A 112,281-nucleotide genomic window follows, 5' to 3' on the forward strand; every position below is an offset into this window, starting at 1 on the left:
AAATGGAACCAAATCCCCAAAAACAACCTTATCCACAGACTCAGCCGCACTCCCCCAACTCGAACCCGAGGGCAAAGGCAGACGTGACCTTAGGGAAGCCCGCCATCGCCCCGCCCCGCAGGGTTCGGATGCGGGAATCGCACCGCCGCACGGGCCCGCGCCGAGGCCGCCCCCGCTCGTCGCCAGTGCTGCCGTTTCCCCTGCGCGGGCGGCTCCCGGCCTAAAGACCGCCGCCCCCCGCACGTCCCAAGCCTGACAGCCTTTATTCTCTTACATGTCGGCCAGGCGGTAACCGACCCCCGGTTCGGTAAAGATGAATCGCGGGTCTGTCGCATCATCCCCAAGCTTCTGCCGAAGCTGCCGGATGTAGACGCGCAGATACTGGCTGTCATCGATATGGGCAGGCCCCCAAAGCGCGCTCAGAATCATGCCCTGCGTCACAAGGCGGCCGCGATGGCTGGCCAGCATCCACAACAGATCAAACTCGCGCCGCGTCAGGTGCAGCGGGCGCCCGGCAAGACTGGCACAATGGCGGGCGGCGTCGATCTGCAAAGGTCCGATGGTCACCACCGCCTCTGGCACGTCGGTCGCGCGGTCCCGCAGCAGGCCGCGCACACGGGCAAGGAATTCCTTGATGCCGAACGGTTTGACCACATAATCCTGCGCGCCCGCGTCCAGCGCCTCCACCTTGCCCGCCTCATCCGCCCGCACCGACAGGATCAGAACCGGAACCGCGCTCCATCCACGGATGTCTTTCAGAACCTGCACCCCATCAGCATCCGGCAGGCCCAGATCCAGAACCACCAAGGCCGGGTTTTCCCGTGCGGTGGCGCTGATGCCTTCGCGCGCCGTTGCGGCTTCGGACACGGCATAGCCTTCTGCCTCCAGCGCCACCCGCAAAAAGCGGCGGATCGGGGCTTCGTCATCGACAATCAGGATGCGGGCGGGCAGGATGCGGGCTGGGGCACTCATGGCTCGACAGGGGCAGAACAGGGCAATGACACGACAATACGGGTGCCGCTCCCATCCGGCCAGCCTGCTTCGGCGCGGATCGTGCCGCCCATCGCCTCGACAAGTCCTTTGCAGATCGCCAAGCCCAGCCCTGTGCCTGCGCGCTGCCTGTCCCCCCCGGCGACGCGAAAGAACATGTCAAACACGCGGGGCAGATCCTCACGCGGGATGCCCGGCCCTTGGTCAAGGATCGACAGGTCAATGACATCCTGCCGGGCAACCGCCGCCACCTTAATCTCGGTGTCGGCGGGCGCATATTTCCCCGCATTGTCCAGAATGTTGACCAGAACCTGTTCCAGCAACACGCCATCGGCCAAGATCGTTGGCAGATCATCCGGCACCTCCACCAAAAGACGATGCGTCCGCAGCACAGATCTCATCCGTTGCCGCGCCGAACCCACAACCTCGGCCAGATCCACCGCCTCTCTTCGGGGCCGTAGCGCGCCGTGACCGAGCCGGGTCATGTCGAGCAGGTTCTGCACATAGCGATCCAGCCGCTCGCCTTCTTCGCGGATGTTCTCGGCCAGATCGCGGCGCGCCACAGCCGGAAGGTCAGATTCGGCAAGACTCCCCGCCGCCCCAATGATCGTGACCAGCGGCGTTCTCAGGTCGTGGCTGACGGAATTCAGCAGGGCGGTGCGCAAGCGTTCGGTTTCTGTCGCAAGCTGTGTCGCGGCCAGATCTTCGGTCAGGCGCAGCCGCTCCAAGGCAAGGGCGATCTGGTCGATCAAGGCATCCAGCAGCCGCCGATCCGTGCGGGCAAGCTGACGGTCATCGGCATGGGCAATCCCCAGCACGCCCAGCTTTCGCTCCCCCGCGACCAAAGGCAGGAACAGCCAGCGCGCCATGGGAAGCGTGTGAGACCCCCGTCCGGCAGGTTCGGCTTTGTCCCAGGCAAATTGCGCGGCCGATTGGTCACGCACATCCAACTGGTCCTCGGGCGGAAACCCTCCCACCACGCTCAGCCCCCCCTCGCGCGGCATCAGCAGCACCGCTTCGCAGCGGAGTGTTGTCGCAACATGGCTGACCGAGGCCCAGATCACATCATCCGCTGTGGCCGCCGACGCCACCCGGCGGCTGAAATCATAAAGCTTGTTGGTGCGGTCGGCGATGGCGGCCTGCGCCTCCACCCGCGCGCGCAGGCGCGCCGCCAGATTGCCAGTGACCAGTGAGGCCGCCAGAAACAGGCCCAGTGTCAGGAGTTCGCCTTGCCGAGTGACATGGAAGGTGTAACGCGGATGGGTAAACAGGAAATTATAGGCCAGAAATCCCAGCACCGCCGTCGCCATGGCGGGGCCAAGGCCGCGTCGGCTGGCCACAATCACCACCGCCGTCATATAGATCACGGACAGGCTGGCGATGGGAAACAACTGCTCGGCGGCCCATGAAAAAGCCGAGGCGGCCAGAACCGCCAAAACCGCTTCGGCCCAAGCCTTCGGCTCGGCAGACCAAGGCTGCGCCTGCCAGCGGTGCGGGGACGGCTTTTCTTCAGAGGACGAGGCCACGGTAATCTCGAACGCGCCTGCCTTTTGCAAAAGGTTGGCCGCCACATCCTCGGTCGTTAGCCGTCGCCAAAGGGGCCTCGCGCGTGCCCGGCCAATCACAATGCGTCGCACGTTGCGGTCACGGGCATAGGTCAGGATCGCATCGGCCACATCATGCTCGGCTTCCAGCGTGGCGAGTTCCGCGCCCAGCCGTTCGGCCAGCCGCAAACTTCCGGCCAGACGGTCCTTGTCCGCCTCGGGCAAGGATTCCATTCGGGCAGAGGCCACGTTCACGGCAATCCACTCGGCACGGGCGCGGTCGGCGCTGCGCTTTGCCACGCGAATGGCTTCCCGCGCGGCCGGGCTTTCGTTGATGCAGACCAGAATGCGTTCCTGAGTGGGCCAAGGCCCGGCGATGGCATTGGCGGCCATGTGTTCGCGCAATTGCGCGTCAACGCGGTCTGCCGCCGCCCGCATCGCCAGTTCGCGCAAGGCGGTCAGATTGCCCTTGACGAAAAACGACGTGAGCGCGCGGGCCGCCTGATCCGCCGGGTAAATCTTGCCTTGCCTCAGCCGCGCCAGCAGCTCATCCGGGGGCAGATCGATCAACTCGATCTCATCCGCCAGTTCCAGCACGCCATCCGGAACGGTCTCGCGCACGCGGACGCCCGTGATCCGCGCGACCGTTTCGTTCAACGTTTCGATGTGCTGGATGTTCAGCGTGGTGGTGACGTCAATTCCCGCCGCCAGCACCTCTTCGACATCCTGCCAGCGTTTTTCGTGGCGGCTTCCGTCGGCATTGGTGTGGGCCAGCTCGTCGATCAGGGCAAGCTGTGGACGACGCGCCAGAAGCCCGTCCAGATCCATCTCGGTCAAGGCCCTGCCCCGGTGGATCATCGCCTTGCGGGCAAGCTGCGGCAAGCCTGCCAGCTTGGCCTGCGTCTCGGCCCGACCGTGGGTTTCGATCAAGGCGGCCACCACATCGACGCCTTCCATGCGCTTGCGATGCGCGTCATCCAGCATCGCCCATGTCTTGCCAACACCGGGGGCCGCCCCCAGAAAGATCTTGAGCCGACCCCGCCCCTCACGCGCGGCTTGGGTCAAAAGCGCATCGGGCGAAGGGCGGATGTCGGCGTCTGGGGTCATTCGGTCATCTCTCCGGTGGGCGCAGCGGGCGCCATCGGAAAGGCCGCGTCAAGGGCGATGTTGGTCAAAAGCACGTTCACCCGCGCTTCGCCATAAAGCCCGAACAAAGGCCGCTCGACAGCCGCTGCGATCACCGCCGTGATCTCCTGCGGCGCCACGGCGCGCGCCGCCGCAATGCGGGCAGTTTGGGCGCGGGCATTTTGCACGCTGATATGCGGGTCCAACCCCGAGCCAGAGGCGGTGACCGCGTCAATCGGCGCTGGACTGCCGTTTTCCGCCTCATAGGCCACGCGGCGTGCCGCCACATCGGCGATCAACGCCGCCGATGTGGGGCCAAGGTTGGAGGCGCCTGTTCCGGCAGCATTCCAGTCACTGGCCGACGGGCGAGGGTGAAGATAGGCGGCGGCCGTGAAGGGCTGCGCGATCATCGCCGCGCCAACCAGCCGACCATCGTTTTCGATCAGACTGCCATTTGCCTCCGTCGGAAACAGCGCCTGCGCCAGCCCGGTCATGGCAAAAGGATAGGCCAGCCCGGTCAGCAGCGTGAACAGCACCATCATCGACAGCGCGGGGCGAAGATAGGTCAACATCGGGTCTCTCCTTAAGCCAGATTCAGCGCGACCAGCGCCATATCGATTGCCTTGATGCCGACGAACGGCACGATCAGCCCGCCCAAGCCGTAAACCAGCAGATTGCGCCGCAGCAACGCCGCTGCCGAGGACGGGCGATAGGCCACCCCCCGCAGCGCCAACGGCACCAGCGCCACAAGGATCAGCGCGTTGAAGATCACTGCCGACAGGATGGCCGAGGTGGGCGAGGCCAACCCCATGATGTTCAGCACGCCAAGCCCCGGATAGGCCGCCACAAAGATGGCGGGCAGGATCGCGAAGTATTTCGCCACATCATTGGCGATGCTGAAGGTGGTCAGCGCGCCGCGCGAGATCAGCAGTTGTTTGCCCACCATCACCACCTCGATCAGCTTGGTCGGGTCGCTGTCCAGATCAATCAGGTTCGCCGCCTCTTTCGCCGCCGGGGTGCCCGCATTCATCGCAACACCCACATCAGCCTGCGCAAGGGCTGGCGCGTCGTTCGACCCATCCCCGCACATCGCCACCAGCCGCCCGCCCGCCTGTTCGCGGCGGATCAGGTCCAGTTTCATTTCCGGCGTGGCTTCGGCCAGAAAGTCATCCACCCCCGCCTCAGCCGCAATCGCGGCGGCGGTCAGCGGGTTATCGCCCGTGATCATCACGGTGCGGATTCCCATGGCCCGCAATTCGGCGAAACGCTCCCGCACGCCCGGTTTCACGATGTCCTTCAGATGCACCGCGCCCAAGATCTGGTCGCCTTCGGCCACCAAAAGCGGCGTGCCCCCCGACCGCGCGATGGCCTCCACCTGCGCCGCCAGCGCGCCGGGCGGGGTCTTTCCAGTCAGGCGGATCACCGCATCGGTCGCGCCTTTGCGCAACCGACGCCCCTCGGGCAGATCCAGCCCGGAAAGCCGGGTCTGCGCGGTAAAGGCCACCGCCTCCGCCCCCGCAGGCAGTGCTGGAACCGACCCCAAGGCCTCGCGCGCCTTGTCCACGATGGATTTGCCTTCCGGCGTTTCATCCGCCAGCGAGGCCAGCGCCGCCGCCTCGGCCAGACGCCGCAGATCCACCCCCGGCGCCGGGATCAGCGCATCCGCCATCCGGTTGCCAAAGGTTATGGTGCCGGTCTTGTCGAGCAAAAGTGTGTCCACATCCCCCGCAGCCTCCACCGCGCGCCCCGATTTCGCGATGACATTGGCCTTCACCAGCCTGTCCATCCCGGCAATGCCAATGGCCGACAGCAGGCCCCCGATGGTGGTCGGGATCAGCGTCACAAACAGCGCGCCCAGCACGATCACCGGGATCGTCGCCCCCGAATAGCTGGCAAAGGCGGGCAGCGTCACGACGACGAACAGGAAGATCAGCGTCAGACCGACCAGCAGGATGTTCAGCGCGATCTCGCTCGGGGTCTTCTGCCGCTCCGCCCCTTCGACCAGCGCGATCATGCGGTCCAGAAAGCTTTTTCCCGGCTCGGCAGTCACCTTGATCACCAGCCAATCCGACACCACCGTGGTGCCACCAGTGACCGAAGACCGGTCCCCCCCGGCTTCACGGATCACCGGCGCGGATTCGCCTGTGATCGCGCTTTCATTGACCGAAGCCACCCCGCGCACCGCCTCACCATCGGTGGGGATAATCTCCCCCGCCGCGACATAGACGATCTGGCCGGGTTTGAGCGCGGTCGAGACCGTCTCAACCCCCGTGCCCGGATCAGCCTCCACCCCCGGCAAAACCCGCACCCGGGTTTCGGATTTGGTGGCCCGCAGTGTGTCGGCACGCGCGCGGCCCCGGCCTTCGGCCAGCGCTTCGGCAAAATTGGCAAACAGCACGCAAAGCCAAAGCCATGCGGAAATGTGCAGCGCCGTGCCGGCGCCGCTCGCTCCGCCCAGCAGATCGCGCAGACCCAGCACCGTGGTCATCGCGGCGACAACGGCGGTGACGAACATCACCGGATTGCGCCACAGCGCCCTCGGGTCAAGCTTCACCACGCTTTGGCGGATCGCTGCCCTGTAAAGGCCACCCGGGGCCGTCAGCTTGTCAGGATGTGACATGGAAAATCCCCTCAAAAGGTCTGCCCGGCCGCCCGTGCGGTTTCTTCCGCAAGCGGCCCAAGGGCGAGGACGGGAAAAAAGGTCAGCGCGCCAAGGATCAGCACGGTGAGGATCAGCAGGGTCACGAACAGCGGCCCATGCGTCGGAAAGGTGCCGCTGGTGACGGGCGATGGCGTCTTCCGGATCATCGATCCGGCAATCGCCAGCATCGGCAGGATGATCGCATAGCGGCCCAAAAGCATGATCACGCCCAGCGCCGTGGTGTGCCACGTCAGCCCTGCCCCAAAGCCGCCAAAGGCCGAGCCATTGTTGCCGGTGGCACTCGCATAGGCATAGAGGATTTCGCTCATCCCATGCGGTCCGGCATCCTGCACGGCCTCCAGCGCAGAGGGCACCGTGGCGGCAAGCGCGCCCCCCACCAGAATACCCAAGGGCATCGACAGAAAAGCCAGCACCGCCAGCGTGACCTCGCGCCCTTCGATCTTGCGGCCAAGGTATTCGGGCGTGCGCCCCACCATCAGCCCGGCCAGAAACACCGCCAGCACCACATACAGCAGCATGCCATACAGGCCCGCGCCGACGCCGCCAAAGATCACCTCGCCGATGGCCATGTTGATCAGCATGACCAGCCCCGACAGCGGCAGGAAACTGTCATGCATCGCATTGACCGATCCGTTGGAGGCGGCGGTGGTCGACGCTGCCCACAGCGCCGACAGCATCGCGCCAAAGCGCTGCTCCTTGCCTTCCATGTTCGCGCCCTGCCCCAGCGCGGGATTGCCCGCCACTTCGGCCAAGTGAATCACCGACAGACCCGCCACGAACAAAACCGCCATCGCGGCAAAAATCGCCCAGCCTTGGCGGCGATCTCCCGCCATGCGGCCGAACAGAAAGCAAAATGCCACCGGGATCAGCAGGATCGACAGGCTTTGCGCCATATTCGACGCCAGTGTCGGGTTTTCAAACGGATGCGCCGAGTTCACCCCGAAAAAGCCGCCGCCATTGGTGCCCAACTGCTTGATGGCAATTTGCGCCGCCGCCGGGCCCCGCGCGATGATCTGCTCTTGCCCTTCCAGCCCGGTCACGGTGACGGCGCCCAGCAGCGTTTGCGGCACGCCTTGCGCCGCCAGAAACAGGCCCAGACCGACCGACAGCGGCAACAAGATCCACAGGACAGACCGCGTCAGATCCTGCCAGAAATTGCCCAGGGTGGTGCCTTTGGCCGACACAAAGCCCCGGATGACGGCAACGCCCACCGCCATCCCCGTGCCCGCGCTAACAAAGTTCTGCACCGTCAGCCCGGCCATCTGCGCAAGGTAGGACAGCTGCGCCTCACCCGAATAGGCCTGCCAATTGGTGTTGGTCACAAAACTGACGGCCGTGTTAAACGCCAGATCCGGCGCCATCGCCGCGATGCCATCCGGGTTCAGCGGCAGCGCACCTTGCAGCCTCAGGATGGCGTAAAGACTCAGAAAGCCCGCAAGGTTGAACGCCAGCACCGCCAGCCCGTAAGACAGCGCTGTCATCCCCCGGTCAGGCTGCGTGCCGGTCGCGCGGAAGACCAAACCTTCAAGGCGCTGCAAACCGGCGGGCAAAGCCCCGGCGTAAACGCGGGTCATCCAAAGCGCTAGCACCCAAGCCGCGCCCACAAGCGCGGCAAGATACAGACCATAAGCCAGAAATGTCATCTCCCGACCCTCTCAAAACCGGTCCGGGCGCAAAAGCACCATGGCCAGATAGACAAAAAGGCTGGCCGCAACACCCAGACCCAACATCAGATCGAACATCACACCCTCCCTAAAGTCGCGCCAAGGCAGGCAAGATGCCGGCAAAGGCACCAAACGCGCCGATGCCCAGCGACAGGTAAAGCAGGTCAGCCATTTCCAACTCCTTCTGAATGGAGGCCTGTTCTCCGTCATCCCGGCGTAAAGCCGCTATGGCGAAAACCGCCAAACGCGTAAGGGCCGCGTAAAGACGGCAGCCGCCCCTGCTTGGGCACAGGCCAGTGCGCTTGGGCTGTCATGAAACCTTCACTGGACAAAACCGATAAATTCCTAAAATCATGAACTATGGAACAAAGCCGCGCCATTCATGCCTTCGCCACACTCGGTCACCCCGGCCGGATGGCGGTTTTTCGTCTTCTGATGCGTTTTGCCCCGCAAGGCGTCCGCCCGACAGAGATCGCCCAAGCGCTTGGGCTCAAGCAAAACACCCTCTCGCACCATCTGGCCGATCTCACGGCCTCGGGCCTTGTTCAGGTCACGCGCCGTGGCCGTTCGCTCCTTTACGCCGTGGATCTCGACACCTCCGAGGCCTTGATCGGCTATCTCGCACTCGATGTCGGCCGCGCCCGCCCCGAGCTTCTTTCTCCCCTGCTTTCCTCGCCAAAGGATACGCTTTCCATGGACCCGACCGCACCCGATCCCGCCTTTCGCGCCTTGTTCATCTGCTCTGGCAATTCCGCCCGCTCCATCTTCGCCGAGGCGCTGCTGCGCGATCTCGGCAAAGGCAAATTCCGGGCCTTTTCCGCCGGCACCCGACCGGGCAGCGCTCTAAACCCCTTTGCCTTGGACATCCTGCACCGCAACGGCCATGACGTTGGGGGCCTGCGCGCCAAGCACATCTCCGAGTTTCAGCGCCCCGACAGCCCGGAGATGGATTTCGTCTTCACCGTGTGTGACACCGCCGCCGCCGAGGAGTGCCCACCATGGCCCGGCCAGCCGATCACCGGCCACTGGGGCTTGCCCGACCCGGTGAAAGCCAGCGGCACCGATGCCGAAAAGGCGCTCGTCTTCGCGCAGACCTACGCCGCCTTGCGCCGCCGCATCACGGCTTTTGTCGAACTGCCCTTCCCCTCACTCACCCGGATCTCCCTGCAATCCCGGGTGGACGCCATCGGCGCCGACGCACAGGAAAAGGCCTGATCCTATGACCAGCCGCATCGCCCTCAACGGCCTTGGCCGCATCGGAAAACTTGTTCTGCGCGATCTGATTGACAGCGGCGCAGAAGGCCAGATTGTCCTTCTGAACGACGCGGTCGGAGATGCCGAACAGCATGCGCTCTGGACCGAGTTTGACAGTGTCCATGGCCGCTGGCGCACCCCCGTCGCGGCGGGCGACGGCGCGCTCCTCATCAACGGCCAGACCATCCGGCTCACGCATGAAAAAAGCCTCGAGGCATTGCCCCTTGCAGAGCTTGGCGTCGATCTGGTGATCGACTGCACCGGAGTCTTCAAGACCGCCGCGAAAGTGGCCCCCTATTTCGCCGCCGGTGTGAAAAAGGTGCTGGTGTCGGCCCCGGTGAAAGACGGGGGCGCGCTGAACCTCGTCTATGGCGTGAACCATCATCTCTATGACGGCTCTCAACACCTCATCACGGCTGCCTCCTGCACCACCAACTGCCTTGCCCCGGTGGTCAAGGTGATCCACGAAAGCCTTGGCATCCGCCATGGGTCGATCACCACCCTGCACAACGTGACCAACACCCAGACCATCGCAGACCGTCCGGCCAAGGACATGCGGCGGGCGCGCTCGGCCCTGATGAACCTGATCCCCACCACCACCGGATCGGCCACCGCGATCACCTTGATCTACCCTGAACTCAAGGGCCGCCTGAACGGCCATGCGGTGCGCGTGCCGCTGCTCAACGCCTCGCTCACCGATTGCGTCTTCGAGGTCGACCGCCCCACGACCGCCGCAGAGGTGAATGCCTTGTTCAAGGCCGCCGCCGAAGGTCCGCTCAAATCCATCCTCGGCTTTGAAACCCGGCCCCTCGTTTCCTCTGACTTCACCAATGATCCCCGCTCTGCCATCATCGACGGCCCGTCCACCATGGTCATCGGCGGCACGCAGGTGAAGGTCTACGCCTGGTATGACAATGAATGGGGCTATGCCTGCCGATTGGCCGATCTCGCGCGGATGGTGGCGGCGCGCCTCTGACCATTTTCTGTCTTCAAACATCCTCGGGGGACCGGGGGGCAAAGCGCCCTCGGCCCCGCCACCAGCCGGAAAGCCCTGACCATGACCGCCGCAAAGCCGATCCAAGCCTATGCCGCCGTGACGGCCGCCTATTGGGCCTTCATGCTGTCGGACGGCGCATTGCGGATGCTGGTGCTGCTGCATTTCAACAGCCTCGGCTTCACCCCCATCCAGCTCGCATGGCTGTTCCTGCTCTATGAACTCGCGGGCATCGTCACCAACCTTGCCGCCGGATGGCTGGCCGCCCGTTTCGGGCTGGCGGCCACCCTTTACGGCGGTCTTGCCTTGCAGATCGGCGCCTTGCTGGCCTTGGCACAACTCGATCCGGCTTGGGGCGTGGGCGCCTCGGTTGCCTTTGTGATGGCGGTTCAGGGGGTGTCGGGCGTTGCCAAGGATCTTGCCAAGATGTCCTCGAAATCCGCCGTAAAGATGCTGGCGCCCAAAGAGGGCGGCGGGCTCTTCCGCTGGGTCGCCCTGCTCACCGGATCAAAGAACGCGGTCAAGGGCTTGGGCTTTTTCCTCGGTGCCGCGCTGCTGGCGGTGGCAGGCTTTCAGGCCGCCGTCTGGGGCATGGCGGCCGTCCTGGCAGTGATCCTGACGGCGGTTCTCCTCTTCCTTCCCGCCGGACTTCCCGGCCGTCTGAAATCCGAAGAGGCCTGGAGCGGCTGGCGCTCAAAAGACCCGCGCGTCAACCGCCTCTCCTTGGCCCGCCTGTTCCTGTTTGGCGCGCGCGACGTCTGGTTCGTCGTCGGCGTCCCGGTCTATTTCCAGATGGTCCTCTCCGATGGCACGGCCGAGGGTCGGCGCGAAGCTTTCTTCCTCATCGGCAGCTTCCTCGCGCTCTGGATCATGGGCTATGGCGCGGTGCAAGCCCTTGCGCCCCGCCTCTTGGGCGCAAAAGGCCAGCCCGAGCAGCATGTCATCCGCAAGGCCATTCTGTGGACAGGGCTTCTGGTGCCGATCCCCTTCCTGCTGGCCGCCGCCGCCTGGGCCGCAGGCGCGCCTGCCCCTTGGCTCACCGCCACGCTGATCGCGGGTCTGCTGCTCTTTGGCTTTGTCTTTGCTCTCAACTCTTCGGTGCATTCCTATCTGATCCTTGCCTTCGGATCAGAAGAGCGGATCACCCGCGATGTCGGATTTTACTACATGGCCAATGCGGCGGGCCGCCTGATCGGCACCTTGCTCTCGGGCATCAGCTTCCAACTCGGCGGCCTGCCGCTCTGCCTTGCCACAGCAGGGCTGATGGCCTTCGCCTCATGGCGCGCCGCAAGCCGCCTCAAAACCTGAAGGCGCCCGCGCGCCTATCCGCATTTGGAATGGCCGCAGCTCGCGCAGGTCATGCAGCCTTCGATCATCCGCAGGTCAAAGCTTCCGCAGCTGGGGCAGCTTTTGCCGCGTGGCGCGCCGATGGCCACAACCTCGGCCTGCGGGTCCGATTTCAGCCCCATGCCCTCGCCCGTGATAAACCCGATCGCGATCAGGTGGCGCTCGATCACACCGCCGATCGCCGCCAGAATCGAGGGAATGTATTTTCCCTCCAGCCAAGCCCCCCCGCGCGGGTCGAACACGGCCTTGAGTTCTTCGACCACGAAAGAAATGTCACCGCCCCGCCGAAACACCGCCGAGATCATCCGCGTCAAGGCCACGGTCCACGCAAAATGCTCCATGTTCTTGGAGTTGATGAAAACTTCAAACGGGCGGCGATGCCCCGAGACGATGATGTCATTCACGGTGATGTAAAGCGCATGTTCCGACCCCGGCCATTTCAGCTTGTAGGTCGCGCCTTCCAGTGCGGCGGGGCGGTCCAGCGGCTCGGAGAGATAGATCACGTCCCCATCCGCCTGTGCGGTCGCAGGGGACTCGGACGGTGTGGTCTCCGAGGCTTCTGACACGCTCAGCACCGATCCGGTCACCGCATTGGGGCGATAGGTCGTGCAGCCTTTGCAGCCTTGATCCCAAGCCGCCATATAGACCTCTTTGAAAGCGTCAAAGCTGATGTCTTCGGGGCAGTTGATGGTTTTGGAGATCGAGGAATCAACCCATTTCTGGGCCGCGGCCTGCATCCGCACATGGTCCAGCGGCGGCAGGGTCTGGGCATTGACGAAATGGTCGGGCAAAGGCGCGTCGCCCTTCTTCTCGCGCCACAGGCGCACCGCGTGGTCGACCACCTCTTCCTCGCTGCGCGACCCATCCTTTTGCAGAACCTTGCGCGTATAGGCATAGGCAAAGACTGGCTCGATCCCTGACGACACATTCCCCGCATAGAGGCTGATGGTTCCGGTGGGTGCGATCGATGTCAGCAGCGCATTGCGGATGCCATGGGCGCGGATCGCCGCCTTCACATCAGCGTCCATCGCGGCAAGCGATCCCGAGGCCAGAAATTTCTCGGCGTCGAACAGGGGAAAGGCGCCCTTTTCTTGGGCCAGCGCGACCGAGGCCAGATAGGCCGATCGCGCAATCGCATGCATCCAGCGTTCGGTAAGCGCGGCGGCTTCGGCGCTGCCATAGCGGGCGCCGATCATCAAAAGCGCGTCGGCCAGCCCCGTCACCCCCAAGCCGATCCGACGTTTGGCCTGTGCCTCTGCCGCCTGTTGCGGCAGGGGAAAGCGGCTGGCATCCACCACATTGTCCATCATGCGCACGGCGATGCGCACCAAGTCCTCCAGCGCCTCCGCATCAAGGGCGGCATCGGCATCAAAGGGATTGCGGATCAAGGCCGCAAGATTGATGCTGCCCAGCAGGCAGGCCCCATAGGGCGGCAAGGGCTGCTCGCCGCAGGGATTGGTCGCGGCAATCGTCTCGCAATAGGCCAGATTGTTCATCGCGTTGATGCGGTCGATGAAGATCACGCCCGGTTCGGCGAAATCATAGGTGTTGCGCATGATCCGGTTCCACAGATCACGCGCCTGCACCGTCTTGTAGACCTTGTTGTCAAAGACCAGTTCCCAAGGACCATCCGCCTTGACCGCCGCCATGAACGGATCGGTGATCAGAACCGACAGATTGAACATCCGCAGGCGCGCCGGGTCTTTCTTCGCCTCGATAAAGGCTTCGACATCCGGGTGATCGCAGCGCATGGTGGCCATCATCGCGCCCCGGCGACTGCCCGCCGACATGATCGTGCGGCACATCGCATCCCAGACATCCATAAAAGACAAAGGCCCGGACGCATCGGCCGCAACGCCCTTCACCTCGGCGCCGCGTGGCCGGATGGTGCTGAAATCATAGCCGATGCCGCCGCCTTGCTGCATCGTCAGCGCCGCTTCCTTCAAGGCGTCGAAAATGCCGCCCATGTCATCGGGCACGGTGCCCATGACAAAACAGTTGAACAGCGTCACAGACCGGCCGCTGCCCGCTCCGGCGGTGATGCGCCCCGCAGGCAGATATTTGAAATCCTCCAGTGCCGCGTAAAACTTCGGCTCCCACTGGGCCGGGTCGGCCTCCACTGCGGCCAAGGCGCGCGCGATCCGGCGCCACGTGTCTTCGACCGTGCCATCCACCGGAGTCCCGTCCTGCAATTTCAGCCGATACTTCATGTCCCAGATCTGTTCGGCAATCGGCGCGGCGAATCGGGACATGGGCACTCCTTGTGACTGTGCGTAGCAAGGCAGAGATCCCAAATTAGGCCGCCCGCCCCCAAGGGTCAACGCCTTGCCGTCGGCCTCCCGCGCCCTATGCTAGGCAGCCAAACCAAAGGAATCACCCGTGGCAGAGCATGTTCACATCCTCAAACTTTGTGTCGGCGCCGACAGCGTGGAAGACCTTCTGGACTGGCAAACCAGCCAGCGGGCGCGCTGGCCAAAAGACCGCGCGGTGCATGTCACCCGCATGTGGCCCAAACGCGCCGAAGAGGTTTTGGCCGGAGGCTCGCTCTACTGGGTGATCAAAGGCGTGATCCTCGCCCGGCAAAAGGTGATGGGGCTCGAGCAGGTCACCGGGGCCGATGGCATCTCACGCTGTGCGATCATTCTGGATGCAAAGGTCACCCGGACCCAAGCGGTGCCGCGCCGTCCCTTCCAAGGCTGGCGTTATCTCGATGCAAAGGACGCCCCGCCAGACCTGCTGCCCGGACGCGAGTCGGAAGAGGCGCTGCCACCGGGATTGGCCGAGGCCATGGCCGAGTTCGGGCTGCGATAGCAGCGGCGGCATCGCGCTGCCGCCGCTCCCTTGGTTCGGCGGACCGAACGTCTAAACTTCTTCCACCATCACCACGCCGTGCATCGCCTTGATCGCGCCCTTGATCTGCGGCGTGATCGGGAAAGGCTGCGGCAGGGTCAGGTCGATCTCCCGCCCTTGCTCGTCCGGCACGCACAGGGTGATCTGTGCGCGATGCCGTCCTTCCACCCGCGACAGCAAGGCCGCCAAGGACGGCACCGCCTCGACCCGGTTCAGGTGAATGCGCAAGTCTTGCGCGCCGGCCTGATCGGCCACCGCATCGATGGGCTGCACCGCATTGGCCAAAAGCTTCACGCCATCGCCATCGGGGTCCACCTTGACCGTCAGCACCACATTCTTGCCCGGTTCCAGAAAATCCCGCGCGGCTTCCAGAACGTCAGAAAACACCGTCACCTCATAAAGCCCGGTGGGGTCCGACAATTGCACAAAGGCAAAACGGTTTCCTTTGGCGCTCTTGCGCTCTTGCTTTGACGCCACCGAACCGGCCAGCTTGGCAATCAGCGGCCCCCGCTGCGCAAGCTGCGTGATTTCACTCAAGGTCTTCACATCCTTGCGCTTCAGGGGGCCCATGTAATCGTCCAGCGGATGGCCGGACAGGTAAAAGCCCACCGCCTGATGCTCATGCCCAAGGCGCTCCACCGGCTGCCAATCGTCCCGGAACGGCAAACGGGGCTCGGGAATATCAGCCCCGGCCTCTCCGAACAGCGACACCTGATTGCTGGATTTCGCTTCATGAATGGCCGCCGAATAGGCGACCAGCGCATCCAGCGCTTCAAAGACGCGGGCGCGGTTCGGGTCCAGCTGGTCAAAGGCCCCTGCCCGTGCCAGCATCTCCATCGGGCGCTTGCCGACGCGCTTAAGGTCAACGCGGCGGGCGAAATCAAAAAGCGTGGCAAAGGGCCGCTCTGCCGCCATCCCCGGCGCAAGCGCGCTGCCGGATGCGCCCCCGCGCGCCTCGACGATCAGCTTCATGGCCTCGACGCCCACATTCTTCAGCGCGCCCAGCGCATAGATCAACTGGCCATCCCGCACCGTAAAGGTCGCAAGGCTGCGGTTGACGCAGGGCGCCACCATCGTGATCCCCAGCTTGTCGATCTCGCGCTTGTAGACGGCCAGCTTGTCGGTCAGGTGAATATCGCAATTCATCACCCCGGCCATGAATTCCACCGGGTAGTTCGCCTTGAGATAGGCGGTCTGATAGCTGACCACGGCATAGGCCGCGGCATGCGATTTGTTGAACCCGTAATTGGCGAACTTCTCCAGCAGGTCGAACACCTCGCCCGCCTTCTTGGCGTCGATCCCGTGGGTCTTCTTGGCGCCTTCGATGAACTTTGGCCGCTCCTTCGCCATTTCCTCGGCGATCTTCTTCCCCATCGCGCGGCGCAACAAGTCGGCCCCGCCCAAGGAATAGCCGCCCATCACCTGCGCGATCTGCATCACCTGTTCCTGATAGACGATGATGCCTTGGGTTTCCTTCAGGATCGGGTCAATCGTCGGATGCAGCGATTCAATCTCGCGCAGCCCGTTCTTCACCTCGCAATAGACCGGAATGTTTTCCATTGGCCCCGGGCGATACAGCGCCACCAAGGCCACGATATCCTCGATACAGGTCGGCTTCATCCGGCGCAGCGCATCCATCATGCCGCTGGATTCCACCTGAAACACGGCCACGGTCTTGGCCGCCGCGTAAAGCTCATAGCTGGGCTTGTCGTCCAGCGGGATCAGGTTGATGTCAAACTTCACCCCGCGCAGCGCCAGCAAATCCATCGCGTTCTGGATCACCGTCAGCGTCTTCAACCCAAGGAAGTCGAACTTCACCAGCCCCGCGGCTTCCACCCATTTCATGTTGAACTGCGTGGCGGGCATGTCCGACCGCGGGTCCTGATACAGCGGCACCAGCTCATCCAGCGGGCGGTCCCCGATCACCACCCCTGCCGCATGGGTCGAGGCATTGCGATACAGCCCCTCGATTTGCTGCGCATAGTCCAAAAGCCGGCCCACAACCTCTTCCTTGGCGGCCTCGCGCAGGCGCGGCTCATCGGCCAGCGCCTTGGTGATGCTGACAGGCTTCACCCCCTCCACCGGGATCATTTTCGACAGACGATCCACCTGCCCATAAGACAGCTGCAACACCCGCCCCACGTCGCGGACAGCCGCCTTGGACAACAGCGCCCCGAAGGTGATGATCTGCCCCACCTTCTCGCGGCCATAACGCTCTTGCACATAGCGGATCACCTCTTCGCGGCGGTCCATGCAGAAGTCGATGTCGAAGTCGGGCATGCTGACCCGCTCGGGGTTCAGGAACCGCTCGAACAGCAGCGCATAACGCAACGGGTCCAGATCGGTGATGGTCAGCGCGTAGGCCACCAGACTGCCCGCCCCCGACCCCCGCCCCGGCCCGACCGGAATGTTGTGATCCTTGGCCCATTTGATGAAATCGGCCACGATCAGGAAATAGCCGGGAAACCCCATCTTCTCGATGATGCCCAGCTCAAAATCCAGCCGCGCCTGATATTCCTCGGGGGATACGGCATGCGGAATGATCGCCAAGCGCGCCTGCAAGCCTTCATTGGCCTGACGGCGCAACTCCTCCACCTCGTCATCCGCGAATTTCGGCAAAATCGGCTTGCGCTTATAGGCGGCAAAGGCGCAGCGGCGGGCAATCTCCACCGTGTTTTCCAAAGCCTCGGGCAGATCCGCGAACAGCGCGCACATCTCGGCTTCGGATTTGAAATAATGCTGCGGCGTCAGGCGGCGGCGCGGTTGGCTTTGGTCGACATAGGCGCCTTCGGCGATGCAGATCAGCGCATCATGCGCCTCATACATCTCTGCTTTCGGGAAATAGACATCATTGGTCGCCACAAGCGGCAGGTCCATCTCATAGGCCAGATCGATGTGCCCGCGTTCAGATCCCGCCTCGGCGGGGGGAAGCCGCCCGCCTTCCCCCGGATGGCGCTGCAACTCGACATACAGCCGCTGCGGGAACGCGGCCGCAAGGCGCTCCAGCAAGGCGCGGGCCTTGGGCATCTGCCCGGCCTGCAAGAACCGCCCCAATGGCCCGTCAGGCCCCCCGCTCAGGCAAATCAGCCCGGCGGCGTGTCGGTCCAGATCCTCCAGCGTCACATGCGGCAACTGCCCGTCTCCCCGCAGATACAGGCAGGAATTCAGCTTCATCAGGTTCATGTAACCCGCGTCAGACTGCGCCAGCAGCACAATCGGGGCAGGCGGGCGCGGACGCTCTCCGGCTTGGGCAGGGTCATGCGCCAGACTGACCTGACAACCCACGATCGGCTGCACCCCCGCCCCTTGCGCGGTCACCGAAAATTCCAATGCGGCGAACATGTTGTTGGTGTCCGTCACCGCGATGGCCGGCATTTCTGCGGCCACCGCCATCTTGACCAATGACTTGACCGGAACGGCCCCTTCCAGCAAGGAGTGCTCGGTGTGAACTCGAAGGTGAATGAATCGCGGTGCTTTTGACATATGCGCAGCCTAGCGAAGCATCCGGCCCGGGGAAAGGGTGCCTCATTCTTCGGCAATTCCCGATGGTGCTTCAAAAACGGGCAAGGATATTTGTCTTGCCTTGTGGCGCATCGCCTTGCTTGATGATCTGACAGGGACACACTGTGAAAAACTGGGGGTGCATGCCCGTTTTACGCCGCATCGGGCGGGTATGCAAAAGCCTCGAACGGGGAGAAGGCGGCGGACGATAAAATATGTCGCAGATTGCGTTTCACCTGAACGGAGCGCCTGTCCGCGTGTCTGACGAAGCGCCCACCCGGACGCTTCTGGACTGGTTGCGCGAAAGCCGTGGCCTCACCGGAACCAAGGAAGGATGCAACGAAGGCGATTGCGGCGCCTGCACCGTCATGGTCACCGACGAAAGCGGCAGCCGCGCCTTGAATGCCTGCATCCTGTTTCTGCCGCAACTCGACGGCAAGGCCGTGCGCACCGTCGAAGGCATCAGCGGCCCGCAAGGAGAGATGCATCCCGTTCAGCACGAGATGATCCGCCACCATGGGTCGCAATGCGGTTTCTGCACGCCGGGCTTTGTGGTCAGCATGGCCACAGCCCATCTGAACGGCGCCACCGACCATGATGACCAGCTTGCCGGAAACCTGTGCCGCTGCACCGGCTACGCGCCGATCATCCGCGCGGCGCAAGCGGCCCAAAACGCCCCGGTGCCCGGCTGGATGACAACCGATCGCGATTTGGTCAGCCCGGCGCAACCCGCCGCACAGCCGTCTGCCCCTTCCGCTGCGGGTTCCGGCTTCCGCCCGCGCAGCAGTGACGAACTGGCGGCATGGTATGAGGCCAACCCCGATGCCACGCTGATTGCCGGGGCCACCGATGTGGGCCTCTGGGTCACCAAGCAATTGCGCGACCTCACCCCTGTCGCCTTCCTCAACGGCGTCACCGATCTGCAACAGATCGAAGAGACAGGCGAGTCGCTGCGCATCGGCGCGGGCGTCACCATTGCGGCGCTGCGCGCGGCGCTTGCCCCCCGCTTCCCCTCCTTGGGAGAACTGCTGCGCCGCTATTCCAGCGAACAGGTCCGCAACGCGGCCACCATCGGCGGCAATATCGCCAACGGATCGCCCATCGGTGATGGCCCGCCCGCGCTGATCGCGCTCGGCGCCACCCTGCACCTGCGCAAGGGCAACACCCACCGCCAGATGCCGCTGGAGGACTTCTTCCTCGATTACCGCAAGCAAGACCGTCAGCCCGGCGAATTCGTGGCCTTTGTCACCATCCCGGCACAGGCGCCCGCGCTGCGCTGCTACAAACTCTCGAAACGCTTCGATCAAGACATCTCCGCCGTCTGCGGCTGCTTCAACCTGACGCTGCAAGACGGACGGATCGAGAGCGCCCGCATCGCCTTTGGCGGGATGGCGGGCACCCCGAAACGCGCGCGCGCGGTCGAGGCGGCCCTCTTGGGCAAACCGATGACGCCGGAAACGGCGGAGGAGGCCGCGGCGCAAATGGCGCGGGATTTCACCCCGCTGTCTGACATGCGCGCAAGCGCGGCCTATCGGCTGACCACCGCGCAAAACATGCTGCGCCGCTATGTGCATGATCTGAACGGCGATCCCGTCTCGGTGCTGGAGGTGCGCGCATGAGCATGGGCAAATCCCTCCCGCATGATGCCGCCCCCCTGCATGTGACAGGCCAAGCGCGCTATGTCGACGATATCCCGCTTCCCGGCAATGCGCTGCATCTGGCCTTTGGCCTGTCCACCATCGCCCATGGCCGGGTGACCGCGCTCGATCTCACCGCCGTCCGGGCCGCGCCCGGTGTGGTGGCCGTCTACGGCCCCGAGGATTTCGACGAAGTGCCCGATTGCAGCCCTTCGGCGCATGACGAGCCGATGATCTCGACCGGAGAGGTGTTCTATCTCGGCATGCCGCTGTTTCTGGTGGCCGCCGAAAGCCATCTGGCCGCGCGCAAGGCCGCGCGTCTTGCCAAGGTCACTTATGACGCCCGCCCGGCGCTGCTGACGGTCGACGACGCCCTCGCCGCCAACAGCCGGTTCGAAGACGGCCCGGTGATCTGGACCAAAGGCGATGCCGCGCGCAAGATCGACGCGGCCCCGCATCAGATCGAAGGGCGCTTCGAGGTGGGTGGGCAAGAACATTTCTACCTCGAAGGTCAGGTCGCCGCCTGCCTGCCGCTGGAAGGCGGCGATCTTTTGGTCCACGCCTCGACGCAACACCCCTCCGAGATCCAGCACAAGGTCGCCCATGCCCTGCATCTGCCGATGAGCGCGGTGCGGGTCGAGGTGCGGCGCATGGGCGGCGGCTTTGGCGGCAAGGAAAGCCAAGGCAACGCGCTGGCCATCGCCTGCGCCGTTGTCGCCAGCCGCACCGGGCGCCCGGCCAAAATGCGCTATGACCGCGACGATGATATGATGATCACCGGCAAGCGGCATGACCTGCGCATCCTCTATCGCGCGGGCTTTGATGATCAGGGCCGCGTCACGGGCGTGACCTTCACCCATCTGTTCCGCTGTGGCTGGGCGCAGGACCTGTCCTTGCCGGTGGCCGATCGCGCCATGCTGCACACGGACAACTGCTATCACCTGCCCGACATTCGCATCGAAAGCCACCGCCTCAAGACCCACACCCAAAGCGCCACCGCCTTCCGTGGCTTTGGCGGGCCGCAGGGCATGGTCGGGATCGAGCGGGTGATGGATCACGTCGCCCATGCACTGGGCCGCGATCCGCTGGAGGTGCGGCGGGCAAACTTCTACGCGGCGGCGGCACAGACGCCCGCCTCTGCGGCTCCGGCACCGCAACCCCCCGATCATCCCCCCGCCGATGACAGCGTGGATCTGACCTCGCGCGGGGCGCTTGCCACCAGCGCCGACAGCACCTCCGCCGCGCAGGCGCGGCCGAACCTGCCTGCACAGGGCGAAAGCCCGGGCACGCAGTCCACGCCCTTCTTCATGCCGGTCGAGGATTTCATCGGCCACGAACTGGTGGCCCGTCTGGTCGAAACCTCAGATTACGCCGCGCGGCGCAAGGCCATTGCCCAATGGAACGCGGACAGCCGCATTCTGAAACGTGGGATCGCGCTCACCCCGGTGAAGTTCGGCATCTCCTTCACGCTGACCCACCTCAATCAGGCCGGGGCCTTGGTCCATGTCTATCAGGACGGGTCCATCCACCTCAACCACGGTGGCACCGAAATGGGACAGGGCCTGTTTCAGAAAGTGGCGCAGGTGGCGGCAAGCGTCTTTGGCGTCGATCCAGACCGGGTCAAGATCACCGCCACCGACACGGCGAAAGTGCCCAACACCAGCGCCACGGCGGCAAGCTCCGGCTCTGACCTGAACGGCATGGCCACCCAAGCCGCCTGCCGCACCATCCGCGACCGCATGGCCGCCTTCCTTGCCGAAAAGCATCAGGCCAAGGCCGAGTCCGTCCGCTTCGCCGATGGCATGGTGCATGTCGCGGGCGAGTCCTATGATTTCGCGCGGGTCGTGATGTGGGCCTATCAGGCCCGCGTCAGCCTCTCCTCCACCGGTTTTTACGCCACGCCCAAGCTGCAATGGGACCGCAAGGCCGGCAAGGGCCGTCCCTTCCTCTATTTCGCCTATGGCGCTGCGGTGACAGAGGTGGTGATCGACACCCTGACGGGCGAAAACCGCATTCTGCGCGCCGACCTCTTGCACGACACCGGCAGCAGCCTGAACACCGCCTTGGACATCGGGCAGGTGGAAGGCGCCTATGTGCAAGGCGCGGGCTGGCTGACCACCGAAGAACTCGTCTGGGACGGCAAGGGCAGGCTGACCACCCATGCCCCAAGCACCTACAAGATCCCAGCCTGTTCCGACCGCCCGGATGTGATGAATGTCGCGCTCTGGGACAAACCCAACCGGGAAGACACCGTCGGTCGCTCCAAGGCCGTGGGCGAGCCGCCCTTCATGCTTGGCATCTCGGCGCTTTACGCGCTGTCCGATGCGGTGGCGGCCTGCGGCCCGGGGTATCCGGCCCTCGACGCGCCCGCCACGGCGGAACGCGTGCTGGCGGCGGTGCGGCGGGTGCGCGGCGATGTTTGATCTCGACACGCTGGCCGCAACCGTTGCCGCCCATGGCCCGGTCGCGCGGGTGGTGATCGCCGGACATGACGGCTCCTCCCCGCGCGAACCCGGCGCCTCCCTCTTGGTCTGGCACGACGGGCAATCCGGCACCATTGGCGGGGGCGCGCTGGAATGGGAAGCCACCTTGCGCGCGCGCGCCATGCTGGCATCCGGGGGCCGCGCCGTGCAGCGGGTGCCCTTGGGCCCGGCGCTGGGGCAATGCTGCGGCGGGGCCGTCACCCTTGTGACCGAAGTCTACGATGCCACCTGCCTGCCGGTGGCAGAGGCGGGGGTGGTGGCACGCAGTCTGGACGGGCGCGACCGACCGCTCGCGGTCCAGCGCCTGATCGACCGGGCGCGCGGACAAGGCATCCTCCCCGCGACGCAACTGGTGCAAGGCTGGTTTCTCGAACCCCTCACCCCTCCCTGCCGCGATCTCTGGATCTGGGGGGCCGGGCATGTCGGGCGCGCTCTGGTCGCCGTTCTGGCCCCGCTGCCCGGTCTGCGCCTGACATGGATCGACGTGGCGCCAGATCGCTTCCCTTCCCCCCTCCCCGCTGGCGTGACCGTCCTGCCCTGCGCCGATGCCGCACGTCTGGTGTCCCACGCGCCTCCGGGGGCAGAGCATCTGGTCCTGACCTACAGCCATGCGCTCGATCTGGATCTGTGCCACCGCCTCTTGCAGCACGGCTTCGCCCGTGCCGGGGTCATCGGCTCCGCCACCAAATGGGCGCGCTTCCGCGCGCGGTTGACCGCCCTCGGCCATGCCGCCCCCGCCATCGCCCGCATCGAGTGCCCGATCGGTGACCCGCGCTTGGGCAAACATCCGCAGGCCATTGCCATCGGCGTGGCGCAGGCCGTGCTGTCCCGCAAAGCCCTTCCCTCGTTCAAGGAGACCGCCCTATGACACGGCCCGAACTGCTGCGCGTCGAAGGCGTGACCAAGGCCTATCCCGGCGTGGTTGCCAATTCCGATGTATCCTTTGCGATTTCCGAAGGCGAGATCCACGCCCTTCTGGGCGAAAACGGGGCCGGAAAATCCACGCTGGTGAAAATGATCTACGGGCTGGTCAAGCCCGATCAAGGGCGCATGACCCTGCGCGGCGCCGCATTCTCCCCCAGCGAACCGCGCGCGGCCCGCGCCAGCGGTGTGGCCATGGTCTTCCAGCATTTCAGCCTGTTCGAGGCCCTGAATGTGGCCGAGAACGTGGCTCTGGGCATGGAAAATCCGCCCCCGATGAAAGAACTCGCCGCGCGGATTCGCTCTGTCAGCGAAGAATACGGCCTCCCGCTCGATCCGGCGCGCATGGTGGGGGACCTCTCGGCCGGAGAGCGTCAGCGGGTCGAAATCGTGCGCTGTCTGCTGCAAGACCCCAAACTCTTGATCATGGACGAACCCACCAGCGTGCTGACACCGCAAGAGGTGGAGATTCTGTTCAAGACCCTGCGCCAGCTGTCTGCCGAAGGCACCGCGATCCTCTATATCAGCCACAAGCTCGAAGAGATCCGCGCGCTGTGCGACGAGGCAACGATCCTGCGGCGCGGCAAAGTGGTCGCCACCTGCACACCGCGCGACAGGTCTGCGCGCGAAATGGCTGAATTGATGATCGGCGCCACCCTCACGCCTCCCGCGCGGGCGGGCACCACCAAGGGGGCGGTTGCGCTGGAAGTGGCCGATCTCTCGGTCGCCTCGCCCATTCCGTTCGGCACCGCGCTCAAGAATGTCTCCTTCACCGTGGCCAAGGGCGAAGTGCTGGGCATTGCCGGCGTTGCGGGCAACGGGCAAGACGAATTGCTGCTCGCCCTCTCGGGCGAGCTGCGCGCGAACCGCGATTCCGTGCGGATCAACGGTCAGGGCGCAGGCCACACCGGCCCCAATGAACGGCGCAGCGCGGGTCTGGTGGCCGCCCCCGAAGAACGGCTGGGCCATGCCGCCGCCCCGGACATGAGCCTCGTGGAAAACGCCCTGCTCTCCGGCGCCTTGCGCAAGGGGCTGGTGCAACGCGGCTTCATCGACTGGCAGGCGACAGAACGCTTTGCCGCGGGCATCGTGTCCGATTTCGACGTCCGCACCCCGGGCACCCATGTCGCCGCACGCGCGCTTTCGGGCGGCAACCTGCAGAAATTCGTCGTCGGGCGCGAATTGAGCCAGACCCCTGAAATCATCGTCATCAACCAGCCCACATGGGGCGTCGACGCCGCCGCTGCGGCCAGCATCCGCCAAGCCATTCTGGACCGGGCAGCACAAGGCGCAGCCGTTGTGGTCATCAGCCAAGACCTCGATGAACTTCTTGAAATCGCCGACAATTTCGCCGCCCTCAACGAAGGAAGGCTCACGCCGCCGCGCCCGGTGGCTGGCCTTACGATTGACGAAATCGGCCTGATGATGGGCGGCGCGCACGGGATGGAGGTGGCGCATCATGGCCATTGACGCACACCGCGGCCCCCATGCCCTGCGCGGCGCGGCCGCCTTGCCAAAGAACAGTCTGCAACAGTTGAACGGGGCCCTTGCATGATCCGGCTTGAAAAAAGACCTTCGCCAAGCCGCTTCTGGCAGGCGTCCACGCCCGTGCTGGCGGTGGTGCTCACCATGATCGCGGGCGGGCTCATGTTTGCGGCGCTCGGCAAGAACCCGTTCGAGGCGATCCGCACGATTTTCTGGGACCCGCTGTTCAACCCGCAATTCGCAAGCTATTCGCGGCCTCAACTGCTGGTCAAGGCGGGCCCGCTGATCCTGATTGCCATCGGGCTGTCCTTGGGCTTTCGGGCCGGGATCTGGAACATCGGCGCCGAAGGCCAGTATATCATGGGGGCACTGTTCGGTGCGGGTGTCGGCCTCGCCTTCTATCCTGCCGATCTGTGGTTCATCTTCCCGCTGATGGTGGTGGCAGGTGCCTTCGGAGGCTGGATCTGGGCCATGATCCCCGCCATTCTGCGCACCAAATTCAACACCAATGAAATCCTCGTCAGCCTGCTGATGGTCTATATCGCGCAGAACATCCTGTCGTCGATGTCGCTGGGCCTTCTGCGCAACCCCGAGGGCGGAGGCTTTCCGGGCAGCCGCAACCTCAGCCAATATCCGGCCGCCTCCAATCCCGAACTGATCGCGGGCACCGGCCTGCACTGGGGGGTGATTGCCGCCTTCATGGCGGTGATCGCGGCCTATATCCTGCTTCAGCGCCACATCCTTGGCTTTCACATCAAACTGGCCGGGCAGGCGCCGCGCGCCGCGCGCTATGCCGGGGTGAATCCGACCGGGCTGATCCTGTTGTGCATGGGCATCTCCGGGGCCTTGGCCGGACTCGCCGGCCTGTTCGAGGTCGCGGGTCCCGCCGGACAGATCAGCATCGATTTCAACGTGGGCTACGGCTTTACCGCGATCATCGTGGCCTTTCTGGGGCGGCTGAACCCCATCGGCATCCTGCTCGCCGGGCTGCTGATGGCGCTCACCTATATCGGCGGCGAGCTGGCGCAATTCATGCTGGGCCTGCCCGCGGCGGCGATTCAGGCCTTTCAGGGCATGCTGCTCTTCTTCCTGCTGGCCGTCGATCTGCTCAGCAACTACCGCATTCGCCTTGGCAGCACGAAGGAGGCCATCTGATGTTTGGAGGAATCGATCCGGCTCTGCTGATTTCGGCGCTGATGGTGGCGTCGGTGCCCATCATCCTTGCGGCCATCGGCGAATTGGTTGTCGAGCGCGCCGGGGTGCTCAACCTCGGGGTCGAGGGCATGATGATCATGGGCGCGGTCTGCGGCTTCATCCTCTCCGTGCAAACCGGCAGCGCCTTCATGGGCTTTGTCGGAGGCGCGGTGGGGGGCATGGCGATGGCGCTGATCTTTGGCCTGCTCACGCAATATCTGCTGGCCAATCAGGTGGCCTCAGGGCTCGCGCTCACCTTGTTCGGCTTGGGCTTGTCGTCCTTGATGGGCCAAGGCTTCGTGGGCATCCGCCCGCCTGCCACGGGCGCGGTGCCCTTTGGGCCGCTGGCCGACATCCCCTTCTTAGGGCGCGTCCTGTTCAGCCATGACTGGGTGGTCTACCTCTCCTTGGCCTCGGTCGCCGCGACGTGGTGGGTGCTGCGCTCCACCCGCACCGGCCTCATCCTGCGCGCGGTGGGCGAAAGCCATGATGCCGCGCATGCCCTGGGCTACAAGGTCCGCAAGATCCGCATGTTGGCGATCCTCTTCGGCGGCGCCATGGCAGGCGTCGGCGGCGCCTACATCAGCCTCGTGCGCGTCCCCCAATGGACCGATGGCATCACCGCCGGCGCAGGCTGGATCGCCTTGGCCATCGTGGTCTTCGCGGCATGGCGCCCGTGGCGCGCGCTGATCGGCGCCTATCTTTTCGGCGGAATCTCCGTGCTCCAGCTTAATTTGCAAGCAGCCGGAGCGCGAATCCCGGTCGAATACTTGTCGATGTCGCCGTATCTGATAACCATCCTTGTGCTGGTCATCATGTCCTCGGGGCGCGGAAAGGCCGCACTCAGCGCCCCGGCAAGTCTGGGCAAGAACTTCCACGCCTCACGCTGAGGCATCATCCAAACCGGGGCCGATCAACGGCCCCTTTCAGGGAGACGACAATGAATCGCAGAACACTTCTCGCCACCGCGGCGCTGGGTCTCGGGCTTGCCTTCGGCGGGTCCGCCAGCGCGCAGGGCCTCGACAAGGTCAAGGCCTGCTTCGTTTACGTGGGGCCGATCGGCGATCTGGGCTGGACCTATCAGCACCATCAAGGCGCGCTAGAGCTGGTGGAAACCTATGGCGACAAGGTCGAGATCGCCTTTCAGGAAAACGTGCCGGAAGGCGCCGATGCCGAGCGTGTTCTGACCCAGATGGCCCTGTCAGGCTGCAACATCATCTTCACCACCTCCTTCGGCTACATGGACCCGACGAACAACGTCGCGGCCAAATTCCCCGACATCAAGTTCGAGCACGCCACCGGCTACAAGCGCGAGCATCCGAACGTCTCCACCTACAACGCCCGCTTCTACGAAGGCCGTGCGATTCAGGGCCACATCGCTGGCAAGATGACCAAGACCAACAAGATCGGCTACATCGGCTCTTTCCCGATCCCCGAAGTGGTCATGGGCATCAACAGCTATTACCTGCACGCCAAGAAGGTGAACCCCGATGTCGAACTGTCGGTGGTCTGGGCCTTCACATGGTTTGATCCCGCAAAAGAAGCCGACTCGGCCAAGGCGCTGATCGACCAAGGCGTCGACGTGATCGCCAGCCACACCGATTCGACCGCGCCGCTCGCCGAAGCCGCCAAAACCAACGGCGCCGTCATCGGCTTTGGCCAAGCCTCCGACATGGCCGACTACAAGCCAAGCCCGCGCGTGTCCTCGATCATCGACAATTGGGCCCCCTATTACGTCAAGCGCGTGGGCGAGCTTCTGGACGGCACCTATGAGCAGGTCGACAGCTGGGCAGGCATTCCCGAAGGCGAAGTCGAAATCGGTGAAATCACCGACGCCGTCCCCGCCGAGATCAAGGCCGAGGCCGAGGCGATGCGCGATGCCATCGCAGCGGGCACCTACCACCCCTTCACCGGCCCGATCAACAAACAGGACGGCTCGGTCTGGCTCGCCGAAGGTGCGGTGGCCCCCGATGGCGACCTCTTGGGCATGAACTTCTACATCGAAGGCATTTCGGGCGAAATTCCGAAGTAATCTTCCCTCTGCTCCCGAAAAGGCCCGTGCCACGCACGGGCCTTTTTTGTTGCCCCCTGCCGCAGGGGGACTGCCTTTTCCGGTCTGAACAGGATAGGCACTCTGGCAAACCGGAAGGAGCGCAGATCATGGATGCGGATGTTGTCATCATTGGCGGCGGGATTGCAGGACTCTCGCTGGCGGCACGGCTCGCCCCGTCCCTGTCGGTTGTCTTGCTCGAGGCGGAAGCGGCCTTCGCCCATCACGCATCGGGCCGCTCCGCCGCGCTCTATGAACCCCGCTACGGCAGTCCGGCGGTGGTCGAGCTGTCCTTGGCCTCTGGCGATTTCTTTCGCGCCGCCAAAGGCGTGTTGTCCCCCCGTGGCCTGTTGATGGTCGGGCGCGCCGCCGACGCCGATGCCTTCCGCGCCGACTCGGCCTCCATGGGGCTGTCGCCGATCACAGTGGCCGAAGCCTGCGCCATGGTGCCCATCCTCAACCCCGACAGCGTCGCCTTGGCCGCCCATTCTCCCGACGCATGGGACATCGACACCGATCTCTTGCTGCAAGACTTCGTGCGAACCGCCCGCGCCGCGGGCGCCCGGCTGCACACCCATGCCGCCGTCACCGACATCCGCCGCGCAGGCGGCCTGTGGCATCTGACAACCGCAGCAGGCCCGGTGTCGGCGCGGCTTCTCGTCAACGCGGCCGGCGCATGGGTCGACCAGATCGCCCGGCTGGCAGGCACACAGCCCTTGGGCTTCACCCCCTACCGACGCTCGATGGCGCGCCTTCCGGCACCGGGCGCGCAAGACGTGTCCCGCTGGCCCATGCTCTTCGGGGCCGGGGAGTCATGGTATGCAAAGCCCGACGCAGGCGCCCTGATCGTCTCGCCCGCAGAAGAGCACGCGACCGAACCGCATGATGCCTGGGCCGACGACATGATCCTTGCCGAAGGCCTCGCGCGGTTCGAGCAGATGGTGACCGAACCCGTCACGCGGCTTTTGTCGAACTGGGCGGGCCTGCGCACCTTTGCCCCCGACCGCACGCTGGTGATCGGCCATGATCCGCAGGAGCCCGCGTTCTTCTGGCTGGCCGGCCAAGGCGGACAAGGCTTTCAGTCCTGCCCTGCCGCAAGCCAGCTGGCCGCCGATCTGATCCTCGGCCAAAGCCCGGCACTGTCCGCCGCTCTGGTCGCGGCGGTCTCGCCCGCGCGCTTCGGCGGCAGAGCGCCTGTCCTTAGGGCCGCCGCGCATTTCGACGGGTGACACCCGGCCAGCCTTGCGGCACAGTCGCCCGATGAAACGCGCCCCCTTGCTCCTTGCCGCCTTGTCCCTTGTCGCCCTCTCGCTTGCCGCCTGCGGCGGATCGCGCCCCGCCGCTGTCGCAGGCGCCGCCTCGCCCGTCAGCGGACCGGTCACCGCGCCCAATTTCGGGGATCGCAAACCCCATCCGTGGGACGGCCGTGCGCCCTCTGCCTATGCCGTGCATGGCACCGACACCTCCCGCTACCAGCCCCCGGTGGATTGGGTGACGGCACGCGCCAATGGCATCAACTTCACCTTCATCAAGGCAACCGAAGGCGCCGAGGATGCCGACCCGATGTTCCAGCAGCACTGGACCGCGGCCCGCGCCGCAGGCGTCGCCACCGGCGCCTATCACTTCTGGTATCACTGCGCGCCGGGCCGGGCGCAGGCCCAGAACTTCATCCGCCGGGTCCCCAAGGCCCGCGGCGCGCTGCCACCCGTGCTCGATCTGGAATGGACGCCGTTCTCTCCCACCTGCACCCGGCGGCCGCCACAGGCCGAACTGCTGGCCGAGGCGCAAATCTTCCTCGACACGGTGGCGCGCCATTATGGGCAAATGCCGCTGGTCTATGTCAGCCCCGACATTTTCGCCTCACATGAACTCTGGCGCCTGCGCGGGGTGGAATTCTGGGTCCGGTCTGTCGCCGGACACCCGTCGAAGGTCTATCCGGGCACCCGCTGGACCTTCTGGCAATATTCCGGCACAGGGCAGATCCCGGGCAAGGCCGGAGACGGCGACCTGAACGTCTTTGCAGGCTCCCGCGCCGCCTGGCAGGCCTGGCTGGCGCGGCGCGCGCATCCCTAGAACCGCGCGCCAGCGGTGCCCCCGGGGCTCTGCCCCGGACCCCGGAGTATTTCCGAAAGGTGCAAATCGAAGCCGGGGCTATGCTTGCACCTTTTCCAAATACTCCGGGGGTCCGGGGGCTGGCCCCCGGCCGCGGTGTCAGCCATCGACACGGATGCGGGCATTGGTCGGGTCGAAGGGGCTGTCTTCCACCACCACCGCATCCCATTCCTGCCGCAGGATCTTGACCTTCAGCCGCGTGCCCACCTCGGCCAGATCGGGGCGCACATAGCCCATGCCGATCTGCTTGCCAAAGGCGACCGAATAGCCGCCCGAGGTCAGACGCCCGACCTTTTCGCCGTTGAGGAGCAGCGCCTCCTTGCCCCAAGGATCGGTGTCCTCCGGCCCGTCAATCAGCAGAGTGCAGCATTTTGAGCGGATGCCGGTCGCCAGCATTGCCTCCTTGCCCTGAAACGCCTTGGACAGGTCCACGAAGCGGTCCAGCGCGGCTTCCAGAGGGGTCGCATCGCGCCCCAGCTCATTGCCAAAGGCGCGGTAGGATTTCTCCTGCCGCAGCCAGTTCTGCGCCCGCGCCCCCACCAGCTTCATGCCGTGTTTCTCGCCCGCCTTCAGCAGCAGGTCCCACAGATGGCGCTGCATCTCGATCGGGTGGTGCAGTTCCCAGCCCAGCTCGCCGGTATAGGCCACCCGGATCGCGCGCACCGGCACCATGCCCAGCTCGATGTTGCGCATCGACAGCCACGGAAAGCGCTTGTTCGACAACACCGTCTCCGGATTGGCGTCCTTGACGATTTCCGCCAAGATCTTGCGCGCATTCGGTCCGGCCAGCGCGAAGACGCCCCATTGCGTGGTGACATCATGGATGTCGATATGGCCGAACTCGGGGGCCTTGTCCTGCGCGCATTTGCGCAGGAAATCCGCATCGTAATCGGTCCAGGCCCCGGCCGAGACGAGGTAATATTCGTCCTGTGCCAGCCGCACGATGGTGTATTCGGTGCGGGTGGTGCCGGTGGGGGTCAGCGCATAGGTCAGGTTGATGCGGCCCACGGCGGGCAGCTTGTTGCAGGTGAACCAGTCAAGGAACTGCGTCGCCCCCGGACCGCGCACCAGATGCTTGGTAAAGGCGGTGGCATCGATCAACCCGGCGGTTTCGCGGATCGCCTTGGCCTCTTCCACGGCATATTGCCACCACGCGCCACGGCGGAAGCTGCGGGCATGGTGGTCGAAATCCTCGGGCGCATCCTTGGGGCCGTAATAGATCGGCCGTTCCCAGCCGTTCACCTGACCGAATTGCGCGCCCAGCGCCTTTTGCCGGTCATAGACCGGGGCGGTGCGCAGCGGGCGGCAGGCTTCGCGCTCTTCATCGGGGTGGTGCAGGATGAAGACATGCTCATAGCATTCTTCATTCTTGCGCGCGGCATATTCGGTGGTCATCCACTGGCCATAGCGGCGCGGATCAAGGCTGGCCATGTCGATCTCGGCCTCGCCTTGGGTCATCATCTGCGCCAGATAATAGCCGGTGCCGCCTGCTGCGGTGATGCCAAAGCTGAAGCCTTCGGCGATCCACATGTTGCGCAGCCCCGGCACCGGACCGACCAGCGGGTTGCCATCCGGCGTGTAGCAGATCGGGCCGTTGAAATCGTCCTTCAGCCCCACGGTTTCCGAAGACGGCAGGCGGTGGATCATCGACATGTATTCGCCCTCGATCCGCTCCAGATCCAGCGGGAACAGATCGGCGCGGAAGCTTTGCGGCACGTCATACAGGAACCTTGCGGGCGCATTGCGCTCATAGGGGCCCAGAATCCAGCCCCCGCGTTCCTCGCGCACATACCATTTGGCATCGGCATCGCGCAGCACCGGGTGCTCGGCATTGCCCGCCTTGCGCCAAGCCACCAGCGCCGGATCGGGCTCGGTCACGATATACTGGTGCTCCACCGGGATCGCTGGGATCTTCACGCCCAAAAGCCGCGCGGTGCGTTGGGCGTGGTTGCCCGTCGCGGTGACGACATGCTCGGCCCGGATCTCGAAGGTCTCGTCGCTCGCCACCAGATTGCCGCCCTGCTCCACCATGCGGGCGCAGGTCACGATCCACTCCGACCCGGTCCAGCGATAGCCGTTGACCTGAATCTTGCGCTCGATCGTGGCGCCCAGTTGCCGCGCGCCCTTGGCCATGGCTTGGGTCACATCGGCCGGGTTGATATAGCCGTCCTGCGGGTGGAACAGCGCGCCCACCAGATCTTCGGTGCGCAACAGCGGCCAGCGCTCTTTCATCTCCTTCGGCGTCAGGAATTCGTGATAGACCCCGGCGGTTTCCGCGACGGAAGAGTAAAGCATATACTCGTCCATCCGCTCTTGCCGCTGCGCCATGCGCAGGTTGCCGACCACCGCAAAGCCCGCGTTCAACCCGGTTTCCGCCTCGAGGGATTTGTAGAAATCCACCGAATATTTGTGAATATGCGTGGTGGCATAGCTCATGTTAAACAAGGGCAGCAGCCCGGCGGCGTGCCATGTCGATCCGGCGGTCAGCTCATCGCGCTCCACCAGCATCGTGTCCCAGCCTGCCTTGGCCAAGTGATAGGCGATGCCGTTTCCAACGGCGCCGCCGCCGACAACAAGGGCTTTCACATGCGTTTTCATGGGCAATCTCCGGACTTGGCCTTTGTGCCATCAATGCCTGATCGAGAAAATGGCGGACAAGATCCGCCGACCTTTGGCAGACGAAAACGACATCCTTGATCGAACCCCGGCCTGCCGTTTGCTCCGCCTCATCCGGCCAAAGCTTGGGCGCGGGGCGCTGCAAACCCGCAAAGCGGCATTTTGTTCCGTTGAAATCGCAAAACAAAATCGGGGTCTTTCCGGGAACGTATGCGATGCGGCGGTGTTTGTTGTTCATACCGACGGCACAGAGGGTCGTGCAAAACACCCTCCCCCCGCTGTCTTCGAAAGAACAGGAGACGACCATGAAAAAGCTTTTTGGAACTTCCGCCCTTGTGATGGCTCTCGCTCTGCCGGCCTTCGCGCAGACCGCTGCCACCCCCGCTCCCGATGCAACCGCCCCGATGGCCGCCGATGGCAATATGGCGATGACCTCGCCCTATCTGGAAGGCGTTGACCGTGGCGTGCGCGCCTCCGATTTCATCGGCAAGCGCGTTTACGTGACCGAGCAGGACACCTCGGCCATGTCGACCGACGCCATCGCCGCAGCCGACACCGAATGGGATGACGCTGGCGAGATCTCTGACCTCATCATCTCGCTGAACGGCGATGCCGAGGCCGTGCTGGTCGATTTCGGCGGCTTCCTCGGGATTGGCGAAAAGACCGTCGCCCTGTCGCTGTCCAACCTCGTGATGGTGCCGGACTCGAACAGCCCCGATGACTACTTCATCGTGTTCCACGGCACCAAGGAAGCGCTGGAAGCCGCGCCGGAATTCAACCCGGACATGGTGTTTGAAGCTTCGGCCGTTGACAACACCGCCGTGGCAACCGATGGCATGACGGCAACCGCACCAGCCGCTGATGGCATGGCCACCACCGCTCCGGCTGCGGATGGCATGACCGCAACCGCTCCGGCCGCAACGGCTCCGGCAGATGGCACGATGGCCGCTGATGGCACCATGGCTGCCGAAGGCACCTACACCGATGGCGGCATGGCCGACTTCAGCGTGATGGCCGAGAACGACCTGATCGGCAAGCGCGTGGTGGGTGCCAATGACGAAGACGTCGGCGAAATCAGCGCCGTGGCCGTGGGTGCCAATGGTGCGATCGAAGGCGCCATCGTTGACGTGGGCGGCTTCCTCGGGATTGGCGAGCGTCGCGTGTCGCTCGGCTCGGATGCTCTGACCACCGTGGTGGATGCTGACGGCACCGTGGACCACTTCCGTGTGACCATGACCCAAGAGCAGCTGGAAGCTCTGCCCGAATATCAGGGCTGATCTGCCTCTGTAACCTTACAGAAACGCACAGTGGGCGGGGTGGCTTTGGCCACCTCGCCTTCTTTTTATCCCCGCCGCGCCCTTTGGCCCAAGGCCGCGGTGCCAGCAAAGATCACCGCCGCCACCACAATGATCGACGGCCCCGCCGGCGTGTCCTGCCACAGCGACAGTTGCAGCCCGCCCAGCGCCGACAGCGCGCCGATCCCCACCGCCAAAGCCGCCATCGCTTCGGGCGTCCGCGACAGGGCACGGGCCGCAGCCGCCGGAACGATCAGCATGGCCGCAATCAGCAGCGCGCCAACCACCTTGATGGCCACCGCCACCACAATGGCAAGCGCTACCGTCAGCACAAGCCGCTCGCGGTCCGGGTTCAGGCCGCTGGCATGGGCCAGATCCTCGTTCAGCGTCGCGGTCAAAAGCGCCTGCCAGCGCCACGCCAGCAAGCCCAGCACCACCACGGCGCCGCCCCAGACAAAGGCAAGGTCGCCCCGGCTGACCGCCAGAATATCCCCGAACAGCCACGCCGAAAGATCCGTGCGCACGCCCGGCACGAAAGACACGGCGACAAGTCCAAAGGCCAGCGCCGAATGCGCCAGAACGCCCAAAGTGGTGTCCATGGTCCAGCCTTTCGCCGCCAGCGTTGCCACGGTCACGGCCATGGCCAAGGACACCACCATGATGCCAAACCCCACCGGCACATCGGTCGCAAGCGCCAAGGCCACGCCCAGAATGGCCGCATGCGCCGTCGCATCCCCGAAATAGGCCATGCGCCGCCAGACCACGAAAGATCCCAAAGGCCCGGTCGCCAAGGAAAGCCCCACCCCGGCAAGGGCGGCGCGGGTCAGAAAATCGTCAAGCATGGCTGTGATCACGGTCATGAGAATGGGGGTGGGCATGGTCGTGGTGATGCCCATGGTCATGGTCATGGTCATGTCCATGGTCATGCACGTGCTGATACAGCGCCAAGGCTCCCTTGGTGCCCAGCCCGAACAGGGCGCGATACTCGGGCGCCGACGAAACCACATGCGGCGTGCCTTCACAGCAGACATGGCCGTTCAGGCAGATCACCCGGTCGCTCGCGGCCATCACCACATGCAGATCATGGCTCACCATGAGCACCGCCGCCCCCGATGTGGCCCGCACATCCTCGATCAGCTGGTAAAATCCGGCCTCGCCCGGCTGATCCAGACCCTGCGTCGGCTCATCCAGCACCAGAAGCTGCGGATCAGACAACAGCGCCCGCGCCAACAAGACCCGCTGCAACTGCCCGCCCGACAAGTTGGCCATTTGCACCGCTTCCACCGCAGGCACGCCCACCCGGGCCAGCGCGCGGCTGGCCGCCGCGTCCTCCACCCGCACCGGCAAAGACAGGAACCGCCGCACCGTCATCGGCAAGCTGCGGTCCAGCGCCAGACGCTGCGGCACATAGCCGATCCGCAGCCCTGCGGCCCGCTGCACCTGCCCTTGCGCCACCGGGACGATCCCCAGCAAAGCCCGCAACAGCGTCGACTTGCCAGACCCGTTCGGGCCAACGATGGTCACGATCTCGCCCTGCTGCACCGCCATCGACACATTGTGCAGCACCTCGCTGCCGCCAAAACGAACGCAGATCTTCTCCGCCGCGATCAGGCTCATTTCGCCGTGTCCCGGCAGGCCGGGCACAGGCCCAAGGCTTCGATGTTCGACCGCTCCACCACGAACCCAATGGCAGCCGCCGCCGTGTCAAGCGCCGCCCGCACCGGGGCCGCCGGGGCCTCGGCCACAGTGTCGCAGGCCTTGCAGATCAGAAAGGCGGGCGCATGCGCCTCGCCCGGATGCATGCAGGCGGCAAAGGCATTCAGACGGCGGATGCGATGGGCAAACCCCTGCTCCACCAGAAACTCCAAGGCCCGATAGGCCACGGGCGGCTGATTGCCGAAGCCGTCGGCGGCCAGCCTTTGCAACACGTCATAGGCCCCCATCGCCTTATGATTCTCCAACAGAATCTCCAGCACGCGCTTCCGCACCGGGGTCATCCGTGCGCCCGAGGCCGCCGCCAGCGTCTCGGCCCGCGCCAAGACATCCGCCGCGCAATGGCTGTGGTCATGCCGCGCAAAGGCCAGATCGGGGCTCGCGCAGCCGGGGCAATCCTCGTCATGCACATGCGCGCCGGAAGCAGGATCATGGGGCATGGCGGGCTCCTCGTGGGTTGACCGGTTATGATATAACATACATAAGGCGCGAAACGATGTTCAGAAAGGCCTGCAAGATGCGTTATATCATATCCCTCCTCTTGGCCAGCACCGCCCTTCCTGCGCTCGCCGATGTGCCACGCGTCGTCACCGATATCCCGCCGGTGCATGCGATTGCGGCACAGGTGATGGGTGATCTTGGCCAGCCAGAGCTGTTGCTGGACCGGGGCGCCAATGCCCACAACTACCAGCTGCGCCCCAGTCAGGCCGCAAGCCTTGCCGATGCAGGGCTGGTGGTCTGGGTCGGCCCCGAGATGACACCGTGGATGGAGCGTGCGCTCGACGGCTTGTCCCCCGATGTGCCACGTCTGTCCTTGCTGAACGCCGAAGGCACGCTGCGCCGCGACTATGGCGATGACAGCGCCCATGACCACGCGGACCACGCCGGACATGACCACGGCGACGAAGCCAAGGCCGCAGGTCACGACCACGACCACGATCATGACCATGACCATGACCATGACCACGATCACGCGGAAGCAGCCAAGGCCGAAGACCACGCTCACGACGATCATGCGGGGCATGACCACGCCGCACATGACCACGACAGCCATGACCACGAAGGGCACACGCATTCCGGGGTTGACCCGCATGCTTGGCTGGACCCGGCCAATGCCAAGGTCTGGGCCGGGGCCATCGCGGCGGAATTGTCGCGCCTTGATCCGGAAAACGCCGCCACCTATGCCGCGAATGCGGCGGCGGCACAGGCGCGCATCGACGCGCTGGATGCCGAGCTTGCTGCGCAACTGGCCCCCGTCGCGGACAAGCCCTTTGTGGTTTACCACGACGCTTATGGCTATTTCACCAGCCACTACGGGCTGACCATGGCCGGCGCGGTGGCGCTGGGTGATGCCAGTTCACCGGGGGCCGCGCGCCTGCGCGAATTGTCGGCCACGGTCGCAGAGGGTGGCGCGCTCTGCCTCTTCCCCGAGGCACAGCACGATCCGGCACTGGTGACCCAAATGGCCGAAGGCACGGCGGCGCGGGTCGGCGCGGCGCTGGACCCAGAGGGCAGCACGATCGACGCCGGGCCGGATGCCTATGACGCGCTGCTGCGCGCCTTGGCTAGCAATCTGGTGGCCTGCCTGAACGGCTGAAGGCCACGGAGCACAACAAAAGGCCGGGGACAGCCCCGGCCTTTTTTCGTTGGGGGCCTAGCCTTCCACCCCGCCTGTCCCGGTCGCCCGGAACCAGCGGATGATGGCAAGCCGCTCTTCCGGCTCCATATAGCTCAGGTTTCCGGGCGGCATCGCATGGCTCACACCCGCCTGCAGATAGATCCGCCGCGCCTCATGCGCGATCTGCGCCTCGGTTTCCAGCACCAACCCTTTGGGCGGCCAGACCATGCCCTCCCAATTCGGCTCGGCCGCATGGCACATGCTGCACCGCCCCTGCACGATACCGACCACATCCTCGAACCCGGGGGCGGCCGCGTGTTGCAAGGCGGTGCCGGTCAGCGCCGCCTCGGCCTCTGGCACGCTGCGCAGCGGCGCGGTGGACAGCCAGGCGATCACCAGAAACAGGATCGCCGTCACACCCCACGTCCAATGCGGATTGCCCTTGCGCGCATGCTTGGTGTTGAACCAATGCCGGATCGTCACCCCCATCAGGAACACAAGGCTGGCGATGATCCAGTTGTATTGCGTCGCAAACACCAGCGGATAGTGGTTCGACAGCATCAGGAACAGCACCGGCAGCGTCAGATAGTTGTTATGTGTGCTGCGCTGCTTGGCGATCTTGCCATATTTCGCATCCGGCGTGCGCCCGGCCTTCAGATCCGCCACCACGATGCGCTGGTTCGGCATGATGATCATGAACACATTGGCAGACATGATGGTGGCGGTGAACGCGCCAAGGTGCAAAAGCGCCGCACGGCCAGAAAACACCTGCGTGTAAAACCACGACATCCCCACCAGCACGGCAAACAGCGCCACCATCAGCACCGTCTGATCGGCATTCACGAAAACCCGACACAGCGTGTTATAGGCCAGCCAACCAAAGGCAAGCGAGGCCAGCGAAATCGCCACCGCCTGCCACACCTGCAGATCCATCACCGTCGGATCGATCAGGAACATCTCGGCGCCCAGATAGTAGACCAGCACCAGCATCGCAAAGCCCGAAAGCCATGTGGCATAGCTCTCCCATTTGAACCAAGTCAGATGCTCGGGCATCATCGCAGGGGCCACCAGATATTTCTGGATGTGGTAGAACCCGCCGCCATGCACCTGCCATTCCTCCCCATGCGCGAGGGGCGGCAGGCTCGGCGTCTTGCGCAGGCCAAGATCCAGCGCGACGAAATAGAACGAAGACCCGATCCATGCGATGGCGGTGATCACGTGCAACCAGCGCACCCCGATCTCGACCCACTCCCACATCACCGCCAGATCATACATCAGCCGTCTCCCTGCTTCTCTTTGGCGCAAACGCTATACCGCCGAAACATCTTCTGTTAATCCAAAGAAATGCCGGATCACTTTCAATTCGTGCGATATAATTGGATGTGCCCAGATGTCCTACGTCAACACCATCCGCATGTTTGTCCGTGTCTATGAATTGGGCAGCATGAGCGGCGCCGCCCGCGACCAGCGCACCTCGCCCGCGGTGGCTTCGGCGCGAATCTCCGAACTGGAAAAGCATCTCGGCGTGCGCCTGTTCAACCGCACCACCCGCAGCCTGCAACCCACCGAAAACGGGCGGATCTTCTACGAAGGCGCGGTGCGCATTCTCGAAGCGATCGAAGATGCCGAAGCCGCGGTGATGGATGTCACCCAAAACCCGCGCGGCACCATCTTTGTCGCGGCCCCCCTTGGCATCGGCCGCCGCTTCATTGCCCCGCATGTGCCCGCCTTCAAGGATCTCTACCCCCTGATCGACGTGCGTCTGCGCCTGTCTGACAGAGGCGTGGATGTGGTCAGCGAAGGCATCGACGTGGCCTTCCATCAGGGCATTCTGGAAGACAGCACCTTGAAGGTGCGCCTGATCGCCGATTGTCACCGGGTGCTCTGCGCCGCACCCGCCTATATCGCCCGGCGCGGCATGCCCGAAGACGGCGCGGCACTGGTGCGGGACCGCCATGATTGCCTGAACCTGCGATACCCCGGCGCCAAGGAGTTTCAATGGACCCTGACAACCCCCGAAGGCCCACGCCGATTTGAAATCTCTGGCCCCTATGAATCCGATGATGGCGATGTGCTCACGCAATGGGCGCTCAGCGGCCGCGGGATCGTGATGAAGCCGCAATTCGAGGTGGCCGAGCATTTGCGCTCGGGCGCGCTGGTGCCGGTGGCCACAGCCACGCCGCCGATCTCGGTGCAATTGTCCAGCCTCAGCCAGCACCGCCGCCTGAAAGACCCCAAGGTGCGGCTTTTCACCGATTACATGGCCGCGCGGATCAAGGAAGAGTTGCGCCGCGCCATCGACGGCCCCTCCCCATAAAAACGCCCGCGCGGTGCGGCGCGGGCGTTCAAAACCTTCAAAGCGTTCAGGTCAACTTACTGAATCTGCTGACCGTTCACAAAGATCGACCCGCCTTCACGCGCCTCGATCTTCGATGTCAGCACATCATCCCCGGCGGATTGGCCGAACATCGCCATCATCATGCGGGCGCCCATGGCATCTTCCTCGGTCATGACGCCCAGTTTGATCAGCGCATCAATCACCTTGTTGCCGCCTTCCAGACGCACATCCGCCGTGCCCACCGGCAGCGGCGGGCCACCCATCGCCACCATCGAATTGTCAAAGGTAAAGGCGCCAGACCCGGTCGCCGTGGCGCCCAAAGCCTTGATCGCCAGCGTGCGGATGTCCAGGCTCTGCACCTCTGGCGTCGTCGTCGGGGCCGTGCCGGTTTCCGCGGAAGCCATCAGGTCCAGCACATCGATCTTGGCGGTGCCGCCCAGATCCAGCGCCACATCCAGCGGGCCGCGCTCCAGCACTGCGTCCGGGTCGATCATGCCCCAGGCCGCCTCGTCAAACACCAGATTTTCCAGCTTCAGCTCAAAGCCATAGTCTCCGGCCGTCTCGCCGGTGACCAAGGGCATCCCAAAGCCAAAGACAAAGGCATCCGTGGTGGCATTCACAGGGGCGGGCGTCATCGGTGGCCGCAAGGTCAGCGCCATGCCCTCCACGCTGGTGGCCACGTCAAACACGTCCTTGTTGGCGACCACCGTGGTTGTCCCCGGCTCCGACGAAAACGCAAGGCTCATCGGCATCATCGGATTGCTGTCCGCGATATCGCCTTTGGAAACGCCCTGCGTCGCCTCGAAATCCAGCCCAAGCCCTCCGCGCACTGCGGCAATAAAGCCCGCGCTGTCTTGCAGCGACAGCAGGTCAAGCCCTTCGGGCAGGGTGATCTCGCCGCTCAGCGCCAGATCCTCCGTGTCGCTGGTCTGCGCGCCATCGATGCCAAGCGCGGGGTCTTTCTGGTTGATGGCGTAAAGCAGCCGGTCCACCGACATCTCAACCCCCAGCGCCTCAAGCCCGCGGGTGTAGCGTCCTGCCAAGGCGACCATGTCAAAGGTGCCGTCAAAGCTGCTGTCGCCCTCCACCACATTCACCACGGCCTTCAGGCTGTCGGCGTCGATGCCATAGCCCAGACCGCCCGCATCCTCAAAGGCGCTGATCGAAAGCGCCTCATGGGTGATGACCACGGTGCCGGGCCCGCTGTTCTGCACCTTGATCTCGCCGGGGAAGAAGGCCACGCTGCCATCGTCTTGCTCAACAATGGACACGTCCGAGATGGTGGCAATCGCGGCCTCTCCGGCCGGCGCGATGCTGACGCCGTTCAACGTCAGCTCGCCATCGCCGGGAACCTCCGTCGCCGCCGTGATCGTCATGCCGCCGGCAACCGCCGCCGCCTGCAAATCCGCCCAGACCTGATCAACCGTCAGCGCCGCATGCGCCGTGCCGCTCATCAAGAACGCCATCACGGGCGCCGTCATCAATACCTTGGACCTGAACATCCCATTCTCCCGAAAAAGCACTTTCATTGTCGCAAGACAGAACCGCTTTTGGGCCTTAAGTGCAAGGTGAGGTTTCAGATACCTTGGGCGGAAGTCCTCTCAGCTGCCGCGATAGGTCGAATAGGCAAAGGGCGAGATCAGCAAAGGCACATGATAGTGCTGCTCGGCATCCGGCACCCCGAAACGGATCGGAATTTCGTTTAAAAACAATACGTCACCCGTCGCCTGCCCGGTTTCGCGCAGGTAATCCCCGGCAAAGAACACCAGTTCATAAGTGCCCGCCTTCAGCGCCTCGCCCGACAGAAGCGGCGCATCCGTGCGCCCGTCGCTGTTGGTCACAACCTCGGCAACTTTCTTGTGCGCATTGCCACTGACCCGGTAAAGCCAGATCTTCACGCCTGCCGCCGGTTTGCCGCGCGCCGTATCCAGCACATGCGTTGAAAGCCGTCCCATCGCCCGCTCCTTGCTCTTGGTCGCCTGCCATCTCAGCACGAATGGCCCGCCGATGCGACCACCGCAACGCAGAATATGTCTTTCTGTAATTTATTGATAAAACAGCCCGAAATTACAGGCTATCTTGCGGCACCGCTTGAAAGTGAGGGTTCGCAGGTGAACAGATACCCCCGAGATTTCCGTGGCCACGGCCCGGACGCCCCCGATGCACAATGGCCCGGCGGCGCAAAGATCGCCGTCTCGCTCGTGCTCAATTACGAAGAAGGGGGCGAGAACAACCTGCTGCACGGCGATGCGCAATCCGAAGCCTTCCTGTCCGACATCGCCGGGGCCGCGCCTTGGCCCAACATGCGCCACTGGAACATGGAGTCGATCTATGACTACGGCGCGCGCGCCGGGTTCTGGCGGCTGCACCGGCTCTTTACCGGGCGCAACCTGCCCGTCACCGTCTATGGCGTCACCTCGGCCCTTGCCCGCAACCCCGAACAGGTCGCGGCCATGCAGACCGCCGGTTGGGAAATCGCCAGCCACGGGCTGAAATGGGTCGATCACCGTGACATGCCCGAAGAGGAGGAACGCGCCCAGATCGCCGAATCCTTCCGCCTGCACCAAGAGGTGACAGGCGCGGCGCCTTTGGGCTGGTATACTGGCCGCTGTTCCATGAACACGGTGCGCCTGACCGCCGAAACCGGTCAACTCGCGTGGATTTCCGACACCTATGACGACGACCTTCCCTATTGGAAAGAGGTGGGGGACCATGACCAACTGGTCATCCCCTACACGCTCGAAGCCAATGACATGCGCTTTGCCACCGCGCCGGGCTACATCACCGGCGAGCAATTCTACCAATATCTGAAAGACAGCTTCGACGTGCTCTATGCCGAAGGCATGGCAGGCCGCGCCAAGATGTTTTCCATCGGGCTGCACAACCGCCTGATCGGGCGCCCGGGCAAGATGGCGGGCCTCCAGCGCTTTCTCGACTATGCGCAAGGCCATGAAGGCGTCTGGTTCCCGCGCCGCATCGACATCGCCCGTCATTGGGCGCAGACGCATCCGCACAAACGCATCGAGCGTCCCAGCCAGATGGACCGCGCCCGCTTTGTCGCGCGCTTCGGCAGCATCTTTGAACACTCGCCCTTCATCGCCGAACGCGCCCATGATCTTGAACTCGGCCCCGCCCATGACAGCGCCACCGGCCTGCACAATGCGCTGGCCCGCATGTTCCGCAGCGCCTCGCCCGACGAGCGGCTGGGGGTCCTGCGCGCGCACCCGGATCTGGCCGGCAAGCTCGCCGCCGCCAAGCGGCTGACGCCCGAGTCCACCGCCGAGCAGGCCAGCGCCGCGCTGGACGCCCTCACCGATGCCGAGCGCGACACCTTCCAGCGGCTCAACCGCGACTATGTGGCCAAGCACGGCTTTCCCTTCATCATCGCGGTGCGTGACAACACGAAAGACAGCATCCTTGCCGCCTTTACGGCCCGTATCGCCAATGACACCGCGACCGAATTCGCCACCGCCTGTGCGCAGGTGGAACGCATTGCCGCCCTCCGGCTGAAGGACATGCTGCCATGACCGCGTATTACACCCCCCAAGGCGGTCTGCCGCCGCAAACCCAGTTGATGACCCAGCGCGCCGTCTTTACCTCGGCCTATGCCGTCATTCCCAAGGGCTGCTTTTCCGACATCGTCACCAGCTTCCTGCCCGGCTGGCGGCAGACGCGGCTTTGGCTGATCGCCCGCCCGATGTCAGGCTTTTCCGAAACCTTCAGCCAATATGTGATGGAAGTCGCCCCCGGCGGCGGCTCCGACGCGCCAGATCCGGAAACCGGGGCCGAACACTGGCTGTTCTTCACCGACGGTCTGGCCACGCTGACGATCGATGGCGAAGGCCATGAGATGGAAAGCGGCAGCTACGCCTATATCCCGGCAGGCCAGCGCTGGACCCTTCTGGCCGAAGGCAAAGGCCCGGCCCGCTTTCACTGGCTGCGCAAGCTCTACGAACCCGCCCCCGGCGTGGATCGGCCAGACCCGATCATCATCAACGAACGCGACGTGCCGCTTTCCCTGATGCCCGACACCAACGGCGCATGGGGCACCACCCGCTTCGTCGACCCGAACGATCTGCGCCATGATGCGCATGTGAACATCGTGACCTTCCAGCCCGGCGGCTCCATCCCCTTCGAAGAAACCCATGTGATGGAGCACGGGCTCTATGTCTTGCAGGGCAAGGCGGTCTACAAGCTCAATCAGGATTGGGTCGAGGTCGAAGCCGGGGATTTCATGTGGCTGCGCGCCTACTGCCCGCAGGCCTGCTATGCCGCCGGTCCCGGACCTTTCCGCTACCTGCTGTATAAGGATGTGAATCGCCACGCAAAACTGCGCGGGCCCGGGGCATTTGGGGGGATGCGCTGACCCGCGCGCCCCACACCTTCCTCCCCTCTCGCCCGCAAGATGCAAGGCCCCACCACAACGGAGCGTTCAGCCCATGCCAGTGATCCACCCCCGGCCTCTGACCTCGGCAGATTTCGCCCCCTTCGGCGAGGTGCTCGAGGCCTCTGGCGCGTTCCGCCTCATCAATGCGGGCCTGTGCCAGCGCCACCATGATCTTGCCGCGCTCGATTTCGGGCCAGACGGGCAGGCGGGGATCTCTGTCTTCAGCGCCGTCCCGCGCGCCCTGCCCTACAGCTTCGATCTGATCGAACGCCATCCCGAAGGCTCGCAGGCCTTCCTGCCAATGACCCAGCATCCGTTTCTGGTGATCGTGGCGCAGTCCCCGCAAGATGCACCCATCGCCTTCCTGACGAATGGCACCCAAGGCATCAACCTGCGGCGCGGGGTCTGGCATGGCGTCCTCACACCGCTTCACGCGCCCGGCCTTTTCGCGGTCGTCGACCGGATCGGCAGCACGCCCAATCTCGAAGAGCATCGCTACACCGAAAGCTGGACGGTCCTGCCGCTCTGACCGCTGCGGCACCCCGGCTCAGCGGGATCGCAGCACCCGCCGCAGGATCTTGCCGCTGGCCGATTTCGGGATCGCATCGATGAACTCGATCCGGACGGGCTGCTTGTAACTGGCCAGATGGCCGCGCGCATGGGCAAGAATCTCTTCGGGCCGCGCTGCGCCTTGCGGGACCACGAAAGCCACCGGCACCTCTCCCGCATCCGCATCCGGCACGCCGATGACCGCTGCATCCAGCACGGCAGAACAGCTCAGCAGCACCGCCTCCACCTCGGCCGGGGCGACCTGAAAGCCCTTGACCTTGATCAACTCTTTCAGCCGGTCGCGGATATACAGCTGGCCTTCCGCGTCAAAGGCGGCAATGTCGCCCGTATGCAGCCAGCCTTCGGCATCAATGGTGCGCGCCGTCGCTTCAGGATTGTTCAGATAGCCCAGCATCACCTGTGGCCCCTTGATGCACAGCTCTCCTTCCTCTCCCACCGGCAGCGCCGCGCCGGTTTCGGGGTGAATCACCTTGCACAGGGTATTGGGCACCGTCACCCCCACCGCCCCCGGCTTGGCATGGGCTTCATTCGAGAAATGGGAAATCGGGCTCAATTCCGTCATGCCATAGCCTTGCATGGTCAGCGCCGTGAGCCGCGCCGAACAGGCCTCCGAAAGCTCGGCCCCCAGCGGCGCCGCCGCCGAAACCAGCACCTCTAGGCTTGAAAGGTCATAGTCCGCCACCAAGGGATGCTTGGCCATCGCCAGCACCACCGGCGGCACCGCCATCACCATGCGCACCTTGTGCTGCTGCACATGCCCCAGAAAGGCGGCCAGATCAAAGCGGGGCATCGTCACCAGCCCCGCCCCGGCCACCAGATGCATGTTCATCAGAACATTCATCCCGTAGATGTGGAAGAACGGCAAAAAGGCCACCGTGCGCTCGCCGGGCACCACACGGATCACCGCGCGCGCCTGATCGACATTCACCACCAGATTGCGATGGCTCAGCATCACCCCTTTCGGCAGCCCGGTGGTGCCGCTGGAATAGGGCAGCACCACGACATGACGCGCCAGATCCACCGGAACCTGCGCCGCCAAGGGCGCGCCCATCAGATCCGCCAGAACCGGGTGCCCCTCTGCCCCGTCGATCACCACGATCCGGCGCACCGCCGTGCCCTCCACCGCCGCCCGCGCCTCGGGCAGGAAGGCCGCCACCGTCACCAGCAGCGTCGCCCCGGCATCCGTCAGCTGATGCCGGATCTCCGGCGCGGTATAGGTGGGGTTCAGGGTGGTGATCGTGCCCCCCGCATAGGCGACCGCGTGAAACACCACCGCATATTCCGGCATGTTCGGCGCCATCAGCGCCACCACCTGCCCCGCGCCAAAGCCCTGCGCCACCAGCCCTCCGGCAAGGCGGCGGATCTGCGCCATCAAGTCTGCGCCGGTCAGGCTGCGGCCCGTCGGCCCATCGATCAGAACCACCCGATCCGGCTCGGCGGACAGGCCGTCGAACAGGCAGTCGGTGATGGAAACCTCCCGCAGCGGCACATCGGCCAAAGGACTGGTGATCACTGTCATGGCAAATTCCTCCTCTGCCAAAGCCTAGCCCAGCGCGCTTGGGGGGCAATGCGCCAAAGGTCGGGGATGCCAGCCCTTACAGCTTGAGATCATACGTCACCCATGGGGTGCGCAGGGCCATCTGGTCATACAAACCACGCGCCCGGTAATTCGTCTCGGCGGTGATCCAGCGGATCACGCTCCAGCCTCTCCGCCGTCCTTCCTCGGCCACGCCCGCAATCAGGGCCTCGGCAGCCCCACCGCCCCGCGCGCCCGGATGCACGAACAGATCGTCCAGAAAGCCCCCGGTGCTCGCCGCCAGTGGCCGCGCGAAGCCGCGGAAATGCGCCAGCCCCACCAGCCTGTCCCCATCCACCGCCACCAAAGCCTCCACCTCATGCGCCGGATCAGTGATCCAGCCCCAAACCCGGGCGCGCATCTCCTCGGTCTGCTCCACCTGATAAAAGGCCGCATATCCCGCATAAAGCTCTGCCCATGCCGCAAAATCCGAAGGCCGTGGTGTCCGTGTCTGCATCTGTGGTCTCCTTTTGCCTTCGCCCATCCTCGCACACCCATCGCGCCACGCGAAAGTCCGAGAAAGCACTGTCATTTTTTCCTGACACCCCTATCCTGACAGCATCGCAGGAGACGCCATGTTCGATCACACCCGCCCCGGCCCCCAAACCCCCGCGCTGCCCGGCGGCCCCCGCTCCGGGCTTTGCACCGATTGCGGCGTCTCGCGGCTTGGCGACGGTCGGGCCTGCGGACGGGCCTGCCAGTTCATCGCGCCGGATTACCCTGCGCTCGAACGCAACCTGCATGGCCGGACCGCACAGCCCGACACCGATGAAGCCTTCTTCGGCGTCATCCACAGCATGCAGCGCGCGCGGCTCATTGCCCCCGCGCCCGGGGCGCAATGGACCGGCATCACCACCACCCTCGCCGCAGCCTTGCTGCAACACGGCCTTGTCGATGCCGTGCTGACCGTGCTCCCCGACCCGACAGACCGCTGGAAACCGCTTCCGGCCATCATCACCGATCCCGCCGACATGGCCCGCGCGCGCGGCATGCGCATGGGCTGGGCGCCGACGCTGGCGCTGCTGGAACCCGCCCGCGCCGCCGGATATCGGCGCATCGCCTTCATCGGCATCCCCTGCCAGACCTATGCCCTGCGCGCGCTCGAAGCCGAGCTGAACCTTGACGCCCTCTATGTCATCGGCACGCCTTGCTCCGACAACACCACCACCGAAAACTTCCACCGCTTCCTGACCCTGCTCGACACCGCCCCCGACCGGATCAGCTATCTGGAATTCCGCGCCGATTTCCGGGTCGAACTGCGCTTTGATGACGGGCGCAAGCCAAGGTTCATTCCGTTTTTGCAACTGCCGATCAGCCGCTTGCCCGCGGATTTCTTCCCCACCACCTGCAAGACCTGCGTCGATTACACCAATCGCCTCTCCGATATCACGGTGGGCTATATGGGCGGCGACGGGGATCAATGGATCATCGCCCGCAACGCGCGCGGCGCCCGGCTGTTGTCGCTGATCGCGCCGCTGCTGCACACCGCGCCCCTCACCACGTCAGGCGCGCGCGGCGCCGCCGTCAAAGGCTTTGCCGCCAACACCGCCCGCGCCGCAGGCGGCCTTCCGCTGCGCCGCATGCCCAACTGGCTCCGCCCGCTGGTGGGCGTGATCCAGCGCCATTTCGGCCCCAAAGGGCTGGAATTCGCCCGCGCCCGGGTCGAGATGAAAGCCGTCGAAACCGTGCTCCACCTCCGCCGCAGCCATCCCGCGCGGCTCAAGAACATGGTCCCCGCCCATGTCTGGGCGCTTGCCGCCCGCTACGGGCTCGGCCCCGCCCCGGGCGAGACGCGCGATCCCCCCCGGTAAACTCCCAGGCGGTCACGCCATCCGCAGCGCCACATCCAGCATGCGGTTCGAAAATCCCCATTCATTGTCGTACCACCCAAACACGCGCAGCAGGCCGCCCGCCGTCACCCGCGTTTCCGGCGTGGCCATCACGATGCTCTCTGGCCGCGCCCGCAGATCGGTCGACACCAGCGCCCGGTCGGTGACACCAATCACCCCGCCCGCCGCATGAAAGGCGGCGTTCACCGCCTCCACCGTCACCGGCCGCTCGGTCAGCACCGCCAGATCCACGCAAGACACGCTGGCCACCGGCACCCGCACCGCCGAACCTTCGATCCGCCCGGCAATCTCGGGCAGCACCTGATCCAGCAGACGCGAGGCGCTGGTGGTGGTGGGCACCATCGACAGCGCCGCCGCCCGGCTGCGCGCGTAATCGGCGGCGGGCGCGTCCACGGTCGGCTGGCTCCCCGTGTAGCAATGGATGGTCGTCATGGACCCGGTCACCACCCCCCATTCGCGCTGGATCAACCGCGCCAAAGGCGCCAGCGCATTGGTCGTGCAGGACGCATTCGACACGATCGCCTGCTCTGCCAGCATCGCGTCATTGGCCCCCAGAACCAGCGTCACCTCCGCCGCCTGCGACGGCCCCGAGATCAGCACCCGGCGCGCCCCCGCCCGCAGGCCCCGCGCCGCAACCTCGCGCGCATCCGCCCGACCGGTGCATTCCATCACCACATCCACGCCGCGCAGATCCAGCGCCGAAAGATCGGCCGCGCGGTGCAAGGGAATCGCCCGACCATTCACCACCAAGGCATCGCGCTCCAGCGCGACACTGCCCCGCCATGGCCCGAACACGCTGTCATATTCAAACAGATGCGCGCACATTTCGGGCGCGGCGATGTCATTGATCCCCACCACCTCCAAACCGTGCCAGCGCGCAGGCTCGGCGGCCCAAGCCCGCAGAACCGACCGCCCGATCCGGCCAAATCCATTGATGAAAACCCGCATTCACTCCCCCTGGATCGGCCGCAGGATCATCACGCGGCCGCGCAAGGTGCAAGCGCCGCTTTGTCACCCGAACAAGGTTTCCCCCGTCACACCTCGACGACGATCCCCTGTCCGCGTTCTTCCGCCCGGCGCACCGCCATCGCAGCCACCGCCAGATCCTGCAAGCCGACGCCCGTGCCATCAAACAGCGTGATCTCCTCGGCCCCCTGCCGTCCGGGATGCTGGCCGGTCACGACATCGCCCAAAGGCACGATCTGCGCCGGGCTCAGCAGCCCCTGCGCCACCGCATGCTGGGCCTCGCCAATCGACACCGACTGCGCCAGCTCATCGGTGAACACGCGGGCCCGCGCCAGCAGGTCCGGCGCCACCTCCTGCTTGCCCTTGGTATCGGTTCCCATGCAGGCCAGATGCGTCCCGGCCGAGACATGCGCCCCCAGCAGGCACGCGGCGGGCGAGGAGGTGATCGTCACGATCACATCCGCCTCGCGCATCCGGTCCAGCGGCACCGCCTCGAAAGGCAAGCCCAGTTCCGCGGCAACCGCGCCCAGCCGGGTCAGCATCTCGGGATGCAGGTTCCACGCGATCACCCGTTCAAAGCGGCGCACCCGCGCCGCCGCGCGCAGCTGAAACGCCGCCTGATGCCCTGCCCCCACCATGCCCAGCACCCGCGCCTCTGGCCGTGCCAAGCGGTCGATCGAAATGGCACTGGCCGCCGCCGTGCGCAGCGCGGTCAGCAACCCGCCCCCCACCATGGCAACGGGCCGCCCGGTCTCGGGGTCGAACAGGAACACGGTGGACTGATGGTTGATGATGCCGCGCGAGGCATTGCCGGGAAAGTAGCCCCCGGCCTTCACCCCCAATTGCCCGCCCGCCCGGTCCAGCCCGGATTTAAAGCCGTATTGCCGCCCTTCGCCCAAGGCTTCGCGCACCACATCAAAGTTGCGCGCCTCCCCGCGCGACATCGCGGCGAAGACCGCCTCGATCGCGGCAAAGGCATCCTCGGGCGAAACAAGCCCCGCAATCAGCGCTTCCGGCACGATTCTCATGGCCACACCCGTGTCATGACGTTTGCCATACGCGCGCCATACGCAGGCCCGACGCACATCATACGCGCAATATTCATCTCAAAAGGCCTTTCCGCGCGCCGAAACCGGCCAGACCACCTCCACCTTGCCGCCCCGCACACCGACATACCAATCATGAACGTTGCAGGTGGGGTCACAATGCCCCGGCACCAGCCGCAGCTTGTCATTCACCTTCAAAACCCCCGCCGGATCTTCAACCACGCCATGTTCGTCACTGCATTTGACGTATTTCACATCGGTGCGACCAAAGATCACCGGCAGCCCAGAATCCACCGATTGCGCCTTCAAACCGGCATCGACAATCGCCTTGTCCGCCTTGGCATGGCTCATGACCGAGGTCAGGATGAACAGCGCATTTTCCCATTCGCCTTGGTCAATCCGCTGGCCGTCCTTGTCCAGAATGCGGCCATAATCGGCATCCATAAAGGCATAGCTGCCGCATTGCAGCTCGTTGTAAACCCCTGATGTGCTTTCAAAATAATAGCTGCCGGTGCCCCCGCCGCCCACGATGTCGCAGGCCAGCCCCACGGCCTTCAACGCCTCCACCGCGTCCTTCACCTGGCCCACCGCCAGATCGATCTTGGCCTTGCGGTCCGCATAACTTTCCATGTGCTGCATCGCGCCCTGATAGGCCTGCAACCCAGCGAATTTCAGCCCCGGCGCCGCCTCGATCGCACGCGCAATCGCCACCACCTCCGGCGTGGTCTTCACCCCGCAGCGCCCGGCGCCGCAATCGATCTCGACCAGACATTCGATGGTGGTCCCATGGCGCAGCGCGGCCGCCGACAGATCGGCCACATTCTCCGGCATATCCACGCAAACGATTGTTCTTGCACCCAGTTTCGGCAACCGCGCCAGCCGGTCGATCTTCGCCGGATCTCGCACTTGATTGCTGACCAGCACATCCCTGATGCCGCCGCGCGCAAAGACCTCGGCCTCGCTGACCTTCTGGCAGCACACGCCGACCGACCCGCCCAAGCGCTCTTGCAACAGCGCCACATCCACCGATTTGTGCATCTTGCCATGCACCCGGTGCCGCATGCCATGCTCCCGGGCATAATCACCCATCTTCTTGATATTGCGCTCCAAAGCGTCAAGGTCCAGCACAAGGCACGGCGTCTGGATATCGGCCTCGTCCATCCCCGGCAGGGCCGGGATGTCATATCCAACCTCAAGGCCTTCAAACTCTGTGTGCTTGTTCATGATGTCACCCTTTCATCCAAGGCAAAGTATCCAGATCGACGTTTCCCCCCGTGATGATGACGCCAACGCGCCGCCCTCGGAAAACATCCTTGTTTTTCAGGATGGTGGCCAATGGCACTGCACAGCTTGGCTCCATCACAATCTTCATCCGCTTCCATGTCAGCTTCATCGCCGCGACGATCTCCTCTTCCGTGGCGGTGAAGATATTTGCGACATGGTTGGAAACGAAATGCCACGTCAAATCCTTCAGCGGCACCTTCAACCCGTCGGCGACCGTGTCGGGCGCATCATCGGCAATGATGCGCCCCGCCTTGAAACTGCGATAGGCGTCATCGGCATTCAACGGCTCGGCGGCATAAACATCCACGCCGGGGACCAGCGCACTCATCGTCAGGCAGGTGCCGGAAATCATCCCCCCACCCCCAATCGGTGCGACCACACAGTCCAGATCCTCAACCTGTTCAAGCAGTTCGCGCGAACAGGTCGCCTGCCCGGCGATCACCCGCGGGTCATTATAGGGGTGCACAAATTCTCCTCCGCTCTGCGCCTGCACCTGCGCAAACACCGCTTCACGACTGCTGGTCGACGGTTCGCATTCGGTGATCACTCCGCCATAGCCGCGCACCGCATCCTTCTTGGCCTGCGGTGCCGTGCGCGGCATCACCACATTGCACGGGATCCCCCGCCGCCCCGCCGCATAGGACAGCGACAGCGCATGGTTCCCGCTCGAATGGGTGCACACACCCAACCGGGCCCGGTCTTCGGTCAAACCAAACACCGCATTACAGGCCCCACGCACCTTAAACGCTCCTGCCTTCTGGAAGTTCTCGCATTTGAAGAACAACTCCGCCCCGACCAAGTCATTCAAATAGCTCGAAGTCAGCACCGGCGTGCGATGGATATGCGGACGGATACGGTCATGCGCCGCGGTCACGTCGGCAAAGGTGGGGATATACATGGCGGGCATGTCTTTCATCGGTTGATCCATTCTCTGTCCAAAAGCACCCCGGGAGTCCGGGGGATGGCCCCCGGTCCGCCTCACTCTGCGGCGATCGCCAACGCGCCGGTCGAGCCGCGATAATACTCCTGCGCGGCAGCCACACCGGAGCCGAGTTTGATGGGCCACCCCAGATCCGCCATGCACATCTCGGCCGTGGCGAGACCGGACAGGACCATTACATCGGAAAGCATCCCCAGATGGCCGATCCGGAACACCTTGCCCGCGACCTCGCCGAGCCCCACGCCAAAGGCGACGCCGTATTTCTCTGCTGCGAGCTTGACCAGATCGGTGCCGTTACAGCCATCAGGCACCAGCACGGCGGTCACGGTATCGGAAAAAAGCACGGGTGCGGCGGCGCAGGGCCGCATCCCCCAAGCGGCAACGGCGCGGCGCACACCTTCGGCCAAGCGATGATGGCGGGCGTAGACAGCGTCCAGACCCTCATCCTCCAACATCTCCACCGCCCGCGCGAGCCCGGCGATCAGGCCGACAGCGGGCGTGTAAGGATAGCCACCGGCGGCATAGCTTTTCAGCATGTCCCGGAAATCAAAGAATGTGCGGAGGAGAGTGGCGGTCTGCATCGTCGCCAAGGCCTTCGGGCTCACGCCAAGGATCGCCAGACCGGCGGGGAGCATGAAGCCTTTCTGGCTGCCCGCCACCGCAATATCGACACCCCAAGCCGCCATATCAAAAGGCATCGACCCGATGGAGGACACCCCGTCGACCAGCAGCAAGGCCGGGTGTTTGGCTGCGTCGAGGGCGCGGCGCAGGCCGCCGATATCAGAGCGGACGCCGGTCGCGGTTTCGTTGTGGGTGGCGAGCACGGCCTTGATCTGGCCGCCGGGATCGGCCCGCAGTGCGGCCTCGATCCGCTGAAGGGGCACGCCTTCACCCCATGGGGTCTCGAGGATCTCGACGTTCAGGCCGTGGCGCTGGCACAGGTCGATCCAGCGGTGGCTGAACATGCCGTGGCGCGCGGCAAGGACGGTGTCGCCGGGGGAGAGGGTGTTGGTGATGGCGGCCTCCCAGCCGCCGGTGCCGGTGGAGGGCAGCAGGATCACCTCACCCTCGGCCATCCCCAGCACCCGCCGCACGCCAGCGACCGCAGGCTGGAACAGCCGGGCGAAGGCGGGGGAGCGGTGGTCGAGGGTGGGGATGTCGCAGGCCTTGCGGATGGGATCGGGGATATTGGTCGGGCCGGGGATGAAAACGGGGTTCTGGGCATACATGGGGGCGCCTCCTCACGCTGATGAGAGGAGATTAGCCGATGTCACACAGAGAGCATATTTTTTCGAAAAGTTTTTTCATTTTTGGAAATTTGCGCTATTATGGCGCAATTTCAAGCCTCAAGCCTTTTTCATCAGGACAAAGGGGAGTGTGAGACATGGCGATCTCTGCACGGCCGCGGGGCCGACCGAAAGCCTTTCATGACAAGACCGACCAGAACACGATCCAAGCGCTGGACCGTGGGCTGAGCCTGCTGGAACGCGTTGCGGCACGTCCGGGCCTGTCACTTTCGGAACTCGCGGCAGAGAGCGGCGAGGCGGTGGCCACGGTGTTTCGCGCGCTGGTCACCTTGCAAGGTCATGGCATGGTGGAAGCCGAGGACGGCGGCCAGCTGTGGCACATCGGACCGGGCGCGTTCCGCGTGGGCAATGCGTTCCTGCGCCGCACCAAGGTGGTGGAGCGCGCGCGTCAGCCGATGGACGCACTCATGCGCGACACTGGTGAGACCGCCAATCTGGGCATCGAGGCCGGGGATGAGGTGTTGTTCCTGAGCCAAGTCGAAACCCATGAGGCGATCCGCGCCTTTTTCCCACCGGGCACCAAGGCTCCGATGCATGTCTCGGGCATCGGAAAGGCACTGCTGGCGTGGTATTCCGAGATGCGGGTGGCGCGGATTCTGGCGGCCAAGGGGCTGGAGCGGTCGACTCCCGCTACCCATGTGACAGCCGAGGCCCTGCGCGCCGATCTGGCGCAAATCCGCATGCGCGGCTTTGCGATCGATGACCAGGAGCGCGCGCCCGGGATGCGCTGTATCGCAGCTCCGATCTTCAACAGCCATGGCGAGCCGGTCGCGGGCTTGTCGGTCTCTGGCCCGGCGTTTCGCATTGCGCTGGAGGAGGCCCCGCGCATCGGCGCACTGGTGCGCGCGGCGGCGGACCGGGTGACGCAAGCCACGGGCGGGGCGCAGCCCTGAGGCGCGCGCTCATCGCTCTTTGCGGTCGCGCTTCGCAGCAAGCGACCGCAGGGAGCGAGGAGCGTCAGGCGAACTTGTTGTCGCGCGGGAAGCCGCGCGGGGCCATCTTGCCTGCGCCCGCGCGCGGGCCCAGCCATTCGGTCAGATCCGGTTCGGACCGCGTGCGCCCGGCCGGATCTTTCCACGACAGGCCATCGGCCAGCGTGAAGGTGATGGCATCCGACAGACCGCCATCCTTATATTTTTGCAAGCGCACGCCCTTGCCCCGCGCCATTTCCGGCAGTTCCGACAGCGGGAACACCAGAACCTTGCGATTTTCGCCGACCACGGCCACATGATCGCCGCGCGCCACCGTCACCACGGCGGTGGTCACACCATCGCGCACCGTCAGCACTTGTTTGCCCGCGCGGGTCTGGGCCAGCACCTCTTCGCCCGGGACGATGAAGCCATCCCCGGCAGAGGAGGCCACCAGCAGCTTCTCTCCGGGCTTGAACACGCTGAGCAGAACGATTTCGGCATCATTGGGCAGATCCACCATCAGCCGCACGGGTTCGCCCATGCCGCGCCCACCGGGCAGGTTGGCCCCGATCAGCGTGTAAAAGCGGCCATTGGCTGCCACCAGAAGGATCTTGTCGGTGGTTTCAGCATGGAAAGCAAAACGCGGACCGTCGCCATCTTTGAATTTCTGTTCCGCCGACAGATCGACATGCCCCTTAAGGGCGCGAATCCAACCCATTTTGGAACAGATCACGGTGATCGGTTCGCGTTCGATCATCGCCTCGAAGGGCACGTCTTCGATCACGCCCGCCTCGGCAAAGGCGGTGCGGCGGTCACCGAGCTTGGTGCCTTTGCCGAATTGCTTGCGGATGGCCTCCAGCTCGACCCCGATCTGCTTCCATTGCAGGCGGTCACTTTCCAGCAGATCCACCAGCCCGGCGCGTTCCAGCGTGAGCGCGTCGCGCTCGGCGATCAGCTCCATCTCTTCCAGCTTGCGCAAGGACCGCAGGCGCATGTTGAGGATGGCTTCGGCCTGCACTTCGGTCAGCTCGCCCTCGCCCGCGGGGGGAGAGACATAGTCTTTTTCCGATTGGGCGCGGGCGTGCGGCTTGCCCCAGCTTTCGCGCATCAGCGCCGATTTCGGATCGGCGTCATAGCGGATGATATCGATGACGCGGTCGAGGTTCAGGAAGGTGATGATGAAACCTTCGAGAATTTCCAGCCGATGGTCGATCTTTTCCATCCGGTGCAGGCTGCGGCGGCGCAGCACATCGCGGCGGTGATCAAGGAAGGCCCGCAGCACCTCTTTCAGGCTGCACACCTTTGGCACCTTTCCGTCGATCAGCACGTTCATGTTCAGGCTGAACCGGGTTTCCAGATCCGAGTTCTTGAACAGCGTGCCCATCAGCACCTCTGGGTCCACGGTCTTGGCGCGGGGTTCCAGCACGATGCGGATGTCTTCGGCGGATTCGTCGCGCACATCGGCCAGAAGCGGGATCTTCTTGGTCTGGATGAGTTCGGCCAGCTTTTCGATCAGCTTCGACTTGGCGACCTGAAAGGGGATTTCGGTGACGACGATCTGCCACGTGCCCCGGCCAAGGTCTTCGACCGCCCATTTGGCGCGGGTGCGGAAAGAGCCGCGGCCCGTTTCATAGGCATCAAGAATCACGTCGCGCGGTTCCACCATGACCCCACCGGTGGGGAAATCCGGGCCGGGGATCAGGTCGACCAGTTCGGAGGTGGTGATCTCGGGGTTGCGCAGCATGGCGTGGCAGCCTTGGATCAGTTCATCCAAGTTATGCGGCGGAATGTTGGTCGCCATGCCGACGGCGATCCCGCTCGAGCCATTGGCCAGCAGGTTCGGGAAGGCGGCGGGCATGACCACCGGCTCTTCCAACGTGCCGTCATAGTTGGGGCGGTAATCGACCGCGTTTTCTGTCAGGCCTTCCATCAGGGTTTCGGCGATGGCGGTCAGCCGCGCCTCGGTATAGCGGGAGGCGGCGGGGTTATCGCCGTCGATGTTGCCGAAGTTGCCTTGGCCATCGACCAGAGGGTAGCGGACGTTGAAATCCTGCGCGAGACGGGCCATCGCGTCATAGATCGCGGCATCGCCATGCGGATGGTAATTCCCCATGACATCGCCGGCGATTTTCGCGGATTTGCGGAAGGCGCTGGTCGCAGACAGGCGGAGTTCGCGCATCGCGTAGAGGATGCGGCGGTGCACGGGCTTGAGCCCGTCGCGTGCATCAGGCAGCGCGCGGTGCATGATGGTGGACAGCGCATAGGTCAGATACCGCTCCCCGATGGCGCGGCTGAGGGGTTCGGCGACTTCGACGGGTTCTATTTTGGGGGGGGCGGCTTTGTCTGACATGGATGTGGTGTAATGCGCAGGGCGGCGCCGGTCCAGACCGATTTTATCGCCGGATTGGCCAGAAAATACGGAACCGATCACAGGACTTCACGGTTTTGAGACATGATAGCCCCTTGAGGGCAAAAGTGAATCAGGTGTCCCAATGATCCGTATGCTCTTGCTGCTTTGTGCTGGAATTTTCGTCACCCTTCAGGTGGGGGGGCAGGACCGTGGTCAAGTGCGGTTCGGCCTGATGGAGACCGCGCGCGCGCCTGCGCCTGTGACCACAGAGGCGGACGCGCCGCAAATGCTGATGGCGGCAGAAGCCTCGACTGCGCCGCCGCCGATGCAGGTGGTGTTTGCGCACGCGCAGCCCGTGGTGGCGCCCGCAGCGACACCGGCGGTGATGCCGCAGGAGCGCGTGCTGCAAGCAGAGACGGCGCCCTTCGTTGATTCATCTGAAGTGATGTATGTCACCGGACGGGCGGTAAATGTGCGCTCGGGTCCATCGACGCGCGATGGCGTGGTGGGCCGGGTGACGCGCGGCGAGCAGGTGAGCGTGGTGTCGGTGGAGACCAACGGTTGGGCGCGGGTGCGGATCGAAGGCGACGGGGTGGATGGCTATATGGCGATGAACTTCCTCTCCGACGCGCCCTGAGCGAAGGGCAGAGACTGTCGCCCTTTGCAGGCTGGGCGAATCTGGAGAGCCTTAGGTGAGATGGCATTCGAGCAGGCGGGCCGACGGTGTGCGGCACGCCTGTTTTGCTGTGCAAGGCGATGGAAACTTGTGAAAAACCTGCCGACGTGGCAATGATGGGGGCGCGTCCGGCAGGTTATGCCGGGGGTTGATGACGCGGTCATCCAAAATCAAAACACCACGAGCAATTTCACAGGCAGGCAGGCCCTTTCATGCAACGAGTTGTGCTTATCACCGGCTGTTCGTCGGGAATCGGGCTGGATGCCGCAAGGGGATTGCGCGCGCGCGGCTGGCGGGTCTTTGCAAGCTGTCGCCAACAGGCCGATTGCGATCGGCTGATCGCCGAGGGATTTGACAGTCCGCGGCTGGATTATGCCGATGAGGCCAGCCTTGCGCGCGGAGTGTCAGAGGTCTTGGACGCGACAGGTGGGCGGCTGGATGCACTGTATAACAACGGCGCCTTCGCCTGCCCGGGCGCGGTGGAAGACCTCCCGCGCGGGGGGTTACGTGAGATTTTCGAGACCAATCTGTTTGGCGTGCATGACCTGACGCGCCGGGTGATCCCGGTGATGCGGACACAGGGGCACGGGCGCATTGTGAATTGCTCCTCGGTGCTCGGGCTTGTCGGGCTGAAATGGCGCGGGGCCTATGTGGCCAGCAAATTCGCGCTGGAAGGGCTGACGGACGTGCTGCGCATCGAAATGCGCGGCACCGGGATCTCTGTCAGCCTGATCGAGCCCGGCCCGATCACCAGCCGGATCCGGGCCAATGCAATCCCGCATTTCGAGAAGTGGATCGACTGGGAAGGCTCGGCCCGAGCGGCAGACTATGCGGCATTGCGCGGTCGGCTTTATGAAGACCGGGGGCCGGACCGCTTTGAACTCCCTCCGGACCGGGTGACGCGCAAGCTGATCCATGCATTGGAGAGTCCGCGCCCCAAGGCGCGTTACTATGTCACGACACCGACGCATCTGATGGGCCTGTTGCGCCGCATCCTGCCCACCCGCGCGCTCGACTGGGTGATCGCCAAAGGCTAAGCACCTTTGGCCAAAGGAGCCGCCTTGGGGGGCTTCGAGCCCCCACGCGGCGGCGTTGCCACGGAATGCGCATAAGGCGCGCCAAGGTCTGAAAGCGCCCGCGAGCGGACAGCGGTGGACGCTCCGCGGGGAGTATTTGAGAAAGCTGCAAAAGCTGGATCAGGTCCTTCGGCTTGCACCTTTTCTAAATACTCAAAAAATCCAACGCTCGGGCTTGCGGGCGGGCGCAGAAATTTCGCCTTCGCTTTTCGGCGCGGGCCGCCTAAGTCTTGGCGCAAAGGAAAGGGAAACCCATGCTGAACGATCCGCTGTTCATTCTGGCCGCTGTGGCGAGCCTTGGGGTTCTGGTCATTCTGATGATTGGAATCGGAGGTTTTGCCAAGGGCGGGGAGTTCAACCGCAAACATGCCAATCGGTTGATGCGCTATCGGATTGCCGCTCAGGCCGTGGCGGTGCTTTTGATCGTGGGCTTTGCCTTTTTGCACAGCAGAGGGGGATGAGCCATGGTTGTTCTGTCAAAGATCTACACGCGCACCGGCGACGCCGGGGAGACGGCGCTGGGGAACGGCGCGCGGGTGGCCAAGCATTCGTTGCGGGTGTCGGCCTATGGCACGGTGGATGAGGTGAATGCCACGGTGGGCTTGGCGCGGCAGCATGCCAGCGGCGAGATGGATGCAGCGCTTGCGCGGATTTCCAACGATCTTTTCGATCTGGGCGCGGATCTGTGCACGCCCGACATGCACAAGGACGCCGAGTTGAGCTATACGCCCTTGCGCATGGTGGAAAGTCAGGTGCTCCGGCTGGAGCGGGAGATCGATGCGTGGAATGCGCGGCTGACGCCGTTGCGCAGTTTCATACTGCCGGGGGGCAGCGGTTTGGCGGCGCAGTTGCACCTGTGCCGCACGGTGTGCCGGCGCGCCGAGCGGCTGGTTGTGGAATTGGGCACATTAGAAGAGGTGAATGCGGAGGCGGTCAAATACCTGAACCGATTGTCGGATTGGTTCTTTGTGGCCGGTCGCATTGCCAATGACGACGGGCGCGCCGATGTGCTTTGGGTGCCCGGCCTGACCCGCTGAGCGCGGTGCTACGTGGCGTTCCGGGGGGCTGGCGCGTCGATTTTCTACTGTCGTCACCGGGCAAGACGGGCTAGTTACCAAAGCCAGAGAGCTTGAACCTATGGGAGAGATGCGTCGATGAAGGTGCTTGTGCCTGTCAAACGTGTGATCGACTACAACGTGAAAGTGCGCGTGAAAGCGGACGGGAGCGGTGTCGATCTGGCCAATGTAAAAATGTCGATGAATCCGTTCGACGAGATCGCCGTGGAAGAGGCGATCCGGTTGAAGGAAAAGGGCGTGGCGACCGAGATCGTCGTGGTGTCGATCGGTGTGAAACAGGCGCAGGAAACCCTGCGCACAGCCCTTGCGATGGGGGCGGACCGCGCCATCCTGATCGAGGCGACCGATACGGTGCAGACCGACATCGAACCGCTGGCGGTGGCCAAGCTGCTGGCCGCGGTGGTGAAAGAAGAAGCGCCGGGTCTGGTTTTGTGCGGCAAGCAGGCGATCGACAATGACATGAACGCCACCGGGCAGATGCTTTCGGCGCTTCTGGGGTGGTCGCAGGCGACCTTTGCCAGCGAAGTGGCCATCGAGGGCGATCAGGCCAAGGTGACGCGCGAAGTGGATGGCGGGTTGCAGACGATTTCGGTGAAGCTGCCGACCATCATCACGGTGGATCTGCGCCTGAACGAGCCGCGCTATGCCAGCCTGCCCAACATCATGAAAGCCAAGGCAAAACCGTTGGCGACCAAGACGCCCGCCGATTATGGCGTGGATGTCGCGCCGCGCTTGTCGGTGATCAAGACGGTGGAACCTGCGGGCCGCAAGGCCGGGATCAAGGTGGGGTCGGTGGACGCGCTGATTGCGAAACTCAAAGACGAAGCGGGGGTGATCTGATGGCTGTTCTGCTTCTTGCCGATGTGAATGACGGCCAACTGGCGCTGGACGCGGTGGCCAAGACGGTTGCGGCGGTAAAGCCCTTGGGCGATGTGCATGTGCTGGTGGCGGGCCAAGGCGGCGACGCCGCCGCGGCCGAGGCGGCCAAGCTGGAGGGCGTGGCCAAGGTGCTGTTCGCGGGCGATCACGCCTATTGCCATGGGCTGGCGGAATCCACCGCAGCGCTGATCGTGTCTTTGGCGGGCGGCTATTCGCATATTGCTGGGGCTTCGACCGCGTTTTGCAAGAATGTGATGCCACGCGTGGCCGCTCTGCTGGATGTGATGGTGCTGTCAGATGTGACGGCGGTAATCGATGCCGACACGTTCGAGCGCCCGATCTATGCCGGGAACGCGATCCAGACGGTGAAATCTGCGGATGCCACCAAGGTGATGACCATTCGCACCGCCAACTTCACTGCCGTGGGCATGGGTGGCGCGGCCACGGTCGAAGCCGTGAGCGGCCCGGTCGAGGCGCTGTCGTCCTGGGTGGAGGACAAGGTGGCATCCAGCGACCGGCCCGAACTGACCAGCGCGGGCATCGTGGTGTCGGGCGGGCGCGGTGTCGGTTCGGAAGCCGATTTCAAGCTGATCGAAGCTTTGGCCGACAAGCTGGGTGCGGCCGTGGGCGCAAGCCGCGCGGCGGTGGATTCGGGCTATGCGCCGAACGACTGGCAGGTGGGGCAAACCGGCAAGGTCGTGGCGCCCAAGCTTTATGTTGCGGTCGGGATTTCCGGGGCCATTCAGCACCTTGCGGGGATGAAGGATTCCAAGGTGATCGTGGCGATCAACAAGGACGAGGAAGCCCCGATCTTCCAAGTGGCGGATTACGGGCTGGTGGGCGATCTGTTCACACTGGTGCCCGAGCTGACCGAAAAGCTGTAAGCCGTCCTGCCATGGCAGAGCTGCGGGCGCCCCGATCGGGCGCCCGTTTGCATTCAGAATAGGCGGAGGAGTTCGGGGCCAAGCTGATCGGCGATCAGGCGATGCACGGCGGGTCCCGGCAGGCCTTGCGCGGCGCATGCGCAGTCCGGGGCGATGGCGCTGCCATCTTGGGCGCTGAGCAGCGCGGCAGGAGGGGCCACCACCTCGACGTAATGCGCGGCATGGGCGCGCAGCACTGCGATCATTTCGGCATCGACCAGCAGCGGATCGTGGGTAAGGCCCGACCGACGCCCCGGCGAGGGGGGAGGCGCGCTCGCCACCCAGAGCAGCAGCGTCTTGCAGGGGAGAGAGGCCAGCAGGCACTTCATCCGTGAGACCCAAGCGGCGCGCAATTCTTCGGCCAGAACCTCGAACCGGTCGACGGAGACGGCTTGCAGCGCGCCGAGCATATGGCGGGTGAAACTGAATTCCGTGAAGTCCACATCGCGGTAGATGTGGCGCAACAGCGGAGAGGCGTGCAGAAAACGGTCATTCCGGCGCGGATGCACGGTGTAGAAGCGGTTGGTGAGGTTCTGTGCGCCCATGATCTGCACCACCGCCAGACGCGCCCGGGCGGCGGTATCAAGGACATCGGGATCTTTCAGATAGAGATCGATGCCCGCGTTCACATAGCCCAGATTGACCATGCACAGGCCGGTGGCCGCTTCGATCAGCGCCGGATAAGGTTCGGGGACGAATTTTCCATAGGTTTCCGTTCCCCCCAATGCCACCACATAGGGCCGGTCGAGGTTGCGCCGGGGGCCCCGGAAAAGCACCCGCGACGTGCCATATCGGCATGGAAAATAGTCGAGCGACCGGTCGCCCGGATACAGATATGCCATCACACCCACCACAGTTTTCAGACACCCGTCGCCAGACTTGGCGATTCCCGTTGCGAAAGCCTTAAAGGGCGGATTGACAGAAAATTCCTGCGATTGGAGGGCGACGGCAAGGCCCTGCACCGCGGCGCCCTTGCTCCGCCCCGGCCCGCCGCATAAGGTTGCGGCGGCGGTGAAGGAAGGATGTTGCAAATGGATATTTCCAGCGTGGGCGTGGTGGGTGCGGGGCAGATGGGCAACGGGATTGCGCATGTGTTTGCCTTGGCCGGCTATGATGTGACCCTGACCGATGTGAATGAGGCGGCCCTGTCGCGGGCGATGGCCACCATTGACCGCAACATCGAACGGCAGGTCGCACGCGGCAAGGTGACGGCGGAGGAGAAATCGGCCGCGATGGCACGTATCCGCACCACGATGACGCTGGCCGAGGTGGGACCTTGCGATCTGATCATCGAGGCCGCGACCGAGCGCGAAACCGTGAAGCAGGCGATCTTTGAGGACCTGCTGCCTCATCTGAAGCCGCACACGATTCTGACCTCGAACACCTCGTCGATTTCGATCACCCGGCTGGCGAGCCGGACAGATCGTCCGGAAAAGTTCATGGGTTTTCATTTCATGAACCCGGTGCCGGTGATGCAACTGGTGGAATTGATCCGCGGGATCGCGACGGATCAGGACACTTGGGACAAGATGCATGCCGTGGTGCGGCGTCTGGGCAAGACAGCGGCGAGTGCCGAGGATTTCCCCGCCTTCATCGTGAACCGCATCCTGATGCCGATGATCAACGAAGCGGTCTATACGCTTTATGAAGGGGTGGGGTCGGTCAAATCGATCGATGAGTCGCTCAAGCTGGGGGCCAACCATCCGATGGGGCCGCTGGAGCTTGCGGATTTCATCGGGCTGGACACCTGCCTTGCGATCATGAACGTGCTGCATGACGGGCTGGCGGATACCAAATACCGGCCCTGCCCGCTGCTGACGAAATATGTCGAAGCAGGGTGGCTGGGGCGCAAGACGCAGCGGGGGTTTTATGACTACCGCGGCGAGGTGCCGGTGCCAACGCGCTGAAGCGCACGATTTTTCTGCGAAAAATCCAATGCACGCCCCGATTTTTCTGCGAAAAATCGCAGGGGAGAGGTGGTTTTTCGCAGAAAAATCGATCGGGATGTCGGCTTAGCGCTTGCCCAGATCCAAGGTGTGCTGGCGCAGCCAGGCAAGAAAACCGCGCGGGTTGCCTTCCCATTTGTCCAGTTCGGAGGCCGGAATCGGGGCGCCGATGAAGGGGCGCTGCGGCTTGAACAGGGCGCGCTTGATTTCATACAGCAAGAGCCCCTGCCGCAGCGTGTCTGACAGCTTGTTGGCGATCAGGAACATACGGCTGTTCTGCCCTGTGAAATGGACGGGCACGATGGTGGCGCCCGAGCGCTGAATCATCTTGTGGGTGAAGACGTTCCATTCGGCCTCGACCGCCGGGCCGAAGAAGCCTTCGGACATTGCCACCTTGCCTGCCGGAAACAGGATGATGACACCGCCGCGCTTGAGATGGTCCATAGTCTGCTGCCGCATCACCAGCCCGTCCTCGCGCGCATTCGCCTCATGCGGGAAGGGGACGGGGATCATGAATTCCTCGACCTCGGGGATGCCGGTGAGCAAGGAGCGGGTGAGGATCTTGAAATCTGACCGCACGCGATTGACGATTTCCGCAAGGATCATGCCGTCGACCAGACCATGCGGATGGTTGGACACCACCACCACCGGGCCGGTGGCGGGGATATGTGCCACCTCTTCCGCAGGTGTGTCGATGCGGATGCCCATATGGCGCAGCGCCTTGGGCCAGAAGGGCGAGCCGAACGGGGCACCCGCGCGTTCGAACTGACGGATCAGGCGCAGCAGGGTGACCTTGGCGGTCGCCCATTCGATGGCGCGGATCGCCCCTGCCTTGACCGGATTCGAGAAACTGCCAGCATAGGAAAGCCGGCGCATATCATAAGGACGGTCTGTCGGCGGGCGCGTTGCGCTGTCACCGAGCCGCGTGTCGATCTGCGGATGTTCTGTCACGATCCGTCGGCCTTTCTGCACCACCTTGTGGCTCAGTACTCTTCTCCGAAGCGATTGGCCACCAGCGCCGAGAGCGCATCGGCCAGCGGGTCCGCCTCGGCCCCCGTGGTGCGGACTTCAATAGAGGTTCCGCGAGAGGCTGCCAACATCAAAAGCCCCATGATGGAGTCACCCGACACGGTCATCCCGTCCTTGGTGACCTGCGCTTCGGCATCATGTGCTTCGACGACCTCGACGAATTTGGCGCTGGCCCGGGCATGAAGCCCCTTTTCATTGACGATGAGCAGAACTTTATCGGCCAAATTCAGGCACCTCCGCCCAGATCGAGGCTGTTGATGTATTTTCGCCCCGCATCGAGCGCGGCTGCCACGGCTTCTGCCACGGGCACATCACGGGATTTTGTTAGCTTGATCAGCATCGGCAGATTTGCGCCGTAGATGATACGCCGGTCCGGCCCGCAGCAGGCCATCAGGGACAGGTTCGAAGGCGAGCCACCGAACATGTCGGTGACCACCACCACGCCGGTGCCTGCGTCCACAGCATCGGCGGCACCACAAATCTCGGCCTGTTTGGCAGCGCGATCATGGTCATCCTCGATCGAGATGGCGCGCATGCCCGATTGTGGGCCCACCACATGCTCCACCGCGGCGAGGTATTCGCGCGCAAGGCCACCATGAGCCACGATCACGATTCCGATCACCCGCCGTCCATCCTTGTTGCTAGCGCACCTGCGGCAGCTGGCCCGGCAGCTGCGCGCCGTTCAAGTTCCCGGTGCCGTTTTGACACCGCCCAGCCGCTCTGCGCAAGGGCATCGGCGATCAATTCCGTGACGGCAACAGACCTGTGTTGCCCTCCGGTGCAGCCGAATGCAATGCTGACATGCGAGCGCCCCTCGGCCAGATGGGCCGGAAGGAGAAAAGCAATCAAATCACTCAGCTTTTGGTAGAACTCCGCAAAGCGTTCATCCGCCTGGATGAAGGCCACCACCTGCGAATCGCGCCCGTCGAGGGGTTTGAGCGCGCGGTCCCAATGTGGGTTGCGCAGGAAGCGGCAGTCAAACACCATGTCGACGCCGCGCGGCACCCCGCGTTTGTAGCTGAAGCTTTGCACCGAGACGGCGAGATTGGGGCCCCGCCCTTGCCCGAACCAGCGTGTCACCTCGGCCTTGAGGCCATGCACCGTCAGATCGGAGGTGTCGATGAGATGGTCGGCGCGCACCTTGATGGGTGCGAGCAGATCAATCTCACGCTCCACCCCCTCCTCGGGGCTGTCGGTGGGGGCGAGCGGGTGGCGGCGGCGGGTTTCACTGTAACGCTGCACCAGAACAGCAGGCTGGCAATCGAGATAGAGCACGGTCAGCTGCACCCGAGGATCGCGGGTCAGGCGGTCAATCAGCTCGATCAGGCTGGAGGCGGCAAAATCGCGGTTGCGCACATCCAAGCCAAGGGCGATCGGCTGTGCGGTGGGAGCGCCTTCAATCAGGCGGGGGACAAGCGACAGCGGCAGATTGTCAATCACCTCATAGCCGAGGTCTTCCAGCGCGTTGATCGCGGTCGACCGCCCTGCCCCCGAAGGCCCGGTGACCAGAACCAGCTGGTGGTCCTGCCGTGACAAAGACTCGGATCTGTCCACGTCGTTCAGCATCGCTATCCACGTCGCCCAAATAAGACATAGTGCCGGAGCGAAGAAGGAAAATGGGCTGAATCATTGGAAAGCACAAGGGCAAGCGGCTTTCCCAAAAGGGTGATCGCGTGATGCGGCGGCAGGCGGGTGGTTTCGGGCTGGTCAAGATCCACCACCAGCGCAACAGGAGCCTGTGGCAGGTGGGGCGCATGGAGCAGGCCAATGCCGCGCGCTTCGATCAGGCCGATGAGCGGCGGCGGGCAGCGGGCGATGACTTCCTCGCCCTCACGCGACAAAAGGGTCTGGTCATCGGCCACAAGAGTGGCGCCGATGGCCATGAGCTGCAAAGCCAATGACGATTTTCCGCGCCCAGAGGCGCCTTTGATCAGCACGCCGCGCCCGTCAAAGGCAACAGTGGTGGCGTGCAAGCGAAGCGGCGCCGTCATGGCGCGGGGTCAGACGGGAAGACCGACGATGAAGCGCGCCCCCAAGGGATCAGACGTGGCGTCAGCATGGGTGGGGCGGATGTTCTCGGCCCAGATCACCCCGCCATGCGCCTCGACGATCTGCTTGGAAATCGACAGTCCAAGGCCGGAATTGTTGCCAAACTGCCCTTGCGGGCGTTCCGAGTAAAAGCGTTTGAACACCTTTTCCAGCGCCTGTTCAGGGATACCGGGGCCAGTGTCTTCCACCACCACCAACACCCGGTCATCGCGCTTGCGCGTCCAGACCCGGACGGCATCGCCGTCTTCACAGAAAGAGACGGCATTGGTGATCAAGTTGACGAAGACTTGGGCCAGACGCGCCTCCAGCCCTGAGATGACAATGGGCTCGACCGGGAAATCGGTGATCAACTCGACCCCTTTTTCGCCGGCCTGCTGGCCGAGGTAATCGCACAGGTTGGTGAGGGTCTTGGTCAGGTTGAAGGTTTCCTCCTGTTCCTTGACCAATTCGCTGTCAAGGCGGGAGGCGTTGGAAATGTCGCTGACCAGTCGGTCGAGACGGCGCACATCATGATCGATCACCTCGAGCAGCCGGGTGCGCTGATCGTCGCGCTTGGCGACATGCAGCGACGCTACGGCCGAGCGCAGGCTGGCGAGCGGGTTCTTGATTTCATGCGCGACATCGGCGGCGAATTGTTCGTTGGCGTCAATCCGGTCATATAGCGCGGCGACCATGCCGCGCACGGCCACCGAAAGGCGGCCGATTTCATCTGGGCGCCCGGCCAGATCGGGAATGCGAATGCGCCCCGCCTGCATCTTGCGGGCATCCCCATCCTGACCAATCTCTGCCGCCGCTGCGAGGTCGGACAGGGGATTGGCGATGGTGGATGCGAGCACAAGACTGAGACCAATCGACACCAAAAGGGCCAGAACGAACATCTGCAGGATCTGTTCACGTTCGTTGCGGACGAGCGCGTCGATCTCGCCCTCGGCACTGATCAATGCGACGACACCCAGCACCTCTCCCGCACGCTCGATCGGGCTGGCCACCGAGAAAAACGCCCCACCGCTGGCGCCTTTGCCAAGGTTTACGGCGGTTTCCCCGGCAAGCGCCTGAGCGAAAAGTGTCCGTGCCAGACTTTCCGGATCGACGCTGACGCCGCGCCCCTCGGGCTCGGTCAAGAGCCTCGAGGTGCTGTCCCACAAGGCGTTTAGAAAGCCGGTGATGAGAGTGGACTGGTCATCGCGGGCGGCGCCATCCGCAGGGCCGGTCGCCGTTGCGACCACACGCCCCGTGCTGTCAAGCACCACGACCGAGGTTCCGGGGCTGAGGCTGATGTTTCCGACCCAGCGCGCAAACGCGCCCTCGGGGGCCATGTCAACCATGCCTTCATCCGGGAGCCGCGCCTCGAACACATCTGCGATCAGCTGCGCTTCGGTCACAAACCCCTGTTCGCGCTGCACCACCAGACTGTCACGGAAGGGGTTGAGAAAAAGCACCCCGGCCACCAGCACCACCAAAGCCAGCAGATTGAAGATGATGATCTTGCGGGCCAGCGGCGACCGTTTCAGCGCCATCACCCCCCGCTTGCCCCGCGTTTCGCGCAGGGCAGGATCAGCCGCCTCGGGCGAGACCCAATCCTCGCTCACAAGCACCTCGGCGCCCTTGGTGCTGCGCTGTTCCCGGAGGCCGATCTGAGGCATCGCCGTCATGCTTCGTTGTAACGATAGCCGATGCCATAGAGCGTTTCGATGGCGGAGAATTCGTCATCCACCGAGCGCATCTTCTTGCGCAAGCGTTTGATGTGGCTGTCGATGGTGCGATCATCGACATAGACCTGATCATCATAGGCCACGTCCATCAACTGATCGCGCGACTTGACGAAGCCCGGTCGCTGCGCGAGCGCCTGAAGAAGCATGAATTCCGTGACGGTCAGCGAGACATCAAGCCCCTTCCACGACACCGAATGGCGCAGCGGGTCCATCCGCAGATGGCCGCGTTCCATGATCTTGGTTTCTTCCGTCACCGCCACTTCGCCGGTGACGATGGCATCCTGACGGCGCAGGAGCGCACGGATCCGTTCCACCAAAAGCCTTTGGCTGAACGGCTTTTTCACATAGTCATCTGCGCCCATCCGCAGCCCTAGGACTTCGTCGATCTCATCATCCTTGGAGGTGAGAAAGATCACCGGCATCTTGGTCTTCTGGCGGATGCGCTGCAGCAGATCCATCCCGTCCATGCGGGGCATCTTGATGTCGAGCACTGCCATATCCGGCATCCGGCGGGTGAATGCATCATAGGCGGACTGGCCGTCGTTGTAGGTTTCGACCTCAAACCCTTCAGCTTCCAGTGTCATCGATACTGACGTCAGGATGTTCCTGTCGTCATCAACAAGGGCGATCCTTGCCATGGTGTGTATTTCCTTGTGACTGCCCGAACGCTTATTTTTGTAACATGATCGGTGGAACCCGTCACGGAATCAACAGCGAAGTGCGAATCACTGCACTTTCGACTCATATGACGCGGTAAAATTACCAACGAATGGCTAATTTGCCTCACTTCTTGCAAGTTGTCGGAAATGATTGCGCTAACCTGCGGATGGTTGCGCTAACTGCCGCAAAGCCTGCTGTTCTGATGCAAGTCCCCTATGATATACGGCAAGCGTGGCCGCCCAATGGCCCTGGGCGCCGCCGGTATGCCATTGGCCCGCATACCGAATTCTGACCGAATATTCAGCCTGCGCCATTGCGCGGGCAACGGGAGCTTGCAGGATGAACCACGGACGCGTGAACCCCAACCACACCCTTGACGCCACCGGCATCACAGGTTTGGGCAACGTCTATTACAACCAGATCGAGCCTGCCCTTGTCGAAGCCGCTGTCGCCCGTGGCGAAGGGCGTTTGGGCAAAGGGGGCGCCTTCCTGTGCGCCACCGGCCAGTTCACCGGCCGTTCGCCCAAGGACAAGTTCGTGGTGCGAACCGCTGCGGTGGAAGACACGATCTGGTGGGACAACAACGCCCCGATGGCCCCCGAAGCTTATGCCCTGCTCAAGGCTGACATGCTGGCGCATTTGCACGGGCGCGACATGTTCGTGCAAGATCTGTATGCCGGTGCCGATCCGGTGCATCGTCTGGATGTGCGGGTGATCACCGAACTGGCATGGCACGGGCTGTTCATCCGCCATCTGCTGCGCCGCCCCGCCGCGTCCGAGCTTGACAGCTTTGCGCCGGAGTGGACGATCCTGAACGTGCCGAGTTTCAAGGCCGATCCGGCACGCCATGGCTGCCGCACCGAAACGGTGATCGCACTGAACTTTGACGAAAAGACCGTGCTGATCGCCAACACCGCCTATGCGGGCGAGAACAAGAAATCGGTCTTCACCATTTTGAATTACCTTTTGCCAGACAAAGGCGTGATGCCGATGCATTGCAGCGCCAACCATGCCATCGGAAATCCGGTGGATGCGGCGGTGTTCTTTGGCCTGTCGGGAACGGGCAAGACCACGCTGTCGGCCAGTCCCGACCGCACGCTGATCGGGGATGATGAACACGGCTGGTCCGATCGAGGCATCTTCAACTTCGAAGGCGGCTGTTACGCAAAAACCATCAACCTTGATCCCAAGGCGGAACCAGAGATCTACGCCACCACCTCACGCTTTGGTACGGTGGTCGAGAATATGGTTTATGACCCCGAAACGCTGGAACTGGATTTTTCCGACAATTCCCTGACCGACAACACCCGCTGCGCCTATCCGCTGGACGCGATTTCAAACGCGTCAGACACCGGGCTTGGCGGACATCCGCGCCATGTGGTCATGCTGACCTGCGACGCCTTTGGCGTGCTGCCGCCCATCGCGCGGCTGTCACCGGCGCAGGCGATGTATCACTTCTTGTCGGGTTTCACGTCCAAGGTGGCCGGAACCGAGCGCGGGATCACCGAACCCACGCCCACCTTCTCCACCTGCTTTGGCGCGCCCTTCATGCCGCGGCGGCCCGAGGTGTATGGCAAGCTGCTTCAGGAAAAGATTCTGAAACAGGGGGCAACCTGCTGGCTGGTGAACACCGGCTGGACAGGCGGCGCCTTCGGCACCGGTCGGCGGATGCCGATCAAGGCCACCCGCGCCTTGCTGACAGCGGCGCTTGATGGCTCGCTGGCGGGTGTCGCCTTCCGCCGCGATCCAAACTTTGGCTTTGAAGTGCCGGTTGCGGTTGCGGGCGTGGACGCTGCCCTGCTCAATCCGCGCGACACTTGGGCCGACAAGGCCGCCTATGATGCGCAGGCCCAAAAGCTCGTGGAGATGTTCTCCAAGAACTTTGGCCAATATGTGCCCTACATTGATGATGACATCAAAGCCGCCGCGATCGGCTGATCCCAAAACCAAAGCGCCCGCCCGCCTTGCGCGCGGGCGCTTTGCCATTGCACCTTTCTGAAATACTCCCGCGCGGAGCGCATCCGACCTCAGCCCAGCAGCGCCTGCAGCACAAGGTTGATCCCCGTCACCACCAAAAGCGCTTGTGTCCAGCGGCGAAAGCGTGCCTGCGGCAGCCGGTCTTGCAGCCGGTAGCCCAAGGCCATGCCGATCTGCGCGGGCACCACCAGAGCGGCGGAAAAGGCCAAAGTCTGCGCATTTGCCAGACCCGTGCCCAGATGCGCGGTCAAAAGCGCGACCGCCCCGATCAGGAACACCACGCCCTGCGCCCGGATCGCCTCGACCTTGGGCGCGTTGACTGAGAGCAGATACACAAGCAAGGGCGGCCCCCAGATTCCCGACACCCCACCATAAAGCCCCCCCACGACGCCAAGCGCCCATTCCGCGCGGGCACGGTGCTGGAGGCGCAAGGCCAAGGGCACCCCGGCCAGTTGCAGCGCCGCAAAGGCCGTGACCGGCACGCCCAGCAACAGCAGATAGGCGACACGCGGGATCAGATCGAACAGCTGCGCCGACAGCGCGATGAACACCACGGTCCCGATCAGAAAACGACGATAGGTCCAGGCGGTTTCTTTGGCCGGACCAAGGCCCTGGCGGAAGGCTTGGCTCAGGTTGGTGATGAGCGTGGGCAGGATCAGCCCCGCCAGCGCCAGTTCCGGAGGGAGGAAGGCCGAGAAGGCAGAAATCATGATCAGCGGCATGGCAAAGCCGACCGCCCCTTTGACGAAGCCGGCAAAAAGGGTGACAGTCAAAGCGCCCAGCAGAGGGCCAAGCCCCTGCCCTGCCGACAGAATGGAAATCAGATGTTCGGTCATGTTGGCTGAATTGCCCAAGTCTTGAGGAATGAAAACCCCAAGCAGGCGAGATGCTGCGAGAATTCTGAGTCCTTCGGGCACACATTTCGACTGCGACATTTTATGGTTGTTGACGAACATTATTTTGAAATTAAGTTGCGCTGCGACTGCAAAGTGTTTAGCTCAACAGCAGTTGCAGGCTCCAAGCACAGGAATCGCGCCATGGCCCATGATGGACAGACCCTTCCCACCTCGCCCCTGCTGGCGGATCTGCTGGCCCTGACGGCCGAAGCCCTGCCTGAGGTGGAGGCGCTGTTCCACGCGGGCCGCGAAAATCTGCGCGCAAGGGTGAGCGTCGGAGGCAAAGTGTCTGCTGCGGCGATGGAAACGCATCAGTATGCGGCGCATGCGCTGTCGTGGCTGGCCACCTATGCCGAGGCCCTGCGACAAATGCAGGATTGGGCGCTGCGGTTGCAAGACAAGGGACAGTTCGGCGAGACCGAGGCGCTGATCCTTCAAATCGCTTTTGGCGAATACCTGAACCAGATTCATGGGGGCATCCCCATGAGCCAGGGAGAGATCGCGCGCTTGCAGGATCTTGATCTGTCCCCGGCCCCCAGCGGCGCGGCGGCGCGAACCCTTATGGCCCAAGGGAACAGCGTCGCCGCCCGCGCCCGTCTGGTGACGCTGATGCGCGACGGACGGGCCAATGCCACCTTTGGCGCCACCGGGCTGGACGAAGAGCTGGAGATGATCCGCGAGCAGTTCCGCCGCTTTGCCGCCGAGCAGGTGACGCCCTTTGCGCATGACTGGCATCTGAAGGATGCCCTGATCCCGATGTCGGTGATTGACCAACTGGCCGAGATGGGCGTCTTCGGCTTGACCATTCCAGAGGCGTTCGGCGGCTTTGGCCTGTCGAAGGCCAGCATGGTGGTGGTGTCGGAAGAATTGTCGCGCGGCTATATCGGCGTGGGCAGTCTTGGGACACGGTCGGAGATCGCGGCCGAGTTGATCCTGTGCGGCGGCACGCCCGAACAAAAGGCGCAGTGGCTGCCCAAGCTGGCCAGCGGAGAGATCCTGCCGACGGCGGTGTTCACCGAGCCGAACACCGGATCGGACCTTGGCGCGCTGCGCACGCGGGCGCGGCGGGACGGTGAAGAGTGGATCATCAGCGGCAACAAGACATGGATCACCCATGCCGCGCGCACCCATGTGATGACGGTACTGGCCCGCAGCGTCGAGGGCACCTCGGATTACCGCGGGCTGAGCATGTTCCTGGCGGAAAAGACCCCCGGCACCGATGAGACTCCTTTCGTCGATCCCGGCCTGTCGGGCGGTGAGATCGAGGTGCTGGGCTATCGCGGCATGAAGGAATACACCGTCAACTTCGACGATTTCCGGGTGAAGGGCGCGAACCTGCTGGGCGGAGTGGAAGGGCAAGGGTTCAAGCAGTTGATGCAGACCTTTGAATCGGCCCGCATCCAGACGGCGGCGCGGGCGATCGGGGTGGCACAGAACGCGCTGGATCTGGGGATGAGCTATGCCGAGGATCGCAAGCAGTTTGGCAAGGCGTTGATCGAATTTCCCCGCGTGGCCGGGAAGCTGGCGATGATGGCGGTGGAGATCATGGTGGCGCGGCAGCTCACCTATTTCAGCGCTTGGCAAAAGGACCATGACAAGCGCTGCGATCTAGAGGCGGGGATGGCCAAGCTTTTGGGGGCGCGGGTGGCGTGGGCGGCGGCGGACAATGCCTTGCAGATCCATGGGGGCAACGGGTTTGCCTTGGAGTATCAGATCAGCCGGGTGCTGTGCGATGCCCGCATCCTGAACATCTTCGAGGGCGCGGCGGAGATTCAGGCGCAGGTGATTGCGCGGCGGCTGCTGGATTGAGGGGCGCTGTGTCACACGCGCGGACAAAAGAAGGAATCCTTTTTAATCAAGGTCTTGACCCTGTGGGATTCACCAAATCTTAACTTTTTCCCGCGGTTGGCGGTGTGGCCCCTGCGGCCTTGCGCGGGATGCCGAGGCGGGGGTGCAGGCGGCCTGAGATGGCCCAAGCGGTCAGCAGCCCCGCCCCGGCGGCGGCAAAGATGCCGGGCAAGGGCGCGACCAAGAGCACCAGCCAAGCGGCCCCGGGCGTGAGAATGCCTGACACATCGCGGAAGCTGGAATAGACTGCCGACATCTCGGTCCGCTCGGACGGTTTCACCGCCATCAGGAAGGGAAGGCCGCCGATGATGTCCAAGAGGACAAGAAACACGGCTGCCGCCATGCAGAAAAACACCGTCGCCCAAGGCAAGGGCGACACCAGCGCCGCCGCCACAAAGAGCGTGCCGCACATGCCAAAGGCAAAGCGGACGGCACGGCGCACGCTGGCGGCGCGGGCATGGCGCAGCATGATCGGCGACGCAAAGAGGAGCGCGTTGGACAGTGACAGTGCAACGCCGCCCACCTTGTCGCCCAAACCGGATTCGATACAGAAGATCGGCAGATAGACCACATAAACCCACCAGCCGCAGGAGCGCATCACCGCAAAAAGCCATCCGGCAATCAGCCGAGGTTGGGCGAAAAACCGGCCCAGATAGGCAAGCGGATTGGCGGCAGGCCCTTTGGCGCGGCTGATCTGCTTGCCATTGCCCAGCCGCAGCACCCAGAACGTCACCAAGAGCACCAAAGCGCATCCTCCGGCCACGAGGAAGGGCAGCGGGTCCCACAGGCTGCGCAGCCAGACACCGAGCAGGGGACCAATGGCCCAAGGCCCGGCGGCAAAGACCATTTGCATGGATTGGCTGCGGCCCAGATTCTGACGGTCGATGTAATCGAGGATATAGGCGTTAAGACAGACGAAGGTGGTGGCGGTGGCCATGGCAAGGCAGGTCAGCGCCACGGGCATCAGCCATCCGGTGCCAAGGATGGCCAGCGTCATCCCGATGAGGTAGAGCACGCAGCCCAGCGTATACATCCAGCGCCGCGGGATGTGGCGGGTGGCCCAAGGCACCATCAGTCCCCAGAGCATCGACACCAACCCGGCGACGAAATAGGCGGACGAGGTGGCCTCGGCACTGCCAAGCGCGTCATAGACGGCGAGCGGCATGGCAGAAACGAGTGTCCCACGCACCGCCGCCTCTAGCCCCGAGAGGAGGGCAAAGTTTTCGACCCTTGGGGTCGGAGCATGCTTGAGATGCAGAGGGATGAATTTATTGGCCATATCAATCTTGACCCTGTTTGCCCAAGAAGCGGGCGGTGGGTCTGGCCCGGCTGCGACATTTTGCGTCGTTTGTGAATCGGAGGGCGTTTTTCTGCGCGCAGCCCTAGCTGCGGGCGAGACGGGCCAACAGGCGGTTGCGCGATTCGGGCAAGGGGCTGCCGCCGGGGGGGGCGTGGCCGTCTTGGGCAAGCTCGCGGGAGAGGAAATGCCCTGTGATGGCAAGGGCTTGCGCAGCCTCGGCCCGGGTGACAGGCCCCTGCCCCATCAGCGCCTGCGGCAAGGGCAAGAGCCGGGACGCCCAATCCCCCGCCCCCGCGCGCGACACCGCCCGCCCGGTGCGCGGGCTGACATAGGCCAGATCGTCCCGGCTGCCGGTCACGGCGCACCGCGACAGATCAAGACCGAATCCCAATTCATCCAGAAGCAGCAATTCCCAGCGCAGATAATCGCCCAGCCAATCGGCCCCGGCAGCCATGGCGTCGAGCAAAGACAGCGTGCGGGTGTAAAGCTGGGGGTGCGGATCACGCTCGGCCAGACTGACGTGCAACAGCGCACAGGCGGCAGTCAGCCCCGCCAAGGCGAGCGGGCTTTCCAGCACGGCGGCCCGCGATTGCACGGGTTCGGCCAGAAAGACACCGATCTGATCTTCCAGACGCGCGCGCCATGTGAGGTCGAGCTGGGCGCCGGGCTGCAAGAGCGGCGCACGTTTGCGCGAGGCGCCGCCGCGGACCACGCCCAGATGGCGGCCATGGCCGCGGGTAAAAACCTCTATGATTGCAGAGCCTTCGCCATGCGGGCGCATGGAGAGAAGCACCCCGTCTTCGCGCCATTCCATCGGGTGATCTTTGCAGGCGGAGGGGTGCGGCTGCAAGGGGGCTTGCCGCGGCAAGGACAGAGTGCATTTTGGGCATATGAGAGTGTCCATGTCGCTGCCGCCCCGCCTGACCGCCCTGATCATCTTTGTCGTGGCCGCCCTGTCGCTGCGGGCGCAGTTTGACGCCAATCTGGCCGCTGGGCGCGGGGATGGCGTGCTGGGGGTGCTGTGGGGCTTGGCGCGGTTCTTCACCGTGCTGACCAATCTGCTGGTGGCTGTGGGCATGGCGCTGGTGGCCATGCGCTGGCGATTGCCTGCCGGGCTTGCCTTTGCCGGCGTCTTGGCCATCGTGATGGTGGGGCTGGTGTATCACATTCTGCTGGCCGAGTTGCACAGCCCCAGCGGGCTGCGCTGGTGGGCCAATCTGGGCCTGCACACGGCGGTGCCGGTGATGGCCTTGGGCTGGTGGCTTGCCTTCGCGCCGGTGCCGGGCTGGCGTGTGCTGCCCTATGGCATGATCTGGCCGCTGGTCTATGCGATCTATGCCCTGCTGCGCGGCGTGATGATCGACGGGCGCTTCCCCTATCCGTTTCTGAATGTGAACCGGCTGGGCTGGGACGGTGTGGCGCTGAACGCGGCCGGGATGGTGCTGGCCTTTGCCGCCGTGGGGGCGGTGCTGATCGCGGTGAAGCGGCGGCTAGGCTAGGCCTTCTTCTTCGAGCAGGGTGCGGCCTTGGCGCTGTTCCAGCTCGATCACCCAGAGGTCGGGGTCGCGGGCGGTGGCGCGCGCGATCAGGGCATCCACCTCCGGCTCGGGACCTTCGGTGGTCAGCCGCCAGAGCCGGCTGCCGCTGGCCAGATCATAACCACGTTCAAAGGCACGCGCGCTGCCGTTCAGAAGCGCGACCTTGACCAGCACAGTGCCTGCGGTGCGGTCCCCCTTGCGGATGACATAGGCGGGGATATCGGCAAGGCGCAGTCGGTTGAGATAGGCCGACACCCAAAGATCGGATTGCAGCCGGACATCTGCCACCACTCAGTCGCCATCCTTGAAGTCGAGGCCCATTTCCGAATAGCGCTCGGGTTCGTCCAGCCAGTTGGGGCGCACCTTGACTTGCAGGAAAAGGTGCACGGTGCGGCCGAGGAATTCCGAAATGTCGGCGCGCGCGGCGGAGCCGATGGATTTGATCGTCTCCCCCTTGTTGCCCAGCACGATGCCCTTGTGGCCATCGCGGGCAACGTACACGATCTGGTCGATCCGGGTGGAGCCGTCGGGTTTGTCCTCCCATTTCTCGGTTTCCACCGTGAGCTGGTAGGGCAGTTCTTCGTGCAGGCGCAAGGTGAGTTTCTCGCGCGTCATTTCGGCGGCGATCATGCGCATGGGCAGATCGGCGATCTGGTCTTCGGGGTAGAACCACGGGCCTTGCGGCACCTCGCCCGCCAGCCATTCGCGCAGATCCTTGACGCCATAGCCACGCTCGGCGCTGATCATGAAGGTTTTTGCGAAAGGATAGGCGTCGTTCAGGCGTTCGGCGAGGGCAAGCAGCACTTCGGATTTCACGCGGTCGATCTTGTTGATGGCCAGAGCCACCGGCTGACCTTGCGGCAGTTCATCGCGCATCCGGTCGATGATGGCCTGCACGCCTTCGGTCAGGCCGCGATGCGCCTCGATCATCAGGACGATCACATCGGCATCGGAGGCCCCGCCCCACGCGGCCTTAACCATGCTGCGGTCCAGACGGCGGCGCGGGCGGAAGATCCCCGGCGTGTCGACAAAGACGATCTGCGCCGGGCCTTCGATGGCCACGCCCCGGATGCGGGTGCGGGTGGTCTGCACCTTATGCGTCACGATCGACACCTTGGCCCCGACCATGCGGTTGAGAAGCGTCGACTTGCCAGCATTGGGTTCGCCGATCAAGGCGACAAAGCCGGCGCGGGGGGGGGTATCCATCAAGACCTCATTTCGATATCGCGCTTCGTCTAGGCGATTGCAGGGGGAAAGGCCAGATCATCCGCGGCCCCGGCAGCCAGTGTAGCACCAAAGGCGCGGGTCTGGCGACCCTTCTGGCGGGCGCGCTGTCAGGCCGCGCCCGACTCCCGTTCCAGCCGGGTGAGCAAGGCGCGGGCGGCCTGTTGTTCGGCGATGCGCTTGGAGCCTGCGCGGGCGGCTTCGCGGGCGCCGTTGTCGAGGGTCACTTCCACGGTGAACACCGGCTGGTGATCGGGGCCAGTGCGCCCGGCTTCGGCGTAACTGGGGGGCGACATGCCGCGCGCCTGTGCCCATTCCTGAAGCGCGGTCTTGGGGTCACGCGCATCCTGCTGCACCGTGCCGATCCGGTCCCCCCAAAGCCGTAGCACCAGCGCGCGGGCGGCATCGAACCCGCCATCGAGATAGACGGCGGCGATCAAGGCCTCCATCGCGTCGCCCAGCAGGGCTTCCTTGCGCCGCCCGCCCGAGAGCATTTCCGACCGGCCCAGCTTGAGCACCTCGCCCAGACCGATCGTGCGCGCCACATCGGCACAGGTTTCCTTGCGCACCATGGCGTTGAAGCGCGGCGCAAGCTGGCCTTCACTGGCCTCGGCATCGGCGCCCAAGAGCGCCTCGGCCATCACAAGGCCCAGCACGCGGTCGCCCAGAAACTCTAGCCGCTGGTTGTCGGGCCGGGTCTGCGACGACAAGGAGGCATGGGTCACCGCCCGCACCAGAAGCTCGGGCGTGCGAAAGCTGTGCCCGATCCGCGCCTCGAAGGCCTTGAGATCGGCCGAGAGCCTCATTCCACCGCCTTGAAGAAACGGTCCGAGCGCCAGGTCCAGAAATACAGCATCGAGCGCCCGGCCGACGAGAACATGATGCGGTCGGCGCGTCCGATCAGGTGATCGGCGGGCACAAAGCCCACGCCCCCCACCGCCTGCACGAAGCGGCTGTCCTGGCTGTTGTCGCGGTTGTCGCCCATAAAGAAGTAATGCCCGGCCGGCACGGTGAACACATCGGTGTTGTCGCCCGCACCATTGGTGTCGATGTTGAGAACATCATGGGTCCGCCCGCCCGGCAGGGTTTCGCGCGACCGTGACTTGGTGCAGATGTCGCCTTGGCCCACGGGGCCGTTTTCACAGCGCGGCAACTGGCCCAACGGGCCTTGCTGTTCGTAGACTTCGCTGAACTGGCCATCGGGCTCTTGCGGCACGGCTTCGCCGTTCAGATAGACCACGCCGCCGCGCATCTGCACGGTATCGCCGGGCAGGCCGATCAGGCGCTTGATGAAATCGCTGCCGTTGACAGGATGGCGGAAGACCACCACATCGCCGCGCTCGGGTTCGCTGAACAGCAGGCGCCCGTCAAAGGGGCAGGCCGAGAAAGGGCAGGAAAAGCGGCTGTAGCCATAGGCCATCTTGTTGACGAATAGAAAATCGCCGATCAGCAGCGTGTCTTTCATGCTGCCCGAGGGAATCCAGAACGGCTGAAAGAACAGGGTGCGGAACAGGCCTGCAATCACCAGCGCATAGACCACCGTCTTGAGTGTCTCGACGATGCCGCCGTCGGTCTTTGCCTTGCTGGCCATGCGATTTCCACCTTGCTGATCTTTGCGCCGCTACATGCGCCCACAGCCGGGCCGAGTCAAGTTCAGCCGGGGTTTGGCACCGGGCCGGGGCCAAGCGGGCGCGCCTCGATCACCACAAAGGCCTGCGCCCAAGGATGGTCGTCTGTCAGTGTGACATGGATCACCGCCTCATGCCCCGGCGGCGTCATGTCGCGCAAACGCGCGGCGGCCCAGCCGGTGACCTGCATCACGGGCTGGCCGGTGTCCAGATTGCTCACGGCCATGTCCTTCCAGGCGATGCCCATGCGCAGCCCGGTGCCAAGCGCCTTGGAACAGGCCTCTTTCGCGGCCCAACGCTTGGCATAGGTGGCGGCCACGCCATGCGGGCGGCTGGCGGCCTTGCGCTGTTCGCGCTCGGTGAAAACCCGGTCGCGGAAACGGTCGCCAAAGCGCGCCAGCGTGGCCTCGATGCGCTCGATATTGGCCAGATCGCTGCCGATGCCCAGAATCATGCCGCCCCGCTTTGCAAGACGCAGCCCTGCCCTTGCCGCTTGCACCTTTCCCAAATACTCATCTTTGCCCCCGCTGCCCCCAGCCCTGCCGTTACAGGCCGCGCGCGGCGTTCATCCGGCGGCGCATCTCGGCGATGGCAGGGCCAAGGCCCATGAACACCGCCTCCCCGATCAGGAAATGCCCGATGTTCAGTTCTTGCACCTGCGGGATGGCGGCGATGGGGCCGACGTTGTCGAAGGTCAGGCCGTGGCCCGCATGCACCTCCAGCCCAAGGCTGTGGGCCAGCGCGGCACCTGTATACAGGGCGGCGAGCTCCGTCTCGGCCTCATCGGTGCGGCCTTCGGCGTGCAGGTCGGAATACAGCCCGGTGTGCAGTTCCACCACGGCGGCGCCGATGCGGGCGCTGGCCTCGATCTGGCGCGGGTCATGGCTGATGAACATGCTGACGCGGGCGCCCGCATCGCGCAGCGGCGCGATAAAGGCCTTCAGCCGCGCTTCATCCCCGGCCACATCCAGACCGCCTTCGGTGGTGCGTTCCTCGCGGCGTTCAGGGACAAGGCAGACGGCATGCGGGCGGGTCGCAAGGCAGATGGCCTGCATCTCATCCGTGGCGCCGCATTCGAAGTTGAGCGGGATGGCAATGCCCGCCTTGATGGCGGCCATATCGGCATCGCGGATGTGGCGGCGGTCTTCCCGCAGATGGGCGGTGATGCCATCGGCCCCGGCCTCTTGCGCAAGCAAGGCGGCCCGCAGCGGGTCGGGCCAGACAGAGCCGCGCGCGTTGCGCAAGGTGGCCACATGGTCGATGTTGATGCCAAGGCGGAGGGGGCTGCTGTGGGTCATCGCGCGGTCTTTCGTGTTCTGGCCTTCATCGTGAGGCCTTCCTCTTCTGGCCTTATGGGGTTGACCCGTCGGGTCGGGCGGTCCGGGCCTTGCTGCGCAGGTTAGGGCGCAGGCGGGGTGTCGTCATCCCCTTGTTTTGTACCCGGCACAGGGTCTTTGTGGCCGTCTTTCGCCGCATCTGCGGCGCGCTGGGCCAAGGCTGCCAGACGTTCGCGCAGCAAAAGCCGCTTGTCGCTGCGTTCCTTGAACTTGGCGCTGCGCGCCTTTTGATAGGCTTCGACCAGAGGGATGGTGATATAGTAGAAGATCAGGCTGAGCAGGATGCCCGGCCCCAGCGCCCCGATGAAATAGGGCAGGTAGATGTCGGACCAGAAACGCGACAACCCGTCCCAATGCATGTCTTCGGGCCCGAAGAGGGCAAGGAAATTGTGCCACAGCTCAACCCCGGCATGGGCGAAACCGTCGCCGATCGCCTCGGCGGTGAGCGGGGTGTCGATGCCCAGCATCCAATGGCCCAAGGTGATGGCGCCCACCGCGAAGAAGGGGGTGGTGATGGGGTTGGAGTTGAAGGTGGCGAGCAGGGCTGCAAGCACATTGCCGCGCATCACCCAAGCCAGCCCCCATGCGCCAAGGAATTGCAGCCCGGGCAAGGGCAGGAAGCCGATCAGGCTGCCCGCGAAAACCCCGCGCGCGATGCGGTGGGGCCGGTCCGGCAGGCGGCGCATGCGGTGGATCACATAGCGCGTGGCGCGGCGGAATCCGCCGGTGGGATAAAACATCTCCCGCATCCAAGCCAGCCAGCCGCGCCGGTCACGCCTTTTGAAAACCACGTTCTTCCTCGCTTGGGCTGGTGCCGCACCGCAACGCGGTGGCGCGTCTGGCCCTTCATGCGCCGCAATACATGAAGTGGCGGTGACTGGCACGCCAGAAATTGCCTGAGCAGCAGATGGTTTTCGCGGCGGGCTTCGGCAAGGGGGAGGACCTGTGCGGCGCGATCACGGGCTGCCTGACGCGCCGTCATCGGCTTGGGCGCGGGCGCGCAGGCGGGCGGCGGCGCGTTCGCGGATCGATTCGGCGCGGTCGCGTCGGCGCTTTTGTCGCAGCTTCTGATAGCCAAGGATGACCGGCAGGCTGACGTAATAGCAGATGGTGGCGGTCACGAGACCGGGGGCGATTCCCCCCACCAGATAGGGTTTGAACAGACCGTAATAGAAATGGCGCAACTGGCCCCATTGGGTGGGGCTGTCGGTGAACATGGCGACGATGTTCTGCCAGATCTCGCCCGAGGCGCTGGCAAAGGCCGAGAGGATCAGGCGGGCGGGCACGGCATCCACCCCGGTGCCCAGCATCCAGTGGCCCAGCTGAACCGAGGAGACGGCGATGATCGGAAAGGTGATGGGATTGCCGAAGAAGGTGGCAAAGATCGCCGCCACCATATTGCCGCGCATCAGGAAGGCCAGCAAGGCCGAGGCAAAGAAGTGCAGGCCGAACAGCGGGGTGAAAGAGATGAAGACACCCGCGAAAATGCCGCGCGCGATGCGGTGAGGCGGATCGGGAAGCCGGGTCAGACGGTGCCAGACATAGGTGCCCGCGCGCAACCAGCCGCCTTGCGGATAGACCGCTGCCTTGACCCGTTCCGGCCAAGTCCTTTTGTTGCGGCGACGAAACACCACTGGTTTGCCCCCCCTTGCTTCCGGTCCGCACATGGGCGCGGGCCTGTTACGGTTTGCGGGTCTGGTCCCTGTAGCGAGACACTTGCGCCACATCGGTTTCGGCTTCGAGCGCCGTCATCACCATATGCAGGTGTTCTACATCGCGCAGATCCACATCGACAATCAGCCGATAGAAATCCGGTTTGCGATCTGTAAACCTCAGGTCAGAGATATTGGCGCGTTGCTCGCCGATCAAGGTGCAAATCCGCCCCAGCACGCCCGCGTCATTGGCGATGGTCAGTTCCATCGTCACCGTATGCACCGCCGCATGCCGCCCCGAGTGCCATGCCAGATCGACCCAGCGTTCGGTCTGATCCTCGAATTCCTCGAGCGCCGGGCAGTCAATGGCATGGGCCACCACGCCCTTGCCGCGATAGGTGATGCCGACAATGCGTTCTCCCGGCACCGGCTGGCAGCAGGGGGCGCGCCGGAAGACCTGATCATCTGACAGACCCAGCACCGGACGGGTCGAATCCACCACATCCAGCTCGGCGCGGGCCAATTCGGGATACAGCGTTTCGACCACGCGGCGCGCGGTCAGCTCGGCCGAGCCGAGGCGGGCGAGCAAATCCTGATCGTCATTGAGGCCCAGCATCTTGGCAGCGGTCCGCAAGGCCTTGTCACTGGCTTTCTTGCCGACATGGTCAAAGGCGGCGCGGGCCAGTTCCTGCCCCAGCTTGATGAAACGGCCCCGATCTTCTTCCCGCAGGGATTTGCGGATGGCGGCCTTGGCGCGCCCGGTGGTCACGATGTCGATCCACGAGGCTTGCGGACGCTGGCCTTCGGCAGTGATGATCTCCACCGACTGGCCGTTTTTGAGCCGGGTCCAGAGCGGCACGCGGATGCCATCGACCTTGGCCGAGACGCAGGAATTGCCGATGCGGGTGTGGATGGAATAGGCGTAATCCAAGGGCGTGGCGCCGCGCGGCAGCTGCACCACATCGCCCTTTGGCGTGAAGCAGAACACCTGATCGGAATACATCTCGAGCTTGACGTGTTCCAGAAACTCGTCGTGATCGCCTTCGTCAAAGCGTTCGGTCATCGACGCGATCCACTTGCCGGGATCAATCGCAAACGGGTTCTGGGCGCGCACGCCTTCGCGGTAGGACCAATGCGCGGCCACCCCGGCTTCGGCCACTTCGTGCATTTCACGCGTGCGGATCTGCACTTCGACCCGCTTGCCATCACGGCCCGAGACCGTGGTGTGGATCGAGCGATAGCCGTTGGTCTTGGGCTGGCTGATGTAATCCTTGAAGCGCCCCGGCACCGAGCGCCAGCGCTGATGGATCACGCCAAGGATGGCATAGCAGTGCGGGACCGAGGCGCAGATGATGCGAAAGCCGTAAATGTCGGACAGACGCGAAAAGGCGAGATCCTTTTCCTGCATCTTGCGCCAGATCGAATAGGGCTTTTTTGCGCGACCATAGACCGTCGCCTCGATTTCCACCTTTTCAAGCTCATGGCGGATGTCGGCGGTGATCTTGTGGACCACATCGCCCGCTTCGCGTTGCAGCGTGAGAAAGCGGCGGATGATGGAATTGCGCGCGTCTGGGTTCAGAACCTTGAAGGACAGGTCTTCAAGCTCTTCGCGCATCCATTGCATCCCCATGCGTCCGGCAAGCGGCGCATAGATTTCCATGGTTTCGCGGGCCTTTTGCGCCTGCTTTTCCGCGCGCATCGATTTGATGGTGCGCATGTTGTGCAGACGGTCGGCGAGTTTGACCAGAATGACCCGCAGATCCTTTGACATCGCCATGAACAGCTTGCGGAAGTTTTCCGCCTGCTGGGTTTCGGTCGAGGAGAGTTGCAGGTTGGTCAGCTTGGTGACGCCATCGACGAGTTCGGCCACTTCGGTGCCAAAGTGGCGTTCCACCTCGGTATAGGTGGATTTGGTGTCTTCGATGGTGTCGTGCAGAAGGGCGGTGACGATGGTCGCATCATCAAGCCGCTGTTCCGTGAGGATGGCGGCGACCGCGACGGGATGGGTGAAATAGGGTTCACCCGACTTACGAAACTGCCCGTCGTGCATCGCCATGCCATAGGCATAGGCGCGGCGGATCAGATCGGCATTGGTGCGCGGATTGTAGTTGCGGACAAGGGCGATGAGGTCTTCTACGTCGATCATCATCGCCCCTGAAGCGGGGTTCCCCCCAAATCAGAGTTCGCCTTGCGCTTCCATCAGGGCGCGCAGCAGCTTTTCTTCGGACATGTCGTCCTGCATCGGGCGGTCAATCTCGCCCGACATCAGAAGCGCCATCTGGTCATCTTCAGGCTCGTCCACCTCGATCTGGGTCTGGTGGCTTTCGATCATCCGCTCGCGCAGCGACTCTGCCGATTGGGTTTCTTCGGCGATTTCGCGCAAGGCAACGACCGGGTTCTTGTCATTGTCGCGATCAATGGTGATCGGCGAGCCGGACTGAATCTCGCGCGCCCGGTGGGCAGCGAGCATCACCAGTTCGAACCGATTCGGAACCTTGTCAACGCAGTCTTCAACCGTCACGCGGGCCATGGACGACTCCAGTAGGTCTTGGGGGCATGGAAAGGGTGTGTTTACGCCCGATGGCGGCTCTTGACAACCCCGGATTCAGCGCGGGGGTCAGGAAAGGGGCTCGACTTCGGCGCGATCGGCGGGCGACAGCGCCGCCAGCATCTGCGTCACGCTGCGCTGAAGGAGCGGGTGCACCCAATCCGGCGCGACTTCGGCAAGGGGGACCAGCACGAAGGCGCGGTCTTGCAGGCGGGGATGCGGCAGGATCAGCCGATCCGGGGTCAGGCGGGCCTGATCGGCCGGGGGCAAAGCGCGCCAGTGCGTTTGGGTTGCGGCATCCGGCAGCACCTGATCATCGAAGGCCAGAAGATCAATGTCGAGCGTGCGCATGCCCCAGCGGCTTTCGCGCTGGCGACCGAATTCAGACTCCACCGCATGCAGGTGATCCAGAAGGCGGGCCGCACCCAGCGCGGCAGGCACCGAAAGGCAGGCGGCGGCATTGACATAATCGGGGCCGGCGCCTTGAGGAAAGCACGGTGTTTTGAACAATCGGCTTGCCTTGAAAACAGGGGGGGCCGACGCTAAGTCAACGCATTCAGCGATGAGGCGCTTGCGCAAGTTTGCCATTGCCTTCAATACTGTAGCCTTGGGGTCCTGACTGTCGAAAGGAAGATTGGCCCCGAATGCAACCAGCGCGTGCACTGCCTTTTGCATGGTGTGTTTACACTTTCGTATAGAGCGACTTGCCGCGCAAAGAATGGACCTGATACTGGGGTTTACTTATCCCGCCCCTGTCGTTGATGCCAGATCTGACCACTCCGCGTAGACATGACGGGTTAAGTATTTTTTGTGAGGAGTTTTTATGTTTTACAAAGACGAACGACTGGCGCTTTTTATTGATGGATCAAACCTTTACGCAGCAGCGCGCGCCCTTGGGTTTGATATTGATTACAAGTTGTTGCGACAGGAGTTCATGCGTCGGGGCAAATTGCTGCGCGCGTTCTATTACACGGCCCTGCTGGAGAATGACGAATATTCTCCGATCCGGCCGCTGGTCGACTGGCTGCATTACAATGGCTACACCATGGTGACCAAGCCCGCGAAGGAATACACCGACAGTCAGGGCCGCCGGAAGGTGAAGGGAAACATGGACATCGAGTTGACGGTCGATGCCATGGAACTGGCTCCGCGGGTGGATCATATCGTGCTGTTCTCGGGCGACGGGGATTTCCGCCCGTTGATCGAAAGCCTGCAGCGGCAGGGGGTGCGGGTGTCGGTGGTGTCGACGATCCGCAGCCAGCCGCCGATGATCGCGGATGAACTGCGCCGTCAGGCCGACAATTTCATCGAGCTGGACGAGCTGCGCGATGTGATTGGCCGCCCGGCCCGCGACCCGCGCCCGGCAGGCGAGCGCGAAGACATCCCGCTGATGTCGAAGTAAGACGGCGCGCCAGCGGGGGTGCGCGCCTGCGCCACGGTGGACGCGCGGCGCGCCGGGCGCTAAAGGCGGGCCGCATGACAGGATTGGCTGATTTTTCTTGCGCGTCGGCGGGACGGCGTTCCGCATGCTGACCGGCACCTCTTTGGTCGGGCTGTTCGTGGCCGCGTTTCTGGCGGCCACGCCGATTCCGTTTCAATCCGAGGTGGTGTTTCTGGCGCTGATGGCACAGGGCACGCTGGCGGTCTGGCTTTTGGTGGCGGTGGCGTCGGTCGGCAATATTCTTGGCTCTTGCGTGACCTATGCCTTTGGCCGGGGGTTGGGCGGCGCGCGCGGTGCGCGCTGGCTTGGCCTGACACCCGAGCGCCGCGCCAAAGCGGAACGTTGGTTCGCGCGCTGGGGGGTGTGGTCGCTGCTGTTGAGCTGGGCGCCGGGGGGGGATTTCATCGTGGCGCTGGCGGGGGCGCTGCGGGTGCCGCTGCCGCTGTTCCTGACGCTGCTGACCATCGCCAAGACGCTGCGCTATGTGGCGGTGGCGCTGATCGGGCTGGGGATCTGGGGCTGAAAGCCGCCATTGGGGGCTGGACCTGCGGGCCGCATGCCCTTACCTCTGGGCCAGACCCTCGCGCATAGGCCCGCCATGACCGATCTGCCCGCTTTGCATCTGTATCTTGCCGCGCCGCGTGGTTTTTGCGCGGGCGTGGACCGGGCGATCAAGATCGTGGAACTGGCGCTGCAGAAATGGGGGGCGCCGGTCTATGTGCGGCACGAAATCGTGCACAACAAGTTCGTGGTCGATGCGTTGCGCGCGCAAGGGGCCGTTTTCGTGGAAGAGCTGGATGACTGCCCCGTGGACCGCCCGGTGGTGTTTTCCGCCCATGGCGTGCCCAAGGCGGTGCCCGCCGAAGCGGCGCGGCGCGAGATGATCGCGGTGGATGCCACCTGCCCCTTGGTGACCAAGGTGCATAACGAGGCCGCGCGGCACCATGAGAACGGGCTACAGATGATCATGATCGGTCATGCCGGCCATCCGGAGACCGTGGGCACCATGGGGCAATTGCCCGAAGGTGAGGTGCTGCTTGTGGAGACCGTGGCCGATGTGGCGACGTTGCAGGTGCGCGATCCGACCCGGCTGGCCTTCATCACGCAGACCACCCTGTCGGTGGATGACACGGCCGATATCGCCGCCGCGCTGAAGGCGCGCTTTCCGGCGATCCATGCCCCCGCGCATGAAGACATCTGCTATGCCACCACCAACCGGCAAATGGCGGTCAAGGCGATTGCCCCCCGCATCGACGCGCTCTTGGTGATCGGTGCGCCGAATTCTTCCAATTCCAAACGGCTGGTCGAGGTCGGCTCGGCGGCGGGCTGCGCCTATGCGCAGCTGATCCAACGCGCCACCGACATTGACTGGCGGGCGCTGGAAGGCATCCGCGCTGTCGGGATCACCGCAGGCGCCTCTGCCCCTGAGGTGCTGGTGAACGAGGTGATCGACGCGTTCCGCGCCCGTTTTGCCACCACGGTGGAGTTGGTGGAAACCGCGCAGGAACATGTGGAATTCAAGGTGCCGCGCATTCTGCGCGAACCGGCCTGAGGCCCTTTTTCCCCTCCCCTTCTTTGCCGCCTTGCAGACACGTCCGCAGACTGCGCAGGACGGGCGCCAAGCCAATGGCTGGGCGAAGCGCTTGCCTGAGGCAAGGCCGCAAGGCCGCCGCCGAGGCAGATCCGTGCGGCGCAGCCGCGCCTTTGGCTTAAAGCGCGTTCAGAAGCGCCATGGTGGGCCAAGCATCTGCCGGCAGACCGAGCCGCGCCTGTTCGGCCTGCACCGCTGCGCGGGTGCCCGCCCCCAGAATTCCGTCGATGCGGCCCACGTCATGCCCGCGTGCGGCCAGCTTTTCTTGCAGGCTGCGCATTTGCGCCTCGTCCAGCCCGGGCTCGGGATTGCCCGCCTCGAACACCGGCGCGCCCTCCAGCCGGGTGGCGAAATAGGCGCCGGTCAGCACATAGGTGAAGCTCTGGTTCCAGTCGAACAGAGTGTGGAAATTGTCATAGGCCAGAAAGGCCGGACCAAATCGGCCCTGCGGCAGGATCAGCGACGCCTCGCCTTGGGGCAGAGCGCCGATGCGCGCGCTGACGCCCATCTCTTGCCACGCCGCCACCGGCAGGCGCCGTTCAAGCCCGGTCAGTGACCAGTCCATTTCTGCGGGCACCTGCACCTCGGCCAACCACGGCTGCCCCGCTTGCCAGCCATGGTGCTGCAACAGGCGGGCGCCCGACAGCAGCGCATCTGCCACCGAGGTCTTCAGCGTGACATGCCCGTCGCCATCGCCATCCACTCCGCGCGCCAGAATATCGGCGGGCAGCATCTGCACCATGCCGATTTCCCCTGCCCAAGCCCCGGTGGTGTCGGTGGGCAGATCGCCTGCGGCATGCAACGCGATGGCCGCGAGGATCTGCGGCTGGAACAGTTCCGGGCGGCGGCAATCATGGCCCAGCGTGACCAGCGCATCGCGGGTGTTGAAATCGCCCTGCACGGCGCCGTAATCCGTCTCGAAGGCCCAGAAGGCCATGAGGATGCCAACCGAAACGCCATATTCCGCCGCCGCGCGGTCAAGGAGTGCCGCATGCTGCGCCGCCAGCGCCCGGCCCCGCTCCAACCGGCTGGCCGAGATCAGCCGCCGCGAGAAATCGGTGAAGTTCATCCGGAACACGCCCTGCGCACGGTCGGCCTTGAGCACCCGATCATCCAGCCGTGCGTCTGCCAGATAGCTGCGCGCGGCCGTTTCGGGCAGGCCCGTCGCCTCTGCCTCGGCGGTGATGGCGGCGATGAAATCCGAAAGGCTCCCCCCACAGGGGGCGGCGAGGGCGGGGCCAGATGTCAGCGAGAGGACAAGAAGGGCAGCAGGGAGAAAACGCATGAGCAGAGCCTAGATCAGCGCCACGCAGCCGACAAGCAGGAGCATCAGCGCCCAAGCCCGCCACAAGGCGCGGCAGGCGGCCTCGATCTCGGGGGGGCCGGGATCGCGCCGTCCTTCGGGCCAGACCCAAGGAAAATCGGACATCACGCCATGATAGGCGCGCGGTCCCGAAAGGGAGACATTCAGCACGACCGCCATCGCGGCCTCGGGCCAGCCTGCATTCGGGCTGCGGTGCAAGGGCGCGTCGCGCAGGATCGGCCGGGGATCGGTGCGGCCATGCGCCAGCGCGATCAGCAGCGCCGTCAGCCGGGCCGGGATCAGGTTCAGCAGATCGTCGAAGCGGGCTGACGCCCAACCGAATTCTTCATGCCGGGGGGTGCGGTGGCCGATCATGCTGTCGGCGGTGTTGGTGATCTTGTAAACGAGCATCAGAGGCAGGCCGCCGACCAGAAACCAGAAGGCGGGGGCGATCACGCCGTCAGACAGGTTTTCGGCCGCGCTTTCGATGGCGGCCCGTGACACCCCCGGCGTGTCGAGCGCCGCCGTGTCGCGCCCCACGATCATCGAGACCGCGCGTCGGCCTTCGGGGAGCGATTGGCGCAGAGCGATGGCCACCGCGCGGACATGATCGACCAGCGACTTCTGCGCGAGCAGGATCGCCGCCGCGAGGCCTTCGAGCAGCCCGAAATCGGGCACGAGGGCGATCAGGGCGCCAACCCCATAGGCGCCCAGCACCATCAGGACGAGTGCTGCCGCGCCTTTGGCCCGGCGCTGCCCACCGCTGTTGAGACGACGGTCGAGCGCCGCCACCACGCGCCCCATCAGCACGGCCGGATGCGGCACCCTGTCCCAGATCGCCTTCGGCTCGCCCAAGGCCGCGTCGAGCAGCATTGCCAGAAACAGGATCATCGCGGGCCTCTCCGGAAGGCGGTGTGATGCCAAGGCCTTACACCGCCGATTCGCGCGGCGACAGGGGGTTTGGGGCGAAGTTGTTCTGGGATCGGCTGCAAATCACGAGGGAACCGCCCTTATTTTCCCACGTTTCGCATGGTGTCACGTGATTGACTTGATTTTAACCAATTGTGGCGCAGACTGTTAACCACAAGCGAGGGAGGGCGCCGTGCTGGAATTCTTGCCACAGGACATCCGCGAAGGTCTTGATGCGGCCCGCAAGCGCGAGGCGCGGCGCAGATCGCGTCTGCGGGTTCAAGTGGGCGACGCGGTGTTTCCGATCCTGCGGTTTTGGGACAATGGCTTTGCGCTGGATGGCACGCTGACCCCGCAGCTGCGCGGCTTGGTGGATGTGTATGATGGCGCCAATCACATCTTCCAATGCCTGATCGTCGCCTCGGTGACAGAGAACGGGGATCTGGTCTGCGAATTCAAACGCTCGACCGCTGTGCAGGACAAGGCTCCTTTGGATTTCTGGCGCGACGAGAATGCGCCCGTGGCCTATTTGCCCCGTCTTTGACACCCGGCAGAGCAGGCGGGGGACGCGACGGCCCCCCGCTTTGCACCTTATTGCAAATCCCCAAAGGCGGATTGCAGGCGGGACACCGCCTCTTCGATCCGGGCGCGCGGCGTGGCGATGTTGAAGCGCAGATAGGACTCGCCCCCCGTGCCGAAGGTTTCGCCATGATTGGCACAGATCTGTGCCGCTTTCTCGACCCGCGCCTTGAACTCGGCGGGCGCCATGCCGGTGCCGGAAAAATCGACCCAAGACAGATAGGTGGCCTCGAGCGGCATCGAGCGCAGGCCGGGGATGGCATTCACCCCGGCATCGAAGAGGCGGCGGTTGCCATCCAGATAGGCCACCAGCGCATCCACCCAGACCGCGCCTTCGGGCGAATAGGCGGCCTCGGCCATATGCATGCCGAAAGAATTGGCCGAAATGCCCATGGCCATGATCTTGGCCGCGAATTTCGCGCGCAAGGCATCGTCGGAGATGATCACATTGCCGATATGCGCGCCCGCGATGTTGAAGGTTTTGGTGGTGGCCGTCAGCATCACCAGCCGGTCGGCCACATCCGGCGCGGCGAGTGGCATCGCGATATGGCGGTGCCCCGGCATCACCAGATCATGGTGGATCTCGTCCGAGACCAGCACCAGATCATGCCGCACGCAGAAATCTGCGACCCCGCGCAGTTCCGCCTGTGTCCACACCCGTCCGCCGGGATTGTGCGGCGAGCACAGGATCAACATCCGCTCGCCGCCCGTCATCTGCGCGTCCCAAGCGGCAAAATCCATCTCGTGGCGGCCATCCACCAGCGCCAGCTGGCATTCCACCACCTTGCGCCCCGCCGCTTTGATGGTGCGGGCAAAGGCGTGATAGACCGGGGTCATCAGCACGACGCCATCGCCGGGCGCGGTATAGGCATCGACCACCAGCCCGGTGGCATTCACCAGCCCATGCGTGGTGAAAATGTGGTCCGGGTTCAGCGCCCAGCCGTGCCGCGTCTGCATCCACCAGCGGATCGCCTCACGATAGCCCGCGTCATCGCCGTAATAGCCATAAATGCCATGCGCGGCCATCTTTTCCAACGCCGCCTGCACGCACTGGGGTGGCCGGAAATCCATATCCGCAACCCACATCGACAAGCCCGTGTCGGCTGGCACGCCATAAAGACGCTCCATCATGTCCCATTTCACCGAATGGGTGCCAAGACGCGGGATCTGTTCATCGAAATTCATGCTGCGGCCTTTTGCTTGCGGGTGTTTGTTCCGTATAATGCCACAAAAGCGGAATGTCCTCCTGTTTCATCGGCAGCGCCGCGCCGAGGCGGGCCTGCTGCGGCATCCTGCCGGAACCGACGGGCGGCGCCCTTGTGCCTCTTGCGCGCTTACCCCTTGCGCCGTAAATCATCGCCATGATCCGTCCCATCCTGATCCATCCCGATCCGCGCCTGAAAAAGCCCTGTGACCCAGTGGCCCAGTTCGATGGCGCCTTGCGCAAACTGGCCGAAGACATGCTGGAAACCATGTATGACGCCCCCGGCATCGGCCTTGCCGCGCCGCAGATCGGCGTGATGCAGCAGGTTCTGGTGATGGATTGCATCAAGGACGGCCCGCCGCGCCCGATGGCACTGGTCAATCCGCGCGTGGTCTGGACGTCGGAAGATCTGTCCAGCTATGAAGAAGGCTGCCTCTCGATTCCCGACCAATATGCCGAAGTCCGCCGCCCGGCCGAGGTGCGGGTGGCGTGGCAGGCGCTGGATGGCTCGGAACAGGAAGAGCAGTTTGCCGGGCTTTGGGCGACCTGCGTTCAGCATGAGATCGACCATCTGAACGGCAAGCTGTTCATTGATTATCTCGGCCCGCTGAAGCGCCAGATGATCACCCGCAAGATGGAAAAACTGAAACGCGAACGCGCGCGGCAGGGCTAGGTGGCGGTTCTTCCCATTCTGCGTTGGCCCGATCCGCGTCTTGCCACGCGGTGCGCCCCTGTGGCCGAGGATGTGGCGCAGCTTGCCGCCGACATGCTGGAGACCATGTATGCCGCACCCGGGCGCGGTCTGGCCGCCCCGCAGGTCGGGGTGCTGAAACGGCTCTTCGTGATGGATGTGGCGTGGAAAGAGGGCACCCCCGCCCCGCGCATCGTCATCAACCCGCAGATCCTCTGGCGATCGGAGGACACCGCCACTGGTGCCGAAGGCTGCCTGTCGATCCCCGGGATCCTGACCGACATCCGCCGCGCCCGCGAAATTCGCATGGCATGGACCGATGAACTCGGCCAATCGCAGGATGAAATCCTTACCGGCTTTGCCGCCATTTGCGCCCAGCATGAATACGACCATCTGGATGGCATCGTCACCTTTGACCGTCTTCCCCCCGACCAGCGCACCGCCGCGCTGGCCGCGTATCAGGATTCCCCCCGCGCATGACCCGAGCTTGCATCCCTTGGCCACACCCCGTGCTGCGCAGCCCCGCCGCCGATGTGCCGGCCGTCACCGATGAGATCCGCGCCCTGTGGGAGGAGATGATCGAGGTGATGGACGCGATGCCCGGCTATGGGCTTGCCGCCGTGCAGATCGGCGTGCCGCTGCGCCTTGCGGTCGTCGATTGCTCCGACCAGCGCGGGCAGGCCATTCGCATGGCCAACCCCGAGATCCTGCACGCCAGCGGCGTGCTGCGCGAGCATGAAGAGGCAAGCCCCAACCTTCCCGGCGTCTCGGCGGTGATCAAACGCCCCCGCGCGGTGACCGTGCGCTATCTGAACGAACACGGGCAGATGGAAGAGCGCGATTTCGTGAACCTTTGGGCCACGTCGGTGCAACACCAGATCGACCATCTGGCGGGACGCATGTATTTTGACCGCCTCTCACCATTGAAACGCAAGATGTTGATTGCAAAGGCGGAAAAGGCGCGCAAACGGGGATGAAGATTGTTTTCATGGGCACGCCCGAGTTTTCGGTGCCCGTCCTGCACGCCCTTGCCGCCCGGCACGAGATCGTTGCCGTGTATACGCAGCCCCCCCGCCCCGCCGGACGCGGCAAGGCCGACCGGCCAAGCCCGGTGCATCAGGCCGCCTTGGCGCTTGGCCTGCCGGTGCGCCACCCGGCCCGGCTGAAAGAGGCGGCCGATCAGGCAGCGTTCGCGGCGCTTCACGCGGATGTCGCGGTGGTCGTCGCCTATGGCCTGATCCTGCCGCAAGCGGTGCTGGATGCCCCGCGCCTTGGCTGCCTGAACATCCATGCCAGCCTGCTGCCGCGCTGGCGCGGGGCGGCACCAATCCACCGCGCCATCATGGCGGGCGACCGCCACACCGGCATTTGCATCATGCAGATGGAGGCGGGGCTGGACACTGGCCCGGTGCTGCTGCGGCAGGAAACGGAAATCGCCGCGCAGGAAACCACCGCCGAGTTGCATGACCGCCTGTCGGACATGGGCGCCGCGCTGATTGTGGAGGCGCTGGAACAGCTCCCCCGGCTTACCCCCCAGTCGCAGCCTGATGAGGGCGTGACCTATGCCACCAAGATCGACAAGGCCGAGGCCCGCGTCGATTTCACCCAAAGCGCCGAGACGGTAGACCGGCTGATCCGGGGCTTGTCGCCCTTCCCCGGCGCATGGGTGCCCGTGGGGGGCGAGCGGGTGAAACTTCTGCGCTCGCGCGTGGTGGATGGCAGCGGCGCGCCGGGGCAGGTGTTGCACGGCTTTACCATCGCCTGCGGCACAGGCGCGGTTGAAGTGCTCATGGCGCAGCGCGAGGGCAAGCGCCCGATGCCTGCGCTGGACGTGCTGAAGGGTCTGGCCCTGCCAGAGCGGCTGATCTAGCCAAAGGCTGCCGCCATGCCCATATTGGGCACAGGAACGGAGGCCACCCATGCCCATCATCGCGCTTGTCATCATCGGTGCTGCCGCAGGCTTTCTGGCGACCCGCATGCTGAGGCTGGACACAGATGTGCTGACCACGGTCGCCATCGGCGTGATTGGCGCGCTGATCGGCGGACTGGCCTTGCGGTTTCTCATCACCATCACCGGCTGGATGGCGGGTTTTGTCGGTGCGCTGCTGGGGGCCTTGCTGCTCGCTTGGCTTTGGAAAACCTATATGTCTAGGTGAGGCGCTTCACGGCGTCTTTCAGCTTGAAGCCCCGCGCCCCCGCGCCCAGCCAGAGCATTTGCCCTTGCCAAGCGGCGAAGAGCAAGGCCGCCGCTTCGCGCCCCTTGGCCCCGCCGCCCAGCCGCACCGCCAGCGCCTGTTCGACCCGTGCCCGCCATGTCATCGCCCGCAAGCGCAGCGCAGGGTCTTCGAGATGCCGGACCAAGAGCGGCAGGCCTGCCGCACCGCCACAGCCGTCGCCCAAGGCCTTGACCAGCAGATGCGCGCCCTTGATGGACAGGTCCGCCATGCCCTCGGCCGCCTCGGTGGTTTGGTCCAGTGTGTCCCAGCCATCGCTGAGCGCTGCGCGCACCATCGCCTCTTGGCTGCCATAGCGTTGCACCAAGGTGGGCGCGGCAAGGCCGGTGGCCCGCGACACGGCCCCAAAGCTGGCTCCGCGAACGCCCGACTGCACCAGAAGGGCGCGAAGGGCGGCAAAGACGTGCTGATCGGAAATGATCTTCTGACGTGACATGGCGCGAATATAAACGGCTGTTCATCTAAGCCGCAAGCGCCAAAGCCCTAGCGCTTGGGCGGCAGGGTGCGCGGCGGGCGCGGGCGATAGACCGGCAGACGCCAGCCAAAGAGCAGGCTTCCGGCCCGCAGGATGAAGGTGACGGCTGCGCAGGCCAAGAGCGCCAGACCGCCTGCGCCCAAGGCTTCGGCGGCCAAAGCCGCGACGCCGCCGGCAAAGGCGCAGGTGACGTAAAGCTCGCCTTGCTTGAGCACCAAGGGCACTTCGTTGCACACCACATCGCGCATCAGCCCGCCCATGCACCCCGTGACCATCGCCATGATGAGCACCACCGGCCACGTCATGCCCATACCCGCCGCCGCCGCCACCCCGGCGGGCACCGCCACTGCAAGCGCGCAGGCATCGAGCCACAGAATGGCCCGGTAGCGGCTTTCCAGAAGATGCGCCGTGAGAAACACGATCACGGCCGCCACGGTGGCCACGCCTAGCATCAGGGGATCGACGATCCAGAACACATCGCGGTCCAACATCACATCGCGCAGGGTGCCGCCTCCGGTGGCGGTCAGCCCGGCGATGAAGATGAAGCCCACGATGTCGAGCTGGGCCCGGCTGGCGACCAGCGCCCCGGTGAGCGCGAAGACCGCGACCGAGGCATAATCCAGAAAGGGCAGCAGCGCGGGAAGTGTCATGGCTTGCCGGGCTTGAAGGGCGCCATGCCCGCGCGGGCAAGCTCATCGGCGCGTTCATTCTCGGCGTGGCCGGCATGGCCCTTAATCCAGCGCCACTCTACCTTGTGGCGGGCCTGCGCGGCCTCCAGCCGTTGCCACAGCTCGATGTTCTTGACCGGTTTGTTGTCGGCGGTTTTCCAGCCGCGCCGCTTCCAGCTGTGAATCCAGGTGGTGACCCCATTTTTCACATAGGCGCTGTCGGTGACGATGATGAGTTCGGAGGGCCGGGTCAAAGCCTCCAGCGCCGAGATCGCGGCCATCAGCTCCATCCGGTTGTTGGTGGTGTCCGCCTCTCCGCCTTGAAGCGTGCGCTCTTTGACCACCGCGTCGCCGTCGCGCGCGATCATCAGCACACCCCAGCCTCCGGGGCCGGGATTGCCGGAGCAGGCACCATCGGTATAGGCGAAAAGTTGCGGCATGTCGGCTCCTTGCACTTCGGCCCCCGGATAGGCCGGGCGCGCGCGGCGGTCAACCAGCGCCTGCGCCGTTAGGCCGTCAGGATCGGGACCAGAAGACAGGCCAGCACCCCCAGCGTCAGCCCTGCCCGCAAGCGCAGCCACCAATCCGGTGCGGTGCCCATCTTCCAAAAATGCCAGTCAAGCAGCAAGAGCCCCAGAAACCCGGCGAAGAGGTTCACCGCCGCGTCGCCCGCCGCCCCGTTGACCATGAAAAAGGCCCAGAGCGCCGGGGTCACCGAGAGGATATAACCGACCGCCGCTTCGGGCCCTTGGGCCTTGGTGGCAAAGCCCCAGAGCACGCCCGACATGAAGGACAAGATCACCGTGCCATAGGTGAGACTGACGTAATGGCCAAGGAACAGCGGCCCCATGAACCGACCGCCCCATGCCGCAAGGGCGGGCGACAGCGCGCTTGCCGCGCCCCAGACAAAAGGGATCAGTCCGGCCACCCCGAGGATCAGCGCCGTCTTCGGAATAGGCTCCACGCAACACCTGCTTAATACACCCGTCACGGCAGTCATAAGGTGATCCCGCTTGGGGTCCAGCCGCCGCGCAGAATTCCCCGGCAGCGTTGCCCGCCGGTCACGTCTGGCAAGACGGTTTCAATACCCTTCGCCGGGTTGGCGTTGCGCGCGGCGCCAGCGGATCATTTGCGCCACCGCTGCTTCGGCGAGGGCGGCCCAGTGCAGCAATGCGGCGGAGTCCTCGGGCTGGACGAAAAGCGACAGCCGGGTTTCGCCATTGTGAATATCCAGCGGGGCACCGGGATGGGTGGCGTTCCATTCGGCGCGCTGCGCCATCGTCGCGCGGAGTGGCCAGTGCAAGGCGAGGCGCCAGCGGCCCTCTTCGGGCGTGGCGGTGAATTCGTTGGAACTGGCCCAAAGACGGGCGTGGATGGTCTGGCCTTCGGCCTCGACCCCCGGAAAACCTGCGGCGCGCAAGGCATCGATCATGCGACCAGTGCCTCGGCTTTTTTCAGATCGACACTGACCAACTGGCTGACGCCCTGCTCGGCCATGGTGACGCCGAACAGGCGATCCATCCGCGCCATCGTGACGGCGTGGTGGGTGATGATGAGAAAGCGAGTTTCGGTGCGGCGGGCCATTTCATCCAGAAGGTCGCAAAAGCGGGTGACGTTGGCATCATCCAGCGGCGCGTCGACCTCGTCGAGCACGCAGATCGGGGCGGGGTTCGCAAGGAAGACGCCGAAGATGAGGGCCAGCGCCGTCAGGGTTTGTTCGCCCCCCGACAGAAGCGAGAGCGTGGCCAATTTCTTGCCCGGCGGTTGGCACATGATTTCAAGCCCGGCTTCCAGCGGATCGTCGGATTCGACCAGCACCAGCCGCGCCTCGCCGCCGCCGAAAAGATGGGTGAAGAGGGTGGCGAAATTCTGGTTGACCTGTTCAAAGGCGGTGAGCAGGCGTTCGCGCCCTTCGCGGTTGAGGCCTGCGATGCCGGCGCGGAGTTTCTTGATCGCCTCTTCCAGATCGGTCTTTTCCTGCAAGAGCGTGGCATGTTCGCCCGCGACAGCGGCCATATCCTCTTCGGCGCGCAGGTTGACGGCGCCCAAGGCTTCGCGCTGGCGTTTGAGCCGTTGCACCTCGACATCAAGGGTTTCGGCGTCGGGCATCTTTTCGGGGTCCCCGCCCAGCGCGGCCAGAAGCTCGGCAGGGGTGCAGCCCGCGTCTTCGGCGATGCGTTCGGCGGCATAGGCGACGGTTTCGCGCGCGGCATCATTGCGGGCCTCGGCCCGCGCGCGGGCTTCACGCGCCTCACCGTTCAGGCGTTCGGCCTCGCGTTCGGCAAGCTGCGCATCGCGCAGGGCGGCTTCGGCGGTGGCGAGCGCTTCGGCAGCGGTGGCGCGGCGGGCTTCGGCGCTGTCGATGGCGTCGGACAGTTCTTCGCGTTTGGCGGCGAGTTCTTCCGGTGCGGCGCTGGCGTCTTCAAGCTCTTCCAGCGTTTCGGCCCGGCGTTCGGCGAGTTCGGCGCTGCGCTTTTCGGCGGTTTCCAGACGATGACGCCAGCCCGAAAGTTCCTTGCTGGCCTCCTGCCTCCGGCGGGTGCGGGCTTCGCCTTCGCGGCGGAGTTCGTCATGCGCGGAGCGGCGGGTGAGCATCGCCAGACGCGCGGCCTCGACCGCGACCTTGGCGGCCTCGACGCGGTTGCGGGCGGCTTCGAGATCGGGGAGTTCGGCGCCGCTGGCTTCGGCTTCCTTCAGGCGGGCGCGGGCCGACATTGCTTCGTCTTCATAGCGGGAGACGGCGAGTTTGGCGGAGTCGAGCTTGCCCCCGGCGATGGAGGCTTCGGCTTCGGCACGGGAAGCGGCGCGGTTGGCTTCGGTCACGCGGGCATCGGCGGCGCGGCGGGCATCGCGGGCCATCTGATCGGCGCGGGCGAGATCGGCAAGGCGAGATTGCAACGCTTCGTGCGTGGCGCGGGCGGCATCGGCGCGGGCAGAGATCTCGGCCAGATCGCTCTTGAGCTGCACGAGGCGGTTGAGCTGTTGCAGGCGCGCGGCGGCCGCCGAAGGGGCGTCTTCGGCGGCAGCGCGGAAGCCATCCCAGCGCCAGAGATCGCCTTCAAGGCTGACAAGCCGCTGACCGGGGCGCAGAAGCGGTTGCAGCGCGGTGCCTTGGGCGCGGTCGACAAGACCAATCTGCGACAGCCTGCGGCCCAGCACCGCGGGGGCGGTGACATGCGGCGCAAGCGGGGCGGCCCCACCGGGCAGGGCGGCGGCTTCATCATAGCCGGGGAGCCACGCCCAGCCGGACCGCGCCTCGGGCGTGATCTCGGGCGCGCGCAGATCATCGGAAAGCGCCGCGCCCAGCGCCTTTTCATAGCCGGGCGCCACGGTCAGCCGATCCAGAAGCTGATGACCCGCCTGCTTTTCACGATCGACCAGACGCGAGAGCGCCGCCACTTCGGCGCGCAGGGCATTGGCCTCGCCCTCGGCTTCGCCCCGGGCGGCGCGGGCCTCGGCCTCGCGGGATTGGGCATCGGCACGGGCGGTTTCGGTTTGCTCCAGCGCCTCTTCGGCGGCTTCGGCAAGGGCGGTCGCGTCTTCCTGTGCTTCGGTCGCGGCGGCATAGGCTTCGGCAGCGGCGGCGCGGGCCTCTTCGGCGGCCTCGACCATGGCGCGGGCGCGGGCGGCTTCGGCCTCGGCCCGGTCGACGGTGGCGCGGGTGTCGGTCAACAGGCGCTGCACCGATTGGTGACGGGCGGCCAGACGGGCATTGTCTTCGGTGGCCTGCGACAGCAGGGTTTCCCGGTCCGAGAGGATGGCCCCGGCCTCGCGCGCGGTTTCGGCGGCTTCGGCAAGGCGGTCATCGTGGCCGTCATGGGCACGCAAGAGTTGCTCGATTTCCCAATCCAGCCGACTGATGGTTTCACCCGCGTCGCGGTTCAGTCCGGCCTCCCGCTCCATATCACGGTCGAGCTGGGTGATGCGGCCACGCAGGGTTTCGATGAGCTGAAGCGCGCGCGCCTCTTGGTCGCCCAGCGCGTCGCGTTGCAGCGTGAGGCGTTGCAGGATGGCGGCGGCGACGGCGGCCTCTTCGCCGCGGGGCGGCAGGGCGTCTTCGCGGGCCTCGCGTGCCTTGGTGGCCGCGCGGGCGGCGCCATCGGCCTTGCCCGCCGCGATCAGCCGGTCGCGCAGATGCGTTTCCGCCTCGATGCGGGCCAGTTCGGCCTCGCGCCAGCGGCGGAAGAGGAGCATCCCTTCAGAGCGGCGCAGGTCTTCACCGATCTCGCGGTAGCGGGCGGCCTGCCGCGCCTGACGGGTGAGCGTGGCGACCTGCTGTGCCAAGCCTTCGAGCACGTCATCGACGCGCAGAAGGTTTTGTTCGGCCCCGGAGAGTTTCAGCTCGGCCTCGTGGCGGCGCGCGTAAAGGCCCGAAATGCCGGCGGCTTCTTCCAGAATGCGGCGGCGGGCCTTGGGCTTGGCGTTGATGAGTTCCGAGATCTGGCCTTGGCGCACCAGCGCGGGGGAATGCGACCCGGTGGAGGCATCGGCGAACAGCATCTGCACATCGCGGGCGCGCACGTCCTTGGCATTGGCCTTGTAGGCCGAGCCTGCGTCGCGGGTGATGCGGCGCACGATTTCGATGGTATCGGCATCGTTGAACCCGGACGGGGCCAGCCTGTCCTGATTGTCGATCACGATGGAGACTTCGGCAAAGTGGCGCGCGCCGCGCGTGGCGGCCCCGGCGAAGATCACATCCTCCATCCCGCCGCCGCGCATGGCGGTGGGACGGTTTTCGCCCATGACCCAGCGCAAGGCTTCCAGCAGGTTGGATTTGCCGCAGCCATTGGGCCCGACCACGCCTGTCAGCCCCTCATGGATCACCAGATCCGTGGGGTCGACAAAGCTTTTGAAGCCGTTAAGCCGGAGCCGGGAAAAACGCACCTGTGCCTCATGAGTCGCGGAGGAAGGATGGTGTTGCATTCACGGGGGGAGAGTCAACCAGATGACCCCCGCATCTGGCGGCGGCCTGCCGGTTATCCCCAAGATGTTGCCCCTTGCTGTCGCACAGGCTTTGGCGTTCTGTGGCGGCGGATGACAGAAAGGCCGCCCCCGAATGACCCCGCACCAAGCGCTTGCACCTTATGACTGGGAGGCGGTTCTGCGCCTGATCCGGGCGGAATTTGCCGGGATGGACGGGCGGATCGATCCGCCGTCGTCGATGCACCGGCTCACGGCCGAAGCGATTGCCGCGCAGGCCGAGACGGGCGAGATTTGGGTGATCGGCGCGCCGCCCGTCGCCTGCCTGTTCCTGACGGTGAAACCGGGGGTGCTTTATCTGGGCAAGCTGGCGGTGGCGCGGGATCAGCGCGGGCGGGGGCTGGCGCGGGCGCTGATTGACACGGCGGCGGCGCGGGCGCGCGCCTTGGGGCTGCCGCTCTTGGAGTTGGAGACGCGGGTGGAGTTGGTGGAGAACCACGCCACCTTTGCCGCGATGGGCTTTGCCGAGGCAGGGCGCCGCAGCCATCCGGGCTATGCGCATCCCACCTCGGTGATTTTCCGGCGCGCGGTCTAAGACGCGCACTTTCCTTTTGCAGCAAAGCGCTTAGGCTGGCCCCACACAGCCAAAGGCCCGGTGATGCTGCACGCCCTGATCCTGATCCTGATCTGCCAGTTGCTGGGCGAAATGGCCGCGCGCGCGCTTGGCCTGCCGCTGCCGGGTCCGGTGCTTGGCATGGTGCTGCTTCTGGCGGCGCTGGTGGCCCTGCCGCGGCTGGGGCTGCTGGTGCGGCCGGTGGCGCAGGGCATTCTGGCGCATCTGTCGCTGCTTTTCGTGCCGGCGGGCGTGGGGGTGGTGGGGCATGTCGCCACCTTGGGCGGGCAGACGGGGGCGATCCTGCTTGCGGTGGTGGTATCAACGGTGCTGGCGATCACCGTGGGCGCGCTGACCTTTGCCGCGGTGGCGCGGCTGACGGGGTCGCAGGATGACTGATTTCGCCGAGATCTGGAGCTATCTGTCGCAAGGCCCGCTTCTGTGGCTGACGGCCACACTCTGCGCCTATGCGCTGGGGGATGCCTGTTTTCGGCTGGCGGGGCGCAGCCCTTTGGTGAACCCGGTGCTGGTGGCGGTGGCCGCACTGGCGGTGCTGCTGCATGTGACCGCCACCCCCTACGCGACCTATTTCGAGGGCGCGCAATTCGTGCATTTCCTGCTGGGGCCGGCCACGGTGGCGCTGGCGCTGCCGCTCTATGACAGCCTGCCGCGCCTGCGCCGCGCGCTGTGGCCTGCCTTGGCGGCGCTGGTGGCAGGGTCGTTCACGGCGGCGCTGTCGGCGTTGGCGATTGCCAAGGCGCTTGGGGTCGATGGCCCGGTGCTGGCCTCGCTCGCGCCAAAATCGGCGACGGCCCCGGTGGCCATCGGCATTGCGGAACGGATGGGCGGGTCGCCCACGCTGACGGCGGTGCTGGTGATCCTGACCGGGATCACGGGCGCGGTGGTGGCGACACCTCTGCTCAACGCGCTGCGCTTGCGCGACTGGCGGGCGCGCGGCTTTGCGGTGGGGCTGACCAGCCATGGCATCGGCACCGCGCGCGCGCTTCAGGTGCATCCCACCGCCGGGGCCTTTGCCGCGCTGGGGATGGCGCTAAATGCACTCGCAACGGCGCTGATCGCGCCGCTCTCTCTGTCCCTGATCCAACAAGGTATTCCATGACTCCCACCCTTCTTGGCCTGTGCGGTTCGCTGCGCGCGGCTTCCACCAATCGTCTTTTGATGCAGGCCGCCGTGCGTGCCTTTGGCCCGTGCCACTTTGTCGAAGGCAACCTGCGCCTGCCGCTTTACGACGGCGATCTTGAAGCCGAAGGCATGCCCGAAACGGTGCAAACCTTGGCGGATCAGATCGCCGCCGCCGATGCGGTGGTGATCGCCACGCCCGAATACAACAAGAACCTGTCCGGTGTGCTGAAGAACGCGCTGGATTGGGTCAGCCGCACCAAAGGCGGGCCGTGGCGCGACAAGCCGGTGGCCATCCTGTCCGCCGCCGCAGGCCGCGCCGGGGGCGAGCGGTCGCAATTCTCGTTGCGCCACTGCCTTACCCCGTTCCGCCCGCGCCTGCTGCCCGGGCCAGAGGTGTTCATCGCAAACTCCGGCGAAGCCTTTGACGAGGAAGGCCAGCTGAAAGACGCCCGCTCGGAAAAAGGCCTGACCGAACTCATGCAGCTGTTGCGCAGCGAAACCACCCGCTGACATCATCTGTTCACAAATATCCTGGGGGGGAGCCATTTGGGTTCGCCCTTGGTTCAAGACCCCAATGGCTGGGGGCAAAGCCCCCGGCGCTTTCAGCCTGACCTGCGCCTCACAGCGAAGCCTCGACCCGAAACCCGTCCGGGACCCGGTCCTGCCCTTCCAGCACCAGATCGACCATCACCTGCGCCACCTTGGGCGCCATGCCAAAGCCGATCTTGAAGCCGCCATTGGCGACGAACGCGCCCGGTCGCCCCGGCCAAGCGCCCAGCATGGGCGCGCGGCTGCGGGCGCGGGGGCGGATGCCGGCCCAGCGTTCCACCTCGGGCGCGTCCTGCAAGGCCGGGACGGCGGCGCGGGCGCGGACCAGCAGGGCATCGCATTGGGCATCAACCCCTGTCGGATCGTCCCACTGGTTTTCCGAGGTTGAGCCGATGGCGACGGTTCCATCGGCATGGGGCACGATGTGCAGGCCATCCACCTGCATCTGCGGTGCCGCGCGGGCGTCATGGGCCAAAAGCACCGCCTGCCCCTTGACCCCTGCCCCGACCTTGCGGCCCAGATCGGCGTTCAGCGCCATGAGCCCGGCCAGTCCGGTGGCCCAGATCACCGGACCCGCGCTTTCGGCCTCCCCCAGCACCACCTCGCCCCCGCGCGCGCGGATCGCAGCCACCAGCGCCGCCGCTGCAAGGCGGGGGTGCAGCCGGGCCGACAGGCTGTCATGGATCAAGAGGCCGATGGGGCTTGCCGGTTCCCACGGCGCGCCGGTGGCGGGGACCACCTGCCAGATGGCCCGGCCTTGCCAAAGCACCTGCGCCTCGGCGGCGCGGTCTTGGGCGCGGGCCACCGCCTCGGGCGTGTCGAGGGGTTGCAGGCGGCCGCTGCGGGCATAGCCGGTGGGCAAGCCCGAGACGGCGGCAACCTCGGCCCAGAAGGCTTCGGCCATCAGCAGGCTGTCGAGCTGAAAGGCCTTCTTGTCGTTCCAGTTTTCCGGCACATGCGGGGCCAGCGCCCCCACGATGCCGCCCGAAGATCCGGCCCCGATGCGGCTGGTTTCGATCAGCCGCACGCGCGCGCCGCGCCGGGCGGCCTCCCAAGCAATAGAGAGGCCAAAGATCCCGGCCCCGCGGATTGTCAGATCGGGTCTTGTCATTTCCTGCGCCTCATGACCATGGATGGCCCGGTTGGTCACCCGGTCTGGGGCATAAGGCAAATGTCGGAAATCGAACAGGACGCTGTGCAAGGCTGCAATGGTCTGGACTGGCGAGATGGCGTGATCCCGGTGTCGCGGCGCTTTGATGATCCGTATTTTTCACTGAACGACGGGCTGGCGGAGACGCGGCATGTGTTTCTGGCCGGAAACGGCCTGCCCGCGCGGCTGTGCGACGGGTTTCAGGTGGCGGAGCTGGGCTTTGGCACCGGGCTGAACCTTTTGGCCTTGCAGATGGCATGGGCCGAGGCGGGGGGCGTGGGCACGCTGCGGTTCACCAGTTTCGAGGCCTATCCGATGTCCGCCGAAGACATTGCCCGCGCTTTGGCGCATTTTCCGCAGGCAAGGGCGGTGGCGGAGCCGTTCCTGAGCGCTTGGGCCAGCGGCGCGCGGCGGTTTGCGGTGCCGGGGATCGCGGTGGAGGTGATCGAAGGCGACGCGCGCGAGACCTTGCCCGGTTGGGCGGGTCTGGCCGATGCGTGGTTTCTGGACGGGTTTTCGCCCGCCAAGAACCCCGAGCTGTGGTCGCCCGAGATCATGGCCGAGGTGGCCCGCCATACCGCGCCGGGCGGCAGCTTTGCCACCTATACGGCCGCGGGCCATGTGCGCCGCGCGCTGACCGAGGCCGGATTCACCGTGGAGCGGCAGCCCGGGCACGGGCGCAAGCGGCACATGACAGCAGGCCAGCGATGAGCCGCAACCCGCGCCTTGGCATCTGGCTGATGATCGCCGCCGTCGCGGCCTTTGCGGCGCAGGACGGGTTTTCCCGCTATCTGGCCGGGGAATACAACACGCTGATGGTGGTGATGGTCCGCTATTGGGTGTTTGCGGGCTTTGTGATGCTCTTGGCCCTGCGCCGCCCCGAAGGGGTGCGCGCGGCAGTGGGGTCGCGGCATATGCGGGTGCATGTGGCACGGTCCGTGCTTTTGGTGGGCGAGATCTGCGTGATCGTCTGGGGCTATACGCTGATCGGGCTGATCGAGAGCCATGCGGTCTTTGCCATCTGCCCGCTGCTGATCGCAGCGTTTTCCGGGCTGATCCTGGGCGAGCGGATCCTGTGGCAGCGGTGGCTGGCGATTGGCGCGGGGATGCTTGGGGTGGTGGTGATCTTGCGGCCGGGGCTGGGGGTGTTCACGCCCGCGGCGCTGTTGCCGCTGGCCTCGGCGGTGATGTTCGCGCTGTATTCGATCCTCACGCGGCTGACCACGCGGGATGAGCCGACCTTTCCGTCCTTTTTCTGGCCTGCGGTGATCGGGGCCGGGATCATGACGGGGGTGGGCCTGCCGAACTGGCAGCCCGTGGCCCCCGCGGATGTGCCGCTGTTGGCGATCTATGCCAGCATTTCGATCTTTTCGCATTGGTTGCTGCTGAAATGCTATGAGCAGATCGAGGCGGCGCGGGTGCAGCCCTATGCCTATTTGCAGATCGTCTTCGTCACGCTGATCGGGCTGACGGTCTATGGTGAAACGCTTGGCCCGTTGGTGGCCTTGGGCACGGGGATCATCATCGCGGCGGGGCTTTATGCGCTGTCGCTGGAACGCGGCGCAGGCAAGGCGACACAGGCATGAGCGTGACACAGAACACCAAGCTGGGCATCTGGCTGATGGTCCTGACGACGATGATCTTTGCGGTGCAGGACGGTTTGTCCCGGCATCTGGCGGGGTCTTACAACGTCTGGATGGTGGTGATGCTGCGCTACTGGTTCTTTGCGGCTTTCGTGATGGTGCTGGTGTCGCGGATGCCCGGCGGCCTCCGCGCGGCGGTGGGATCGCGGATGCCGAAGGTGCAGGTGCTGCGCGGGCTTTTGCTGGCGCTGGAGATCTGCGTGATGGTTCTGGGCTTTGTGGCGCTGGGGCTGGTGGAAAGCCATGCGGTGTTCGCAACCTATCCGCTGCTGATTGCCGCGCTGTCGGGGCCCATCTTGGGCGAGAGCGTCGGCTGGCGGCGCTGGCTTGCCATCGGGGTGGGATTTGTCGGCGTGGTGGTGATCCTGCAACCCGGGTTTGGTGTGTTCCGGGTCGAGGCGTTGATCCCGCTGGCGGCGGCCTTGATGTTCGCGCTTTATGGGTTGCTGACGCGCTATGTGGCGCGGGAGGATGCGGCGATGGTGTCGTTCTTCTGGACCGGGATCACCGGAGCGGTGGTGATGACGGCGGTGGGGATCTGGCATTGGGAGCCGATGCGCGGGCCGGACATCGGCTGGATGGCGCTGTTGTGCTGCACCGCCGCCTTGTCGCATTGGTGCCTGATCCGGGCCTATGAGGTGGCCGAAGCCTCGGCGATCCAGCCTTTGGCCTATTTGCAGCTGCCTTTTGCCACGATGATCGGGTTGTTCGTCTTTGGCGAGAGCCTGCGGGTGAATGTGGCGATCGGCGCGGGGATCGTGGTGGCGGCGGGGGTGTTCACCCTGTGGCGGCAGCATGTGAAGAGCCGCCGCCAGGTCTGACACCGCAGCGCGGGCGGCGGCGGCAGGACGCCTCCGGCGGGAGTATTTCAGAAAGGTGCAAGGGGGAGCGGTCAGCCCTTGAGCTCCCCCGTCACGTTGACCGGGCCGGGGGTGCCGCGCAGTTTGGCGCGGTAAAGGATGACGCCTTCGATCACCCGCATCACATAGGTGCGGGTTTCGGTGAAGGGGATCGATTCCACCCAGTCGATCACATCGACATTTGCGGCGCGCGGGTCGCCATATTCGGTGATCCAGTGGCGCGGGCGGCCGGGGCCGGCGTTGTAGCCCGAGGCGACCAAAGCGATGGAGGGGCCGAATTCATCGATCAGCTGGCGCAGATAGGCGCTGCCCAATTGGGCGTTATAGGCGGGATCGCGGGTGAGCCTGCCCTCTTCGTAAGGCAGCCCGAGCTTGGTGGCCATCATCTTGGCGGTGCCGGGGAGCAGCTGCATCAGCCCGCGCGCATCGGCGGCGGAGCGGGCGGCGGGTTCGAATTCGCTTTCGCGCCGGGCGATGGAGAGGGCAAAGGCGCGGCTGACCGCGAGCCCGTCGGGTACCAGATCGGAGACCGGGTAATAGGCGCGCGGGAGGATCACCCCACGCTCGGCGGCGTGCTTGCCCACGAGCACGGCGATATGCGGCTCGTTCAAGGCGAGCGCCATATCACCCAGCTGATCGAGACCGGTGGCGTCGAGGCTTTCGGCGAGGTGAATCCAGAAGCGTTTGGCGATGGCCCGGTCGCCGCCGCTGAGGGCGAGCAAGGCGGCCTGATGCACCGAACTGCGGGTGAAGGCGGCCTGCCGCCAATCGGAAGGGCGCGGCGCGTTCACGAGGCTGGCATCGAGGTTTTGGCCGAGCTTTTCGGCGGCAAGGAGGCCGTAATAGGCGGTTTGATGGCGGGCGGCGGCGCGGTAGGCGGTTTGAGCGGCATCGCGCGCGCCAGCGGCTTCTTGGGCCCGGCCTTGCCAGTAGAGCGCGCGCGACAGCGAGATTGGGGTGGCCACACCCGCTTCGAGGTGGCGGAAATGGGTGAGCGCGCGGGCCGGATCGTTCAGCCGCCGCAGGGCGATGAAGCCCGACAGGAACTCGAGATCGGCATAGCCGCTGCCCGAGGTCAGGTGATGGGCGGAGGCGACGCGATAGGCCTCGGCCGGGCGGTTCTGGCGCAGGAGCCAACGGGTGAGCACGGCGCGGCGCGCGGCCCAGGCCTGCGGGTCGCCCAAGGTGGCGGCGGAGGCGCTGCGTTCGAGGATGAGCGGCAAGGCTTCGTCATACATGTCGCGCTTCATGCGCCAGATGAAGCGGTCGAAGGCGAGGCCCGGATCGGCGGCGCGCGCGGGCGGCACGGCGTTGATGAGCGCGTTCACGCCCGCTACACCGGTTTGCAGGCCGATGCGCGCCTTGGCCAGCGCCTGCCAATCCGCGGGCATGCGGGGCATCAGGCGCTGCGCCTCGGTCCGGCGTTCTTGCCAGAGCAGGCGGTCCATCCGGAGTTCGTGGACCAGCGCCACCGATTGCGGGGCGAGTGAAAGGAGGGCGGCTTCCTCTTCGGCGGACAGGACGAGATCGGACCAAGCCTGCATCGCACGGTCTTCGGCCTGATCACGGCGGCCTTGGGCCTGCAGGGCACGCACGAGCGCCACGGCGCCTTCGCCGGTTTGCGGCGTGCGGGTGCCGAAATAGGCGATCACACGGTCGGGGGTGGTGGAGCGGGCGACGGCGGTTTCGCCTTTTTGATGCAGGAAGGGCAGGCCCGGCCAATCGGGGCGGCGCTGAAGGAAGGATTCATAATCGCCCAAGGTGCCGTCCCCGGCGCGCAGACGGTGCCAGTCGACCAGATCGCGGGCAACCTCATGCGGGGCGGCGGCAGTGGCGGCGGCCCAATCCTTGGCATAGATCCGGTTCAGCACCTGACGCATGGCGGCGGCGTCATCGGCGCGCACAGGCGCGGCGACGGCAAGGGCCAAAAGAAGCGGGGCAAGGGCCAATGCCAAGGGGGCAAGACGGCTGAAGATCATGGTTTTTCTGGTTCTGCTCATGGCGGCGATTTTGCCTTATGGCAGAAGGGCCGACAACCCACGATCCTGTCAGCGCAGGCGCGTGGCCGGGATGGAAAAGGCTGCGCTTGGCAATCGGCTGCGCCCCGGCTAATCAAGGCGGGATTTTCAGCCCAAGCGACTCGACCTCCGTGTCGCTGCAACAGGAGTCTGCGTGCCATGATCAAAGGGTCCATTCCCGCCTTGGTTACGCCGTTCAAGAACGGCGAACTTGATCTGGAGACGCTGAAGAAGCTGGTCGACTGGCAGATCGCCGAAGGGTCGCACGGCCTGGTGCCGGTGGGGACCACGGGCGAGAGCCCGACGCTGAGCCATGAAGAGCATGAGGCCGTGATCGAAGCGGTGGTCAAGTTCGCGGATGGCCGCGTGCCGGTGATTGCCGGGGCCGGATCGAACAACACGGTGGAAGGGATCCGCCTGATCCAGCACGCCGAGCGGGTGGGCGCGGATGCGGCACTGGTGGTGACCCCCTATTACAACAAGCCGACGCAGGCGGGCTTGATCGCGCATTACACCGCCCTGCACGATTGCTGCACGCTGCCGATCATCATCTACAACATTCCGGGCCGGTCGGTCGTGGACATGTTGCCCGAAACCATGGGCGTTCTGGCCAAGCTGCCGCGGATCGTGGGGGTGAAGGATGCCACCGGCAAGATCGAGCGGGTGTCGATGCAGCGCGAAAGCTGTGGCAAGGGGTTCATCCAGCTGTCGGGCGAGGATGCCACGGCGTTGGGGTTCAACGCGCATGGCGGCACCGGCTGCATCTCGGTGACGGCGAATGTGGCGCCGCGCCTGTGCGCCGAGTTCCAGAACGCGACTCTGGCAGGGGATTACCGCACGGCATTGCAGATTCAGGACCGTCTGATGCCTTTGCACGAGGCGATCTTTATCGAGCCGGGTCTGGCGGGGGCGAAATACGGGCTGTCGCTGTTGGGGCGCTGTTCGGATGAGGTGCGGCTGCCGTTGGTGGCGCTGACCGACGGCACCAAGGACAAGATCAAGGCGGCCATGCGCCATGCGGGTCTGCTGAACTGATCTGCCCCGCCCTGCCCGGGCCGCGCAGGGGGGCTGTCTGCCCCCCTTACCCCCCCGAGGATATTTTTGCCAAGATAAAGGGGCGCGGCGCAGGCAGCGCGTGAGGGGAAGCGCAATGGGGCGAAGTGAGAATCTGCGCGGCGCGATGTTCATGGTGCTGTCCATGGCGGGCTTTGCCATCGAGGATGTGTTCCTGAAGGCGAGCGCGCGGGTGATGCCCATGGGGCAAGCCGTGCTGATCGTGGGACTGGCCGGGATGGCGGTGTTTGCGCTGATGGCGTGGCGGCAGGGCGAGCCTGCCTTTCACCCGGCGCTGCGGTCGCGCGGGCTTGCGATCCGGTCCGGGTTCGAGGTGGCGGGGCGGCTGTTCTATGCCCTAGCCATCGCGCTGACGCCGCTGTCCACCACATCTGCCATTTTGCAGGCGACGCCTTTGGTGGTGGTGGGCGGGGCTGCGCTCTTCTTTGGCGAACCGGTGGGCTGGCGACGGTGGCTGGCGGTGGGACTTGGGTTTGTGGGGGTGTTGATCATCCTGCGTCCGGGGTTTGACGGGTTTTCAGCGCTGTCCTTGTTGGCGGTCTTGGGGATGCTGGGTTTTGCCGGGCGGGATCTGGCCACGCGGGCGGCGCCCAAGGTGATGTCGAACCGGCAGCTGGGGGTGGCGGGTTTTGCCATGCTCACGCTGGCGGGGGCAGTGATTCTGGGCTGGAGCGGGGGGGCGGTCTGGCCGGATGCGCGCGGCTGGGGGCTTCTGGCGGGCACGGCGCTGTTTGCGGTGCTGGGCTATCATGCGTTGACGGCGGCGATGCGCACCGGCGAGATCGGGTTCGTGACGCCGTTTCGCTATGTGCGGCTGGTGTTTGCGCTGGGTCTGGCGGTGGTGCTGTTCGGCGAGCGCCCCGATCTTGCCACGCTGTTCGGGGCAGGGCTGATCGTGGGATCGGGGATTTACACGCTGATGCGGGGCAATCGCAGGGCGGTGCCACCGCCGCCCGTGACCCCGGCCTAGGGGCGGCGGGCGCGGCGCCGCTCGTGCTGGCCGAGGCGGACGTGGCGCAAGGCTTCGACCATCAGGGCGGTCATCAGGCCGAAATTGAGAAAGCCATTGGCGGCGATCATGCCCGACAGCAGGCGCCATTCCTGCGGGAGGATCACATCGCCAAAGCCCAAGGTGGTGAAGGACACCAAAGCGAAATAGAGCGATTCCTCGAGCGAGGCGAAGGCGCCGATGCCGTGGAAGGCCAGCGCCCAGATCCAGACGCTGACGGTGAGGATGAAAAGCACCCAGAGCGAGACGGCGCAGAGAAGGGCCACCAGCTTGGGCTGATGCGGTTCCGTCAGCAGCCAAGGCGACAGCCGGTCATAGGCGCGCTCGAGCCCCAGTGCGGAGACCGCCGCGACGGCGATCGAGGCGAGCAGCAGGGCCGTGCCCAGCGTGATCTGAATCAGCATCATAACCCCCGTCTGGACTTGGCAACCTGTCGTGATTATGTGGTGGGTATGGCAAAGATATCCGATCCCAATTCCAAGCTTATCGCAGAAAACCGGCGGGCGCGGTTTGATTATCATATCGAATCGGATCTGGAAGCCGGGATCATGCTGCAAGGGTCGGAGGTGAAGTCCTTGCGCAAGGGCGGATCGAACATCGGCGACAGCTATGCCAGCGTGGAAGGGGGCGAGTTGTGGCTGATCAACGGCTATATCGCGCCGTATACCCAATCCAACCATTGGGACAGCCATGATGAGCGGCGGCGCCGCAAGCTCTTGGTTTCCAAGCGAGAATTGTCGCGCCTTTGGAATGCCACCGCGCGCGAGGGCATGACCATCGTGCCCATCAAGATGTATTTCAACGACCGTGGGATCGTGAAGATCAAGCTGGGTGTCGCCAAGGGCAAGAAGCTGGCCGACAAGCGCGAGACCAGCGCCAAGCGCGACTGGGACCGCCAGAAAGCCCGCATCATGAAGGAAAGCCGCCGCGACTGAACGGGCAGAGCGCCGTGACCCGGCGCGAAACGCGGCGTCTGGCGTGCGTCTGGTGAACGTATGGCACAGGTATGGCAAACGTCATGACAGCGGTGCCTGCGCCCTTGCCCTGCCTAGGCTTGCCGATATATGCCGGGGCTGACCTGCGCGGAGCCTGACGCATGACCTCTCTCGTGACTCCCTCGCCCATGGATGACCCTCGGACCTTGGTTTCGACCGACTGGCTGGCGGCGCATCTGAAAGACCCGGATCTGCGGGTGCTGGATGCGTCATGGTATCTGCCGGATCAGGGGCGCGACGCGAAGGCGGACTATGCGGCGGCGCATATCCCGGGCGCACGGTTCTTCGACATTGACGAGATCAGCGATCAGCGGTCGGCCCTGCCCCATATGGCGCCGCCGGTGGAAAAGTTCATGAGCCGGATGCGCGCCATGGGCGTGGGCGACGGGCATCAGGTGGTGGTCTACGATGGCGCGGGGCTGTTTTCCGCCGCGCGGGTGTGGTGGACCTTCCGGCTGATGGGCAAGATGGATGTGGCGGTGCTGGACGGCGGCTTGCCCAAGTGGCGCGCCGAAGGGCGCGAGCTGGAGGACACACCGCCCGTGGTGCGTGACCGGCACATGACCGTGAGCCGCCAGAACCAGCTGGTCAAGGATGTGACACAGGTGGCGCATGCCGCCAAGCTGGCACAGGCCGAGATCATCGATGCCCGCGCCGC

109 protein-coding genes (1 of these 109 only partly in view) are annotated in these 112,281 nt (G+C 64.7%); 51 read left to right on the forward strand and 58 right to left on the reverse strand.

What is annotated here, in order from left to right; genetic code table 11:
* Window positions 1–270 precede the first annotated feature (270 nt).
* Genes CUR21_RS06030 through CUR21_RS06055 form a run of 6 tightly spaced genes read right to left on the reverse strand, consistent with a single transcriptional unit; the run spans window position 271 to window position 8,063 of the window.
* Window positions 271–972 carry a response regulator gene (locus CUR21_RS06030; RefSeq protein WP_100196125.1) on the reverse strand — a complete coding sequence of 234 codons (702 nt, stop codon included), beginning with the start codon at window positions 970–972 and terminating at the stop codon, window positions 271–273.
* The gene (locus CUR21_RS06035) at window positions 969–3,641 is read right to left on the reverse strand and encodes a sensor histidine kinase KdpD (protein WP_100196126.1); all 2,673 of its coding nucleotides are present in this window, start codon (window positions 3,639–3,641) and stop codon (window positions 969–971) included. The genes CUR21_RS06030 and CUR21_RS06035 overlap by 4 nt, the downstream gene beginning before the upstream one ends.
* Window positions 3,638–4,231 (reverse strand): potassium-transporting ATPase subunit KdpC, encoded by a 594-nt coding sequence (gene kdpC / locus CUR21_RS06040; RefSeq protein ID WP_100196127.1) that lies wholly within the window; start codon window positions 4,229–4,231, stop codon window positions 3,638–3,640. The genes CUR21_RS06035 and kdpC overlap by 4 nt, the downstream gene beginning before the upstream one ends.
* A gap of 11 nt (window positions 4,232–4,242) precedes the next feature.
* On the reverse strand, window positions 4,243–6,279 hold the full coding sequence (kdpB, locus tag CUR21_RS06045; protein WP_100196128.1) for a potassium-transporting ATPase subunit KdpB: 2,037 nt from the start codon (window positions 6,277–6,279) through the stop codon (window positions 4,243–4,245).
* A gap of 11 nt (window positions 6,280–6,290) precedes the next feature.
* On the reverse strand, window positions 6,291–7,964 hold the full coding sequence (gene kdpA, locus CUR21_RS06050; protein WP_100196129.1) for a potassium-transporting ATPase subunit KdpA: 1,674 nt from the start codon (window positions 7,962–7,964) through the stop codon (window positions 6,291–6,293).
* Between the two features lie 12 nt (window positions 7,965–7,976).
* Complete coding sequence (locus CUR21_RS06055; protein ID WP_100196130.1) at window positions 7,977–8,063, reverse strand: potassium-transporting ATPase subunit F; 87 nt, start codon at window positions 8,061–8,063, stop codon at window positions 7,977–7,979.
* Between the two features lie 282 nt (window positions 8,064–8,345).
* On the opposite strand from CUR21_RS06055, the gene CUR21_RS06060 reads away from it, so the two are divergent.
* From CUR21_RS06060 to arsJ, 3 genes are all read left to right on the forward strand, one after another.
* Window positions 8,346–9,200 (forward strand): helix-turn-helix domain-containing protein, encoded by an 855-nt coding sequence (locus CUR21_RS06060; protein ID WP_100196131.1) that lies wholly within the window; start codon window positions 8,346–8,348, stop codon window positions 9,198–9,200.
* A 4-nt stretch (window positions 9,201–9,204) separates the two neighbouring features.
* On the forward strand, window positions 9,205–10,215 hold the full coding sequence (locus CUR21_RS06065) for an ArsJ-associated glyceraldehyde-3-phosphate dehydrogenase (RefSeq protein WP_100196132.1): 1,011 nt from the start codon (window positions 9,205–9,207) through the stop codon (window positions 10,213–10,215).
* A gap of 81 nt (window positions 10,216–10,296) precedes the next feature.
* Entirely contained in the window at window positions 10,297–11,541 is a 1,245-nt protein-coding gene (arsJ, locus tag CUR21_RS06070; protein ID WP_198431635.1) for an organoarsenical effux MFS transporter ArsJ, read from the forward strand.
* Between the two features lie 14 nt (window positions 11,542–11,555).
* Here the strand turns inward: arsJ and CUR21_RS06075 are convergent, their stop codons facing one another.
* The gene (locus CUR21_RS06075) at window positions 11,556–13,832 is read right to left on the reverse strand and encodes an adenosylcobalamin-dependent ribonucleoside-diphosphate reductase (RefSeq protein WP_100196134.1); all 2,277 of its coding nucleotides are present in this window, start codon (window positions 13,830–13,832) and stop codon (window positions 11,556–11,558) included.
* Window positions 13,833–13,959: 127 nt separating this feature from the next.
* Here CUR21_RS06075 and CUR21_RS06080 point away from each other — a divergent pair, with 127 nt between their 5' ends.
* Entirely contained in the window at window positions 13,960–14,391 is a 432-nt protein-coding gene (locus tag CUR21_RS06080) for a DUF1489 family protein (protein WP_100196135.1), read from the forward strand.
* A 51-nt stretch (window positions 14,392–14,442) separates the two neighbouring features.
* On the opposite strand, the gene dnaE is transcribed toward CUR21_RS06080, so the two are convergent.
* Window positions 14,443–17,913 (reverse strand): DNA polymerase III subunit alpha, encoded by a 3,471-nt coding sequence (gene dnaE / locus CUR21_RS06085; RefSeq protein ID WP_100196136.1) that lies wholly within the window; start codon window positions 17,911–17,913, stop codon window positions 14,443–14,445.
* A gap of 233 nt (window positions 17,914–18,146) precedes the next feature.
* Here dnaE and xdhA point away from each other — a divergent pair, with 233 nt between their 5' ends.
* The 9 genes from xdhA (at window position 18,147) to CUR21_RS06130 (ending at window position 29,774) form a co-directional block, all read left to right on the forward strand.
* Window positions 18,147–19,550: a xanthine dehydrogenase small subunit gene (gene xdhA, locus CUR21_RS06090; protein WP_100196137.1), complete on the forward strand. Its 1,404-nt coding sequence runs from the start codon at window positions 18,147–18,149 to the stop codon at window positions 19,548–19,550.
* Complete coding sequence (gene xdhB, locus CUR21_RS06095) at window positions 19,547–21,991, forward strand: xanthine dehydrogenase molybdopterin binding subunit (RefSeq protein WP_100196138.1); 2,445 nt, start codon at window positions 19,547–19,549, stop codon at window positions 21,989–21,991. Before xdhA ends, xdhB begins: the two co-directional genes overlap by 4 nt.
* Window positions 21,984–22,919: a xanthine dehydrogenase accessory protein XdhC gene (gene xdhC / locus CUR21_RS06100; protein ID WP_100196139.1), complete on the forward strand. Its 936-nt coding sequence runs from the start codon at window positions 21,984–21,986 to the stop codon at window positions 22,917–22,919. Before xdhB ends, xdhC begins: the two co-directional genes overlap by 8 nt.
* Window positions 22,916–24,442: an ABC transporter ATP-binding protein gene (locus CUR21_RS06105; RefSeq protein WP_100196140.1), complete on the forward strand. Its 1,527-nt coding sequence runs from the start codon at window positions 22,916–22,918 to the stop codon at window positions 24,440–24,442. The genes xdhC and CUR21_RS06105 overlap by 4 nt, the downstream gene beginning before the upstream one ends.
* Window positions 24,443–24,523: 81 nt before the next feature.
* Window positions 24,524–25,612 carry an ABC transporter permease gene (locus CUR21_RS06110; protein ID WP_100196141.1) on the forward strand — a complete coding sequence of 363 codons (1,089 nt, stop codon included), beginning with the start codon at window positions 24,524–24,526 and terminating at the stop codon, window positions 25,610–25,612.
* On the forward strand, window positions 25,612–26,541 hold the full coding sequence (locus CUR21_RS06115) for an ABC transporter permease (RefSeq protein ID WP_100196142.1): 930 nt from the start codon (window positions 25,612–25,614) through the stop codon (window positions 26,539–26,541). Before CUR21_RS06110 ends, CUR21_RS06115 begins: the two co-directional genes overlap by 1 nt.
* A gap of 50 nt (window positions 26,542–26,591) precedes the next feature.
* Complete coding sequence (locus CUR21_RS06120; protein ID WP_100196143.1) at window positions 26,592–27,683, forward strand: BMP family ABC transporter substrate-binding protein; 1,092 nt, start codon at window positions 26,592–26,594, stop codon at window positions 27,681–27,683.
* A gap of 128 nt (window positions 27,684–27,811) precedes the next feature.
* Window positions 27,812–28,930, forward strand: coding sequence for an FAD-binding oxidoreductase (locus CUR21_RS06125; protein WP_100196144.1), 1,119 nt, complete (start codon window positions 27,812–27,814; stop codon window positions 28,928–28,930).
* Window positions 28,931–28,961: 31 nt separating this feature from the next.
* Complete coding sequence (locus CUR21_RS06130; protein ID WP_100196145.1) at window positions 28,962–29,774, forward strand: GH25 family lysozyme; 813 nt, start codon at window positions 28,962–28,964, stop codon at window positions 29,772–29,774.
* Between the two features lie 138 nt (window positions 29,775–29,912).
* On the opposite strand, the gene CUR21_RS06135 is transcribed toward CUR21_RS06130, so the two are convergent.
* Complete coding sequence (locus CUR21_RS06135; protein ID WP_100196146.1) at window positions 29,913–32,411, reverse strand: FAD-dependent oxidoreductase; 2,499 nt, start codon at window positions 32,409–32,411, stop codon at window positions 29,913–29,915.
* Between the two features lie 323 nt (window positions 32,412–32,734).
* Here CUR21_RS06135 and CUR21_RS06140 point away from each other — a divergent pair, with 323 nt between their 5' ends.
* A complete protein-coding gene (locus tag CUR21_RS06140) occupies window positions 32,735–33,706 on the forward strand; it encodes a PRC-barrel domain-containing protein (protein WP_198431636.1) in 972 nt (323 codons plus the stop codon).
* A 65-nt stretch (window positions 33,707–33,771) separates the two neighbouring features.
* On the opposite strand, the gene CUR21_RS06145 is transcribed toward CUR21_RS06140, so the two are convergent.
* From CUR21_RS06145 to CUR21_RS06155, 3 genes are read right to left on the reverse strand one after another with little or no spacing between them, the layout of a single operon-like run.
* Window positions 33,772–34,566: an iron chelate uptake ABC transporter family permease subunit gene (locus CUR21_RS06145; protein ID WP_100196761.1), complete on the reverse strand. Its 795-nt coding sequence runs from the start codon at window positions 34,564–34,566 to the stop codon at window positions 33,772–33,774.
* Window positions 34,559–35,341, reverse strand: a complete 783-nt coding sequence (locus CUR21_RS06150; protein WP_100196148.1) for a metal ABC transporter ATP-binding protein — start codon at window positions 35,339–35,341, stop codon at window positions 34,559–34,561. Before CUR21_RS06150 ends, CUR21_RS06145 begins: the two co-directional genes overlap by 8 nt.
* On the reverse strand, window positions 35,338–35,877 hold the full coding sequence (locus CUR21_RS06155; RefSeq protein WP_100196149.1) for a transcriptional repressor: 540 nt from the start codon (window positions 35,875–35,877) through the stop codon (window positions 35,338–35,340). The genes CUR21_RS06150 and CUR21_RS06155 overlap by 4 nt, the downstream gene beginning before the upstream one ends.
* A 77-nt stretch (window positions 35,878–35,954) precedes the next feature.
* Between CUR21_RS06155 and CUR21_RS06160 the strand changes: the two genes are divergently transcribed.
* The gene (locus CUR21_RS06160; protein ID WP_100196150.1) at window positions 35,955–37,034 is read left to right on the forward strand and encodes a zinc ABC transporter substrate-binding protein; all 1,080 of its coding nucleotides are present in this window, start codon (window positions 35,955–35,957) and stop codon (window positions 37,032–37,034) included.
* A gap of 57 nt (window positions 37,035–37,091) precedes the next feature.
* Here CUR21_RS06160 and CUR21_RS06165 read toward each other — a convergent pair whose 3' ends face one another.
* The gene (locus CUR21_RS06165; protein WP_100196151.1) at window positions 37,092–38,330 is read right to left on the reverse strand and encodes a urate hydroxylase PuuD; all 1,239 of its coding nucleotides are present in this window, start codon (window positions 38,328–38,330) and stop codon (window positions 37,092–37,094) included.
* 115 nt (window positions 38,331–38,445) lie between these two features.
* Between CUR21_RS06165 and CUR21_RS06170 the strand changes: the two genes are divergently transcribed.
* Window positions 38,446–39,372 (forward strand): LysR family transcriptional regulator, encoded by a 927-nt coding sequence (locus tag CUR21_RS06170; protein WP_100196152.1) that lies wholly within the window; start codon window positions 38,446–38,448, stop codon window positions 39,370–39,372.
* A gap of 56 nt (window positions 39,373–39,428) precedes the next feature.
* On the opposite strand, the gene CUR21_RS06175 is transcribed toward CUR21_RS06170, so the two are convergent.
* Together CUR21_RS06175 and uraH are read right to left on the reverse strand one after the other, a co-directional pair.
* Complete coding sequence (locus tag CUR21_RS06175; protein WP_157791952.1) at window positions 39,429–40,874, reverse strand: hypothetical protein; 1,446 nt, start codon at window positions 40,872–40,874, stop codon at window positions 39,429–39,431.
* A gap of 120 nt (window positions 40,875–40,994) precedes the next feature.
* Entirely contained in the window at window positions 40,995–41,348 is a 354-nt protein-coding gene (gene uraH / locus CUR21_RS06180; RefSeq protein WP_100196154.1) for a hydroxyisourate hydrolase, read from the reverse strand.
* 156 nt (window positions 41,349–41,504) lie between these two features.
* On the opposite strand from uraH, the gene puuE reads away from it, so the two are divergent.
* The 3 genes from puuE to CUR21_RS06195 all read left to right on the forward strand — a co-directional run bounded on the left by puuE (window position 41,505) and on the right by CUR21_RS06195 (window position 44,309).
* Complete coding sequence (gene puuE / locus CUR21_RS06185) at window positions 41,505–42,920, forward strand: allantoinase PuuE (RefSeq protein ID WP_100196762.1); 1,416 nt, start codon at window positions 41,505–41,507, stop codon at window positions 42,918–42,920.
* On the forward strand, window positions 42,917–43,759 hold the full coding sequence (locus CUR21_RS06190) for a bifunctional allantoicase/(S)-ureidoglycine aminohydrolase (RefSeq protein ID WP_100196155.1): 843 nt from the start codon (window positions 42,917–42,919) through the stop codon (window positions 43,757–43,759). Before puuE ends, CUR21_RS06190 begins: the two co-directional genes overlap by 4 nt.
* Window positions 43,760–43,832: 73 nt before the next feature.
* A complete protein-coding gene (locus CUR21_RS06195) occupies window positions 43,833–44,309 on the forward strand; it encodes an ureidoglycolate lyase (protein ID WP_100196156.1) in 477 nt (158 codons plus the stop codon).
* Between the two features lie 18 nt (window positions 44,310–44,327).
* Here the strand turns inward: CUR21_RS06195 and CUR21_RS06200 are convergent, their stop codons facing one another.
* Together CUR21_RS06200 and CUR21_RS06205 are read right to left on the reverse strand one after the other, a co-directional pair.
* Window positions 44,328–45,869 carry an AMP-binding protein gene (locus CUR21_RS06200; protein ID WP_100196157.1) on the reverse strand — a complete coding sequence of 514 codons (1,542 nt, stop codon included), beginning with the start codon at window positions 45,867–45,869 and terminating at the stop codon, window positions 44,328–44,330.
* A gap of 76 nt (window positions 45,870–45,945) precedes the next feature.
* A complete protein-coding gene (locus CUR21_RS06205; RefSeq protein WP_100196158.1) occupies window positions 45,946–46,383 on the reverse strand; it encodes a GNAT family N-acetyltransferase in 438 nt (145 codons plus the stop codon).
* Between the two features lie 118 nt (window positions 46,384–46,501).
* On the opposite strand from CUR21_RS06205, the gene CUR21_RS06210 reads away from it, so the two are divergent.
* Window positions 46,502–47,737, forward strand: coding sequence for a Coenzyme F420 hydrogenase/dehydrogenase, beta subunit C-terminal domain (locus CUR21_RS06210; protein ID WP_100196159.1), 1,236 nt, complete (start codon window positions 46,502–46,504; stop codon window positions 47,735–47,737).
* A 12-nt stretch (window positions 47,738–47,749) separates the two neighbouring features.
* On the opposite strand, the gene CUR21_RS06215 is transcribed toward CUR21_RS06210, so the two are convergent.
* The 5 genes from CUR21_RS06215 to bhcA all read right to left on the reverse strand — a co-directional run bounded on the left by CUR21_RS06215 (window position 47,750) and on the right by bhcA (window position 53,241).
* Entirely contained in the window at window positions 47,750–48,724 is a 975-nt protein-coding gene (locus tag CUR21_RS06215; RefSeq protein ID WP_100196160.1) for a type I glyceraldehyde-3-phosphate dehydrogenase, read from the reverse strand.
* Window positions 48,725–48,810: 86 nt separating this feature from the next.
* Window positions 48,811–49,770 (reverse strand): iminosuccinate reductase BhcD, encoded by a 960-nt coding sequence (gene bhcD / locus CUR21_RS06220; RefSeq protein ID WP_100196161.1) that lies wholly within the window; start codon window positions 49,768–49,770, stop codon window positions 48,811–48,813.
* Between the two features lie 78 nt (window positions 49,771–49,848).
* The gene (gene bhcC / locus CUR21_RS06225) at window positions 49,849–51,012 is read right to left on the reverse strand and encodes a 3-hydroxy-D-aspartate aldolase BhcC (protein ID WP_100196162.1); all 1,164 of its coding nucleotides are present in this window, start codon (window positions 51,010–51,012) and stop codon (window positions 49,849–49,851) included.
* Between the two features lie 4 nt (window positions 51,013–51,016).
* Window positions 51,017–51,988 (reverse strand): beta-hydroxyaspartate dehydratase BhcB, encoded by a 972-nt coding sequence (bhcB, locus tag CUR21_RS06230; protein ID WP_100196763.1) that lies wholly within the window; start codon window positions 51,986–51,988, stop codon window positions 51,017–51,019.
* A gap of 62 nt (window positions 51,989–52,050) precedes the next feature.
* A complete protein-coding gene (bhcA, locus tag CUR21_RS06235) occupies window positions 52,051–53,241 on the reverse strand; it encodes an L-aspartate--glyoxylate aminotransferase BhcA (RefSeq protein ID WP_100196163.1) in 1,191 nt (396 codons plus the stop codon).
* Between the two features lie 155 nt (window positions 53,242–53,396).
* Here bhcA and bhcR point away from each other — a divergent pair, with 155 nt between their 5' ends.
* The gene (gene bhcR, locus CUR21_RS06240) at window positions 53,397–54,212 is read left to right on the forward strand and encodes an HTH-type transcriptional regulator BhcR (RefSeq protein WP_100196164.1); all 816 of its coding nucleotides are present in this window, start codon (window positions 53,397–53,399) and stop codon (window positions 54,210–54,212) included.
* Window positions 54,213–54,276: 64 nt separating this feature from the next.
* Here the strand turns inward: bhcR and CUR21_RS06245 are convergent, their stop codons facing one another.
* A complete protein-coding gene (locus CUR21_RS06245) occupies window positions 54,277–56,580 on the reverse strand; it encodes a DNA topoisomerase IV subunit A (protein WP_100196764.1) in 2,304 nt (767 codons plus the stop codon).
* A 142-nt stretch (window positions 56,581–56,722) separates the two neighbouring features.
* On the opposite strand from CUR21_RS06245, the gene CUR21_RS06250 reads away from it, so the two are divergent.
* From CUR21_RS06250 to CUR21_RS06275, 6 genes are all read left to right on the forward strand, one after another.
* On the forward strand, window positions 56,723–57,217 hold the full coding sequence (locus tag CUR21_RS06250; protein ID WP_100196165.1) for an SH3 domain-containing protein: 495 nt from the start codon (window positions 56,723–56,725) through the stop codon (window positions 57,215–57,217).
* Window positions 57,218–57,468: 251 nt separating this feature from the next.
* Window positions 57,469–58,293 carry an SDR family NAD(P)-dependent oxidoreductase gene (locus tag CUR21_RS06255; protein ID WP_100196166.1) on the forward strand — a complete coding sequence of 275 codons (825 nt, stop codon included), beginning with the start codon at window positions 57,469–57,471 and terminating at the stop codon, window positions 58,291–58,293.
* A 293-nt stretch (window positions 58,294–58,586) separates the two neighbouring features.
* Entirely contained in the window at window positions 58,587–58,793 is a 207-nt protein-coding gene (locus CUR21_RS06260) for a twin transmembrane helix small protein (protein ID WP_100196167.1), read from the forward strand.
* A 3-nt stretch (window positions 58,794–58,796) separates the two neighbouring features.
* On the forward strand, window positions 58,797–59,369 hold the full coding sequence (locus tag CUR21_RS06265; protein ID WP_100196168.1) for a cob(I)yrinic acid a,c-diamide adenosyltransferase: 573 nt from the start codon (window positions 58,797–58,799) through the stop codon (window positions 59,367–59,369).
* Between the two features lie 117 nt (window positions 59,370–59,486).
* The gene (locus CUR21_RS06270) at window positions 59,487–60,248 is read left to right on the forward strand and encodes an electron transfer flavoprotein subunit beta/FixA family protein (protein ID WP_100196169.1); all 762 of its coding nucleotides are present in this window, start codon (window positions 59,487–59,489) and stop codon (window positions 60,246–60,248) included.
* Window positions 60,248–61,171: an electron transfer flavoprotein subunit alpha/FixB family protein gene (locus CUR21_RS06275; protein WP_100196170.1), complete on the forward strand. Its 924-nt coding sequence runs from the start codon at window positions 60,248–60,250 to the stop codon at window positions 61,169–61,171. Before CUR21_RS06270 ends, CUR21_RS06275 begins: the two co-directional genes overlap by 1 nt.
* Window positions 61,172–61,224: 53 nt before the next feature.
* Here CUR21_RS06275 and CUR21_RS06280 read toward each other — a convergent pair whose 3' ends face one another.
* Window positions 61,225–62,052: a DUF6473 family protein gene (locus CUR21_RS06280; protein WP_100196765.1), complete on the reverse strand. Its 828-nt coding sequence runs from the start codon at window positions 62,050–62,052 to the stop codon at window positions 61,225–61,227.
* A 189-nt stretch (window positions 62,053–62,241) separates the two neighbouring features.
* On the opposite strand from CUR21_RS06280, the gene CUR21_RS06285 reads away from it, so the two are divergent.
* A complete protein-coding gene (locus CUR21_RS06285) occupies window positions 62,242–63,117 on the forward strand; it encodes a 3-hydroxybutyryl-CoA dehydrogenase (protein WP_100196171.1) in 876 nt (291 codons plus the stop codon).
* Window positions 63,118–63,222: 105 nt separating this feature from the next.
* Here CUR21_RS06285 and CUR21_RS06290 read toward each other — a convergent pair whose 3' ends face one another.
* Genes CUR21_RS06290 through CUR21_RS06320 form a run of 7 tightly spaced genes read right to left on the reverse strand, consistent with a single transcriptional unit; the run spans window position 63,223 to window position 68,584 of the window.
* The gene (locus CUR21_RS06290; protein WP_232622712.1) at window positions 63,223–64,107 is read right to left on the reverse strand and encodes a lysophospholipid acyltransferase family protein; all 885 of its coding nucleotides are present in this window, start codon (window positions 64,105–64,107) and stop codon (window positions 63,223–63,225) included.
* A gap of 32 nt (window positions 64,108–64,139) precedes the next feature.
* Window positions 64,140–64,409: an HPr family phosphocarrier protein gene (locus CUR21_RS06295; protein ID WP_100196172.1), complete on the reverse strand. Its 270-nt coding sequence runs from the start codon at window positions 64,407–64,409 to the stop codon at window positions 64,140–64,142.
* Window positions 64,410–64,411: 2 nt separating this feature from the next.
* Window positions 64,412–64,807, reverse strand: a complete 396-nt coding sequence (locus CUR21_RS06300; protein ID WP_100196173.1) for a PTS sugar transporter subunit IIA — start codon at window positions 64,805–64,807, stop codon at window positions 64,412–64,414.
* On the reverse strand, window positions 64,804–65,751 hold the full coding sequence (gene rapZ / locus CUR21_RS06305) for an RNase adapter RapZ (protein ID WP_100196174.1): 948 nt from the start codon (window positions 65,749–65,751) through the stop codon (window positions 64,804–64,806). The genes CUR21_RS06300 and rapZ overlap by 4 nt, the downstream gene beginning before the upstream one ends.
* A 2-nt stretch (window positions 65,752–65,753) precedes the next feature.
* Complete coding sequence (locus CUR21_RS06310; RefSeq protein WP_100196175.1) at window positions 65,754–66,176, reverse strand: HPr kinase/phosphorylase; 423 nt, start codon at window positions 66,174–66,176, stop codon at window positions 65,754–65,756.
* A 9-nt stretch (window positions 66,177–66,185) separates the two neighbouring features.
* Entirely contained in the window at window positions 66,186–67,886 is a 1,701-nt protein-coding gene (locus tag CUR21_RS06315; protein WP_100196176.1) for a sensor histidine kinase, read from the reverse strand.
* Window positions 67,883–68,584 (reverse strand): response regulator transcription factor, encoded by a 702-nt coding sequence (locus tag CUR21_RS06320; RefSeq protein ID WP_100196177.1) that lies wholly within the window; start codon window positions 68,582–68,584, stop codon window positions 67,883–67,885. The genes CUR21_RS06315 and CUR21_RS06320 overlap by 4 nt, the downstream gene beginning before the upstream one ends.
* A 361-nt stretch (window positions 68,585–68,945) precedes the next feature.
* Between CUR21_RS06320 and CUR21_RS06325 the strand changes: the two genes are divergently transcribed.
* The gene (locus CUR21_RS06325; RefSeq protein ID WP_100196178.1) at window positions 68,946–70,544 is read left to right on the forward strand and encodes a phosphoenolpyruvate carboxykinase; all 1,599 of its coding nucleotides are present in this window, start codon (window positions 68,946–68,948) and stop codon (window positions 70,542–70,544) included.
* Window positions 70,545–70,633: 89 nt separating this feature from the next.
* Here the strand turns inward: CUR21_RS06325 and CUR21_RS06330 are convergent, their stop codons facing one another.
* Window positions 70,634–71,419, reverse strand: a complete 786-nt coding sequence (locus CUR21_RS06330; protein WP_100196179.1) for a sulfite exporter TauE/SafE family protein — start codon at window positions 71,417–71,419, stop codon at window positions 70,634–70,636.
* A gap of 201 nt (window positions 71,420–71,620) precedes the next feature.
* On the opposite strand from CUR21_RS06330, the gene CUR21_RS06335 reads away from it, so the two are divergent.
* Complete coding sequence (locus CUR21_RS06335; RefSeq protein ID WP_100196180.1) at window positions 71,621–73,288, forward strand: acyl-CoA dehydrogenase family protein; 1,668 nt, start codon at window positions 71,621–71,623, stop codon at window positions 73,286–73,288.
* Between the two features lie 79 nt (window positions 73,289–73,367).
* On the opposite strand, the gene CUR21_RS06340 is transcribed toward CUR21_RS06335, so the two are convergent.
* Both CUR21_RS06340 and recO read right to left on the reverse strand, forming a co-directional pair.
* On the reverse strand, window positions 73,368–74,606 hold the full coding sequence (locus CUR21_RS06340) for an MFS transporter (RefSeq protein WP_100196181.1): 1,239 nt from the start codon (window positions 74,604–74,606) through the stop codon (window positions 73,368–73,370).
* Window positions 74,607–74,709: 103 nt separating this feature from the next.
* Window positions 74,710–75,441 carry a DNA repair protein RecO gene (gene recO, locus CUR21_RS06345; protein WP_100196182.1) on the reverse strand — a complete coding sequence of 244 codons (732 nt, stop codon included), beginning with the start codon at window positions 75,439–75,441 and terminating at the stop codon, window positions 74,710–74,712.
* 88 nt (window positions 75,442–75,529) lie between these two features.
* Between recO and CUR21_RS06350 the strand changes: the two genes are divergently transcribed.
* Window positions 75,530–76,126, forward strand: coding sequence for a Pr6Pr family membrane protein (locus tag CUR21_RS06350; protein WP_100196183.1), 597 nt, complete (start codon window positions 75,530–75,532; stop codon window positions 76,124–76,126).
* On the opposite strand, the gene CUR21_RS06355 is transcribed toward CUR21_RS06350, so the two are convergent.
* From CUR21_RS06355 to folK, 11 genes are all read right to left on the reverse strand, one after another.
* A complete protein-coding gene (locus tag CUR21_RS06355; protein ID WP_232622713.1) occupies window positions 76,118–76,456 on the reverse strand; it encodes a DUF1491 family protein in 339 nt (112 codons plus the stop codon). The two genes, CUR21_RS06350 and CUR21_RS06355, sit on opposite strands and share 9 nt — an antisense overlap.
* Window positions 76,457–77,371, reverse strand: a complete 915-nt coding sequence (era, locus tag CUR21_RS06360; protein ID WP_100196184.1) for a GTPase Era — start codon at window positions 77,369–77,371, stop codon at window positions 76,457–76,459.
* Between the two features lie 128 nt (window positions 77,372–77,499).
* The gene (rnc, locus tag CUR21_RS06365; protein ID WP_100196185.1) at window positions 77,500–78,195 is read right to left on the reverse strand and encodes a ribonuclease III; all 696 of its coding nucleotides are present in this window, start codon (window positions 78,193–78,195) and stop codon (window positions 77,500–77,502) included.
* On the reverse strand, window positions 78,192–78,980 hold the full coding sequence (gene lepB, locus CUR21_RS06370; protein WP_100196186.1) for a signal peptidase I: 789 nt from the start codon (window positions 78,978–78,980) through the stop codon (window positions 78,192–78,194). The genes rnc and lepB overlap by 4 nt, the downstream gene beginning before the upstream one ends.
* A gap of 62 nt (window positions 78,981–79,042) precedes the next feature.
* Window positions 79,043–79,471 (reverse strand): holo-ACP synthase, encoded by a 429-nt coding sequence (gene acpS, locus CUR21_RS06375; RefSeq protein WP_100196768.1) that lies wholly within the window; start codon window positions 79,469–79,471, stop codon window positions 79,043–79,045.
* 91 nt (window positions 79,472–79,562) lie between these two features.
* The gene (locus CUR21_RS06380; RefSeq protein WP_100196187.1) at window positions 79,563–80,315 is read right to left on the reverse strand and encodes a pyridoxine 5'-phosphate synthase; all 753 of its coding nucleotides are present in this window, start codon (window positions 80,313–80,315) and stop codon (window positions 79,563–79,565) included.
* 101 nt (window positions 80,316–80,416) lie between these two features.
* Window positions 80,417–81,094, reverse strand: coding sequence for a DUF2062 domain-containing protein (locus tag CUR21_RS06385; protein WP_232622714.1), 678 nt, complete (start codon window positions 81,092–81,094; stop codon window positions 80,417–80,419).
* 216 nt (window positions 81,095–81,310) lie between these two features.
* The gene (locus CUR21_RS06390; RefSeq protein WP_100196189.1) at window positions 81,311–81,988 is read right to left on the reverse strand and encodes a DUF2062 domain-containing protein; all 678 of its coding nucleotides are present in this window, start codon (window positions 81,986–81,988) and stop codon (window positions 81,311–81,313) included.
* 46 nt (window positions 81,989–82,034) lie between these two features.
* Complete coding sequence (locus tag CUR21_RS06395) at window positions 82,035–84,152, reverse strand: bifunctional (p)ppGpp synthetase/guanosine-3',5'-bis(diphosphate) 3'-pyrophosphohydrolase (protein ID WP_100196769.1); 2,118 nt, start codon at window positions 84,150–84,152, stop codon at window positions 82,035–82,037.
* A 30-nt stretch (window positions 84,153–84,182) separates the two neighbouring features.
* Entirely contained in the window at window positions 84,183–84,536 is a 354-nt protein-coding gene (gene rpoZ, locus CUR21_RS06400; RefSeq protein WP_100196190.1) for a DNA-directed RNA polymerase subunit omega, read from the reverse strand.
* A gap of 87 nt (window positions 84,537–84,623) precedes the next feature.
* On the reverse strand, window positions 84,624–85,229 hold the full coding sequence (gene folK, locus CUR21_RS06405; RefSeq protein ID WP_100196191.1) for a 2-amino-4-hydroxy-6-hydroxymethyldihydropteridine diphosphokinase: 606 nt from the start codon (window positions 85,227–85,229) through the stop codon (window positions 84,624–84,626).
* Window positions 85,230–85,377: 148 nt separating this feature from the next.
* Between folK and CUR21_RS06410 the strand changes: the two genes are divergently transcribed.
* From CUR21_RS06410 to ispH, 3 genes are all read left to right on the forward strand, one after another.
* Window positions 85,378–85,956, forward strand: a complete 579-nt coding sequence (locus CUR21_RS06410) for an NYN domain-containing protein (RefSeq protein ID WP_100196192.1) — start codon at window positions 85,378–85,380, stop codon at window positions 85,954–85,956.
* Window positions 85,957–86,080: 124 nt separating this feature from the next.
* Window positions 86,081–86,518, forward strand: a complete 438-nt coding sequence (locus tag CUR21_RS06415; RefSeq protein WP_100196770.1) for a YqaA family protein — start codon at window positions 86,081–86,083, stop codon at window positions 86,516–86,518.
* A gap of 75 nt (window positions 86,519–86,593) precedes the next feature.
* Window positions 86,594–87,547 (forward strand): 4-hydroxy-3-methylbut-2-enyl diphosphate reductase, encoded by a 954-nt coding sequence (gene ispH, locus CUR21_RS06420; protein WP_100196193.1) that lies wholly within the window; start codon window positions 86,594–86,596, stop codon window positions 87,545–87,547.
* A gap of 157 nt (window positions 87,548–87,704) precedes the next feature.
* Here ispH and CUR21_RS06425 read toward each other — a convergent pair whose 3' ends face one another.
* Window positions 87,705–88,871 carry a peptidoglycan-binding protein gene (locus CUR21_RS06425; RefSeq protein ID WP_100196194.1) on the reverse strand — a complete coding sequence of 389 codons (1,167 nt, stop codon included), beginning with the start codon at window positions 88,869–88,871 and terminating at the stop codon, window positions 87,705–87,707.
* Window positions 88,872–88,880: 9 nt separating this feature from the next.
* A complete protein-coding gene (cbiB, locus tag CUR21_RS06430) occupies window positions 88,881–89,780 on the reverse strand; it encodes an adenosylcobinamide-phosphate synthase CbiB (protein WP_100196195.1) in 900 nt (299 codons plus the stop codon).
* Between the two features lie 211 nt (window positions 89,781–89,991).
* Here cbiB and CUR21_RS06435 point away from each other — a divergent pair, with 211 nt between their 5' ends.
* Window positions 89,992–90,342 (forward strand): hypothetical protein, encoded by a 351-nt coding sequence (locus tag CUR21_RS06435; protein ID WP_100196196.1) that lies wholly within the window; start codon window positions 89,992–89,994, stop codon window positions 90,340–90,342.
* 47 nt (window positions 90,343–90,389) lie between these two features.
* Here the strand turns inward: CUR21_RS06435 and CUR21_RS06440 are convergent, their stop codons facing one another.
* Together CUR21_RS06440 and CUR21_RS18575 are read right to left on the reverse strand one after the other, a co-directional pair.
* Window positions 90,390–91,562: a MalY/PatB family protein gene (locus CUR21_RS06440; protein WP_100196197.1), complete on the reverse strand. Its 1,173-nt coding sequence runs from the start codon at window positions 91,560–91,562 to the stop codon at window positions 90,390–90,392.
* Entirely contained in the window at window positions 91,549–91,740 is a 192-nt protein-coding gene (locus CUR21_RS18575) for a hypothetical protein (RefSeq protein WP_157791953.1), read from the reverse strand. Before CUR21_RS18575 ends, CUR21_RS06440 begins: the two co-directional genes overlap by 14 nt.
* On the opposite strand from CUR21_RS18575, the gene def (CUR21_RS06445) reads away from it, so the two are divergent.
* From def (CUR21_RS06445) to CUR21_RS06465, 5 genes are read left to right on the forward strand one after another with little or no spacing between them, the layout of a single operon-like run.
* Window positions 91,739–92,254 (forward strand): peptide deformylase, encoded by a 516-nt coding sequence (gene def / locus CUR21_RS06445; RefSeq protein WP_100196198.1) that lies wholly within the window; start codon window positions 91,739–91,741, stop codon window positions 92,252–92,254. The two genes, CUR21_RS18575 and def (CUR21_RS06445), sit on opposite strands and share 2 nt — an antisense overlap.
* Entirely contained in the window at window positions 92,255–92,752 is a 498-nt protein-coding gene (gene def, locus CUR21_RS06450) for a peptide deformylase (RefSeq protein ID WP_100196199.1), read from the forward strand.
* Entirely contained in the window at window positions 92,749–93,249 is a 501-nt protein-coding gene (gene def, locus CUR21_RS06455; protein ID WP_100196200.1) for a peptide deformylase, read from the forward strand. The genes def (CUR21_RS06450) and def (CUR21_RS06455) overlap by 4 nt, the downstream gene beginning before the upstream one ends.
* Entirely contained in the window at window positions 93,246–94,142 is an 897-nt protein-coding gene (fmt, locus tag CUR21_RS06460) for a methionyl-tRNA formyltransferase (protein ID WP_100196201.1), read from the forward strand. Before def (CUR21_RS06455) ends, fmt begins: the two co-directional genes overlap by 4 nt.
* Window positions 94,143–94,191: 49 nt before the next feature.
* A complete protein-coding gene (locus tag CUR21_RS06465) occupies window positions 94,192–94,428 on the forward strand; it encodes a GlsB/YeaQ/YmgE family stress response membrane protein (RefSeq protein ID WP_100196202.1) in 237 nt (78 codons plus the stop codon).
* On the opposite strand, the gene CUR21_RS06470 is transcribed toward CUR21_RS06465, so the two are convergent.
* The 6 genes from CUR21_RS06470 to smc all read right to left on the reverse strand — a co-directional run bounded on the left by CUR21_RS06470 (window position 94,421) and on the right by smc (window position 100,533).
* Complete coding sequence (locus tag CUR21_RS06470) at window positions 94,421–94,942, reverse strand: transcriptional regulator (protein ID WP_100196203.1); 522 nt, start codon at window positions 94,940–94,942, stop codon at window positions 94,421–94,423. The genes CUR21_RS06465 and CUR21_RS06470 overlap by 8 nt on opposite strands.
* 47 nt (window positions 94,943–94,989) lie before the next feature.
* Window positions 94,990–95,631 (reverse strand): trimeric intracellular cation channel family protein, encoded by a 642-nt coding sequence (locus CUR21_RS06475; RefSeq protein ID WP_100196204.1) that lies wholly within the window; start codon window positions 95,629–95,631, stop codon window positions 94,990–94,992.
* Entirely contained in the window at window positions 95,628–96,089 is a 462-nt protein-coding gene (gene rnhA / locus CUR21_RS06480; RefSeq protein ID WP_100196205.1) for a ribonuclease HI, read from the reverse strand. The genes CUR21_RS06475 and rnhA overlap by 4 nt, the downstream gene beginning before the upstream one ends.
* Window positions 96,090–96,157: 68 nt before the next feature.
* Window positions 96,158–96,613, reverse strand: a complete 456-nt coding sequence (locus CUR21_RS06485) for a DUF3429 domain-containing protein (protein WP_100196206.1) — start codon at window positions 96,611–96,613, stop codon at window positions 96,158–96,160.
* Window positions 96,614–96,730: 117 nt separating this feature from the next.
* Complete coding sequence (locus CUR21_RS06490) at window positions 96,731–97,081, reverse strand: hypothetical protein (protein WP_100196207.1); 351 nt, start codon at window positions 97,079–97,081, stop codon at window positions 96,731–96,733.
* Window positions 97,078–100,533, reverse strand: a complete 3,456-nt coding sequence (smc, locus tag CUR21_RS06495) for a chromosome segregation protein SMC (RefSeq protein ID WP_100196208.1) — start codon at window positions 100,531–100,533, stop codon at window positions 97,078–97,080. The genes CUR21_RS06490 and smc overlap by 4 nt, the downstream gene beginning before the upstream one ends.
* A 172-nt stretch (window positions 100,534–100,705) precedes the next feature.
* On the opposite strand from smc, the gene CUR21_RS06500 reads away from it, so the two are divergent.
* The 4 genes from CUR21_RS06500 (at window position 100,706) to CUR21_RS06515 (ending at window position 102,835) form a co-directional block, all read left to right on the forward strand.
* The gene (locus CUR21_RS06500; protein ID WP_100196209.1) at window positions 100,706–101,164 is read left to right on the forward strand and encodes an N-acetyltransferase; all 459 of its coding nucleotides are present in this window, start codon (window positions 100,706–100,708) and stop codon (window positions 101,162–101,164) included.
* Window positions 101,165–101,227: 63 nt separating this feature from the next.
* Entirely contained in the window at window positions 101,228–101,581 is a 354-nt protein-coding gene (locus CUR21_RS06505; RefSeq protein WP_100196210.1) for a CidA/LrgA family protein, read from the forward strand.
* Complete coding sequence (locus CUR21_RS06510) at window positions 101,574–102,302, forward strand: LrgB family protein (RefSeq protein ID WP_100196211.1); 729 nt, start codon at window positions 101,574–101,576, stop codon at window positions 102,300–102,302. The genes CUR21_RS06505 and CUR21_RS06510 overlap by 8 nt, the downstream gene beginning before the upstream one ends.
* Window positions 102,299–102,835: an NADPH-dependent FMN reductase gene (locus CUR21_RS06515; protein WP_100196212.1), complete on the forward strand. Its 537-nt coding sequence runs from the start codon at window positions 102,299–102,301 to the stop codon at window positions 102,833–102,835. Before CUR21_RS06510 ends, CUR21_RS06515 begins: the two co-directional genes overlap by 4 nt.
* A gap of 109 nt (window positions 102,836–102,944) precedes the next feature.
* Here the strand turns inward: CUR21_RS06515 and CUR21_RS06520 are convergent, their stop codons facing one another.
* Entirely contained in the window at window positions 102,945–103,985 is a 1,041-nt protein-coding gene (locus CUR21_RS06520) for an FAD-binding oxidoreductase (RefSeq protein WP_100196771.1), read from the reverse strand.
* Between the two features lie 60 nt (window positions 103,986–104,045).
* On the opposite strand from CUR21_RS06520, the gene mnmD reads away from it, so the two are divergent.
* From mnmD to CUR21_RS06535, 3 genes are read left to right on the forward strand one after another with little or no spacing between them, the layout of a single operon-like run.
* Window positions 104,046–104,735: a tRNA (5-methylaminomethyl-2-thiouridine)(34)-methyltransferase MnmD gene (gene mnmD, locus CUR21_RS06525; RefSeq protein ID WP_100196213.1), complete on the forward strand. Its 690-nt coding sequence runs from the start codon at window positions 104,046–104,048 to the stop codon at window positions 104,733–104,735.
* Window positions 104,732–105,610 (forward strand): DMT family transporter, encoded by an 879-nt coding sequence (locus CUR21_RS06530; RefSeq protein WP_100196214.1) that lies wholly within the window; start codon window positions 104,732–104,734, stop codon window positions 105,608–105,610. The genes mnmD and CUR21_RS06530 overlap by 4 nt, the downstream gene beginning before the upstream one ends.
* Window positions 105,607–106,488 (forward strand): DMT family transporter, encoded by an 882-nt coding sequence (locus CUR21_RS06535; protein WP_100196215.1) that lies wholly within the window; start codon window positions 105,607–105,609, stop codon window positions 106,486–106,488. The genes CUR21_RS06530 and CUR21_RS06535 overlap by 4 nt, the downstream gene beginning before the upstream one ends.
* 71 nt (window positions 106,489–106,559) lie before the next feature.
* Here CUR21_RS06535 and CUR21_RS06540 read toward each other — a convergent pair whose 3' ends face one another.
* A complete protein-coding gene (locus CUR21_RS06540; protein ID WP_232622715.1) occupies window positions 106,560–108,527 on the reverse strand; it encodes a lytic transglycosylase domain-containing protein in 1,968 nt (655 codons plus the stop codon).
* Window positions 108,528–108,704: 177 nt separating this feature from the next.
* On the opposite strand from CUR21_RS06540, the gene dapA reads away from it, so the two are divergent.
* Both dapA and CUR21_RS06550 read left to right on the forward strand, forming a co-directional pair.
* The gene (dapA, locus tag CUR21_RS06545; RefSeq protein ID WP_100196217.1) at window positions 108,705–109,580 is read left to right on the forward strand and encodes a 4-hydroxy-tetrahydrodipicolinate synthase; all 876 of its coding nucleotides are present in this window, start codon (window positions 108,705–108,707) and stop codon (window positions 109,578–109,580) included.
* A 115-nt stretch (window positions 109,581–109,695) separates the two neighbouring features.
* Window positions 109,696–110,589: a DMT family transporter gene (locus CUR21_RS06550; protein ID WP_100196218.1), complete on the forward strand. Its 894-nt coding sequence runs from the start codon at window positions 109,696–109,698 to the stop codon at window positions 110,587–110,589.
* Here CUR21_RS06550 and CUR21_RS06555 read toward each other — a convergent pair.
* Window positions 110,586–111,032 carry a potassium channel family protein gene (locus CUR21_RS06555; protein ID WP_100196772.1) on the reverse strand — a complete coding sequence of 149 codons (447 nt, stop codon included), beginning with the start codon at window positions 111,030–111,032 and terminating at the stop codon, window positions 110,586–110,588. The genes CUR21_RS06550 and CUR21_RS06555 overlap by 4 nt on opposite strands.
* Before the next feature lie 48 nt (window positions 111,033–111,080).
* Between CUR21_RS06555 and smpB the strand changes: the two genes are divergently transcribed.
* Together smpB and sseA are read left to right on the forward strand one after the other, a co-directional pair.
* Window positions 111,081–111,563 (forward strand): SsrA-binding protein SmpB, encoded by a 483-nt coding sequence (gene smpB, locus CUR21_RS06560; protein ID WP_100196219.1) that lies wholly within the window; start codon window positions 111,081–111,083, stop codon window positions 111,561–111,563.
* 188 nt (window positions 111,564–111,751) lie between these two features.
* Window positions 111,752–112,281: the 5' portion of a 3-mercaptopyruvate sulfurtransferase gene (sseA, locus tag CUR21_RS06565; RefSeq protein ID WP_100196220.1), read on the forward strand. Its footprint extends 316 nt past the window's final position; 530 of the gene's 846 nt are visible here — the first part of the coding sequence; its start codon is at window positions 111,752–111,754; the stop codon falls past the right edge of the window.

Source organism: Pseudorhodobacter sp. MZDSW-24AT, from assembly GCF_002794355.1.
In the GTDB taxonomy this organism is placed as follows: Bacteria; Pseudomonadota; Alphaproteobacteria; order Rhodobacterales; family Rhodobacteraceae; genus Pseudotabrizicola.

Coding starts and splice junctions, on each gene's coding strand:
- CUR21_RS06135 (WP_100196146.1), bottom strand. CDS start 32,411: ATGAAAACGCATGTGAAAGCCCTTGTTGTCGGCGGCGGCGCCGTTGGA.
- CUR21_RS06490 (WP_100196207.1), bottom strand. CDS start 97,081: ATGATCGATGCCTTGCGCGCCGCAGGTTTTCCGGGGGTCGAGGCCGAA.
- def (WP_100196200.1), top strand. CDS start 92,749: ATGACCCGAGCTTGCATCCCTTGGCCACACCCCGTGCTGCGCAGCCCC.
- arsJ (WP_198431635.1), top strand. CDS start 10,297: ATGACCGCCGCAAAGCCGATCCAAGCCTATGCCGCCGTGACGGCCGCC.
- xdhC (WP_100196139.1), top strand. CDS start 21,984: ATGTTTGATCTCGACACGCTGGCCGCAACCGTTGCCGCCCATGGCCCG.
- rnc (WP_100196185.1), bottom strand. CDS start 78,195: ATGAGGCTCTCGGCCGATCTCAAGGCCTTCGAGGCGCGGATCGGGCAC.
- CUR21_RS06520 (WP_100196771.1), bottom strand. CDS start 103,985: ATGACAAGACCCGATCTGACAATCCGCGGGGCCGGGATCTTTGGCCTC.
- uraH (WP_100196154.1), bottom strand. CDS start 41,348: ATGGGACGGCTTTCAACGCATGTGCTGGATACGGCGCGCGGCAAACCG.
- def (WP_100196198.1), top strand. CDS start 91,739: ATGATCCGTCCCATCCTGATCCATCCCGATCCGCGCCTGAAAAAGCCC.
- CUR21_RS06395 (WP_100196769.1), bottom strand. CDS start 84,152: ATGATCGACGTAGAAGACCTCATCGCCCTTGTCCGCAACTACAATCCG.
- CUR21_RS06105 (WP_100196140.1), top strand. CDS start 22,916: ATGACACGGCCCGAACTGCTGCGCGTCGAAGGCGTGACCAAGGCCTAT.
- CUR21_RS06115 (WP_100196142.1), top strand. CDS start 25,612: ATGTTTGGAGGAATCGATCCGGCTCTGCTGATTTCGGCGCTGATGGTG.
- CUR21_RS06475 (WP_100196204.1), bottom strand. CDS start 95,631: ATGACACTTCCCGCGCTGCTGCCCTTTCTGGATTATGCCTCGGTCGCG.
- CUR21_RS06260 (WP_100196167.1), top strand. CDS start 58,587: ATGCTGAACGATCCGCTGTTCATTCTGGCCGCTGTGGCGAGCCTTGGG.
- mnmD (WP_100196213.1), top strand. CDS start 104,046: ATGTCGGAAATCGAACAGGACGCTGTGCAAGGCTGCAATGGTCTGGAC.
- CUR21_RS06155 (WP_100196149.1), bottom strand. CDS start 35,877: ATGCCCCATGATCCTGCTTCCGGCGCGCATGTGCATGACGAGGATTGC.
- CUR21_RS06535 (WP_100196215.1), top strand. CDS start 105,607: ATGAGCGTGACACAGAACACCAAGCTGGGCATCTGGCTGATGGTCCTG.
- CUR21_RS06060 (WP_100196131.1), top strand. CDS start 8,346: ATGGAACAAAGCCGCGCCATTCATGCCTTCGCCACACTCGGTCACCCC.
- CUR21_RS06505 (WP_100196210.1), top strand. CDS start 101,228: ATGCTGCACGCCCTGATCCTGATCCTGATCTGCCAGTTGCTGGGCGAA.
- kdpB (WP_100196128.1), bottom strand. CDS start 6,279: ATGTCACATCCTGACAAGCTGACGGCCCCGGGTGGCCTTTACAGGGCA.
- CUR21_RS06245 (WP_100196764.1), bottom strand. CDS start 56,580: ATGTCAGACAAAGCCGCCCCCCCCAAAATAGAACCCGTCGAAGTCGCC.
- CUR21_RS06380 (WP_100196187.1), bottom strand. CDS start 80,315: ATGACCCACAGCAGCCCCCTCCGCCTTGGCATCAACATCGACCATGTG.
- CUR21_RS06510 (WP_100196211.1), top strand. CDS start 101,574: ATGACTGATTTCGCCGAGATCTGGAGCTATCTGTCGCAAGGCCCGCTT.
- CUR21_RS06125 (WP_100196144.1), top strand. CDS start 27,812: ATGGATGCGGATGTTGTCATCATTGGCGGCGGGATTGCAGGACTCTCG.
- CUR21_RS06035 (WP_100196126.1), bottom strand. CDS start 3,641: ATGACCCCAGACGCCGACATCCGCCCTTCGCCCGATGCGCTTTTGACC.
- CUR21_RS06350 (WP_100196183.1), top strand. CDS start 75,530: ATGTCGCTGCCGCCCCGCCTGACCGCCCTGATCATCTTTGTCGTGGCC.
- CUR21_RS06170 (WP_100196152.1), top strand. CDS start 38,446: ATGTCCTACGTCAACACCATCCGCATGTTTGTCCGTGTCTATGAATTG.
- CUR21_RS06340 (WP_100196181.1), bottom strand. CDS start 74,606: ATGGCCAATAAATTCATCCCTCTGCATCTCAAGCATGCTCCGACCCCA.
- CUR21_RS06120 (WP_100196143.1), top strand. CDS start 26,592: ATGAATCGCAGAACACTTCTCGCCACCGCGGCGCTGGGTCTCGGGCTT.
- CUR21_RS06415 (WP_100196770.1), top strand. CDS start 86,081: ATGCTGACCGGCACCTCTTTGGTCGGGCTGTTCGTGGCCGCGTTTCTG.
- CUR21_RS06165 (WP_100196151.1), bottom strand. CDS start 38,330: ATGTATGATCTGGCGGTGATGTGGGAGTGGGTCGAGATCGGGGTGCGC.
- bhcC (WP_100196162.1), bottom strand. CDS start 51,012: ATGAACAAGCACACAGAGTTTGAAGGCCTTGAGGTTGGATATGACATC.
- cbiB (WP_100196195.1), bottom strand. CDS start 89,780: ATGATCCTGTTTCTGGCAATGCTGCTCGACGCGGCCTTGGGCGAGCCG.
- rpoZ (WP_100196190.1), bottom strand. CDS start 84,536: ATGGCCCGCGTGACGGTTGAAGACTGCGTTGACAAGGTTCCGAATCGG.
- CUR21_RS06075 (WP_100196134.1), bottom strand. CDS start 13,832: ATGTCCCGATTCGCCGCGCCGATTGCCGAACAGATCTGGGACATGAAG.
- CUR21_RS06200 (WP_100196157.1), bottom strand. CDS start 45,869: ATGACAGTGATCACCAGTCCTTTGGCCGATGTGCCGCTGCGGGAGGTT.
- CUR21_RS06210 (WP_100196159.1), top strand. CDS start 46,502: ATGTTCGATCACACCCGCCCCGGCCCCCAAACCCCCGCGCTGCCCGGC.
- CUR21_RS06030 (WP_100196125.1), bottom strand. CDS start 972: ATGAGTGCCCCAGCCCGCATCCTGCCCGCCCGCATCCTGATTGTCGAT.
- bhcR (WP_100196164.1), top strand. CDS start 53,397: ATGGCGATCTCTGCACGGCCGCGGGGCCGACCGAAAGCCTTTCATGAC.
- CUR21_RS06515 (WP_100196212.1), top strand. CDS start 102,299: ATGACTCCCACCCTTCTTGGCCTGTGCGGTTCGCTGCGCGCGGCTTCC.
- CUR21_RS06205 (WP_100196158.1), bottom strand. CDS start 46,383: ATGCAGACACGGACACCACGGCCTTCGGATTTTGCGGCATGGGCAGAG.
- bhcA (WP_100196163.1), bottom strand. CDS start 53,241: ATGTATGCCCAGAACCCCGTTTTCATCCCCGGCCCGACCAATATCCCC.
- CUR21_RS06325 (WP_100196178.1), top strand. CDS start 68,946: ATGAACCACGGACGCGTGAACCCCAACCACACCCTTGACGCCACCGGC.
- CUR21_RS06215 (WP_100196160.1), bottom strand. CDS start 48,724: ATGCGGGTTTTCATCAATGGATTTGGCCGGATCGGGCGGTCGGTTCTG.
- CUR21_RS06275 (WP_100196170.1), top strand. CDS start 60,248: ATGGCTGTTCTGCTTCTTGCCGATGTGAATGACGGCCAACTGGCGCTG.
- CUR21_RS06150 (WP_100196148.1), bottom strand. CDS start 35,341: ATGAGCCTGATCGCGGCGGAGAAGATCTGCGTTCGTTTTGGCGGCAGC.
- CUR21_RS06540 (WP_232622715.1), bottom strand. CDS start 108,527: ATGAGCAGAACCAGAAAAACCATGATCTTCAGCCGTCTTGCCCCCTTG.
- CUR21_RS06250 (WP_100196165.1), top strand. CDS start 56,723: ATGATCCGTATGCTCTTGCTGCTTTGTGCTGGAATTTTCGTCACCCTT.
- CUR21_RS06410 (WP_100196192.1), top strand. CDS start 85,378: ATGTTTTACAAAGACGAACGACTGGCGCTTTTTATTGATGGATCAAAC.
- rnhA (WP_100196205.1), bottom strand. CDS start 96,089: ATGCCGCAACTTTTCGCCTATACCGATGGTGCCTGCTCCGGCAATCCC.
- CUR21_RS06195 (WP_100196156.1), top strand. CDS start 43,833: ATGCCAGTGATCCACCCCCGGCCTCTGACCTCGGCAGATTTCGCCCCC.
- kdpA (WP_100196129.1), bottom strand. CDS start 7,964: ATGACATTTCTGGCTTATGGTCTGTATCTTGCCGCGCTTGTGGGCGCG.
- CUR21_RS06310 (WP_100196175.1), bottom strand. CDS start 66,176: ATGACGGCGCCGCTTCGCTTGCACGCCACCACTGTTGCCTTTGACGGG.
- CUR21_RS06440 (WP_100196197.1), bottom strand. CDS start 91,562: ATGAATTTCGATGAACAGATCCCGCGTCTTGGCACCCATTCGGTGAAA.
- CUR21_RS06130 (WP_100196145.1), top strand. CDS start 28,962: ATGAAACGCGCCCCCTTGCTCCTTGCCGCCTTGTCCCTTGTCGCCCTC.
- CUR21_RS06315 (WP_100196176.1), bottom strand. CDS start 67,886: ATGACGGCGATGCCTCAGATCGGCCTCCGGGAACAGCGCAGCACCAAG.
- ispH (WP_100196193.1), top strand. CDS start 86,594: ATGACCGATCTGCCCGCTTTGCATCTGTATCTTGCCGCGCCGCGTGGT.
- smpB (WP_100196219.1), top strand. CDS start 111,081: ATGGCAAAGATATCCGATCCCAATTCCAAGCTTATCGCAGAAAACCGG.
- acpS (WP_100196768.1), bottom strand. CDS start 79,471: ATGATTCTGGGCATCGGCAGCGATCTGGCCAATATCGAGCGCATCGAG.
- CUR21_RS06145 (WP_100196761.1), bottom strand. CDS start 34,566: ATGCTTGACGATTTTCTGACCCGCGCCGCCCTTGCCGGGGTGGGGCTT.
- CUR21_RS06500 (WP_100196209.1), top strand. CDS start 100,706: ATGACCCCGCACCAAGCGCTTGCACCTTATGACTGGGAGGCGGTTCTG.
- folK (WP_100196191.1), bottom strand. CDS start 85,229: ATGCAAAAGGCAGTGCACGCGCTGGTTGCATTCGGGGCCAATCTTCCT.
- CUR21_RS06175 (WP_157791952.1), bottom strand. CDS start 40,874: ATGACGGCGCCCGTGATGGCGTTCTTGATGAGCGGCACGGCGCATGCG.
- rapZ (WP_100196174.1), bottom strand. CDS start 65,751: ATGCTGAACGACGTGGACAGATCCGAGTCTTTGTCACGGCAGGACCAC.
- CUR21_RS06110 (WP_100196141.1), top strand. CDS start 24,524: ATGATCCGGCTTGAAAAAAGACCTTCGCCAAGCCGCTTCTGGCAGGCG.
- CUR21_RS06550 (WP_100196218.1), top strand. CDS start 109,696: ATGGGGCGAAGTGAGAATCTGCGCGGCGCGATGTTCATGGTGCTGTCC.
- era (WP_100196184.1), bottom strand. CDS start 77,371: ATGGATACCCCCCCCCGCGCCGGCTTTGTCGCCTTGATCGGCGAACCC.
- CUR21_RS06335 (WP_100196180.1), top strand. CDS start 71,621: ATGGCCCATGATGGACAGACCCTTCCCACCTCGCCCCTGCTGGCGGAT.
- CUR21_RS06140 (WP_198431636.1), top strand. CDS start 32,735: ATGAAAAAGCTTTTTGGAACTTCCGCCCTTGTGATGGCTCTCGCTCTG.
- CUR21_RS06065 (WP_100196132.1), top strand. CDS start 9,205: ATGACCAGCCGCATCGCCCTCAACGGCCTTGGCCGCATCGGAAAACTT.
- CUR21_RS06255 (WP_100196166.1), top strand. CDS start 57,469: ATGCAACGAGTTGTGCTTATCACCGGCTGTTCGTCGGGAATCGGGCTG.
- CUR21_RS06385 (WP_232622714.1), bottom strand. CDS start 81,094: ATGTTTTATCCCACCGGCGGATTCCGCCGCGCCACGCGCTATGTGATC.
- recO (WP_100196182.1), bottom strand. CDS start 75,441: ATGGAATGGCGCGAAGACGGGGTGCTTCTCTCCATGCGCCCGCATGGC.
- CUR21_RS06555 (WP_100196772.1), bottom strand. CDS start 111,032: ATGCTGATTCAGATCACGCTGGGCACGGCCCTGCTGCTCGCCTCGATC.
- bhcB (WP_100196763.1), bottom strand. CDS start 51,988: ATGAAAGACATGCCCGCCATGTATATCCCCACCTTTGCCGACGTGACC.
- lepB (WP_100196186.1), bottom strand. CDS start 78,980: ATGGCCAGCAAGGCAAAGACCGACGGCGGCATCGTCGAGACACTCAAG.
- xdhA (WP_100196137.1), top strand. CDS start 18,147: ATGTCGCAGATTGCGTTTCACCTGAACGGAGCGCCTGTCCGCGTGTCT.
- CUR21_RS06265 (WP_100196168.1), top strand. CDS start 58,797: ATGGTTGTTCTGTCAAAGATCTACACGCGCACCGGCGACGCCGGGGAG.
- CUR21_RS06470 (WP_100196203.1), bottom strand. CDS start 94,942: ATGTCACGTCAGAAGATCATTTCCGATCAGCACGTCTTTGCCGCCCTT.
- CUR21_RS06280 (WP_100196765.1), bottom strand. CDS start 62,052: ATGGCATATCTGTATCCGGGCGACCGGTCGCTCGACTATTTTCCATGC.
- CUR21_RS06285 (WP_100196171.1), top strand. CDS start 62,242: ATGGATATTTCCAGCGTGGGCGTGGTGGGTGCGGGGCAGATGGGCAAC.
- CUR21_RS06055 (WP_100196130.1), bottom strand. CDS start 8,063: ATGTTCGATCTGATGTTGGGTCTGGGTGTTGCGGCCAGCCTTTTTGTC.
- CUR21_RS06465 (WP_100196202.1), top strand. CDS start 94,192: ATGCCCATCATCGCGCTTGTCATCATCGGTGCTGCCGCAGGCTTTCTG.
- bhcD (WP_100196161.1), bottom strand. CDS start 49,770: ATGAGAATCGTGCCGGAAGCGCTGATTGCGGGGCTTGTTTCGCCCGAG.
- kdpC (WP_100196127.1), bottom strand. CDS start 4,231: ATGTTGACCTATCTTCGCCCCGCGCTGTCGATGATGGTGCTGTTCACG.
- fmt (WP_100196201.1), top strand. CDS start 93,246: ATGAAGATTGTTTTCATGGGCACGCCCGAGTTTTCGGTGCCCGTCCTG.
- CUR21_RS06270 (WP_100196169.1), top strand. CDS start 59,487: ATGAAGGTGCTTGTGCCTGTCAAACGTGTGATCGACTACAACGTGAAA.
- CUR21_RS18575 (WP_157791953.1), bottom strand. CDS start 91,740: ATGGCGATGATTTACGGCGCAAGGGGTAAGCGCGCAAGAGGCACAAGG.
- CUR21_RS06320 (WP_100196177.1), bottom strand. CDS start 68,584: ATGGCAAGGATCGCCCTTGTTGATGACGACAGGAACATCCTGACGTCA.
- CUR21_RS06160 (WP_100196150.1), top strand. CDS start 35,955: ATGCGTTATATCATATCCCTCCTCTTGGCCAGCACCGCCCTTCCTGCG.
- xdhB (WP_100196138.1), top strand. CDS start 19,547: ATGAGCATGGGCAAATCCCTCCCGCATGATGCCGCCCCCCTGCATGTG.
- CUR21_RS06190 (WP_100196155.1), top strand. CDS start 42,917: ATGACCGCGTATTACACCCCCCAAGGCGGTCTGCCGCCGCAAACCCAG.
- CUR21_RS06530 (WP_100196214.1), top strand. CDS start 104,732: ATGAGCCGCAACCCGCGCCTTGGCATCTGGCTGATGATCGCCGCCGTC.
- CUR21_RS06425 (WP_100196194.1), bottom strand. CDS start 88,871: ATGCGTTTTCTCCCTGCTGCCCTTCTTGTCCTCTCGCTGACATCTGGC.
- dapA (WP_100196217.1), top strand. CDS start 108,705: ATGATCAAAGGGTCCATTCCCGCCTTGGTTACGCCGTTCAAGAACGGC.
- dnaE (WP_100196136.1), bottom strand. CDS start 17,913: ATGTCAAAAGCACCGCGATTCATTCACCTTCGAGTTCACACCGAGCAC.
- CUR21_RS06330 (WP_100196179.1), bottom strand. CDS start 71,419: ATGACCGAACATCTGATTTCCATTCTGTCGGCAGGGCAGGGGCTTGGC.